Origin of the sequence: Vogesella urethralis, from assembly GCF_007644045.2 — a bacterium.
Classification (GTDB): domain Bacteria; phylum Pseudomonadota; class Gammaproteobacteria; order Burkholderiales; family Chromobacteriaceae; genus Vogesella; species Vogesella urethralis.
The window spans coordinates 1-113,295 of the sequence record NZ_VMDW02000135.1; the positions used below are offsets into that span (position 1 = coordinate 1).

Consider the following 113,295-nt stretch of genomic DNA (forward strand, 5'->3'; position numbering starts at 1 on the left):
GCTCCCCGAGCAGGGCTCGAACCTGCGACCTGCGGATTAACAGTCCGTCGCTCTACCGACTGAGCTATCAGGGAATTGCCTTGAGAGGTGCGCATTGTAGGCAGCGCTTTTCCTTTCGTCAAGCCTGAATCGATAAACTTTTCAGGCCTGACGAAGGATCAAGGACTTAGCTGTCCTGGCGCTGGGTTTGCACCTGCACCAGCGCTACCGGGGCCTCTTCCGCCACCTCGCGCACCACTTCACGACGGCGCTTGCCTTTCGGCGCTTCCGGCGCTTCCACTACCGGCGGCAGTTCGGCTGCCGGACGGGTTGTCACCAACACCAGACCACCCAGATCCGGCGCAGCCTGTGCCACTTCCGGCACAGCCGCTGCCGCTACCGGCTCGACCACCACCTCAACCGCTGCCACCTCGGCAGGCACGGCGTCGGCAACCGCCTCAGCTACCGCTGCAACCACCTCGGCGACCGGCTCAACCACCACTTCCGGCTCGGCTAGCGGCGTTTCCACAACCGCCGCCACCGGCTCGGCTACCGGCGCCGGTTCGGCCGCAGTCACAGCCTCGGCCACCACGACTACCGGCTCGGCAGCAGCTTCGACGACGGCTACCGCTACCGGCTCGGCAACCGGCTCTACGACGGGTGCCGGCTCTGCGGCAACATCCGCCACCGCCACCACCTCAGCCACTTGCTCGGTCACGGCAGCAACCACTGCCGGCGCTTCGGCCACCTCGGCAACCACCTGCGGCGCTGCGTCGGCTACTGCCGCCTCAGACACCACGTCAGCCTGCTCGGCAGTCTGCTCGCCTGCCGGCAGTTCGTCACGACGTTCACGACGGGAACGACGGCGACGACGCTCGCGCTGCTCGCCCTGCGCTGCTGCCGCTTCCGCCGACTGCTCGCTGGCCACCACGTTGGCGTCGGCGACGGCATCCACCACCTCGTCCAGCGCTTGCGGCACCACTGCGACCTCCGGCGCTACCGACGCTTGCAGTTGCTCGCGTGCTTCGCGCTGCTCACGGCTCTCGCGCGGCTGACGCTCACGACGGCGCTCGTTGCGCGGCTGCTGATCACGCTCCTTGGCACCTTCTACTGCCTCGGCACGCGGTGCGTTGTCACGCGGCTCGCGCGCCTCACGCGGTTCGCGTTCGCGGCGCGGGGCTCGTTCCTGGCGCTCCTGGCGCGGTGCCTGCTCGCTACGCTCTTCACGCGGCGCTTGCGGCTGCGCATCGGCGGCCGGCTGCGCGCGGCGGCGCTGGTCGTCCTGCTGCTGACGCGGCTGGCGCTCTTCACGCTGCTCGCGGTTGCCACGCTGCTCGTCACGGCCATTGCGGCCATCTTCACGGTCACGACGGCCGTTCGGGCGACGCTCGTTACGCTGGCGCGGGTTACGCGCTTCGCGTTGCGGTTTTTTGGCCTCCGCCACCGGGGCCGGCGCCGGCGCTGCCGGCTCTTCACCCAGCAGACCCTTGAACCAGCCAACGATCTTGGCGATCAGGCCCGGCTCTTCGCGCACAGCGGCCACCGGCGCAGGCGCCGCGGGAGCAGCTGCCGGCACCGGGTCGGCCGCCATCGGGGCCGGCTGGGCCGGGGTAATGCCTTTAACAGCAGCCTCCAGACGCTCCGGCTTGGCCTTTTCCTGGCCAAACGGCAGCACGGCGTCTTCTTCCGGCACTTCGACACGGCGGTAGCTCGGCGACTCGCTGACTTCAGCCAGGTCGTCGTGGCGTACGCGCACGATCTTGTAGTGCGGGGTTTCCAGATGCAGGTTGGGGATCAGCACCACAGCCACGTCGAGACGGGCTTCGATGGCGTAAATCTCGGCGCGTTTTTCGTTCAACAGGAAGGTGGCGACATCCACCGGCACCTGGGCGTGAACGGCACCGGTGTTTTCCTTCATCGCCTCTTCCTGGATGATGCGCAGGATGTGCAGGGCGGAAGATTCGATACCACGGATGAAGCCGATACCGTGGCAACGCGGGCACGGTACGTGGCTGGTCTCGCCCAGGCTAGGCTGCAGGCGCTGACGCGACAGCTCCAGCAGGCCAAAACGCGACAGCTTGCCCATTTGCACGCGGGCACGGTCGTGCTTCAGCACCTCGCGCAGACGGTTTTCCACGTCGCGCTGGTTCTTCTGGCTTTCCATGTCGATGAAGTCGATCACGATCAGGCCGCCCAGGTCGCGCAGACGCAGCTGGCGGGCGATCTCTTCGGCGGCTTCCAGGTTGGTACGGAATGCGGTGTCCTCGATGTCGGCACCCTTGGTGGCGCGCGCCGAGTTCACGTCTACCGACACCAGCGCTTCGGTGTGGTCGATCACGATGGCGCCGCCGGACGGCAGGGTTACCGCACGCGAGAACGCAGTTTCGATCTGGTGTTCGATCTGGAAGCGGGAGAACAGCGGCACCGGGTCTTTGTACAGCTTCACGCGGCCAACGTTGTTGGGCATCACGTGGCTCATGAACTGGCGGGCCTGCTCGTAGATTTCTTCGGTATCGATGAGGATCTCACCGATGTCCGGCTGGTAGTAGTCGCGGATGGCGCGAATGACCAGGCTGCCTTCCTGCAGAATCAGGAACGGCGCGGCCTGGGCACCGGCGGCACCGTCCACGGCGCGCCACAGTTGCAGCAGGTAGTTCAAGTCCCACTGCAGCTCTTCCAGGCTGCGGCCGATACCGGCGGTGCGCGCAATCAGGCTCATGCCGTTCGGCACTTCCAGCTGCGACAGCAGGTCTTTCAGCTCCTGACGCTCTTCACCCTCGATACGGCGCGATACGCCACCGCCACGCGGGTTGTTCGGCATCAGTACCACGTAACGGCCAGCCAGGCTGATGTAGGTGGTCAGCGCCGCGCCCTTGTTGCCGCGCTCGTCTTTTTCCACCTGCACCACCACTTCCATGCCTTCGCGCAATACGTCCTGGATGCGCGGACGGCCACCGTCGTAGTTCTGGAAATAGCTGCGGGACACTTCCTTGAAGGGCAGGAAACCGTGGCGTTCGGTGCCGTAATCGACAAAACAAGCTTCCAGGGACGGCTCGATGCGAGTGATCGTGCCTTTGTAGATATTCCCTTTACGTTGTTCTTTGCCGACGGTTTCGATGTCGAGGTCGATGAGCTTTTGCCCGTCGACAATGGCAACGCGCAGTTCTTCTGCCTGCGTTGCATTGAAAAGCATGCGTTTCATGTAAAAACAATCCCTACGCGTGCACTCACGGAAGGGGTACAGCAAGTATTTGACGGCCCAGTGATTGAGATGGGCGCATACCGAAAGAAGTGTTCAGTAAAGAGCGAAATTACAGCGAGCGTTAAGCCGACTTCCTGTTGCTAATCACGTGGCCTGCGGCAGTGCAGACAGCACACTGTTGGGGTTTCCGTCCGCTGTGCGGCCGGAAAAAATGGGCGTATGGCCACGCCGGGTCAAATTTTGCTGCGAATCCCGGAACGGGCTTGGGCGTTCCGGAATGGAAACTGGCGTGAGTGCGTCATGCATGTAAATGCATTAACATCGCTACTTTTGGGTGAGCGAGATAACCTTGGCTGCGACCGGGAAACCGGCATCAGGTCAGGCGCTTAGCCTGCCGGCCGGTTGATGTTGCGCAGCAGCGCCGCAATCGATAACTCTGCGACCCTAAACCGGTGTGCTTTCTGCCGCTGCAATTTCTGCGCGACAAAGCCCACGAAGTATAAGCAATATGACTGATATTCGCAAAGATTCCGTGACACTTCACAAGGTAGACGAAAACGGCGCCGACCAGCGCCTGGACAACTACCTGGTGCGCCTGCTGAAGGGCGTGCCCAAAAGCCACATTTACCGCATCATCCGCTCCGGCGAAGTGCGGGTGAACAAGGGCCGCGTGGACGCCCAGCACCGCCTGCAGCAGGGCGACGAGCTGCGCATCCCGCCGATCCGCATTGCCGACAAACCGGCCAGCGCCGACAGCCACATCCCGCAGCACGAGTTCCCCATCGTCTACGAAGACGACGCGCTACTGGTGATCAACAAGCCGGCCGGCGTGGCCGTGCACGGCGGCAGCGGCGTGTCGTTCGGCGTGATCGAACAGCTGCGCCGCGCTCGCCCGCAGGCGCGCTACCTGGAGCTGGTTCACCGCCTGGACCGCGAAACCTCCGGCCTGCTGATGATCGCCAAGAAGCGTTCGGCGCTGGTCAAACTGCACGAGATGATCCGCAACGACGTGCCGCAAAAACGCTACTTCGCTCTAGGCTTGGGCCAATGGCCGGCCAATGTGCGTCACGTCAAACTGCCGCTGCACCGCTTCCACACCCCCAACGGCGAACGCATGGTGCGAGTGGACGAAGACCAGGGCATTTACGCGCACACCATCTTTACCGTGCAGCAGCGCTACGCCGACGTCACCCTGGTAGAAGCCCTGCTGCGTACCGGCCGCACCCACCAGATCCGCGTCCACATGCAAGCCAACGGCTGCCCGATTGCCGGCGATGAAAAATACGGGGACTTTGCCGCCAACCGCGAGCTGCAACGCCGCGGCCTGAAGCGCATGTTCCTGCATGCGGCCAACCTCAGCCTGCCGCACCCGCTTACCGGCGAACCGCTGGCCCTGCACGCGCCGCTGCCGAAAGAACTCACCCGATTCCTGGACACCCTGGAGCAAGCCTGAGCACCATGCGACACGCCTACGACCTGATCGTCTTCGACTGGGACGGTACCCTGATGGATTCCACCGCCCACATCGTGCGCAGCATCCAGCGCGCCTGCGCCCAGCTGGACCTGCCCGTGCCCAGCCGCGAGGCTGCCAGCCACGTCATCGGTCTGGGGCTGATCGACGCCATGCGCCACATCCACCCGCAGCTGCCGGCCAGCACCCACCAGGCGATGGCCGACGCCTACCGCCATCAATACGTGCACCAGGAAGAAACCGTCGAGCTGTTCGACGGCGTGCTGGCAGGGTTGGCCGCACTGGAAGACGCCGGCTACCTGCTGGCGGTCGCCACCGGCAAGAGCCGCAGCGGCCTCAACCATGCGCTGACCAGCACCGGCCTGCAAACGCGCTTCGTCACCACCCGCACCGTGGACGAATGCCATAGCAAGCCGCACCCCGACATGCTGCTGCAAATCTGCGAACTGACCGGCATGCAACCCGCCCGCACGCTGATGGTGGGCGATACCAGCCACGACCTGCTGATGGCGCGACACGCCGGCACCCACAGCGCCGGCGTCAGCTACGGCGCCCACCCGCTGGACGTACTGCAGGATTGCGGCCCGCAGGCCATCTTCCACAGCTACCCCGAGTTGCAACAATGGCTGATGCACGGCAACTGATCGCCCGCAGCGACGAACTGGCCGACGGCGGCAAGGGTGTGCGCTTTACCGTGCACTGGCAGGGCGAACAGGCCGCCGCCTTTGCCGTACGCCACCAGGGCGTGGTGCACGCCTACCTGAACCGCTGCCGCCACGTCCCCACCGAGCTGGACTGGCAGGACGGCCGCTTTTTCGATAGCAGCGGCCTGTACCTGATCTGCAGCCTGCACGGCGCGCTGTACCGCCCCGATAGCGGCCTGTGCATCGCAGGCCCCTGCAGCGGCCGCAGCCTGCAAGGGCTGGCGGTAGAAGAATGCGACGGGCATGTATACTATCTGCCCGACCCCCATACAGAAGCGTAAGCGAGGACATCGCGTGGAACACGAGCACAACTGGGAACGCAAACTGATTGAAAAGCTGGCCAGCGCCAGCCTGAACGAACAACGCAGCGCCCGCCGCTGGAAGATCTTCTTCCGCCTGGCCTGGCTGGGTGCTTTCGTGGCCTTTGTCGGCCTGATGTTTGCCGACTTTGAAAGCCGCAGCAAAACCGCCGCCGTCGGCAAGCCACACACCGCCGTGGTATCGCTGGACGGTGCCATCGACAGCGAAAGCGACGCCACCGGCAAGATGCTGGACGGCCTGCAGGCGGCGTTTGAAGACAGCAACACCCGCGGCATCGTTATCCGCGCCAACAGCCCGGGCGGCAGCCCGGTGTTGTCCGGCATGGCCAATGACGAAATCCGCCGCCTGAAAAAGCTGCACCCCAAGGTACCGGTGTACATGGTGGTGGAAGAAGTGTGCGCCTCCGGCTGCTACTACATTGCTGCCGCTGCCGACCGCATCTATGTTGATAAAGCCAGCATCGTCGGCTCCATCGGCGTCATTTCCGATGGCTTCGGCTTCGACAAGGCGATGGAAAAGCTCGGCATCGAACGCCGCCTGGCTACCGCCGGCAGCAACAAGGGCATGGGCGACCCGTTCTCGCCGAAAAACCCGCAGCAGGAAGCCATCCGCCAGGGGCTGCTGGATGAAATCCACGCCCAGTTCATTGCCGTGGTGAAAGAAGGCCGCGGCAAACGCCTGGCCGACGACCCGGACCTGTTCAGCGGCCGCGTGTGGCTGGGCAGCAGCAGCATCAAGCTGGGGCTGGCCGACGGCCTGGGCTCGGTGGGCTCGGTGGCCCGCGACGTGATCAAGGCCGACGAAGTGGTGGACTTCACGCCCGATGACGACCTGGCCAGCCGTGTAGCACGCCGCATCGGCGTATCGTTCAGCGGCGGTGTACGTGCCATGCTGGGCGACACCCGCTGGCACTGATTTCAACCCCAAGGTTGGCCGCAAGCGGCCAACCTTGCGCTATCTGCAGGAACAGGCACCATGGCACGACGCCGCAAAGAGGAAGAGGAACACGAGAACCACGAACGCTGGCTGGTTTCCTACGCCGACTTCATCACCCTGCTGTTTGCTTTCTTCGTGGTGATGTACGCCATCTCGCAGGTCAACGAAGGCAAGTACCGCGTGCTGTCCAGCGCCATGACCGACGCCTTCCGCAGCGGTAACCTGGCCATCCAGGTCACGCCCCCCAGCGGCGGCGCCAACACCATGATCGAGATTCCCAATACCCGCCCGATTGCCACCGCCATCAAGAGCGAGGCGCGCATGAAAGAACGGCGCAAGCTGGAAACGCTATCCAGCGGCCTGGCTAAGAGCCTGGCACCGCTGATCCAGGGCGGCCAGCTGTCGATGCGCCAGGACGACGAAGGCGTGCATATCGAGATCAAGGACACCGCGCTGTTCCCGGCCGGCCAGGCCGCTCCCAACGGCACCTCGCCGGCCCTGCTGGCCGAAGTGGCACGCCAGCTGGCCACGGTAGACAACCAAGTACGGGTGGAAGGCTTTACCGACAACACCCCCATCCGCAATGCGTTCTTCCCGTCCAACTGGGAGCTGTCCGCGGCGCGCGCCGGCAGCATCGTGCGCCTGTTCATGGAAAACGGCATTGCCCCCGACCGCCTGGTAGCCGTGGGGCGCGGCGAAACCAAACCCACCGCCGACAACGACACCCCGGAAGGCCGCGCCCAGAACCGCCGCGTGGCCATTACCATCATTTCCAATACCGCCAACGGCCAGGACGCCGCACCGGCTGGCGTGGCGGTGAAGATTCCGCAGTAAGCATCCCACCATAGCCAAAGCAAAGAGGAGCACACCATGTCAACGCACATCAGCCAACCGGCCCTGGAACAACTGTTCATCAACGCCCGTACCCACAACGCCTGGCAAAAGCGCGAGGTCAGCGACAGCACGCTGCGCGAACTGTACGACCTGATGAAGATGGCCCCGACCAGTGCCAACTGCAGCCCGGCGCGTCTGGTGTTCGTGCGTTCGGACGAGGCCAAGGCCAAGCTGAAGCCCTGCCTGATGGAAGGCAATGTGGAAAAAACCATGAGCGCGCCGGTGTGCGTGATCGTGGGCATGGACATGCAGTTCTACGACCAGCTGCCCAAGCTGTTCCCGCACGCTGACGCCCGCAGCTGGTTTGCCGGCAACGACGCCGCCATCCAGGCCACCGCGTTCCGCAACAGCAGCCTGCAAGGCGCCTACCTGATCATGGCCGCCCGTGCGCTGGGGCTGGACTGTGGCCCGATGTCCGGCTTTGACGCTGCCGCCGTGGAAGCCGCATTCTTCCCGGAAGGCAATGTGAAAGCCAACTTCCTGATCAACCTGGGCTACGGCGACGCCACCAAGGTCTACCCGCGCTCGCCGCGCCTGGCGTTTGACGAAGCCTGCCGCATCGACTGATGCCGGCCCCGGGGCGTGGCCGCATGGCCGCCCCCTAAACCCGCCCTGCCCGGTTATAATGCCGGGCATTTTGTCGCCCACGGAGACCGTATGCTTTACCCCCTGCTACGCCCCTTGCTGTTCCGCACCGATGCCGAGTCTGCACACGAAACCACGCTGAAAATGCTGGATACCGCCCACCAGCTGCAGCTGACCGGCCTCATTGCCCGCAAGGTTGGCCGCAACCCGGTTAAAGCCATGGGCCTGACCTTCCCCAACCCGATCGGCCTGGCCGCCGGCCTGGACAAGAACGGCGACCACATCGATGCACTGGCGGCGCTGGGCTTCGGTTTCATCGAAATCGGCACCATCACCCCGCGCCCGCAAGACGGCAACCCCAAGCCGCGCCTGTTCCGCGTGCCCGAACACCAGGGCATCATCAACCGCATGGGCTTCAACAACAAGGGCGTGGACGTGCTGCTGGAGAACGTGCGCCAGAGCCGCTTCAAGGGCATTCTGGGCATCAACATCGGCAAGAACGCCGCCACCCCGATCGAAAACGCCAAAGACGACTACCTCACCTGCCTGGACCGCGTATACGAGTGCGCCAGCTACGTGACGGTGAACATTTCGTCGCCCAACACCAAGAACCTGCGCCAGCTGCAGCAAGCGGATGAACTGTCCGAGCTGCTGGGCGCGCTGAAAAACCGCCAGTCGCGCCTGGCCGACCAGTACGGCCGCTACGTGCCGCTGGCGGTGAAGATCGCCCCCGACCTGGACGCCGAGCAAACCGACGACATCGCCCGCCTACTGACCCAGCACCGACTGGACGCGGTGATCGCCACCAACACCACGCTGTCGCGCAGCGAAATCGCCGGCCACGCGTTGGCCGGCGAAGCGGGCGGCCTATCCGGCGCGCCGGTGCGCGAACGCTCCACCGCGCTAATCCGCAACCTGGCGCGCGCGCTGGACGGCGCCCTGCCCATCATCGGCGTGGGCGGCATCCTGTGCGGCGACGACGCCCGCGAGAAGATCGACGCCGGCGCCACGCTGGTGCAGCTGTACTCCGGCCTGATCTACCGCGGCCCGGGCCTGATCAGCGAGTGCGCCGACGCGCTGCAGCGCAAGTAAGCAGCGCCACTGCACAGCACAAGGCCCGGCAATGCCGGGCCTTGTTGTTACTGCGGCCAACCCAGACGGGCGTCAGGGCGTCACATCGTCGCGAAACGGCACCCAGCGGCCGTTATCCAGCATCTGCAACGGGCGGTAGTGCTGTTTGTACACCATCTTGGGCGACGCCTTGATCCAGTAGCCCAGGTACACATGCGGCAACGCCAGCTGCTGCGCCAGTGCCACCTGCCACAGCACGTTGTACACGCCGTACGAGGCGCCAGGCACCTCGGGGTCGAAAAAGGTGTACACCGCCGACAGGCCGTCATCCAGCCGGTCGATCAGGCTGACCATGCGCAGCACGCCCTGCTCGCGAAACTCCACCAGAAAGCTGTCCACCCGGCTCTTCAGGATGAACTCGGCGTACTGCACCGGATCGTCGTCCGACATGCCGCCCCCATCATGGCGCGCACGCTGGTAGCGATAGTACAGCTCGTAGTGCTCCTGCACGAAAGCCAGCGGCAGCATGCGAACTTCCAGCCCGTCATGCTGGCGCTGGGCGCGGCGCTGGCTGCGGTTGGGCAGGAACTGCGCCACCGGAATGCGCACCGGGATGCAGGCACGACAGTCATCGCAGTACGGCCGGTAGGTAAAGTGGCCGCTACGCCGGAAACCCAAGCCCACCAGGCGCGAGTACACGCTGCCGTCGATAGCGTCGGCAGGAATGGCTACCTGCGACCGCGCCTGATGGCCGTCGAGGTAACTGCAGGGGTAAGGTGCCGTAGCGTAGAAATGGATTACGGCGATGGCGTCATCGCGATGGCTCATTGCGGAAGCTTTCCTGCCACATACCGGCGGGCTGTGGCTGACCGAGGGACGTTTCCAGTCTAGCAATAAATTCGTCGCGTGAAATCAGCTGTGCACCCAGGCTTTCCAGGTGCGGGGTGAACATCTGGCAATCCACCATGCCGAAACCGTGGCGCTGCAGGTGCTGCGCCATGGTGACAAAGGTGATCTTGGACGCGTCGGTCGCGCGGTGGAACATCGACTCGCCATAAAACATGCGGCCAACGGCCACGCCGTACAGGCCGCCGGCCAGGCGGCCGTCCTGCCAGAATTCATAAGAATGGGCGTGCCCCAGCCGGTGCAGTTCGGCGTAGGCGGCCACCATCTCGTCGGTAATCCAGGTGCCGTTCTGGCCGTCACGCGGCGCTGCGCAGGCACGCATTACCTGCTCGAATGCGGTATCGATGGTAATGCGGTAACGGCGATTGCGCATGGCCTTGGCCAAGGAGCGGGTTACCCGCACCTGCGATGGCTGCAGCACCATACGCTGCGAAGGCGACCACCACAAAATGGGGTCGCCAGGGGAAAACCAGGGAAACACCGCGCTGCGGTAAGCCGCCAGCAAACGGCCGGGCGACAGGTCGCCACCGGCCGCCAGCAAACCGTCCGGCTCGCGCAGGGCCTGCGTTACCGGCGGGAAGGCATGGGCAGCGCCCAGAACAGCGATCATCGCTTGAAGGTTTTGGGCTCGCAGTTCACGCAGTCGCTGCATTCGCCGTACAGGTACAGCGAGTGGTCCTTGATGCGGAAGCCGTGCTGTTCGGCAATACGGTCTTGCAGGGCTTCGATTTCCGGGTCGTAAAACTCGGTTACCTTGCCGCAGCGGTAGCACACCATGTGATCGTGGTGGCCACCCTGGTTCAGCTCGTATACCGCTTTGCCCGATTCGAAATGGTGGCGGATCAGGATGCCGGCCTGCTCGAACTGGGTCAGCACGCGGTAAATGGTGGCCAGGCCGATATCGGCATCTTCGGCGATCAGCTTCTTGTAAACGTCTTCCGCCGACATATGGCGTTCTTCGCTGGTCTCGAACAGGTCGAGAATGCGCAGGCGGGGACCGGTGGCTTTCAGGCCGATGCCCTTCAGGTGGCTGGCTTTGTTCATGTGGGGTTCTTATATCGTGGTTGGCGGTCTTCCAGTATGATAAAACCTTTTCACCGATTCCCCAACTGTGACCCTAGGCACCCATGGTTAAGATGCTCAAGTCCCTCCCCCTGCTCGCTGTGCTGTTCCTTACCGCCTGCAGCTCGTTCAACCCCACCACGTGGCTGACGGCGCACCGCATGGACATCCAGCAGGGCAACTACGTGACCGAGGACGCGGTAGCCCGCGTCAAGCCTGGCATGACCCGTCCACAGGTAAAATTCCTGCTGGGCACCCCGCTGCTGGCCGATATCTTCCACGGTGACCGCTGGGATTACACCTACCGCATCGAAAAGCCGGGCAAACCGACAGAAGAAAAGCAGTTGACCGTCTACTTCAGCAAGGACGTGGTGACCCGTGTCGAGGGGCAGGCCTTCCCTGCCCTGCGCCCCACCCTGGATAATACCAACCCCAATGCCGGACAAAGATAAAGCATGAGCACCCAGAATATCGTCATCGTTGGCGCTGCTGGCCGCATGGGCCGCACGCTGATCGAATCCGTTCTTGCCACCCCGGGCGCGCGCCTGCACGCCGCCATCGACCGCGCCGAATCGCCATTCATCGGCCAGGACGCCGGCCTGTTCATGGGCCGTGACACCGGCGTGAAGATCAGCAGCGACTTCAGCGCCGCGCTGGACGGCGCCCACGTGGTGATCGACTTCACCCGCCCGGAAGCCACCCTGCAATACCTGGCCGCCTGCGTGCAACACAAGGTGCAGATGATCATCGGCACCACCGGTTTCGACGACGCCGGCAAAGCCGCCATCCAGGCCGCCGGCGAGCACATCGGCATCGTGTTTGCGGCCAACTTCAGCGTGGGCGTCAACCTCACCTTCAAGCTGCTGGACATGGCCGCCCGCGTGCTGAACGAAGGCTACGACATCGAAATCACGGAAGCGCATCACCGCTTCAAGGTAGACGCCCCGTCCGGCACCGCGCTGCGCATGGGCGAAGTGGTAGCCAACGCGCTGGGCCGCGATCTGAAAGACTGCGCCGTATACGGCCGTGAAGGCGTCACCGGCGAACGCGACCCTGGCACCATCGGCTTCGCCACCGTGCGCGCCGGCGACGTGGTGGGCGACCACACCGTGCTGTTTGCCGCCCTGGGCGAACGCGTGGAAATCACCCACAAAGCCAGCAGCCGCGCCACCTTCGCCAACGGCGCCGTACGCGCCGCCGGCTGGTTGGCCACGAAGCCGCACGGCCTGTTCGACATGCAAGACGTGCTGGGCCTGCGCTAAGCCCCCCTGCACCACGCAGAAGCCAGCCCGCGGGCTGGCTTTTTTCATGGCTGGCGGTTTGTGTCTGATGCATGAGCGATTGGACTTCGCAGCACCCACTCAATCGTCAGCACTCAATCTAAGCTATTGATCCGGCTATTAAAGCGACATACCGGCAAAAAGTGCATTTACTATTACACAATTAGGCCAAACCTAAGGATGGTCTGAATAAGTGGCCGATTCCAATATTGGCACACCATAACACATTGATTATATTGTGCCAATATTTTTACGCAGGGACTTGTTCAGACCTTCCCTAAGAGTCTGTGGAAACTAATGAACTATATATCATAGCAGCCATAGCATAGTTGATTTCATGTTTACCATGCGGTGTAGATTTTACAAACAGCCTAATTTCTTCAGGCGAGAAAGAAAAATTCCTTGGCAATTTTAGCTTTCGTTTCACTGCACCATCTGCAGAATTACACTGCCCACAAATTACAACCGCAGGAAACCGAGAAATACCTTGCTCAGAACATCCAACAGAATGATCATGATGCCGATGCAGAGCAGCGACCCAACCCATAAAAGCATTTGGTGAATTAGGAAATCTTTTCGTCCACCGCATAATCTGATACTTAGTGCGCCCACACCCGGGACACAACCAATCATCCCCAGCCGCGCACCAAAGATGTCTATAGTGGAGCCCATCGTGAAGCTGATAGTCTTCTTCCGTTGGAACACGTACACTCATAATATCTAGCACTTATTTAACAGAATTAACGAAGGGTCTTATTGCATGCTAACTGTCACACGCAGTTACCTTACCTGATCCGACCATTGCCTTTCGCAACACAATACCATGTTAAGAAGTCACATCAGGCCTCATCAGCGTTATCAATTCAATACCATCCCTTTCTGAGGAGTACTGCACGTGAAGAACGTGAGTGGGAAAATTGAAACAATCCCACCCACCATACTCACCCAGGATTGGATCATAAAATTTTTCTCTACTGCCTGACGGTTCACCAAATCTATTCCTCACCTCAAGGCGTCCAAATGAGAATGGCAAATCATCGAAGCCACTATCAAACGGCGGACTCGCCTTGGAAGACAAGAATATTGCCAAAACAACATCATCACCATCCGAAGCAAATGACAGGCCCCGCCTCGAGAAAATATAGTCATTCCGATACGAATAACTACCATGCCTCGCAACCTTCCTAAATTTCCAGTCTTTACAAAAATCATCAGCAAGAATGGCAGATGATTTGCAACCCAGATACTTCGATACAGAAAAAATAGAATACTTCATAAATCTACCAACACAAAATGACTATCCCGAACAAAGCCATCTCTAGCTTTCGCCGAACCTAAATAAGTATGCAGCAGGTAGCCCGGATAAGGCACAGCCACATCCGGGGGTTATCTCTAGGATCAACTTAACCTGGTCGAGACACCCCGCTCGCCCACGAATACGCCGCTGGCTTATTCTGGCCACACTCTTACTTCAAATGCAAAAATTACCCTATCAAACATCAGGTATTATCTTGGATCGTACTCTGGGCTCCATCCAGATTCTATGCGTTCAATGAGGAATGTATCATTCCATACACCAAGAATGGATAACCGCCTCTGCTCTGCAGTCAAGCTCCCCATCATCCACTCATTCTCTCCATCCCACAGCCACCAATTGGCTACCTTACCAGTAGATGGATCAACAACCCCCGAGCGAAATACTGGAAACCGCTTTGCCTCCAGTGGAATTGCAACATTAGCAACCACCGAAACAATTCCTTGCTTCACCGCCGCACTCAATGGAAAAAAGCACATAAACCTAGGCTCATCCATAACAAGAAACTCGAAATCAATCGGCCTAGAATCGGAAATAACTGAAAACACCCGCAACAATGCTCCATACTGCTTGTGCTTGTGCGTATACTGCGCATAAGCCAAACCATTTCTTGTTTTTATCTCTACCACATCACCAATTTTCAAACCAGCCATATCAAAACCCTGAATATTTAGCGTTTTTCTATATTCCCACAACCGTATCAGCACCTAACCCGGATAAGGGCATAGCCGCATCCGGGGTTAGCTCCGGCACCAACCTGACCAGGCCATTACATCCCAGCACGCTGTTAAAATCTTGGTAGACGCAGCCTGCGGCCTTACCACCCTACCCCCACATCATACCGCCACGCCATGACAAAAGGGCAAGCCCGCAGGCTTGCCCTTTTGGTTACCGCTGCAACGCTACCGTGCAGCCATTTGGCGGCCAACGCTGTCGCGACGGCACGCTGCTAGGCACGGCCTGCGGCCTTTGCCAACCCTACCAAGCCAACATTGGCCGCAATGGTGACTAACCGTGCCACGGCGCGTAGGGTGGGCAAAGCGCAGCGTGCCCACCATACCCCGCCACCACAGACAACGGTGGGCACGGCCGTTGGCCTTTGCCCACCCTACCAGGCCAACGTTGGCCGCCAGCCCTTACAGCGTGCCCACCAGCAGCAGTGCGCCCGAGGCGGCGATGGCGGCACCCAGCGCACGCAGCAACATGGCGCTGCGCAGCGTACCCTGACCGACTGCCACGCCGGCAATGTGCAGCAGGGCGCTGGCCAGCATGAAGCCGGCGGCGTAGGCGGCACCGCTGGCGTCGGCCGGCATTTCCAGGCCGTGGGCTACGCCGTGGTATAGCGCAAAGCCAGCGATGGCAGCCATGGCCAACAGGCGTGGCGGGCGCGCCAGTGCGGCCACCAGCAGGCCGCTAAGCAATACCGACAGTGCGATGCCGCTTTCCAGCCACGGCAGTGCCACACCGGCTACGCCCAGCGCCGCGCCAGCGGCCAGCATCAGCACGAATAGTGCCGGGCCTTGCCAGCGCGCGTGGCCGCCCAGCTGCGCCGACCACAGGCCGACGGCGAACATGGCCAACAGGTGGTCCAGGCCAGAAAACGGGTGGCCAAAGCCGTGGGCAAAACCGTCGGCACCGTGGCCGGTGTGGGCCTGGGCGAGGCCCGCCGCAGTAGCCAGCAGGATAAATAGCAGGGGTTTACGCATGGTGAGCTCCTTCGGCATTCAGGGTGAGCATGCCTTTTTCTTCGATGAAACGGATGATGTCGGCCAGGCCGTGGCCGCTTTTGAGGTTGGAGAAAATGAACGGCCGCTCACCGCGCATCTTGCTGGCGTCGCGGTCCATCACCTCCAGCGAGGCGCCCACCAGCGGCGCCAGGTCGATCTTGTTGATCACCAGCAGGTCGCTCTTGCAGATGCCGGGGCCGCCTTTGCGCGGGATCTTGTCGCCGGCGGACACATCGATCACGTACAGCGTCAGGTCGGACAGCTCGGGGCTGAAGGTGGCCGCCAGGTTGTCGCCGCCGCTTTCGATGAAGATGACGTCGAGGCCGGGGTGGCGGGCGTTCAGCCGCGCCACGGCTTCCAGGTTGATGGAGGCGTCTTCGCGGATGGCGGTGTGCGGGCAGCCGCCGGTTTCCACGCCGATGATGCGGTCTGGCGCCAGCGCCTCGTTGCGCACCAGAAACTGCGCGTCTTCCTGGGTGTAGATGTCGTTGGTAACAGCGGCCACGTTGTATTTGTCGCGCAGCGCCGTGCACAGCGCCCAGGTAAGGTGGGTCTTGCCGGAGCCCACCGGGCCGCCGATGCCGACGCGTAATGCTGCCTGTTTCATGCTGTGTCCTCTTTTGATCAAGACCGGAACAACCGGCTGTATTGGGTTTCGTGTTTCTGCGCCACCCAGGCGTACAGGGGGGCGAAATTGCTGATGTCGTCTTCCGGCAGCTGCCAGGCGCGGGCGGCGGCGGTGGCGAGCTCCGGTAGCAGGCTGGAGATCAGGCGCTGGCCGGCGCTCTGCCCCATCGGCATGGCCTTCATCAGTACCATCACCTGATTTTCCAGCCAGCCCCACAGCCAGGCTTCCAGCGCCTGCTCGCCCGGCAATTGCAGGCAGCGGGCAGCCAAGGCCCACGCCACCGGCAGGCTCAGCGCCTCGCCAGCCGGCCACAAAGCAGCATCGCCGCCTTCGGGCAGGTCCAGCAGCAGCTGGCGTAGCGAGTAGCCCATCTGCGTGCTTTCCAGCACCTGCTCGCGGCTGTCGCGGCTGGCCAGCAGCTGCTCGTTAAGGCGCTGCAACGCGGCCACGTCGCCATCGGCTGCCGCGCGGCAGCAGGCGGCCAGCACGGCGCCGTCAAATTGCGCCATCGGGCCGGCCAGCAGGTCGGCCAGCCAGCGCTGGGCGCTGGCTTCGTCGTGTACCAGGCCCAGGTCGAGCGCGGTTTCCATGCCTTGCGAGTAGCTGTAGCCGCCAATCGGCAAGCCGGGGCTGGCCAGGCGCAGCAGTTGCAGGCGGGTGGCGGTGGCGCTCATGGCTGGCCCTCGAACTGGTGGATTTTCGGCGCGTAGTGGAACGCCGCCTCCTGTCCGTGCGAATGATGATGGCCGCCACCGTAGGCGCCGTGCTCCGGCGAGAAGCCGGCGACCAACCTTTCCACCTGCAGGCCCATCTGCTGCAGCATGTCGGCCAGCACGTCGTCCTGCAGCAGGCGCAGCCAGCCGGCGCCGACTTCCACTTTCACGTGGCGGTTGCCCAGGTGGTAGGCCGCGCGCGCCAGCGTTACCGCGTCGTGGCAGGCCACGTGCAGCAGCGGCTCGGCGGCGGCTACCACGCGCACGCAGCGGCCGTCGTCGGCCTGCAGCAGGTCGCCATCGCGCAGCGGCGGGCTGCCCGGCGGCAGCATCACGCCCACTTCTTCGCCGGCGGCGCTACGGGTGAGCAGCCGCGTCTTGCAGCGGCGGTCAAAATCCAGCACCAGCTGGTCGGCCGGCTGGCCGCCGCTGGCGTGTTGTCGCAATACCAGCATGCTGGGCTCCTAGAACAGAAAGTAACGCTGCGCCATCGGCAGCACACTGGCCGGCTCGCACCACAGCAGTTCGCCGTCGGCGCGCACCTGGTAGTTTTGCGGGTCCACCTCGATCACCGGCAGGTAGTCGTTGTGGATGAGGTCGGTTTTCTGCACGCTGCGGCAGCCTTGCACCGCCACCAGCCGCTTCTTCAGCCCCAGCGCCTCGCCCACGCCGGCGGCCAGCGCCGCCTGCGACACAAAAGTGACGCTGCCGGCGGCAATGGCGCCGCCGTAGGCGCCGAACATCGGCCGGTAATGCACCGGCTGCGGCGTGGGGATGCTGGCGTTGGCGTCGCCCATCGCGGCGGCGGCGATGATGCCGCCCTTCAGGATCAGGCTGGGCTTCACGCCAAAGAACGCCGGCCGCCAGATCACCAGGTCGGCCAGCTTGCCTACCTCCACGCTGCCCACCTCGTGGGCAACGCCGTGGGTAATGGCCGGGTTGATGGTGTACTTGGCCAGGTAGCGCTTGATGCGGGCGTTGTCGTTGCCGGGGCCGTCGCCCGGCAGCGGGCCGCGCTGCTGCTTCATCTTGTCGGCGGTTTGCCAGCAGCGCAGGATGGTTTCGCCGACGCGGCCCATGGCCTGGCTGTCGGACGACATCATGGCGAAAGCGCCCAGGTCGTGCAGGATGTCTTCGGCGGCGATGGTTTCGCGGCGGATGCGGCTTTCGGCAAAGGCCACGTCTTCGGCGATGGCCGGGTCCAGGTGATGGCACACCATCAGCATATCCAGGTGCTCGTCGATGGTGTTGACGGTAAACGGCCGCGTCGGGTTGGTGGAGCTGGGCAGGACGTTACGTTGGCCGCAGGCCTTGATGATGTCCGGCGCGTGGCCGCCGCCGGCGCCTTCGGTATGGTAGGTGTGGATGGTGCGGCCCTTGAACGCGGCCAGCGTGGCCTCGATGAAGCCGCCTTCGTTCAGCGTGTCGGTGTGGATAGCTACCTGCACGTCCATCTCGTCGGCCACGCTCAGGCAGTTGTCGATGGCGGCCGGCGTGGTACCCCAGTCTTCGTGCAGTTTCAGGCCGATGGCGCCAGCGCGTACTTGCTCGCGCAGCGGCTCCGGCAGGCTGGCGTTGCCCTTGCCGGTAAAGCCCAGGTTCATCGGAAACGCCTCGGCGGCTTTCAGCATCTGCGCCATATGCCACGGCCCCGGCGTGCAGGTGGTGGCATTGGTGCCGGTGGCCGGGCCGGTGCCGCCGCCTATCATGGTGGTGACGCCGGACATCAGCGCTTCGTCGATCTGCTGCGGGCAGATGAAGTGGATGTGGGTGTCGATGCCGCCGGCGGTGACGATCATGCCCTCGGCGGCGATGATCTCGGTGGAGGCGCCGATCACGATGTCCACGCCAGGCTGGATGTCCGGGTTGCCGGCCTTGCCGATGGCGGCGATGCGGCCGTTTTTCAGCGCGATATCGGCCTTCACGATGCCCCAGTGGTCCAGGATCAGCGCGTTGGTCAGCACCGTGTCGGCCACCTCGGCCGCCAGCGCCTGGCTCTGGCCCATGCCGTCGCGGATGACCTTGCCACCGCCGAATTTCACCTCTTCGCCGTACACGGTGTAATCGTGCTCCACCTCGGCCAGCAAGCCGGTATCGGCCAGCCGCACGCGGTCGCCGGTGGTGGGGCCGAACATCTCGGCGTATGCCTGTCTGCTGATTTTCATAATGCCCCCATCACCTTGCCCTGAAAGCCGTACACGCGGCGCAGGCCGTCCAGCGCCACCAGTTCCACGGTGCGCGTCTGGCCCGGCTCGAAACGCACGGCGGTGCCGGCCGCGATGTTCAAGCGGAAGCCGCGCGCCGCGTCGCGGTCGAACAGCAGCGCGTTGTTGACCTCGGCAAAGTGGTAGTGCGAGCCCACCTGTACCGGGCGGTCGCCGCTATTGGAAACCGGCAGCGTCAGCGTGGCGCGGCCAGCGTTGAGTTCGATCTCGCCGTCGGCGGCGAGGATTTCTCCGGGGATCATGGCCGGCTCCTAGACGATGGGTTGGTGGACCGTCACCAGCTTGGTGCCATCGGGAAAGGTGGCTTCTACCTGGATATCCGGAATCATCTCCGCCACGCCGTCCATCACGTCGTGGCGGGTCAGCAGCGTGGTGCCGTAGTGCATCAGCGCGGCCACGCTCTGGCCGTCGCGCGCCCCTTCCATGATGGCGGCGCTGATGAAGGCCACGGCTTCCGGGTAGTTCAGCTTCAGGCCACGCGCGCGGCGGCGTTCGGCCAGCAAGGCGGCGGTAAAGATCAGCAGCTTGTCCTTCTCGCGGGGGGTCAGTTCCATAACAGTCCTTGGGTAGCGGCTAGGTCGCCCAGATGCGCGGTGCGTGCGCCGGGCGGCCGTGGGTAAAGGGGTGGATCAGGTGGCGGGCGGCGCGCAGCCAGGCCAGCGCCGCCTCGGCACCGTCGCCGACAAAGCGCGCCAGCCAGATATCGTCCAGCTGGCTGGCGGCGGCCTGGCCGGCCAGCGGCAGCGCCAGTACCGCGTCGTGCAGCGCGGGTGGCAGCACCGGCCCGGCCCACAGCAGCGTGGCTACCACGCTGTGGCCGCCCAGGCCCACCGGCGACTGCAGCAGGGGGCTGTCGGCCGGCAGCACGGTGCGCTCGCTGTAGATCAAGCGGCCGTCGCGGTAGATGTCGGCCTGCTGGCGCCAGCAGCCACGGCGGTACAAAAGGTTGGCCGCAGGGCGTCCCAGGCACACCACGTCGCCCCACAGCAGGCGGGCGTCGCCGGCCAGATCGACGCGGCTGGCAAAACGCACGTCGGCGCCATCGAACAGGATGGTTTCCTGCGGCAGCCACGCCAGCATGCTGCCGGCGGCCTGGCGGATGCTGATGTGCTGCCGCGCCGGGCGGCCAAAGCCGTCGTACCACTTGGCGGCGCCGGGGCTGGTGAGCAGTACCTCGCAACCGGCCTGCAGCTCGATGTCCAGCGTCAGGCTGTCGCCGCCGGCCACGCCACCTGGCGGGTGCACGATGATGTGCTCGCAGCTGCCGTCGGCACCGATAAAGTGCTTCTGCACCCGTAGCGGGCCACTGTGACGGCGCAGCACCGGAATGGTGCGGGCGCCGTCGCGGGCGTAGGCCAGCTGCAGGCTGGCAGGCCAGCCTTGCAGCAGGGACGGGGGGAGCAGAGCGGCAACAGCGTCGGGTTTCATCGGGCAGGCAGGGGGAAAGTCGGTTCGATAGCGGTATTGCAAGCCCCGTGCCAGTGCATGACACGGGGCAGGCCCGGCATTAGATGGCCAGCAGCTCGCGCACGCCGTCCTGCGGCATGGCCTTGCCCTGCCCGGCCTTGATCACCTCGCCGCGCGACATCACCACGTAGCGGTCGGCCAACGCCTCGGCAAAGTCGTAGTACTGCTCTACCAGCAAGATGGCCATGTCGCCACGTGCGGCCAACCTTTTGATCACGGCGCCGATGTCCTTGATGATGGACGGCTGGATGCCCTCGGTGGGCTCGTCCAGGATCAGCAGGCTGGGCTGGCTGACCAGCGCGCGGCCGATGGCCAGCTGTTGCTGCTGGCCGCCGGACAGGTCGCCGCCGCGGCGGTGTTTCATGTCGTGCAGCACCGGAAACATCTCGTACACGCTGGCGGGAATCTCGCGCCCCTGGCGGCCGCCAAAGCGCGCCAGCCCCATCTTCAGGTTTTCTTCCACCGTCAGCCGGGCAAAGATTTCGCGCCCCTGCGGCACGTAGGCCATGCCGCGCGCCACGCGCTGGTGCGGCGCCAGGCGCTGGATGTCCTCGCCCTGCCACGCTACCGCGCCGCTCTTGGCGGCGATCTGCCCCATCAGGCAGCGCAGCAGCGTGCTCTTGCCCACGCCGTTGCGGCCCAGGATGCAGGTGACCTCGCCCACCGGCGCCTCGAACGCCACGTCGCGCAGGATGTGGCTGCCGCCGTAAAACTGGTTGAGTTTGTCTACTTTCAGCATGATTCAGCGCCCCAGATACACTTCGATTACCCGCTCGTCGGCCTGCACCTGCGCCAGGCTGCCCTCGGCCAGCACGCTGCCCTCGGCCAACACTGTCACCTTCTGCGCAATGCTGCCGACAAAGTCCATGTCGTGCTCCACCACCATCAGCGAGTGCTTGCCTTTCAGCGTCAGCAGCAGCTCGGCGGTTTTTTCGGTTTCGGCGTCGGTCATGCCGGCTACCGGCTCGTCCAGCAGCAGCAGTTGCGGCTCCTGCGCCAGCAGCATGCCGATTTCCAGCCACTGCTTCTGGCCGTGCGACAGCAGGCCGGCCTGGCGCTGGTGCTGCTCGGTGAGGCGGATGGTGGCCAGCAGCTCGCCGATGCGGTCGCGCTGTGTACCGGTGAGCCGTGAGCGCAGGCTGGCCCACACCGACTTGTTGCCGGCCAGCGCCAGCGCCAGGTTGTCGTGCACGCTCATCGCCTCGAACACGGTGGGCTTCTGGAACTTGCGGCCGATGCCCAGCTGGGCGATTTCCGGCTCGGTATGGCGCGTAAGGTCGATGGTCTGGCCAAAGAACACGCTGCCGCTATCGGGGCGGGTCTTACCGGTGATGACGTCCATCATGGTGGTCTTGCCGGCGCCGTTGGGGCCGATGATGCAGCGCAGCTCGCCGACACCGATGTCGAGGCAAAGCTTGTTCAGCGCACGGAAGCCGTCAAAGCTGACGGTGACGTCGTCCAGGTACAGGATGGCACCGTGGCGGGTATCCAGCTTGCCGTCCACCGGGTGGGCCAGGCCACGGGCCTCACCTTCCCAGTTTTCACGCTGGCTTTGGGTAGTGGATGCGGCCGACATTAGCGGTCCCCTTTCTTGCGCAGCAGGCCCAGCACGCCGTTGGGCAGCAGCAGCGTGGCGGCGATAAACAGGAAGCCCAGGAAAAACAGCCAGTACTCGGGAAACGCTACCGTGAACCAGCTCTTGGCACCGTTGACGATGGCGGCGCCCAGCACCGGCCCGACCAGCGTGCCGCGACCGCCCAGCGCCACCCAGATGGCGATTTCGATGGAGTTGCCCGGCGACATTTCGCTAGGGTTGATGATGCCCACCTGCGGCACGTACAAGGCACCGGCCAGCGCACACAGCACCGCCGACAGCACCCAGATGGCCAGCTTGTAGTACAGCGGGTTGTAGCCGCAGAACATCAGCCGGCTTTCGGCGTCGCGGATGGCGGTGAGGATGCGGCCGAACTTGCTGTGCACCAACCAGAACGCGCCCCACAGCGCCAGCGCCAGCAACAGCACGGTGGCGGCAAACAGCACGGCGCGGGTAGCCGGCTCGGCAATGCCGAAACCGAGGATGCGCTTGAAGTCGGTAAAGCCGTTGTTGCCGCCAAAGCCGGTTTCGTTGCGGAAGAACAGCAACATGGCGGCAAAGGTCAGCGCCTGGGTCATGATGGAGAAGTACACGCCCTTGATGCGCGAGCGGAACGCCAGCCAGCCGAACACCAGCGCCAGCAGGCCCGGCACCAGCACGATCACCAGCAGCGCCCAGGCAAAGTGCTCGCTGCCTTGCCAGAACCACGGCAGTTCTTTCCAGTCCAGAAACACCATGAAATCGGGCAGGTCGCTCTGGTAATTGCCGTCACGGCCGATCTGGCGCATCAGGTACATGCCCATGCCGTAACCGCCCAGCGCAAAGAACAGGCCGTGGCCCAGGCTGAGCAGGCCGGTATAGCCCCACACCAGGTCCATCGCCAGCGCCACGATGGCGTAGCACAGGATCTTGCCGGTAAGGGTGAGCGTGTACGCCGACACGTGCAGCGCGTGGCCTTCCGGCAGTGCCCAGTGCCCCAGCGGTAACAGCAGCAGCAAGCCCAGCAGCAGGCCCAGGCCCAGCGTGGTGGCACGCGGCCCGGCGGCGGCGGCCAACTTGAGAGAGTAAGGTTGTGACATGGCAGGCCTCAGTCGAGCACGCGGCCCTTCAGGGCAAACAAGCCCTGCGGACGCTTCTGGATGAACAGGATGATGAATACCAGGATCAGGATCTTGGCCAGCACGGCACCCAGTGACGGCTCGATCACCTTGGCCAGCATGCCCAGGCCCAGTGCACCGGCCACGGTACCGGCCAGCTGCCCTACCCCGCCCAGCACCACCACCATGAAGCTGTCGATGATGTAACCCTGGCCCAGGTCCGGCCCCACGTTGCCGATCTGGCTCAGCGCCACGCCGCCCAGCCCGGCAATGCCGGAACCCAGGCCAAAGGCCAGCATGTCCACGCGGCCGGTGGGCACGCCCACGCTGTCAGCCATGCGGCGGTTCTGGGTAACAGCGCGCACGAACAGGCCCAGCCGGGTGCGATTGAGCAGTAGCCAGGTCAACACCAGTACGGCGGCAACAAAGGCAATGATGGCCAGCCGGTTGTACGGCAGCGTCAGCGTGGTGGACAGCGCAATGCCGCCGGACAGCCACGCCGGGTTGGCCACCTCCACGTTTTGCGCGCCAAACGCCACGCGTACCGCCTGCATCAGCATCAGGCTGATACCCCAGGTGGCGAGCAGCGTTTCCAGCGGACGGCCGTACAGGTGGCGGATCACCAGCCGCTCCAGCAGCATGCCTACCGCAGCGGTGACGACGAAGGCCGCCGGCAATGCCGCCAGCAGGTAGTAATCGAACGCCGCCGGCCACTGGCTACGGAACAGGTTTTGCATCAGCCAGGTGGTATAGGCGCCCAGCATCAGCATCTCGCCGTGCGCCATATTGATGACGCCCAGCAGGCCGTAGGTTATGGCCAGCCCCAGCGCGGCCAACAGCAGGATGGAGCCCAGGCTGATACCGCTGAACAGGTGGCCGATGAGGTTGTAGCCAAACTGCGTGGCCTTGATGCTGGCGATGGCTTCGCCGGCAGCGCGGCGCACGTCGGCGTTTTCTTGCGGGTTGTCCGCCAGCGGCTGCAGCAGGGTCAGCAGGCCGGGGTCGCTGGCTTCACCCAGTACCGCAATGGCGGCCAACTTGTCGGCGGTGGACGGGCCGCCCAGTTGCAGCGTGGCAGCGGCCAAACGCAGCGCGTCACGCACGCTGTCGTCGGTTTCGATCTGCAGCCGCTTTTGCAGCAGCGGCAACAGCGCAGGGTTGGCCGCGTCCTGGATGGCCTTGACGGCATTCAGCCGCCCGCCGCTGTCTACAGCGTTCAGGCCGCTGGCGGCGTGGAAGGTTTGCAGCGCGCTGCGCACGCTGTTATTCAGCGGCACGCTATCGGTGCCGTCGGGCACGCTGTCTACCGGCTGGCCACTGTCGGCGTCCAGCCATAGCTCGCCTTGCTGGATAAAGAAGCGGGTAGCGTCCGGGTCGGCCAGCAGGCGGCCTTCCTCCAGCGCAGCCACCGCGGCACTACGTGCAGCATTGGGTGCGGCAGCCCAGCCGGCAATCAGCTCCGCGCGGGTGGCCGGGTCGGCCGCGGCCAACTCGGCAGCGGGGCTGGCCGCAAAGGCCGGCGCCCACAGCAGGCTGCAGGCCAGGACGGCCATCAGGTGCTTGAGCTTGGTCATAGTGTGGGTCCTTGCAAAAAAACGGGCTGCACTGGGCAGCCCGGGAAGTACCGCTGGCTTGCTAGCGGTCGCCGCAGCGGCGACCGGGCAGCGCCGGCGGCGATCAGGACTTGGTTTTCACCGGGGTGTCCGGCTTTTTGTCGTTGCCGGGGATGAACGGGCTCCACGGCTGGGCGCGGATCGGGCCCTTGGTTTTCCACACCACCGAGAACTGGCCGTTGGGCTGCACTTCGCCGATCATCACCGGCTTGTGCAGGTGGTGGTTTTTCTCGTCCATCTTCAGCGTGTAACCGGACGGTGCCTTGAAGCTGATGCCGGCCATGGCCTTGCTGACGGCGGCCACGTCGGTGGTGCCGGCTTTCTTCACTGCCTCGGCCCACATATTGATGCCCACGTAGGTGGCTTCCATCGGGTCGTTGGTGACCAGCTTGTCGGCGCCGCTCATGCCCTTCTTGGCAGCCCAGGCCTTGTAGGCAGCAATCCACTGGCTGTTGACCGGGTTCTTCACGCTCATGAAGTAGTTCCAGGCAGCCAGGTGGCCCACCAATGGCTTGGTGTCGATGCCTTTCAGCTCTTCTTCACCCACCGAGAACGCCACCACCGGTACGTCGGTGGCTTTCAGGCCCTGGTTGCCCAGCTCTTTGTAGAACGGCACGTTGGAGTCGCCGTTGATGGTGGAGATGACCGCGGTCTTGCCACCGGCAGCAAACTTCTTGATGTTGCCGACGATGGTCTGGTAGTCGCTGTGGCCGAACGGGGTGTACACCTCCTGGATATCGCTATCCTTCACGCCTTTGGATTTCAGGAACGCACGCAGAATCTTGTTGGTGGTACGCGGGTACACGTAGTCGGTACCCAGCAGGAAGTAGCGCTTGGCGCTGCCGCCTTCCTTGCTCATCAGGTATTCCACCGCCGGAATGGCTTGCTGGTTCGGTGCGGCGCCGGTGTAGAACACATTGGGCGACAGCTCTTCACCCTCGTACTGCACCGGGTAGAACAGCAGGCCGTTCAGCTCTTCGTATACCGGCAGTACCGACTTGCGCGATACCGACGTCCAACAGCCGAAGGTGACGGCCACCTTGTCGCGGGTCAGCAGTTGGCGCGCCTTTTCGGCAAACAGCGGCCAGTTGGACGCCGGGTCTACCACCACCGGCTCCAGCTTCTTGCCCAGCAGGCCACCCTTGGCGTTGATTTCGTCGATGGCGAACAGCGCCATGTCCTTGAGCGAGGTTTCCGAGATGGCCATGGTGCCGGACAGCGAGTGCAGCACGCCCACCTTGATGGTATCGGCCGCAACGGCCTGGGCGCTGAAACCGGCCGCCAGCAGCGACAGGGTGAGGACAGAAGACTTCAGAACGAGACGGCGAGTGGTCATGGCAAAGCTCCCTGATGAACGGTTGGTTTTGTTGCAGTGCGAGATCAGGTTACGGTGCCAGCGGGCCGGCCGGAATACGTCAAATTGCGTACATGCTGCGCTGCAAAAAAAAGCCGTGCCAGGCTGCCGCGCGCCGCAGCGCAGCTTTTCGATAGAAGCCACCCGCGCTTACCGGCGCGGCGTTTTTAACGACAACGCCAGCCACGCCAAGATGACTGCGGCACGACACAGCGGATCCGCCGCCGTGCGTTGGCCGCGGAGACACACGTCATGCACACACTGTTGGTGATATTGGGGGGGATACTGCTGCTGGTACTGTGCCAGCTACTGGCCAGAATCAGTGGCATCGTCAATCAGGCCAGCGCGGCCTTGCTGTTCATACCGCTGTGGCTGCTGCTGGCTGCCAGCAATATGGTGGCCGGCGTGCAACATGCGGGTTACACGGTGGCGGAAGAATGGCCGGTTTTCCTGCTGGTATTCTCGGTACCGGCACTACCGGCCTTGTGGCTATGGCAGCAGTTGCGGCGCTGATACCCTGCCCCAACGCGCAGCCCCCGTCCGCTTGACGTCGGACGGGGGCTGCGCGTTGGGAGGTACCGCAAAAGGGGGTCAGGCAAACAGATCGGCGTCGCGTGCCGGCATCAGCAACACCATTTTGCCACCGGCCTGCCCCTGCTCGCCCAGCCGGTGCGCCTGCTCGGCATCAGGCAGCGACAGCGTGCGCGCCACCGGCAAACTGAGCTTGTAGCGCAACAGCTGGGCCAGTACGGCCCCGCGCGGCCGGGTCACCACAGACTGGCTACGTACGCCTGCCGCAGCGTCCCGCCCCGGCGGCGGCGGCACTGCGGTAGCCAGCAAGATGCCGCCTGGCCGCAAGGTGGCCCACGAAGCCTCCTGTATCGGCCCTCCCAGGGTGTCCAGCACCACGTCCACACCGCGCACTGTCTCGCCGACGAATTCACGGTCGTAATCCACTACCCGATCGGCCCCCAGCCTCTCCACCCGACTCAAACCAGTACCGCTGGCGGCAGCGATCACCTCTGCGCCCAGTTGCTTGGCCAGTTGCACGGCCAGGCTACCGACTGCCCCGGCTGCACCATGAATCAGCACGCGCTGGCCAGCTTGCAGGTTGGCCGCATCCACCAGCGCCGACCATGCCGCCTGCGCTGGGATAGGCAACGCCGCTGCCTCGATAAAGGACATACCTGTCGGCATACGCGCTACGTCGCTGGCAGCTACCACCACGTACTCGGCATAGGTACCGCCGCTAGCGGTGTAAAAACACACTTCATCCTCCAGCTCGAAGCCGCGCACGTCGCCGGCCATGGCCACCACAATGCCTGAGGCGTCGAAGCCGGGTGTGTAGGGCAAGGCGCGCGGCATCGCCCCCGCCAAGCTCCCGCTGCGCAGTTTCCAGTCCAGCGGGTTGATACCGGCCACCACCACACGCACCAGCAGTTCGCCGGGGTGCAGCTCGGGAATGGGGACGGTTTCCAGCTGCATTACACCGGGATCGCCGTAACGATGGATACGGATGGCTTTCATGCTGAACTCCCTGAATGGACATAACCGGGGTCCAGTATGCGCAGCAGTGATTATTGCATTTAACGAACAAAAATATTTTAATAATCCATATATGGAAGAAAAGCGACGATTTCACCACACCCCCGCGCTGGACGACATGGCGCTGTTTGTTGCCGTGGTACGGCATGGCAGCTTTCACGCGGCCAGCGAAGCGCTGGCCATGCCCGGCGCCACGCTATCGCGACGCATTGCCGGCATGGAAAAACGCCTGGGTGTCCGCCTGCTGGTGCGTACCACTCGTCGGGTAGCGCTGAACGAAGCAGCACGCGCCTTCTACGAACGCTGTGCCGTACTGGTGGAGGAAGCTGCACAGGCAGAGGCATTGCTGCAGACAACGCAGGCAACGTCGGCAGTGCAATTGCGCCTGGCGATGACAGCCGATATCGGCCGGCACTGGATAAGCCCGCTGCTGGCTACCTTCTGCCGCCTGCATCCGCAGCTGTCGCTCGACATCACACTGGGCGCCGGCGATGAGGACGGCCCGCCACCCGACCTGATACTGCGCCAGGGCAGCCTGCGTCACGCCGAACGCGCCTTGTGGCCCTTGCTGTCGCTGCCACAGGGCTTGTTTGCCGCGCCGACTTATCTGGCCCGGCAAGCGGCGCCGCGCACGCCGGACGAGCTGCTGCAACACGATTGTTTGGGGCCGGCACCACGCTGGCGGTTGCAAGGCCCAGGGTTAACGGGGGAAGTTCGCCTCCGACACAGCATCATCGTCAGCGACCTCGACATCCAGCGCGAACTGGCCGAACAGGGCGCCGGCATTGCCATGCTGCCGCACAGCCTGGTGCAGGACAGCGTGCGACACGGGCGGTTGGTGCCGCTGCTGGGCGAATGGCGCTGTCCGCCGTTGTCGCTGCTGGCACTGGCCGGTACTACTCCGCCGGCGCCATTGGTCAGCGAGCTGGCCGACTTCCTGCAGCAGCGGCTAGCGCTGGGCTAGCGCCGCGCCCTGGCGGCAGCGGCGGGTACCAGGCGGCGTTGACGACGCTAAGCACTGCCGCTAGCCGCACCACGCAGACGGGCAATCGCCAGGCTGGCGGCGGCGGTGCGCGTTTCCACCGCCAGCTTGTCGAACACATGTTCCAGATGCTTGTTCACCGTGCGCGGGCTCATACCGAGGATGTCGGCGATATCGCGGTTGGTCTTGCCCAGGCTTAGCCAGTGCAGTACCTCGGCTTCGCGCTGGGTCAGCCGGAAGGCGCCCATCAGCGTCTGGATGCTGGCTTCGTCGTTTTCCTCGCGCAACACCACCAGCCACTCCTCGTCGCCGGTCTGGTCGTGAAAACTGGCCAGCAGGCGGCGGCCTTGCTGGGTCGCTAGTAGCGGTGGCTGCTCGCTGCCGGCCAGGCGGGCGGCCTGCGCGGCACGGGTCCACGCCAACAGCGCCGGTGGTGCCAGCTCACATGGCCCGAAGTAATGCTCGATCAGCCGCCGTGCCAGCGCCGTCTGCCACACCAGGCGCCCGTCGCGCACGGCAATGGCGATAGTGGCCTGGCCGAAGGCATCCAGCGCGCTGCTGGCCTGGGTAATCTGGCGCGCGCTCTGGATGTGGGCGGCAATGCGGACCAGCACCTCGGGCGGGCGCAACGGTTTGGTGACGTAGTCGGCGCCGCCGGCGGCAAAGGCGGCCACCACGTGCTCGCTGTCGGTCAGCCCGGTCATGAACACGATGGGAATATGGCGGGTACTGAACGCCGCCTTCAGCCGCCGCGCCACCTCGAAACCGTCCAGCCCCGGCATCACTGCGTCTAGCAGCACCACGTCCGGTAGCGACAGCCGTGCGCGCTGCAACGCCGCCTCGCCGTCGGTAGCCACCAGCACCGTGTAGCCAGCATCATCCAGCGCGTCGTGCAGCAAGGACAGGTTATCCGGCTGATCATCGACGATCAGCACCACGTTGCGGGCGCGTTCACCCGTTACCAGCGTCATGGTTTTTCCTCCGTCAGCAAGCCTCGGTGCAGCAGCTCGCGCAGCGCCTCGAACTGGAACTGGCGCACGTGCTCGCTGGCCACACGCACGAACTCGGCATAGGCGGCGTCCAGTGCGGCCAACCTGGCCAGCTCTTGGCGCAGGCCGCGTACATAGCCCAGCTCGGCTGCCTCCAGCAGGCCGGCCAGCTCGGCAGCCGGCGGCAGCATCAGCTCGCCTGGCGGCACAAGGTTGGCCGCCGCGGCCGGCGCCGGCTCACCGGTTTGCCACTGCAGGCCCAGGCGCTGGCCTATCCAGTCCAATAGCTCCTCCACCCGGATCGGTTTCAGGATGAAGTCGTCGCTGGCGATACCGGCGTCGTTGTCCTGCCCCTTGTCGAAGGCATTGGCCGAGATCACCGCCAGCTGCGCCTGGCAGCCGCGCTGGCGAAGGCGGCGCAGCGTTTCCCAGCCGTCGATGCCGGGCATGGCCAGGTCCATGAACACCAGCTGCGGCTGGAAGACGTCCACCATGGCCAGGCAGTCGTAACCGCTGGCCGCCTGCGCCACCTCGAAGCCCAGTGCGCTCAGCACGCCAGCCAGCATTTCGCGGTCGATGGCTTCGTTATCCACCAGCAGGATGCGCTGGCGCGGGCCGGCGTAGCCGATGCGGTTGCGGCGTGGCAGCTCGCTGGCCGCTACCGCCGCGTGCACATGCGGCAGGAACAAGCGCACGCTGAAGTGGCTACCCTGCCCCGGCGTGCTGTGTACGGTGAGCTCGCCGCCCATCAGGTCGGTCAGCATCTTGCTGATGGTCAGCCCCAGGCCGTTGCCGCCGGCACCGCTGGCGCTACCGCGCTCGAATGGCTCGAAGATGCGGGCCAGCTCGTCGGCGGCAATGCCGGGGCCGGTATCGATGACGTCGAAGGTGGCCATCTCGCCGCGATACTGCAGCGCAAAGCGCACGCTGCCGCGACGGGTGAACTTGACCGCGTTGCCCAGCAGGTTGATCAGGATCTGGCGCAGCCGCTTTTCGTCGGCGCGCACCACCTGGGGTAAATGCGCCGCCGGCTGGTACTCGAACAACAGGCCCTTGTTGCGCGCCTGCAGCTCGAACATGGCCACCAGCTGGCGCAGGAAGGCATCGAAATCCAGCGCGCGGATGGCCAGCTGCAGCTTGCCGCTTTCGATGCGGGCGATGTCCATGCTGCCCTCGATCACCGACAACAGGTGCTCGCCGCTGCGACGTATCACCTCCAGCGCCTGGTGGCGCGACGGCGGAATGGCCGGGTCGCCGTCCAGGATCTGCGCGTAACCCAGAATACTGTTCAGCGGCGTGCGCAGCTCGTGGCTGATGGCGGACACGTAGCGGCTCTTGGCCTGATTGGCTTGCTCGGCCGCTTCGCGGGCGCGCTTGAGCTGCTCGTCGGTGCGGCGGTGCGACTCGATCTCGGCCAGCAGCCGCGCCGTCTGGCGGTTGGACTCCTGCTGCGCCACCTCACGGCTGCGCGCAGTCAGTACCATCCACCACGCCACCACGCCGCTCACCAGCAGCAGCACGGCAAACAGCCGCCAGAACAATTGCGGCAGCCAGCCGTCGTAACCGCCGGCCACCGCGCCCTGCCACTCGATGTAATACAGCAAGCCCAGCACCAGCAGCAGCACGCCGCCAATACCGGTCATCAGCAACAGATAGTGGCCCAGCCCGTGCGCCAGATAAGGCTGCAATGCACGTGGCAACAGCTTTTTCAGCAAGGCAGACCACTGTGCGGCCAACCTTGCCTGCGGCTTGCAGGCGTCGCCGCAGCGCACGTCCAGCGTGCAGCACAGTGAACAGATCATGCCCTGATACGCCGGGCACGATGCCATGTCTTCGGCTTCGTAATCGCGCTCGCACACCACGCAGCGGTACTGGCTGGTGGCGGCGACCAAGGTTGGCCGCGCGCTGTAGTAGCGCCCGGCCGTTACCCAGGCCAGCAGCGGCGCCGTAACAAAGGCTACCGCCATCGCCACGAATGGCGCCAAAGGCTGCCAGTGCACGCCGAACACGCCAACGTGAGTGGCAATCGAAAGCAAGGACGCCAGCGCCATGGCGCCTACGCCGACCGGGTTGATGTCGTACAGGTAGCTACGGCGGAACTCGATGCCGCGCGGGCTCAGCCCTAACGGCTTGTTCACCATCAGGTCGGCCACCACCGCCATGATCCACGAGATGGCGATATTGGAATACAGCCCCAGCACCTGCCCCAGTGCGTGGAACACCTCCAGCTCCATCAACAGCAGCGCGATTGCCAGATTGAACACCACCCACACCACGCGGCCGGGGTGGCTGTGGGTCAGGCGCGAAAAGAAATTGGACCACGCCAGCGAGCCGGCGTAGGCATTGGTGACATTGATTTTCAGCTGCGACACCAGCACGAACAGCGTGGTGGCGGCAATGGCCAGGGTGGTGTTGTCGAACACGTGGGCAAAGCCGATCAAATACATCTGGTTGGGGTCGACTGCACGCTCGGCGGCCACGCCGTTGCGTAGCGCCAGCCAGGCCAGCAAGGCACCGCCCAGCATCTTCAGCACACCGGGTAGTACCCAGCCGGGGCCGCCCACCATCACCGCCAGCAGCCACTGCCGGCGGTTGGCCGCGCTGCGTGGCGGCATGAAGCGCAAGTAGTCTGCCTGTTCGCCCATTTGGGTGATCAGCGCAATGCCTACTGTCAGCGCCGCACCAAACAGATGCAGGTCAAACGCCTGCGGTGCATTGTTTGCACCAGCGTAGCGCCACAGCCCGGCCAGCGCCTGCGGCTCGTGCCACAACACGAAAACATAAGGCAGCACCAGCAGACACAGCCAGAGCGGCTGCGTCCACACCTGCAGCCGGCTGATGGCCGTCACCCCGTGCGTCACCAACGGCAGCACCACCAGCGCGCACAGCAAGTAGCCCCATTGCGGCGGAATGCCAAAGCCCAGCTCCAGGGCATAGGCCATGATGGCCGCTTCCAGCGCAAAGAATATGAAGGTGAACGAGGCGTAAATCAGTGAGGTGATGGTAGAGCCGATGTAGCCGAAGCCGGCTCCCCGGGTCAGCAGGTCCATGTCCACGCCGTGGCGGGCGGCGTACAGGCTGATCGGCAGCCCGGCCAGGAAGATGATCAGCCCGCTGGCCAGGATGGCCCAGAACGCGTTCAGAAAGCCGGCCTCCACCATCATGGTGGCGCCCACCGCCTCCAGCACCAAGAACGATGCAGCGCCGCCCACCGCGGTATTGGCCACCCGCCACGCCGACCAACGGCGGAAGCGCTGCGGGGTAAAACGCAGCGCATAGTCTTCCAGCGTTTCGCTGGCCACCCAGCGGTTGTAGTCGCGCCGCAGCGTGACCACGGCCTGGGTATGGGGAGCGGAGGAGGTATCGGACATGCCACGCTACTGGCAAGAAGCGGGCCAAGCCACGTCCCGGCCCGCCGTAGCGCGTGCCAGGCATGAAAAAAGCGCACCGGGCGGTGTTAATGCCAGTCAGTTAGTGCTGACTGGTTTTTTTGTTTAGGGGTTTGTTGCGTTGAAGTACGCTAGTGTGTCCGCTATGCGGACGATGATTAGATGCCGGTTCCGCCCGGCAGACGGGAAAGGGGGCGGATTGCCGCCCCCTTTTCATTCCCCCGCAACCCGGGGCTGCTCGAAACCCCGGCCAAAATGGCACGCCCCAGGCGCCGCCGAACTCGCCCCTCGCTAACGGCTCGGGGCTCAAACAAATCGGCGTCTTAAAACCTGGGGCGAACCATTTTGACCGGCTCGCGCCAACGGGATGGGGCGCTTCACTCACGTCCTGCTACGTGAAAACCAAGCACATTCGCTTAACTGACTGGCATTGACCTGGCGGGTGCGCTTGGTTGATCTGGCCGCGGCGGCCAACCTTGGCACGGTCAGGCGGCAGCCGGGACGTCCGGTTTGCAGTTGAAGGTCTGGGTGACCGTACCGTCGGCGTCCACGCTTTCCAGCCGCACGTCAAAGCCCCACAGCCGGGCCACGTGTTTCAGCACCTCCTGCGCACTGCCGGCCTCCAGCGGCTTGCGGTTGTGCATGCTGTGGCGCAGCGTCAGGCTGCGGTCGCCGCGCAGGTTGACGTTCCACACCTGGATGTTGGGTTCGCGCGAGCCCAGGTTGTACTGCTCCGACAGCATCTGGCGGATGCGGCGGTAGCCGCGGTCGTCGTGGATGGCGGCCACTTCCAGCTTGTCGTCGCGGTCGTCGTCGCGGATGGCGAACAGGCGGAAGTCGCGGATCAGCTTGGGCGACAGGTATTGCGAAATGAAGCTTTCGTCCTTGAAGTTCTTCATCGCAAATTCCAGCACCGGGCGCCACGGCGTGCCGGCGATGTCGGGGAACCACTCGCGGTCTTCGTCGGTGGGCGCCTCGCAGATGCGCTTGATGTCCTGGTACATGGCAAAACCCAGCGCGTACGGGTTGATGCCGTTGTACCAGCGGGCGGTAACCGGCGGCTGGTACACCACATTGGTGTGGCTTTGCAGGAACTCCATCATGAAGCCGTCGGTCACCTGGCCCTTCTCGTACAGGCGGTTCAGCAAGGTGTAGTGCCAGAACGTGGCCCAGCCCTCGTTCATCACCTGGGTCTGGCGCTGCGGGTAGAAGTACTGCGCCACCTTGCGCACGATGCGCACGATCTCGCGCTGCCACGGTTCCAGCAGCGGCGCCGATTTTTCGATGAAGTAGAGCAGGTTTTCCTGCGGCTCCGCCGGAAAGCGCGGCGCGGCCTTGGCGCTGTCGTCGCGCTCGCGGCGCGGGATGGTGCGCCACAAGTCGTTGACCTGCGTCTGCAGGTAGGCCTCGCGCTCGTGCAGGCGGGCTTGCTCTTCGGCCAGCGACAGCTTTTGCGGCCGCTTGTAGCGGTCTACGCCGTAGTTCATCAGCGCATGGCAGCTGTCCAGCAGCTCTTCCACCGCGTCGATACCGTAGCGTTCTTCGCAACGGCTGATGTACTGGCGGGCAAACACCAGGTAATCGATGATGGCGCTGGCGTCGGTCCAGGTGCGGAACAGGTAGTTGCCCTTGAAGAAGCTGTTGTGGCCGTAGGCGGCGTGCGCGATCACCAGCGCCTGCATCGTCATGGAGTTTTCTTCCATCAGGTAGGCGATGCAGGGGTTGGAGTTGATCACGATTTCATACGCCAGCCCCATCTGGCCGCGCTTGTAGCTTTTTTCGGTGCTGACGAAGTGCTTGCCGAAGCTCCAGTGGTGGTAGTTCACCGGCATGCCTACCGACGAGTAGGCGTCCATCATCTGCTCGGCGGTAATGATCTCCAGCTGGTTGGGGTAGCAGTCCAGCTGGAACTCGTTGACCGCGATGTCGCGGATGGCTTTGTCGTACTCGGCAATCAGGTCAAAGGTCCATTCGGACCCGGTGGAGATCGGTGTCATGGTGCTGCCCTCCTCTTGCGCTGCGGTCTGCGGCCAACCTTAACGGGTGGCCGGCTGCCGCTTGAAGAGTTCGCGGAAAACCGGATAGATATCAGCCGGCGAGCGGATTTTCTGCATGGCAAAGTGCTTGCTTTGCTCGCCCACGCGCAGGTACTCGTACCACAGGTTTTGCGGCTCGCCTTCGGTGATTTCGATGTACGCGTAGTACTGGCACCACGGCAGGATGTTTTCCTGCAGGATCTTGCCGCAGTTGGCCGAGTCGCTGTCCCAGTTGTCGCCGTCGGACGCCTGGGCGGCATAGATGTTCCATTCGCTGTTGGCATAGCGTTTCTTCACGATATCGGCCATCAGGTTCAACGCCGACGACACCACGGTGCCGCCCGATTCGCGCGAGTGGAAGAAGTCGTGCTCGTTCACCTCCACCGCACTGGTGTGGTGGCGGATGAACACCACTTCAATCTTCTCGTAATTGCGCTGCAAGAACAGGTACAGCAGGATGAAGAAGCGCTTGGCCATGTCCTTCTTGCCCTCGTCCATCGAGCCGGACACGTCCATCAGGCAGAACATCACCGCCTTGCTGGTGGGTTTGGGCTGTTTGACGCGGTTGTTGTAGCGCAGGTCGAACGGGTCGATGAACGGGATGTGGTTGATCTTTTCGCGCAGCGCATGGATATGGCGACGGCGCTCGCGCACTTCCACGCCGTTGTCGTCGTCCGACTCCAGCAGCGTGTCCAGGTCTTCTTCGGCTTCGCGCAGGCGGGCCAGCGTGGGTGCCGCCATGGCCACGCGCCGCGCCAGCGCACCGCGCAGGCTGCGCACGATGCTGATGTTGGCAGGCGTGCCGTCGTTGGTGTAGCCAGCGCGCACCGGTTTCATCTCTTCGATGCCCATCAGCTGGGTTTTCACCAGGTTGGGCAGCGCCAGGTCTTCGAAGAACACGTTCATGAATTCTTCGCGCGACAGCTGGAAGGCAAAGTCGTCTTCCCCTTCGCCTTCGTTGCTGGCCTTGCCACCGCCACCACCGCCACCGCCGCCCTGCGGCCGCTTGATGCGGTCGCCTTCGATGAATTCCTCGTTGCCCGGGTGCACGTGCTCGCCCACGCCGCCACGACCGTGGTGGAACGACGGCTCCGAGATGTCCTTCACCGGAATGGACACGTTCTCGCCGCTTTCGATGTCGGTAATGCTGCGCCCCTTGATGGCCTTGCCGACGGCTTCCTTGATCTGGGCTTTGAAACGGCGCAAAAAGCGCTCGCGGTTGACGGCGGATTTGTTCTTGCCGTTCAGTCTTCTGTCGATAATGTGCGACATGCTTGCCTCCTAGCCGTGTTGTCACGGTGACGGGTTGGCCGCAACAGCACTGCGGCCAACCCTGTGCCGTTACTGCTCAGGACGACTTGCGTACACGCAGATACCATTCGCACAGCAGGCGTACCTGCTTCGGCGTGTAGCCCTTGGTGACCATGCGGTTGACGAAGTCTTCGTGTTTCTTGGCTTCGTCGGCGCTGGCCTTGGCGTTAAAGCTGATCACCGGCAGCAGCTCTTCGGTGTTCGAGAACATTTTCTTCTCGATCACGGTGCGCAGCTTCTCGTAGCTGGTCCAGGTCGGGTTGTTGCCGGCATTGTTGGCCCGCGCCCGCAGCACGAAGTTGACGATCTCGTTGCGGAAGTCTTTCGGGTTGGAGATGCCGGCCGGCTTCTCGATTTTTTCCAGCTCTGCGTTCAGCGAGGTGCGGTCGAAGTTCTCGCCGGTATCCGGGTCGCGGTATTCCTGGTCCTGGATCCAGAAATCGGCAAAGGTGACGTAACGGTCAAAGATGTTCTGCCCGTACTCGCTGTAGCTTTCCAGGTAGGCGGTCTGGATTTCCTTGCCGATGAACTCCACGTACTTGGGCGCCAGGTACTCCTTCAGGAAAGTCAGGTATTTCTGCTCGGTGTCGGCTGGGAACTGCTCGCGCTCTACCTGCTGTTCCAGCACGTACATCAGGTGTACCGGGTTGGCCGCCACTTCGGTGTGGTCGAAGTTGAACACCTTGGACAGGATCTTGTAGGCAAAGCGGGTAGACAGGCCGTTCATGCCCTCGTCCACGCCGGCAAAGTCGCGGTATTCCTGGTGCGACTTTGCCTTCGGATCGGTGTCTTTCAGGTTTTCACCGTCGTACACCAGCATCTTGCTGTACAGGCTGGAGTTTTCCGGGTCTTTCAGCCGCGACAGCACGGCAAACTGCGCCATCATCTTCAGCGTGCCCGGTGCGCACGGCGCGCCACCCAGCGAGGAGTTGCGGATCAGCTTGTCGTAGATCTTGATCTCGTCCGATACGCGCAGGCAGTACGGCACCTTCACGATGTAGATACGGTCGAGGAAGGCTTCGTTGTTCTTGTTGTTGCGGAACTGCTTCCATTCGCTTTCGTTGCTGTGCGCCAGCACGATGCCGTCGAACGGAATGGCGCCAAAGCCTTCGGTGCCCTTGAAGTTGCCTTCCTGGGTGGCGGTCAACAGCGGGTGCAGCACCTTGATCGGCGCCTTGAACATTTCCACGAATTCCAGCAAACCCTGGTTGGCCAGGCACAGGCCGCCGCTGTAGCTGTAGGCGTCCGGGTCGTCCTGGGCGTAGCTTTCCAGTTTGCGGATGTCCACCTTGCCCACCAGGCTGGAGATGTCCTGGTTGTTTTCGTCGCCCGGCTCGGTTTTGGCCACGCCCACTTGCTTCAGCACCGACGGGTAGCGTTTGACCACGCGGAACTGGCTGATGTCGCCGTTGAACTCGTGCAGGCGCTTGACCGCCCATGGGCTGGGGATGGCACGCAGGTAGCGGCGCGGAATGCCGTATTGTTCTTCCAGGATGGGGCCGTCTTCGTCAAAGTTGAACAGGCCCAGCGGCGACTCGTTCACCGGGCTGCCCTTGATGGCGTAGAACGGCACGCGCTCGGTGAGCTCCTTGAGCTTTTCGGCGATCGACGATTTACCACCGCCCACCGGGCCCAGCAGGTAGAGAATCTGTTTCTTCTCTTCCAGGCCCTGGGCGGCGTGACGGAAGTAGGCCACCACCTGTTCGATGACCTCTTCCATACCGAAGAAGTCGCGGAACGCCGGGTAGACGCGGATCATCTTGTTGCTGAACACGCGGGACAGTCGGGAGTCGTGACGGGTGTCGATCACCTCCGGCTCACCGATGGCCATCAGCATGCGCTCGGCCGCGCTGGCATAGGCCATGCGGTCGCGCTTGCAGATTTCCAGGTACTCCTGGATGGTGAATTCTTCTTCGCGGGTGCGATCGTAGCGGGATGCGTAGTGGCTGAAGATGTCCGGGCTCATGGCGTGACCCTCCTGTTAGAGGCAAGCAAGACGCCATGGTGCGGTGCACCGTGCTCCCCCTTGCCTATTAGTCTGCTGACGCGGAAACCTGTTCTTTGTTTGGGTATAGCACAGCAAAAAAAAGGCAAGTACAAAATCTAAAGCTATCGTTATGCAAAACCGGATATAAAAAAGCCATCAGACTAACAAGGGTTTTGCAGAAAATACGGCCAAAAGAAAAACCCTATTCCAGATCAAATACTTAAAGAAGTCAGAAATTAACGCCGCAGCCAGATGACAACAAAAAGCACAAGGCCGGCATGCAGCCGGCCTTGTGTCACGGTGACAAAAATTTTTTCGTCATTGCCGGCGATCAATGATGCGGGCGCCGATTTCGTACAATTTGCCGCGCTCCACCTCGTTGCAGCGGCGCACCTCCACCAGCGCTTCCAGCGGCTTCGTCGGCATGTTGCCAACGCCAGGCACGATCACGATCACCTCCAGCCGCTCGCCGTGTTGCGGCACGTACATGCTGCGGATGGCCAAGCCGTCTACCGACAGGTCGACGCACTCGCCGTAATGGGTTTCGCCGGTGTGCAGCGACTTCATCTTGGCGCGACACCCCATGCGCAGGCGGCGGCCTACGCGGCGATCGTGATAGTGGCTGTCAAAGGGCTTCACCGGGCAGTTTTCCTTGTTGCCATGCGGCCAACCAGTGCAGGCCGACCAGGGTTTTGCTATCGGTGATACGGCCATCCAGCGACATGGCTTGTACCTCGTCTACCGGCAACAGCATCACCTCGAGAAACTCGCCCTCGTCCAACTGGCGGGCCGACAGCGTCAGCCCGGTCGCCAGATAGTAATGAATGACTTCATCAGCATAGCCGATGCAGGGAAACGCCTTGCCCAGATAGCGCCACTGCTTGGCCTGGTAGCCGGTTTCTTCCAGCAGCTCGCGACGAGCAGTGTCGGCCGGCGGTTCGTGCGGGTCGATCTTGCCGGCGGGAATCTCGATGAAGGTCTGCGCCGCCGGGTAGCGGTACTGGCGCTCCATCACCAGCCGGCCGTCGTCGGTCAGCGCCAGCACAGCCACCGCGCCGGGGTGGCGGATGAACTCGCGATACGCTTCGGCACCGTCCGGCAGGCTGACCGTGTCGCGCCGCACCTTCAGGAAACGGCCTTCGAAAACTTGCTCGCTACTCAACTGCTTTTCGGTCAGATCCACGCTTTGTCTTTCTGTTACGCCAATGTATGACCACGGCACAGCGCCAGCCAGCCATCACCAGCACGTAGCCGGCAGCTGCCAGCAACAGGCCCAGGGCCGGCACGCCCAGCAACAGCGGCTGGCCGTGGTGGCTGAGCCATTGCGGCAACCAGCTGCCCACATCGAACCAGGCGCCATCTGGAATGTCTGGCATTGTAGCCGTGTCAGCCTGACCGAGTAAGAGCCCGCCCAGGCGGTAAGCCAGGAAATACAGTGGCACGATGGTGAGCGGGTTGGTGTAAACGGTACACAGCAAGGCAAGCGGCAGATTGGTGCGAAAATACAACGCCAGCATGGCGGCGCACAACATCTGCGTGGGCCCCGGCATCAGGCCGGCAAACAGCCCCGCCGCCACGGCGCCGGCAACGGGACGACGCTGGATCGACCACAGCGCTTCCTTGTCCAGATGGGCTTGCAGCCAGCCCAGGCCGGGCTGGCGGACCCAGTCGTGAAGACGATGCATGAGCGCGCGCAAGCGACGTTTTACCACCGACATGGCAGTGCTCCGGTAAAGGTTGGGAATGACATAGGGCAAATAATCACAAAAAATTAAAACAAGCGTTTGAACTGGTTCTATAATCCATCACATTGCTGTCCGGATGTGACGGCGTCATGCCACGCAATGATGGCAACACAGACAGGCCGGCAGCGGCCAACACGAGGAAGCAGCCCTGTGCTGCAGACAACACTGGAGACGAACCATGCCCAGCTACAAAGCTCCCCTGCGCGACTTCGACTTTGTCCTGAACGAAGTGATCAAGGTTCAAGACGTTTTGCCCGCTTTGCCCGGCTACGAAGAAGCCACCCAGGATATCTTCAGCTCCTACCTGGAAGCCGCTGCCCAGTTTTGTGAAAACGAACTGGCACCGCTGAACCGTCAGGCCGACGAAGAAGGCTGCAATTTCGACCCGGCGACCAAGTCGGTTACCACCCCGGTAGGCTTCAAGGAAGCGTACAAGCAGTTCTGCGAACTGGGCTTTACCGCACTGGACTGTGACCCGGCCTACGGCGGCCAGGGCATGCCCAAATCGCTGTCTTTCCCCATCATCGAGATGCAGTGTTCGGCCAACGTGGCATGGTCGATGTACCCTGGCCTGTCGCACGGCGCGTATTCTGCCATCCACGCCCACGGCACCGACGAGCAAAAAGCCACCTACCTGCCGCACCTGGTAGACGGTAGCTGGACCGGCACCATGTGCCTGACCGAGCCGCACTGCGGCACCGACCTGGGCCTGCTGAAAACCAAAGCCGAACCCAATGCCGACGGCAGCTACAGCATTACCGGCACCAAGATCTTCATCTCGGCTGGCGAACACGACCTGTCCGACAACATCATCCATCTGGTGCTGGCGCGCCTGCCGGATGCCCCCAAAGACGTCAAAGGCATTTCGCTGTTCATCGTGCCCAAATTCCACGCCGACGGCAGCCGCAACACCGTGTACTGCGGCAGCCTGGAGCACAAGATGGGCATCAAGGCCAACGCCACTGCCGTCATCAACCTGGACGGCGCCAAAGGCTACCTGATCGGCGAGGCCAACAAGGGTCTAGCCTGCATGTTCACCATGATGAACGCCGCCCGCCTCGGTTGCGGCATGCAAGGCCTGGGCATCGGCGAAGCCTCGTTCCAGGGCGCGCTGGCCTACGCCCGCGAGCGTCTGCAAATGCGCGCCATGGCCGGCGCCAAGTTCCCCGAGAAAGCCGCCGACCCCATAATCGTGCACCCCGACGTGCGCCGCATGCTGCTGACGCAAAAAGCCTACACCGAAGCCGGCCGTGCGCTGGCCACCTTCCTGGCGCTGCAGCTGGACATCGAGGAAAAACACCCGGACGCCGACGCCCGCGCCGAGGCCGGTGACCTGGTGGCGCTGCTGACCCCGGTGGCCAAAGCGTTCATGACCGATAACGGCTACACCGCGGCCAACCTGGGCATGCAGGTATTTGGCGGCCACGGCTTCATCCGCGAATGGGGCATGGAGCAGCTGGTGCGCGACTGCCGCATCTCGCAAATCTACGAAGGCACCAACGGCATCCAGGCCATCGACCTGCTGGGCCGCAAGGTGCTGCTGGATCAGGGCCAGAAGCTGCGCAAGTTCACCAAGCAGATCCACAAGTTCTGCCAGGCCAACGAAGGCAATGCCCAGCTGGCCGAGTTCGTGGCACCGCTGGCCAAGCTGCTGAAAGACGTCGGCGACATCACCATGGGCATCGGCATGGCCGCCATGAAGGACCGTGACGAAGCCGGCGCCGCCGCCACCGACTACCTGCGCCTGGTGGGCCACCTCACCTACGCCTGGCTGTGGGCGCGCATGGCCGAAGTGGCCTACACCAAGCAGGACGGTGCCAGCGACGACTTCTACAAAGCCAAGATCGCTACCGCGCGCTTCTACTTTGCCAAGCTGCTGCCGGAAGTGGAAAGCCTGAAAGCCAGCATCAAGGGCGGCGCCAAACCGCTGATGGCGCTGGACGACGAGCAGTTCGCCTTCTAAGCCAGCGTTCGCCCCACACCGCCCCTGTCAGCCCGCTGGCAGGGGCGTTTTGCTTCTAAAGCGGGCTACAGCTGCACCACCTGGTTTCGCCCGGCTTCCTTGGCGCGGTATACCGCCTGATCGGCACGCTGCAGCAGCGATTCGGCACTATCCAGCCCCGACACCACCGTGGCCACGCCAAAGCTGGCCGTCAGCGGCCAGTGCTTTCCCTCCCAGACAAACGGCGTATCGGCCAGCGCCTGCTGCAAACGCTCGGCCACGCTGCGCGCGCCAGCTTCGCGGGTATCCGGCAGCAACAGGCAAAACTCCTCGCCACCAACGCGGCATAACAGGTCGTGCTCGCGCAGGCCCGCCTGCAATACCGCCACTAGGTGCAATAGCGCCGCATCGCCGGCGGCGTGGCCCAGGGTATCGTTGATGCGCTTGAAGTGGTCCAGGTCCAGCACGCACAGCGAGTAAGGCGTGCCTTGTAGTGCTTGCCGGTGTTGCAGCTCCAGCCGTTGGCTGAAAGCACGACGGTTCAGGGCACCGGTCATCGGGTCGGTCAGGCTGAGCAACTCCAGTCGCTCCACCAGCCGCATGGTGACCACCCCCGCCAGCGCGATATTCACCGCCAGGTTCAGCACCAGCCCGACAAACAGGAATACCACGTTGAACGTGGCGTGCGAGGTAACTGAAGCCGTGTTGGCCGCACCGCCGAGTACCGTCGCGGCGCGCACGAAAAACAGCAGCGACACCGCCGCCAGCGGGCTGACCACCAGCGCCCGCGCCGCCAGGCTGAATACACTGCCCTGCCGCGACAGCGCATCCTGCGTGGCACGCAGCAACAGCCAGCCGGCCGTCAGCGAATACACCACCGCGTGATAACCCGGCTGCCGGTCGTACGGCTGCAGCAAAATCAGCAGCGTCGCCAGCAGCAGGATGCCCGCGCTTTCCACGCGGCCAACCTGGTCACGGTGCACGAAATAGCGCACCCCCAACCGTAAAGCCGCCAGGCCAGCCAGGCCCAGAATGTCGGCCAGCGGATAGGCCAGCCATACCGGTGCGCTACCATCCCGCCACAACGTCAGGAACAAGCCGAGGCCCATCAGGAAGTCGCACAGGAAAAAGCGCGCCGCTACCAGCGGGGCCATGCGCAGCACCACACCGGCTACCGCCCAGCCCGTAGCCGCCACCCAGCAGACGGTGATATTGGCTTGCAAGATGGTTTGCGGGTCGCTCATGCCGAACACCGGTAATGGTCCTGTTACGGTTATTCACCTTGCCACGCCACAAAGCAAGACAATCTATCGGGTGATATAGTCACACCCCTGCCCAACCGGAGCTTTCAGCCATGCTGTTCGATACCGCCACGCTGCCTGCCAGCGACTGCTACCAGCTACTGACCCACGCAGTCTCGCCGCGCCCGATTGCCTGGATTTGCACCCGCAACGCCGACCACGTCATCAACCTGGCGCCGTTTTCCTTCTTTACCGTGGCCAGTATCGCCCCGCCGGTACTGCTGTTCAGCCAGGTCAACCCGCGCGACGGCCAGATGAAGGACACGCTACGCAACCTGCGAGCACACGGCGAATGCGTGGTCAACGTGGTGAGCCCGGCGCAGGCAGCCGCCATGAACCAGAGCTGTGCCCCCTACCCGCCGCACATCAGCGAGCTGGCCGAAGCGGGTTTGCAAGCTGTGGCCAACCCCATGCTGTCGGTGCCCGGCGTAGCCGGGGCGCCAGTGCGCTTCTTGTGCCGGCTGCGCGACATGCAGGTGATTGACCCACAGCCGATGGGCGGTACCATCGTGCTGCTGGACATTGTCGGTATCGAGGTGGAGGACGCGCTGCTGGCAGACGGCAAACTGCAGGCCGCGCTACTACAGACCGTGGGCAAGCTGGGCGGCGATCACTACTGCGACGGCAGCCCGCACTTCAGCCTGGCACGCCCGACGCTGGGCGGTTGAACATTTTTCTAGACAAAGCAAACACTTACCGATATAGTGCACGTTGCTTCACGCCAAGAGGCCGCCCACACGCGGCCTCTCGTCATTCCGGATGGCTGCAAACTTGCCGGCAGCCACCCCCGCTTCGGCCCGAATGTCGCGACCGCCGGTCGCCTTCCGACACAGTCTGTACAAGCAAACTGTCACCGTTCCGCTCCGGACCCGTGCCACCCCAAGGTGGCTACCGCGAAGCACACGCCGCATCGTGATGCCGCTGGCCGCATGGCCAGCTCGATGGCGGCTAACGTTACCGGTTTGCACCGGCAACACCCCCTTAGTTAATACATCGCCCCACCCGCTTGCCTGGCCGTGCCGCAGCGGGCGGCGTGCCATTAGCAGCCCGCGTGCTGCAGGAAACACATTATGAAAATCAATGAACTGAAACCGGGTGACCGCGTCACCCAGCATATCGATAACCAACCGGTCGCTTTTGAAGTGCTGTCCATCCGCCAGCTGGGCCGCCGCGTACAGGTTACCTTCCGCTCGGCACTGGGTATCGCCAGCGCCAGCTACCAGCAGGACGCGCATATTTGCCTGGCCTGAGTGGCGTATCAAGCGTCGCCCCGCCCCTCGCCGCGGGCCAGACGCTGCATCAGCAGTTGTACCTCGCGCAATTGCTGCTCCGGCAGCGGTTCGTGCCGCATCAAACGCAGGTATAAGGCCAGGTTGTCCAGCACCAGCCTGGCGGTAGACAGCAGGTAGATCAGCTGGCAGACCTCGGCACTGACGCCCTGTTGCTGCAGCTGGGTATCGCGCTCCAGCAAGTCTGCCATGACCAGCCGGCGCAAGGCGTTCTCGTCAAAAGGCAGGTCGTCGGCCTGCCACGGAAAATCCTGCTCCATGGCTTGCAGCAGGGTCAGCATTTCTTCCAGCCCCAGTTTCATGGCCAGACTCCTACAGGTGATACTGCAGTCTAGCCCAGCACCGGCAACAAAAAACCCTGCCAAGGCAGGGCGCGATGGACAAGACCAGAAACAGGCCTGGCGGCTAGCCAGCCGCATTCGCCAGGACAAAGCGCCATAAAAAACCCCGCAGCACGCTGCGGGGTTTTTTACTATCAAACGGCGCTTAGTTGCGACCGCAGCAGGCTTTGTACTTCTTGCCGCTGCCGCAGGTGCACGGGTCGTTGCGGCCAACCTTGTTTTCGTTGCGCACGGTGGTGGGTGCCGCTTCCTTGGCGCGCCAGTAGGCGTAAACCGCCAGTACCGCGTCGTCCAGCTCGCCCTTGAAGCTTTCCAGCTCGCTGGCGCTGAACTGCATCAGCGGCGCTTCGCCTTCTTCGGCGTCGAACATGCCACCCAGCGCCATCACCGGCATCAGCAGCTCTTCAAAGCCTTCATCGTCAGCGGCTTCAAACCAGTCGGTCGGCACCACGTCCAGCGCGTACATGTAGGCGTTGCACCACGGGCGGAAGTCCGGCTCGTCGCTGTCGTCGGCGCTGTACAGCACCAGCTCCGGCAGGTCGCCATCGGCCAGCGCTTCGGCGGTGGCATCGTAGAATTTCTGCAGCAGCGCGCGCACTTCGGCTTCGTTCTCGCTGCCTTCAAAGCTCGGGGCATCACCCAGCACGTCACCCAGCCAGTCGTCGATACCCAGACGGTCCGGGCCACAGGCCAGTGCCACGAAGAAACCTTGCACCTCGTCCGGGCGCATGGTGGTGCCGGCTTGCGACAGCGGGGTGAGCAGGGTTTCCAGACGGGTGAGGTCGGCTTCGTTGAATTCGGTCATGATGCAATCTCCAAAAGTATGGCGCGCATTGTAGCCCATCCACGCTGCCACAGAATTGTGACAGCACAAAAAACCCCGCCTCGGGCGCAATGCTGTTCAGTTAACCCGGACTGGCGTCTTCTTGGCTAGGAGTTTGCTGCGTTCAGTAGTGCTTTTGTGTCCGCGATGCGGACGATGATTAGATGCCGGATCCGCCCGGCAAACGGGAAAGGGGGCGGGTTGCCGCCCCCTTTTCATTCCCCCGCAACCCGGGGCTGCTCGAAACCCCGATCAAAATGGCACACCCCAGGCGCCGCCGAACTCGCCCCTCACTAACGGCTCGGGGCTCAAACAAATCGGCGTCTTAAAACCTAGGGCGTACCATTTTGACCGGCTCGCGCCAACGGGATGGGGCGCTTCACTCACGTCCTGCGACTTGAACACCAAACATATTCGGCTAACTGACTGGCATTACCGCCTCGGGCGGGGTTGGCCGCACGGCATCAGGCGGTTCTGGCTTCGTCCAGCCCCAGTTTTTCCTTCATTTGCTGGCGCATGACGAATTTCTGGATCTTGCCGGTGATGGTCATCGGAAAGCTGTCGACAAACTCGATGTAGCGCGGAATCTTGTAATAGGCAATCTGCCCGTCGCAAAAGGCGCGGATGTCATCGGCGCTGCAGCTTTCCCCTTCGCGCAGGCGTATCCAGGCGCACAGCTCCTCGCCGTACTTGGCGTCCGGTACACCGATCACCTGCACGTCCTGCACCTTGGGGTGGCGGTAGAGGAATTCTTCGATCTCGCGCGGGTAGATGTTTTCGCCGCCGCGAATCACCATGTCTTTCACGCGGCCAACGATATTGCAGTAACCGTCGTCGTCCATCACCGCCAGATCGCCGGTGTGCATCCAGCCGGCGTCGTCAATCGCCTCGCGGGTTTTGGCTGGGTCGCCCCAGTAGCCCAGCATCACTGAATAACCGCGCGTCAGCAGCTCGCCGGTGTCGCCGCGCGGCACGATGCGGCCGTTGGCATCCACGATCTTCACTTCCACGTGCGGGTGAATGCGGCCAACGGTGGCCACTTTTTTCTCCACCGGCGTGTCGGTGTGGCTCTGGAAGCTTACCGGGCTGGTTTCGGTCATGCCGTAGGCGATGGTGACCTCGGCCATATGCATCTGCGCCACCACCCGCTTCATTACCTCGATCGGGCACGGGCTGCCGGCCATGATGCCGGTACGCAGCGTGGCAAGGTCGAATTCGGCAAAGCGCGGGTGGTCCAGCACCGCGATGAACATGGTGGGCACGCCGTGCAGCGCGGTACAGCGCTCTGCCTGCACCGCCTCCAGCACAGCCAGTGGCTCGAACGCTTCGCTGGGGAACACCATGGCCGCGCCATGGGTGACGCAGGCCAGCACACCCAGCACCATGCCAAAGCAGTGGTACAGCGGCACCGGGATGCACAGCCGGTCGTCCGGGCTCAGGCGCATGGCCTCGCCGACGAAAAAGCCGTTGTTGAGGATGTTGTGGTGCGTCAGCGTGGCGCCCTTGGGGCTGCCGGTGGTGCCGGAGGTAAACTGGATGTTGATGGCGTCGTCAAACTGCAGCGTGGCGGCGGTGGCGGCCAACGCTGCGCGCTCTTCTGTGCTGGCCTCTGCCAGCAGGCTGGCAAAGTTCAGCATACCCGGCGTGACATCGTCGCCCATGCGCACCACCCAGCGCAGCTCGGGCAAACGCGCGGCGTGCAGCTGGCCCAGCGCACTGGTTGTCAGCTCGGGTGCCAGGTCGGCCACCATGGCCAGGTAATCGCTGCTCTTGAAGCTGGGCGACAACACCAGCGCACGGCAGCCTACCTTGTTCAGGGCGTACTCCAGCTCGCTGCGACGGTACGCCGGGTTGATATTGACCAGCACCAGCCCCGCCTTGGCGGTCGCAAACTGCATCAGCACCCATTCCACATTATTCTGCGACCAGATCCCTACCCGCTCGCCCGGCTGCAAGCCCAGCCGGCGCAGGCCGCAGGCCAGCCGTGTGACCTGCTCGCCGAACTCGGCGTAGGTCCAGCGCACCTGCTGTTGCCGCACGATCAAGGCGTCGCGCGCGGCGTAGCGCTGGCAGGCGTCGTCGAAATACTGGCCGATGGTCTGGCCGATGAGCGGGGTGGCACTGGTACCGTGCACGTAGCTGGGCAAGCGGGTCATGGCGAAGTCTCCGGTGGATGCTGTTGTCTTTGTGCGTGCAACTTACTATTACGTTAACGTAAACTCAAGCACGCCACGGGCAAGGTGGGCAAAAAACGCTACAATCGCGGCAGAACAACAGGAACCATCATGAGCGACGACCGCCTCTTTACCATTTCCGACCTCGCACGCGATTTCGACATCACGTTGCGCACCATCCGCTTTTACGAAGAACAAGGCCTGATCGAACCGCAGCGCGAAGGACGCCAGCGGCTGTTTACCCACCGCGACCGCGCCCGGCTGAAGCTGATCCTGCGCGGCAAGCGCATTGGCCTGGCGCTGTCGGAGATCCGCGAGATCCTCGACCTGTACGAACTGGCCCGCGACGAAGCCAGCCAGTCGCTGAAGCTGCTGCAGCTCTTGTCCGAGCGCAAGAAGCAGCTGGAAGAACAACGCCGCGATATCGACGCGGTGCTGGCCGAAATCGTCACCCTGGAAGGCCACTGCCGCCAGGTGATCGACACCGTCACCGGCAAAGACGCCACAAGCTGAGACGTTTTTCACCATCCTGCGGGATGGTTTTGTCATCTCGTATTGACGTTAACGTAAGCGTAAGTCAACATAAAACCATGCACGGCGGAAAAACCGCCTATCAATACAAGGCCCCCCCGGCACACGGCACGCGGGGGCACACAGAGACAGCCGCCCGCCCGGGCACGGAGGAGAAAACATGTACAGCAGCCTGCGCTTTGACTTTGGCGAAACCTACGACATGCTGCGCGAAGCGGTGCGCGAATTCGCCGCCAGCGAGATCGCACCGCGCGCCGCCGACATCGACCGCGACAACCTGTTTCCGGCCGACCTGTGGAAGAAGTTCGGCGACCTGGGCCTCTTGGGCATTACCGTGTCCGAGCAATACGGCGGCGCCAATATGGGCTACCTGGCGCACATGATTGCCATGGAAGAAATCAGCCGCGCCAGCGCCTCGGTGGCACTGTCCTACGGTGCTCACTCCAATCTGTGCGTGAACCAGATCTTCAAGAACGGTAACGACGAACAGCGCCAGAAATACCTGCCCAAGCTGATCAGCGGCGACCATATCGGCGCGCTGGCGATGTCCGAACCCAACGCCGGCTCCGACGTGGTGAGCATGAAACTGCGCGCCGACAAGGTGGATGGCGGCTACAAGCTCAACGGCAGCAAGATGTGGATCACCAACGGCGGCGACGCCGATACCCTGGTGGTGTACGCCAAGACCGACGTCAACGCCGGCCCCAAAGGCATTACCGCCTTCATCGTGGAAAAGGGCTTTGCCGGCTTCAGCCACGGCAGCAAGCTGGACAAGCTGGGCATGCGCGGCTCCAACACCTACCCCATTTTCTTTGACGACTGTTTCGTGCCGGACGCCAACGTGCTTGGCGGTGAAGGCAACGGCGTGAAAGTGCTGATGAGCGGCCTGGACTTCGAGCGCGCCGTGTTGGCCGCAGGCCCGCTGGGCATCATGCAAGGCTGCATGGACGTGGTGGTGCCCTACCTGAACGACCGCAAGCAGTTTGGCCAGGCCATCGGCGACTTCCAGCTGATGCAGGGCAAACTGGCCGATATGTACGTCAAGCTGTCGGCCAGCCGCGCCTACGTGTACGCCGTGGGCCAGGCGCTGGACCGTGGCGAGCAAGGCCGCCAGACGCGCAAAGACGCCGCCGGTGCCATCCTGTACGCCGCCGAAGGCGCCACCCAGATGGCGCTGGACGCCATCCAGTGCCTAGGGGGTAACGGCTACATTAACGAATACCCCACCGGCCGCCTGCTGCGCGACGCCAAGCTGTACGAAATCGGCGCCGGCACCAGCGAAATCCGCCGCTGGCTGATCGGCCGCGAGCTGATGGCCGAAACCCGCTAAGCCTTCAAAGACTATTCTTCAGCCACGAAAGCACACGAAAAAACACGGAAAGCAAAGCGCGCCCCCAGCGCAGTGATGAGCGAGCATCTGGATCAGCCCGGCCCTTTCAGTCCGTGTTTTCCGTGTGATTCCGTGGCAAAAATAACAGGGTCTACAACATGCCCATCATCGAATCCAAGCTGTCCCCGCGCGCGGCCGACTTCCAGGCCAACGCCGACAAGATGCGCAGCATCGTCGCCGACCTGAAAGCCAAAGTGGCCCGTGCCGCGCTGGGTGGCGGCGACAAGGCACGCGACAAGCATGTGGCCAAAGGCAAGCTACTGCCGCGCGAACGCATCGACCTGCTGCTGGACCCGGGCGCGCCGTTCCTGGAGCTGTCGCAGCTGGCTGCCTTCGGCATGTACAACGACGAGGCGCCGGGTGCTGGCGTCATCACCGGGGTTGGCCGCATCAGCGGCATCGACTGCCTGATCGTGGCCAACGACGCCACCGTCAAAGGCGGCACCTACTACCCGATGACCGTCAAAAAACACCTGCGCGCGCAGGAAATCGCCCGCGAAAACCGCCTGCCCTGCGTGTATCTGGTGGATTCCGGCGGCGCCTTCCTGCCGCTGCAAGACGAAGTGTTCCCCGACCGCGAACACTTCGGCCGCATCTTCTACAACCAGGCCAACCTGTCGGCTGCCGGCATTCCGCAGATTGCGGTGGTAATGGGCAGCTGCACCGCCGGTGGCGCCTACGTGCCGGCGATGAGCGACGAAACCGTTATCGTGAAGGAACAAGGCACCATCTTCCTGGGCGGGCCGCCGCTGGTGAAAGCGGCCACCGGTGAAGTGGTGTCTGCCGAAGAGCTGGGCGGCGGCGACGTGCACACCCGCATCAGCGGCGTGGCCGACCACCTGGCGCAAAGCGACGCCCACGCGCTGGCCATTGCCCGCCGCATCGTGGCCGACCTGAACTGGCAAAAGCAGGGCCGGCTGGACCGCGCCGCGCCGCTGCCACCGCGCTACCCGGCCGAGGAGCTGTACGGCGTCATCCCCGCCGACAGCAAAAAGCCGTTCGACGTGCGCGAGATCATCGCCCGCCTGGTGGACGACTCCGACTTCGACGAATTCAAGCAGAACTACGGCACCACTCTGGTTACCGGTTTTGCCCGCCTCAACGGCTACCGCGTCGGCATCATCGCCAACAACGGCATCCTGTTTTCCGAGTCAGCACTGAAGGGTGCCCACTTTGTCGAGCTGTGTTGCCAGCGTGGCATTCCGCTGATCTTCCTGCAGAACATCACCGGCTTCATGGTGGGCAAGAAATACGAAAACGGCGGCATCGCCAAGGACGGCGCCAAGCTGGTCACCGCCGTGGCCTGCGCCAGCGTGCCCAAGTTCACCGTGCTGATCGGCGGCAGCTTCGGCGCCGGCAACTACGGCATGTGCGGCCGCGCCTACAGCCCGCGCTTTTTGTGGATGTGGCCCAATAGCCGCATTTCGGTGATGGGGGGCGAACAGGCCGCCGGCGTGCTGGCCCAAGTGAAGAAAGAGCAGCTGGGCGACGCGTTCAGCGTCGAACAGGAAGAAGCGCTGAAAGCACCCGTACGCGAGCAGTACGAACGCCAAGGCCACCCTTACTACGCCAGCGCCCGCCTGTGGGACGACGGCGTGATCGACCCGGCACAAACGCGCGAGGTGCTAAGCCTGGCGCTGGAAGCCAGCCTGTCGGCACCGGTGGAAAGCACGCGTTTCGGCGTGTTCCGTATGTAATTTTTTTATTTAGCCACGGAAGCACACGGAAGACACAGAAGCAAACCCGAACCCGTAAGACCGGCTCGAAGCTGCATTCGCCTTTTTCCGTGTTCTCGGTGTGGTTCCGTGGCAAAAAATGAGAGGGTTTTCAAATGAACTACAGCACTTTGGAAATCACCCGCAGCGGCCAGGTGGCCACCGTCTGGATGAACCGCCCCGAGCTGCACAACGCGATGAACGAACACCTCATCGCCGACCTTACAGCCGCCTTCCGCGAACTGAACCGTGACGACGCCGTGCGCGTGATCGTGCTGGCCGGCCACGGCAAGAGCTTTTCGGCTGGCGCCGACCTGGACTGGATGCGCCGCGCCGCCGGCTACACCGAAGCGCAAAACCTGGAAGACGCCAACAAGTTGGCCGCCATGCTGAAGGGCATCTACCGCAGCAAGAAACCGGTGATCGCCCGCATTCACGGCGCCGCGCTGGCCGGCGGTACCGGCCTGACCGCCGTATGCGATATCGCCGTGGCCACCGACGCTGCCCGCTTTGCGCTCACCGAAGTGCGACTGGGCCTGATTCCGGCCACCATCGGCCCCTACGTGGCCGATGCCATCGGCTGGCGCCAGGCACGGCGTTACTTCCTCAGCGCCGAGCGCATCGACGCCGCCACCGCGCTGCGCATCGGCCTGGTACACGAAGTGGTGGCCGAGGACGCGCTGGATAGCCGCATCGCCGAGATCGCCGCCGAGCTGTGCAAGGGTGCACCGCACGCACTGGCTGCCGCCAAAGAGCTGCTGGGCTGCCTGCACGACAGTTCACCGCTCAACGACGAGCTGCTGTCGGATACCGCGCACCGCATTGCCGCCATCCGTATCACCGACGAAGCCCGCGAAGGCCTGGCCGCCTTTTTCGAGAAGCGTCCGCCTAGCTGGCAATGATTTTTCGCCACAGAAGCACACGCAAGACACGGACAAGACGGAATACAGCGCTGCAGACCCTGTAGCCGAACGGTGACGGGTTACCTGCCACCCGGATGGGCAGGCAGCCTCGTACCGGGTTTGTACCAAAGCCCCCGGCTTTCTCTCGTGACTTTCGTGTGGTTTCGTGGCCAGACAGGACACACCATGCACGCCTACCCTACCCCTTGCGCCAGCCGCGTTGCGGCCAACCCTGCGCCGGCCGCCCCCGAGGTAAACCGCCCCATGTTCAGCAAGATCCTCATTGCCAACCGCGGCGAGATTGCCTGCCGCGTGATCAAGACCGCCCGTGCCATGGGTATCCGCACCGTGGCGGTGTACTCCGACGCCGACGCCGGCGCCCGCTTTGTGAAGCTGGCCGACGAAGCCTGGCGCCTGGGCCCGGCCCCGGCGGCCGAGTCGTACCTGAAGGCCGAGCTGATCCTGGACATCGCCCGCCAGAGCGGCGCCCAGGCCGTGCACCCCGGCTACGGCTTTTTATCGGAAAACGAAGACTTCGCCGCCGCCTGCGAAGCCGCCGGCATCGCCTTCATCGGCCCGCCGGCCAGCGCCATTGCCGCCATGGGTAGCAAGTCGGCCGCCAAGGCGCTGATGGAAAAAGCCGGTGTGCCGCTGGTGCCAGGCTACCACGGCGACGAACAGGCCCCCGCCTTCCTGCAGGCGCAAGCCGACGCCATGGGCTACCCGGTGCTGATCAAGGCCAGCGCCGGCGGTGGCGGCAAAGGCATGCGCATCGTGGAAAAAAGCGCCGACTTCGAGGCTGCGCTGGCCAGCTGCCAGCGCGAGGCGCGCGCCAGCTTTGGCGACGACAAGGTACTGGTAGAGAAATACCTGACCCGCCCGCGCCACGTGGAAATCCAGGTATTTGCCGATAGCCTGGGCGGCTGCGTCTACCTGTTCGAACGTGACTGTTCGGTACAACGCCGCCACCAGAAAGTGCTGGAAGAAGCGCCGGCCCCGCACCTGCCGGCCGACACCCGCCGCGCGATGGGCGAGGCCGCCGTGGCCGCCGCCCGTGCCGTCGGCTACGTGGGCGCCGGCACCGTCGAGTTCATCATGGACGTCAACAGCGGCCAGTTCTACTTCATGGAAATGAACACCCGCCTGCAGGTAGAACACCCGGTGACCGAGATGATCACCGGCCAGGACCTGGTGGCATGGCAGCTGAAAGTGGCCTGCGGCCAACCTTTGCCGCTGGCACAAAACCAGCTGCAGATTCGCGGCCACAGCATCGAGGCGCGCATCTACGCCGAAGACCCGGACAAAGGCTTCCTGCCGGCCACCGGCACGCTGGTGCACCTGGTGCCGCCGCCGGAAAGCGGCAATGTGCGGGTGGATACCGGCGTGCTGCAGGGCGACAGCATCAGCCCGTTCTACGACCCGATGATCGCCAAGCTGATCGTGTGGGGCGAAAGCCGCGAAGCCGCGCTACAGCAGCTGGACGCCGCGCTGGCCGCCTACCAGGTGGTGGGCGTCACCACCAATATCCGCTTCCTGCGCCGCATTGCGGCCAACGTGGACTTTGCCAGCGGCAACGTGGACACCGGCCTGATAGCGCGCCACCACGACAGCCTGCTGCCCGCGCCTGCCGCCCCAAGCGCGACACAGCTCGCCTTGCTGGCACTGGCCGAAGTGCTGGCCAGCCAGGCCAGCGGCGACGCTGCCTTTGCCGCGCTGGCCGGCTGGCGCCTGAACGGCAGCCACACCCGCAGCATCCGCTTCGAGCAGGGCGACACCCGCCACAGCGTAACGCTGCAACACGATGCCGACGGCTACCGCATCGCCGCCGCCGACAGCACGCTGCACGCCCAGGCCAGCCTGCACGGCCACTCGCTGCGCGTGACACTGGATGGCAAGCAACTGGCCGCCACCGTGGTGCGCCACGGCCGGCAACGCGTGCTGTTTGTCGACGGCGAACGCGTGGCGCTGGACTACGTGGACCCGTACGCCTTTACCGAAGGCGGCGTGCACGGCGAAACCCACCTCAAGGCACCGATGCCGGGCCGCGTGGTGGCACTGGTAGCCGAAGCCGGCGCCCGCATCGCCAAGGGTGAGCCGCTGCTGATCCTGGAAGCAATGAAAATGGAACACACCATCACCGCCCCGGCCGACGGCGTGGTGAAGGCGTTCTACTTTGCCGCCGGCGAGCAGGTAGGCGACGGCGACGAGCTGGTGGATTTCGAGGCGGACTAATGCTGTTGGGTTAACATGGTGATCATCATCATCGCCTTGCCAACCCTATGACCCGATATACCTTTGGCTGGCTAGTTACCTTGGCCGGCCTGGCTTTGGCGGCTTACCACCTGTTTGCACTCTGGCAGGCCTGGGATGCCAGACCGCCAAACTCCGGGCTGTGGGCGTGGTTGCAGCTGCTACCACCCGACCCGGCCAGGCCAGTCCGGCTAGGTGACCTCAGCGGCTTTATCCATCTGCTGTCATGGATTGCCCCGCCCGGCTTATCGCAGCTGCTTGTGCGCGCGGGCTGGATCGCGGCCGGCTTGTGGCTGGCGCGTTTTGGCTACCGCAGCCGCTATTGAAATATCTGCGCCCGTCAGCAATGGGTGCATGGAGGAAAACCTGCATGACACACGTGAAGATTGTGGAAGTCGGCCCGCGTGACGGGCTGCAGAACGAAAAACAGACCGTGCCGCTAGCGGTGAAGGTGGAGCTGATTCAAAGGTTGGCCGCCAGCGGCCTGCTGAACATCGAAGCCGGCGCCTTTGTGTCACCCAAGTGGGTGCCGCAGATGGCAGATAGCGCCGAGGTGCTGCAAGCGCTGCCGCTGGACGGCACGGTGAATTACCCGGTGCTGGTGCCCAACGACAAAGGCCTGGACGCGGCGCTGGCTGCCGGCGTGCGCGAGATTGCCGTGTTCGGCGCTGCCAGCGAGGCCTTCAGCCAGAAGAACATCAACGCCAGCATCGCCGAGAGCCTGCAGCGCTTCGAATCGGTGATGAAGCGTGCGGTGGCGGCCAACGTGCGCGTACGCGGCTACGTGTCGTGCGTGGTGGGCTGCCCGTACGAAGGTGCCATCGCGCCGCGCAAGGTGGCCGAGGTGGCCCGTGCGCTATACGACATGGGCTGTTACGAGATATCGCTGGGCGACACCATCGGTGTAGGCACGCCAGACAAAGTGACCGCCATGCTGGACGCAGTGAGCGAGCAAGTGCCGGTAGCCAAACTGGCCGGCCACTTCCATGACACCTACGGCATGGCCATCGCCAACATCCACACCGCGCTGCAAGCGGGGGTACGTACCTTCGACAGCTCGGTGTCCGGCCTCGGCGGCTGCCCGTACGCCAAGGGCGCATCGGGCAACGTGGCTACTGAAGACGTGCTGTACCTGCTACACGGCCTGGGTTACCACACCGGCGTGGACATCGAGCAACTGGCGGATAGCGCGTGGTTCATCGCCGACGCCCTGGGCCGCGAGCCCGGCTCGCGCTACGCCAAAGCACGCGGCCGGCGTTAAGCCGCCTACGCCGCGTAGCCCAGGCTGCGTGACGTGGCCGCCGCGCACGCGGCCAATGCCTGCGCCAGCGGGCCGTCCCAGGCCGGGTCAAACGCGGCCGCCGGGCCCAGCGTGGTCATCACCAGTGCCAGCTGGCCGCTGCTGTCGAATACCGGCGCCGACAGCGCATTGATGCCCGGCAGCGGGTAGCCGACGGCTCGCGCCATGCCGTGCTGGCGCACTTCGGCCAGCGTGGCCGCCAGCTCGGGCTGCTGCCCGGGCGGCTTGTGCGCCAGTTCGCTTTCGATGACGGCGCGCGTCAGCTCGGCCGGCAGCCAGGCGGCAAACACGCGGCCGGTGGCCGAATCCAGCACCGACATCACACTGCCGGTACGCATATTGATGTGCACGATGCGGTTGCACTCCACGATGCGCACTACGGTCGGGCCGTGATTGCCCCACACCGCCAGCGCCACGTTCTGGTTGATGTCCAGCGCCAGCCGGGTGGCGGCGTCGCTGGCAAGCTTGACCGCGTCCAGCTCGTGCAGCGCGGTCAGGCCCATTTGCAGCGCAAAGCTGCCCAGCCGGTACTGGCCGGTCACGGCGTCTTGTTCCACCAGGCCCAGCTTGCCGAAGCTCACCAGGTAGGGGTGAGCCTTGGCGGGCGGCATGCCGGCATCGCGCGCCAGGTCTTTCAGCATCATCGGTGTACCGGCGCGCACCAGCGCCTGCAGCAGGCTGCCGCCGACCTCGATGGATTGAATGCCACGGCGGGCGTCTTTTTCTGCGTCCATAACGATATAAGCAAGTGAGGTTGGCCGCAGTGTAGCATTGCTGCCGCGGCTTGATTGTTTGTTAATATCAAACTTATTGAGCAATATCTAACAATGCAGTAAGGTTCAGCCCATGCAGCCATCGCTGCCCCGCACACGGAGACACCCCATGCTGATCCAGAAAATCCACCACGTGGCCTACCGCTGCAAAGACGCCAAAGAAACCGTCGAGTGGTACGTAAAGCACCTCGACATGAAGTTCGTGCTGGCCATTGCCGAGAACGAAGTGCCGTCCACCAAGCAGCCAGACCCGTACATGCACGTGTTCCTGGACGCCGGCCAAGGCAATATCCTGGCCTTCTTCGAGCTGCCCAACAGCCCGGAAATGGGCCGCGACCCTAATACCCCGGCCTGGGTGCAGCACCTGGCGCTGGAGGTAGCCGATATGGACACCCTGCTGGCTACCAAAGCGCGGCTGGAGGCGGCCGGCATCAAGGTGATCGGCCCCACCAATCACACCATTTTCCAGAGCATCTATTTCTTCGACCCCAACGGTCACCGCCTGGAGCTGGCCTGCAACAGCGGCACCCCGCGCATGCTGCAAATGTTGGACGAGGTAAAGTGGGACATGCTGAACGAATGGGCTGCCACCCGTCAGGCACCGCAGCATGCGCGCTGGATGCACGACGGCAGCTACCAGGAAGACTAAGCGCCACCGCGCAGCCCAGGGGCCAAGCGCCCCTGTTACGTTAACGTAAGTCGTCGTACACTACATAAAAACCATACAGTTGGAATAACCCGACGCCTGAGGAGAACCCGCCCATGCACGCTGCCGATACCCCGATCTGGCAACCCGAACCGCACCGCGCCGCCGCTACCCACCTGGCAGCATTCGGCAAGCTGATGTCCACGCTGGACAACACCGAATACGCCGACTACCACAGCCTGTGGCAAGCCAGCGTGACGCAGCCGGCACGCTTCTGGAACGAGGTGTGGGATTACAGCGGCGTGATCGGCGACAAGGGCGAGCGCCTGTTGCAGCACGACGGCCACATGCGCGACGCCCGCTTCTTTCCCGACGCCCGGCTGAACTACGCCGAAAACCTGCTGCGCCGCCGCGACGACGCGCTGGCGGTGTGCTTCTGGGGCGAAGACAAGGCCAAGCGCGAGCTGAGCTGGTGGGAGCTGAACGATCTGGTGTCGCGGCTGCAGCAGGCGATGAAAGAGCACGGCATCCAGTGCGGCGACCGCATTGCCGGCTACATGCCCAATATGCCGGAGACGCTGGCCGCCATGCTGGCCGCCAGCAGCCTGGGCGCCATCTGGACCAGCTGCTCGCCGGACTTCGGCACCGACGGCGCGGTAGACCGTTTCGGCCAGACCGCTCCGCGCATGCTGTTCTGCCCCGACGGCTACTGGTACAACGGCAAGCCGGTACAGATCCTGGACAAGATCCGTGTGATCGCCGAGCAGCTGCCTTCCGTAGAAAAAATTGTCGTGGTGCCCTATCTGGGCGAAGCCGACGCCTTTGCGGCCAACGTACCGCGCGCCGTCACGCTGGATGGCTTGCTACAGGGCTTTGTGGCCCGCCAGCTGCAGTTTGTGCGCGTACCGTTCAACCACCCGCTGTTCATCCTGTATTCCAGCGGTACCACCGGCAAACCCAAGTGCATCGTGCACGGCCACGGCGGCACCCTGCTGCAGCACCTGAAAGAACACCAGCTGCACGCCGATATCCACAGCGGCGACCGCCTGTTCTACTTCACCACCTGCGGCTGGATGATGTGGAACTGGCTGGTTTCCGGCCTGGCCAGCGGCGCCACGCTGATGCTGTACGACGGCTCGCCGTTTGCCAAGGGCGGCCACATCCTGTGGGAGTACGCGCAGGCCTACCGCTGCAGTCACTTCGGCACCTCGGCCAAGTACATCGACGGGCTGAAGAAGATCGACCTGCAACCGGGCAAACAGTACGACCTGTCCTGCCTGCGCGCGGTCTTTTCCACCGGTTCGCCGCTGGTGGCGGAAAGCTTCGACTGGGCGTACCAGGCCATCAAGGCCGACATGAACCTGGCGTCCATCTCCGGCGGTACCGACATCGTGTCGTGCTTTGCACTGGGGTGTGCCGCGTTGCCGGTGTACCGCGGCGAGCTGCAATGCCGTGGCCTGGGCATGGCGGTGGAAATCCGCAACGACCATGGCCAGCCGGTGGTAGGCGAGAAAGGCGAACTGGTCTGCACCCAGCCGTTCCCGTCGATGCCGGTGGGGTTCTGGGGCGACGACGACGGCGAGAAGTACCGCAAGGCCTACTTCGACCGCTTCGACAACGTGTGGTGTCACGGTGACTACGCCGAGCTGACCGCGCACGGCGGCATGGTGATCTACGGCCGTTCCGACGCCGTGCTCAACCCCGGTGGCGTACGCATCGGCACTGCCGAAATCTACCGCCAGGTGGAAACCTTCCCGCAGGTGCTGGAAAGCATTGTGGTGGGCCAGCGCTGGCAGGACGACGAGCGGGTGGTACTGTTCGTGAAACTGCGCGACGGCCAGGTGCTGGATGGCGAACTGGTCGCCGCCATCAAGGACAAGATCAAGCAGGGTGCCAGCCCGCGCCACGTGCCGGCCAAGCTGATTGCCGTCGCCGATATCCCCAAAACCATCAGCGGCAAGATTGTCGAGCTGGCGGTGAAAAACGTGATCCACGGCGAGCCGGTGAACAACCTGACCGCGCTGGCCAACCCGGACGCGTTGCAGCTGTTCGCCAACCTGCCCGAGCTGCAGAACTAAGCCCGTAAGCCGCAGCCAGCCGCAAGGTTGGCCGCAGTCACTACAAGGCCGGCGCCCGCGCCGGCCTTGGCTTTTGGTGGCTTGCCGTAGCCAGCCACAACACTGCATGATTCAAGCATAAAGTGTTAACATCGATAGTAACTGATCAAACGGAGTACATCATGATTCTGGTAACGGGCGGTGCCGGCTATATCGGTTCCCATACCTGTCTGCAATTGCTGCAGGCAGGCCACGACCTGGTGGTGCTGGACAACCTCAGCAACAGCCAGCCAGAAGCCCTGCAACGGGTACAGAAACTGGCAGGTCGCCAGCTGCAGCTGGTAGAAGGCGATATCCGCGATGAAACCATCCTGGAGGCGGTGTTCCGCTACCCGATCAAGGCTGTCATTCACTTTGCCGGCCTGAAAGCAGTGGGCGAGTCGGTAGCCGAACCGCTGCGCTACTACGACAACAACGTGGCCGGCACGCTGTCACTGCTGAAGGCGATGAAAAAGCACGGTTGCCAGCAACTGGTGTTCAGCTCCTCCGCCACCGTCTACGGCGACCCGGCGTCAGTGCCCATCCGCGAGCACTTTCCGTTATCGGCCACCAACCCCTACGGCCGCAGCAAGCTGATGATCGAAGACATGCTGCGCGACTTGGCGCACGCCGAACCGGACTGGCGCATTGCCATCCTGCGCTACTTCAACCCGGTAGGCGCCCACGCCAGCGGCCAGATCGGCGAAGACCCGAACGGTATTCCCAACAACCTGATGCCGTTCATCAGCCAGGTAGCGGTAGGCAAACGCGCGCAGCTGAGCGTGTTCGGTGACGACTACCCTACCCACGACGGCACTGGCGTGCGTGACTACATCCACGTGGAAGACCTGGCACGCGGCCATCTGTGCGCCCTTGCCAAGCTGCAACAGCAGGCCGGCCTGCTCACCGTCAACCTGGGCACCGGCCAGGGTTACTCGGTGCTGGACATGGTCAAAGCTTTTGAGCAGGCCAGCGGCCGCCCGGTCCCCTACAGCGTGACCCCGCGTCGCCCCGGCGATGTGGCAGCCTGCTACGCCGACCCGGCCCAAGCCGAACAGCTGCTGGGCTGGCGTGCCGAAAAAACGCTGGCCGACATGTGTGCCGATAGCTGGCGCTGGCAAAGCCAGAACCCCAACGGCTACAGCAGCTAAGGTTGGCCGCAGTCACAGCAACAAGGCCGGCGCATGCGCCGGCCTTGTGCTTTGGTCAATGTTGCGCGTGGTTCAGTGACTAAGCGGTATGCGCTGCAACAGGTAATACACCTCGTGCTTGTCGCGTGGCCGGCTACCCTGCCAGCGCAGCTGCCAGCCCGGCAGCACCGGCACCGCGTCGCGCTCGCCAACCAGCAATTGCAGATTGCAGGGTATCGCCTGTTCCGGCGCCACCGCTTTCAAGTGCAAACCGCTGTAATACGGCCAGCTCACCCGCGCCATCATCTGGCGGGCGTCCACCGCCACGCACTGGTCGCCAGCCGGCATCGCCTTCACCATCGCCATCACCACCGGCTGGTAGCTTTTGGCCGCGTCCAGAAACGGCAGCCACAGCGTCAGCAACAGGCCCCAGAACAAGGTCAGGCCGGCCGCCCAGTTGGTAATGGCCTGCCGCCCGCGCAAATGGCGCCGCGTCACCGCCCACACCCACACTGCCGTTGCCAGCAAAGCCAGCGCTACCGCCAGCCAGGAAAAACGGGGCTCGTAGAACGGGCTGAAGTACTCTGCCCTGGCTGCCAGCCTGGCCGGCCAGCCGAAATTCATCGCTGCCCAACCCAGCCATACCAGCAGGGCAAAGAAGCCGAATGCCATCAGGCCAAACCAGTTGAGGAAGGCCGCAGCACCGCGGCGCAGGCTATCCAGCTCGACCGCCCCCAGCACGGCCAGCGGCAACAGCAGGGGCATGGCGTCTTCGGTATGGGTATTGCTGGAAAAGGTCAGCAATAGCAGCAGCACCGCAAAACTCAGCAGTGGCAGCTGCAGCATCGGCAGCTCGTAACGGCGGTTTTTCCACAGTGCCCATGCGGCCAACGGCCAAGCCGGCCAGGCGTACCACAACACCAGCTTGGGGTAGTAACCCAGCTCATGAAACAGGCCGACGTTGCCGAAGCCACGCAGCGGGCCCAGCGCAAATGCCTGCCACCACTGCGCAAACACCAGCGGGTAGTTCTTATACAAGGCCCACGGCCATACCAGCAATAGCGGCGCGGCAAACAGCAGCGCCATCAGCAGGGTGATGGCGTAGCGCTTGCTACGCCAGCTGGCAAAGGCCGGCAACAGCAAGGCCACGCTCCACACCAGCAGCAGCTGCAGCAGGTTGGTAGACAGGAACACCACCACGCTCGCGGCGCCCAGCAGCGCACCTGCCAGCGCCGGCGCGCGCAAACTCAAGACCATGGCATACAGCGCGCCGGCAAAACCGGCGAAACCGGCCACCACCGGGTTCATCTCGTGGCCGGTGACGATCAGGCCGAGGCAACCGATCAGGATCATCACCACGCTGCGGCCATGCCTGCGGCCAACCAGCTCGCGACCGATACCGCCGGCAAACGCCAACGCCAGCGCCATGAACAACGGCGTTGCCAGGCGGGCGGCATCGTGCAGCGGCAACAGCCACGGCGACAGCAGCCGTGCCAGCCCGGCGGCCACCCAGTAATACAGCGGGGAGTTTTCCAGGTAGGGCTGGCCGTCAATGCTAGGCAGCAGCCAGTGGCCGCCAGAGACGAAAGCCTGCACCACTGCCGTCACGTACGGCTCGTCGGGTTTCCAGGGGGTATGCCCGAGAATGCCCGGCCACAGCCAGACAAAACACAGCAGCAGCAACACCCAGGGTTTCTCGGTAGGCCGGGCGGTTGCCTGGCCGTGCGCGGAATAAGTCAGCATGCGCGGGAAGAGCGAAGAGGAATCAAGACACCATTGTAGTGACAAACCGCCGCCGCACCTAGCCACAAACGGCAAGCCGCCGCCGGGCAATTGCCACGGCGGCGGCGCAAGACAGCATCAGCGCGTTGCCGGCAAAGCCTAACCCAGTTGGCCGCGCAGGCGCAGGCCAAGGCGGGCGATGGCGATCTTGAGGTCGATACGGCGTTTCTGCAGCGAATTGCGCAGCTTGTTGCGGCGGCGCTGGCGCTTGTGCTCGGGCGCGGCTTGCAAACGCTTCAGCTCGTCCTCGCGCCAGTCGTGGCTGGCGCAGGCCGCCGCCAGCGCCTCAACCGGCTGCCCGGCTGGCTGCGCGTCGAAGAAAGTGGCCAAGTACAGCGGCGCTTCGTAGCTGTAATTCCAGTAGTGATGCAGCGCCGCGTCTAGCGCCACCATCTCGTAGCGGCTGCACGCCACCAGCGACAGGGCAAACTGCTCTACCCAGTTACGCGGCACCACGCGGGTAAACAGGTAGTCGCTGGTACGAATCACGTCGTCAAAAAACGCGGTACTGCCGGCCGGCAGGCCGATGGCACCCGCGTTCCACATCAGCAAGCGCGAGGTATCGGCAATGCCCAGCGCTTGCAGCTGTGGTTGCTTGTGCTGCACAAAACGGTAGTAGTCGGCAAAGAACTGTTCGGAGAACGCGCCTTCCGGCACGTGCATGCAGCACACCGGCGCGCCGCCCCCCTCGCCGCGCAGGCGGGCAAACAGGGTGTCGGGCAGATGCAGCCAGCGGGTGTCGCAATCCACATACAGCAACGCGCCGTCCAGCTCTTGGCTGGCGCGACGCAATACGTTCAGTTTGATGCGGTGCACGTAGTCGAACGGGCCACGGAAAGCCGCCAGTTCGTGCCGCTGCAACACGATGGCGCGAATCAGCGGGTGGGCCGGCACTTCGGCCGCGTCGTCGGTATACACCACGATACGTACATCCTGGCGCTGTTGCTGCAACAACAGGTGCAGCAGCGTCAGGACGGAAAAACGGGTCTGATCGTGGTATTTGCGGCTGCCGTGGGACAGATAAACAATGTGGAGCGGCTTCATGTGACGGGGGCGTTAACGTAATCCGCACAGTGTAGACGATAACCCTGCCCGGTGGCGCTGCGCTTTATGACGGGGAGCAGCCCCGCCTGCCTGAGCGTCTCTCCGGGGCGACAATTCCCAGCATCTGTCATGCGCCATAGCGGATGCCGCACTTGCCGGTCGGCACGCCACCAAAAACAAAAAAGGCAGCCAGTGGCTGCCTTTTTTGGGTCCTGCAAGCGGATTAGCGCTTGAAGAAGTTGCCAAACTTCTGGTTGAAGCGATCAACGCGACCAGCGGTATCAACGATCTTCTGTTTGCCGGTGTAGAACGGGTGGCACTGGGAGCACACCTCGATGTGGAACGCTTCTTTGCCCATGGTGGACTTGGTGGTGAACTGGTTACCGCAGGAGCAGGTAACGGCTACTTCTTTGTAGTTCGGCTGAATATCGGCTTGCATGGCTTTTCCTTTTCACTCGGGTACAGGGGTTTTGCCTGTACTTCTTCAAAACGCGTGATTATCCAGACTATGCCGGATGTTGGCAAGGAAAAGCTGGCCGCGGCCAACCTTCCCTGCTGTTGATGCCTCAGGCACGACGCCAGGTGGTACCGCCGGCGCTGTCTTCCAGCACGATGCCGGCAGCCGTCAGCTCGTCGCGAATGCGGTCGGACTCGGCCCAGTTCTTGGCCGCACGCGCGTCCTTGCGCGCCTGGATCAGCGCTTCTACCTGTTCGGCACTGAGGCCGCCTTCGGCGCTGTCGCCTTGCAGGAAGGCTTCCGGGTCGCGCTGCAGCAGGCCCAGCACGCCGCCCAGGTCTTTCAGCAAGCGGGCCAGCGCCAGGTCCTTGCTCTTGTTCACTTCGCCGGCCAGCTCGAACAGGACCGACACCGCTTCGGAGGTGCCGAAGTCGTCGTCCATCGCCGCCTTGAAGCGCGCCGCGTACGGGTTGGCCCAGTCGATGCCGCTGCTGGCAGGCAGATCCAGGCCGCGCAGTGCGGTGTACAGACGGGTAAGGCCCTGCTTGGCGTCGTTGAGAATGCCATCGGTAAAGTTCACCGGGCTGCGGTAGTGGCTGCGCACGATGAAGAAGCGGATGACCTCGCCGTCGAAATGGCCCAGCACGTCGCGGATGGTGAAGAAGTTGCCCAGGCTCTTGGACATCTTGGTGCCGTCCACGTTGATGAAGCCGTTGTGCATCCAGTAGTTGACGTACTGGTGGCCATGGGCGCCCTCGCTCTGGGCGATTTCGTTTTCGTGGTGCGGGAACTGCAGGTCTTCACCGCCGCCGTGGATATCGAAATGTTCGCCCAGGTGGTGGCAGCTCATGGCCGAGCACTCGATGTGCCAGCCGGGGCGGCCGGCGCCCCACGGGCTTTGCCACTGCGGCTCGCCCGGCTTGGCGGCTTTCCACAGCACGAAGTCGAACGGATCGCGCTTGTTCGGGTCCACGTCGATGCGTTCGCCGGCGCGCAGGCTTTCCAGCGTCTTGCCGGACAGCTTGCCGTAGCCGTCGAATTCGCGCACCGCGTAGTACACGTCGCCGTTGGGTGCCGGGTAGGCCTTGCCACGGTGAATCAGCTTGCTGATGATGTCCTGCATGCCGCCGATGTGCTGGGTGGCACGCGGCTCGAAGGTTGGCCGCAGCAGGCCCAGCGCTTCGGTATCGGCGTGCATGTCGGCGATGGTTTCTTCCACCAGCGCTTCGGCGCTGATGCCGCGCTCGGCAGAACGCTTGATGATCTTGTCGTCGATGTCGGTAATATTGCGCACATAGGTCACGTCGTAACCGCTGGCAACAAACCAGCGGTAGATCACGTCGAACGCGGTCAGCATGCGGGCGTGGCCGATGTGGCACAGGTCATAGACGGTCATGCCACACACGTACATCTTTACCTGGCCGGGTACGAGGGGTTTGAATTCTTCTTTCTGGCGGGTCAGTGTGTTATAGAGGTTGAGCATGGCTACCTTGGCCTGTTCCGGTTATGTGACGAACCGCTATTGTAGCAAAGCCGTCAAGCCCCCTGCAGCCGGCGTTGCGGGCGGCAACCCAACCTTGCCAAGTCATTGAAAACAAAAGAAAACCAAGACAGGAGCTTTACCGATGAACTGGGGAAACGAATTACTGGCCAGCGGCATCTGGCTGCTCAAAGCCATGCTGATCACCATGCTGGCGAGTGCCGCCGCCATCTGGCTGGCTGTCCGCTTCAGCCGCTGGGGGCGTCAGTTCTGGCGCCTGGCTGGCGACTTCTTCCGCCCGGCAAGCCATGGCTGGCGGCCGGTACTCACCATTCTGCTGGTCCTGCTGGTGACCCTGGCCGGCGTACGGGTGAACGTACTGTTTTCCAATTGGTACAACGAAATGTACGCCTCGCTGCAAAAGCTGGACGCCAAGCTGTTCTGGTCGTCGATGCTGATCTTTGCGGTGCTGGCCAGCGTACACGTTGGCCGCAGCCTGTTCGAGGTATACATCCAGCAGGCCTTTGTCATCCGCTGGCGTGAATGGCTGAACGAGCGCCTGCTATCGCGCTGGCTACAAGGTCAGACGTTCTACCGCACCCAGCACCTGGCCGATCCGATCGACAACCCGGACCAGCGCGTGCAACAGGACATCGCCAGTTTTGTCAGCAGCAGCCTGTCGCTATCGATGGGGGTGATCGACGCACTGGTTTCCACCTTCGAATTCACGCTGATCCTGTGGGGTCTGTCCGGTGTCCTGGCAGTATTTGGGCTGGAGATTCCTCGCGGCATGGTTTTTGCCGTCTATTTGTACGTGATTGTGGCCACCGTGTTTGCTTTCCGCATCGGTCGCCCGCTGATCCGGTTGAACTTCCTCAACGAAAAACTGGGCGCCGACTACCGCTATGCGCTGGTACGGCTGCGCGAGTACAGCGAAAGCATTGCCTTTTACCGCGGCGACCAGGTAGAGGGCACCCAGCTGCGCAGCCGCTTTGGCCGACTGATCGACAACAGCTGGGCCATCCTGTTCCGGAACCTGAAATTCACCGGCTTCAACTTCATTGTCAGCCAGACCGCTGCCGTGTTTCCGTTCATCATCCAGGCACCGCGCTTCTTCTCTAAACAAATCTCGCTGGGCGACATGGTGCAAACCGCCCAGGCTTTTGGCCAACTACAGGACAACCTGTCGTTCTTCCGCCGCGCCTACGACGACTTTGCACAGTACAAAGCGGTACTGGACCGTCTTACCGGCTTTCTGGATGCCGCCGAAGCCAGCGATACACTGGCCACACTACCAGTACAAGCACGTGACAGCGGCCTGCACCTGTCACACTTGAGCTTGCAGACGCCGGCAGGCAAACCGTTACTGAGCAAGTTGGATCTCACATTGCAAACCGGCGACGCCCTGCTGATCCGCGGCCCGTCCGGTAGCGGAAAAACCACACTATTGCGCGCCATTGCCGGGCTGTGGCCGTACTGCGAAGGCCAAGTCGCCTACCCTCATCAGCAAGCACTGTTCTTATCGCAAAAGCCCTACCTGCCGCTTGGCAGCTTGCGCGATGCCCTAAGCTATCCGCAAGCCGCTGTTGTCGACAACGACCGTATCAGTCATGTGCTGCAGGCCATACAGCTGGGCCACCTCGCCAGCCGTCTTGATGAGGTCGCCGACTGGAGCCGCATCCTGTCGCTGGGCGAGCAGCAGCGGCTGGCATTCGGCCGCTTGTTGTTGGCCGCCCCCAAGGTAGCGTTCCTGGACGAGGCCACGTCGGCCATGGACGAAGGGCTGGAAGACGCGCTGTACCGCCTGGTGCGCAGCCAGTTGCCCGACACGGTGCTGGTCAGCGTGGGGCACCGCAGCACGCTGCTGGCACACCACACCGCCCAGCTGCAACTGCTGGGCGACGGTGGCTGGCAACTTGCCTGAGCCTGCTGCGGACGATGCGGCCTACGGCATCGTCCGCATTTTCAACACCCAGCAGATAAAATTAACGCATTCTTGATAGCAGGCAGTGCAAACCAAACACAATATGGTAGATAATTAAACGTCATTTTGCCGGATTGCTACCATGTCAGCGCTACCCGCCTTGCTTGCCGACCTGCGCGCCCTGCTGGGCGAGCGGCTATCCACTGCTGATGCCGTTCGCGCTCATCATGGCCACGATGAATCCTGCCACGCCGATGCCCTGCCGGACGCCGTGGTCTGGCCGCACAGCACCGCCGAGGTCAGCGATATCGCCCGCCTGTGCAGCCAGCATGGCGTGCCGATGATTCCCTACGGCGCCGGCAGCTCGGTAGAAGGCCACACCCTCGCCATTCACGGCGGCATCTGCCTGGACTTATCGCAGATGAACCGCATTGTTGCGGTACACGAGGCCGACCTCACCGCCACGGTGGAAGCCGGCGTTACCCGCATGCAGCTTAACCGCGAGCTGCGCCACAGCGGCTTGTTCTTTCCGATCGACCCTGGCGCCGACGCCACGCTGGGCGGCATGAGCGCAACCCGCGCCAGCGGGACCAACGCCGTCCGTTACGGCACCATGCGCGAAAACGTGCTGGCGCTGACGGCAGTACTGGCCAGCGGCGAAGTGGTGCACACCGGTAGCCGTGCCCGCAAATCATCGGCCGGCTACGACCTGACGCGGCTACTGGTAGGGTCGGAGGGCACGCTGGCCATCATTACCGAAGTCACCGTCCGCCTGTACGGCATGCCGGAAGCCATGTCGGCCGCGGTGGTGAATTTCGACAGCGTGCGCGGCGCGGTCGATACCGTCATCCAGAGCATCCAGTGCGGCATACCGCTGGCGCGAGCCGAAATGCTGGACGGGCTGACCATGCAGGCGGTAAATCGCCATAGCCGCACCGACTACCCGGAACGCCCGACGCTGTTCCTGGAGTTTCACGGCACCGCGCAAGCGGTAGCCGAACAAGCAGCCATGGTAGGCGAGCTGGCTGCGGCCAACGGCGGCGGCGACTTTGCCTGGGCCACCCGTGACGAAGACCGCAACAAGCTGTGGCAGGCGCGCCATAACGCCTACTTTGCCGGCCTGCAGCTGCAACCTGGCAGCCGCTGCGTCGCCACCGACGTCTGTGTGCCGATTTCGCGCCTGAGCGAATGCATCGAGGCTACCTATGCCGACCTGGCCGCCGAACAGATGGCCGCACCCCTGTTCGGCCACGTGGGCGACGGCAATTTCCACCTGATGCTGCTGGTTCAACCCGGCGACGACACCAGCCTGGCGCGCGCCAAGGCCATCAACCACCGGTTGGTATTGCGTGCCCAGCAAATGGAAGGCACCTGTACCGGCGAGCACGGCATCGGTATCGGCAAACAGGTCTATCTGGTCGCGGAAGCTGGCACGCACGGCCTGCAACTGATGCGTGCCATCAAACAGGCGCTGGACCCGCAAGGCCTGCTGAACCCCGGTAAAATCTTCGCCCGCGCATGAAGCTCGACAAACCGCACCGCAAAGCACGCTTCCAGCAAAGGCAGGACCAGCACGCCCTGCCGGCACGACGCATGGCAGCGCTACTGGTAGGTGGCATTTTCAGCCTGATGTTCTGCGTGGAGTACTTCCAGAACCGCGAACACTGGGAAAGCATTTTCGTGCCGCGCATCCTCGGTATTGTCTGGGCACTGGGCGGCCTGCTGCTGATGCACGGCCACCAGGCACGGCAATGGGGAAACCGCTTTCATGTCAGCATCGGCGTGGTCTACCCGCTGATCGTGGTGTGGTTCGGTTACGAGCTGGACCGCATCGGCGTGGACTATCTGTCGATGACCCAAGGTTTTGCCGTGATCGACCTGGTACTGTTGGCCACCGCCTCGCAATTACGGGTGCTGGCGCTGGCGTCGGTATGCAACTGGCTGATCGCCATTGCATCGCTGCAGCTGTTCGACCTGAGCAGTTTTGCCGTCGCCACCGTCATCGAGAACGTCACCATCAGCCTGCTGCTCAGCCTGTCGGTGGCGCGCATCATGCTGCACCATGCCCGCCGCCACTACGACAACCTGTACAAGCTGAAAAAGGCACGTCACCAGGCGGAACACGCCATGCGCGAGCTGGCGCGCAGCCACAACGAGATGCAGCACATGGCCGACCGCGACCTGCTGACCGGCCTGTTCAACCGCCGGGCGGGCCTGCGTCACATGACCCAGCTACAGCAAAGTGCCGGCCCCAACAACGTGATGGCGATGCTGGAGATCGACCTCGACCGCTTCAAACCGGTGAATGACCAGTTCGGGCACAAAGCCGGCGACGTGGTGTTGCAGATTACCGCCGAACGCCTGATGACGCTGCTGAACCACGGTGACGTCTGCTGCCGCTTTGGCGGTGATGAATTCATCGTGGCGCTGTGCCGGCCGCAACGCCAGCAAATCGATCAGCTGATCGCGGACCTGGATTACGAGCTGAGCCGGCCGATCGCCCTGCCCTCCGGCAGTCTGGTAACGGTCACCGCCAGCATTGGCCGCTGCGACATGCACACCGGCACCGACCTGGAAGCCCTGATCGAGCAAGCAGACAAGGCGATGTACCTGAAGAAGCGCCAGCGCAGCCTGGATGCCAGCAAACCGTTTGCCGACCGCCGTCAGCAACCCCGCGGCGCAGCCGGCTAGCCAGCACCCTGCGCACCCGCTAGACTGCGGCCAACCTTACCGCCACAGGACCTGCCCGATGCAGCTTCACCCGGACGATGTCAGCTGGACTGCCATCCGCGCCCAGGGCGCCGGCGGCCAGAACGTCAACAAGGTCGCCAGCGCCGTACACTTGCGTTTTGACATTGCCGCCTCGCGGCTGCCCGACACACTGAAGGCAGCCTTGCTGGCCGCGGCGGATCAGCGCATCAACAAGGATGGCGTCATCGTCATCAAGGCGCAGCAATACCGCACCCAGGAACAAAACCGCGATGCTGCATTGCAGCGCCTACAGGCCCTGATTGACGCTGCCGCCCACCGCGACAAGCCACGCAAGGCAACCAAACCCACGCGTGGCAGCCAGCTACGGCGGTTGGCAGGCAAATCCAATCGCGGTAGCATCAAGGCCTTACGTGGCAGGGTGGATTATTGACATGCTGCGCTGCGGCTGGCATTCCCGGCACATCTATCCTTAAATTCAGACAATCTCACGCCTTGCCTATCAAGGGGAACGCAGTCTCATGAACGTAGCTATCGGTTACGCAATCGCGCTGGTTTGTATTTTTGGCGCCTACATCATTCACGGCGGTGACATCATGGTCATCGTGCACGCCCTCCCCACCGAGTTGATGGCCATTCTGGGCGGCGCCATTGGTGCTTTCGTGGTATCCAACCAGGGCAAGACGCTGAAAGCGGTAAAGGGCGCGCTGCCCACCCTGTTCAAAGGCTCGCACTACACCAAAGCCCGCTACATGGATTTGCTGGGCATGTTGTTTGAAATCCTGGTCAAAATCCGCAAGGAAGGCTTGATGTCGGTGGAAAAAGACATCGAAGACCCGCATAGCAGCGCCGTGTTTTCCAAGTACGAAGCCATCGCCCACGACCACCATGTGATGGACTTCATCACCGACTACCTGCGCATCATGGTGTCCGGCAACCTGAACGCGATGGAAATCGAAAACCTGATGGATATCGAAATCGAGACCCACCACCACGAAGGCCACGCCCCGGCGGCGGCCATTACCCGGCTGGGTGATGCCTTGCCGGCCTTCGGTATCGTGGCAGCGGTACTGGGCGTGGTAAACACCATGGGCTCGGTAGGCCAGCCGCCAGCGGTACTGGGCGGCATGATCGGCTCCGCACTGGTGGGGACCTTTCTGGGTATTCTGCTGGCGTACGGTATCGTGGCGCCGCTGGGTACCTTGCTGGAGCAGAAACTGGACGAAAGCTCGAAAGAGTTCCAGTGCATCAAGACCGTATTGCTGGCCAGCATGCAGGGCTACGCACCGCAAACTGCGGTAGAGTTTGGCCGCAAGGTGCTGTACTCCACCGAACGCCCCACTTTCCAGGAGCTGGAAGAAAGCATCAAAGGCAAGAAGTAACCCGCTTCATGCCGACAACAGCGCCCCTCGGGGCAATGCCAGTCAGTTAAGACTTGCGACTGCAAATCCAGTAAAAGGGAACATGTTCATCATGTTCCCTTTTTTGCTGTATGAGCCTGCTACAACACGCATTAAATGACACGCTGCCACACACCCCCTCTCGCTTGGAAGCATTGGCCGCATTGATTGACCCAGACTGGATCGCACAAGCCCTCGCCGTAACCGGTAAAGCCTCTATCCGGCGTCGTAAACTCCCTGCCGAGCATGCCGTCTGGCTGGTCATTGGCCTAGCACTCTTTCGCCACTTACCGCTATGGCAGGTCGTGCAGCAATTGGCGCTGAGTCTCGATCAACAAACCCTACCCGCACCCAGCGCCAGCGTTCAGGCACGTCAGCTCCTGGCGCGACGAGCCGATGGCGCAACTGTTCCGGATGCTCACCCAAGCCTGGAACCGAGCCCCCACCCATGACGCCTTGCGCGTACTGGCCGTTGACGGGGTCGTCTGGTGTGCGCCGGACACCCCGGAAAATCAGCAGCAGCTTGGCCGTTGCGCCACACAGCATGGGGCACTCCCTTGGGCACAGATCCGTGCGGTCTGCCTGATGGACACCCTCAGCCATGAGTTATTGGATGCCCAAATGGGGGGCATGGACCGTGGCGAGCTGACACTCGCAGCGGGTCTGCAAGGGCAGGATCATTCGATTACCTTGTTTGATCGGGCTTACTTCTCGGCCGCCTTCCTGCTGCAGTGGCAGGAACAGGGTGTTTCGCGGCACTGGCTGATGCGGGCCAAAGACAAGTTGCGTTACGAGCGTGTGATGCAGTTCTCTGCCGGGGACACCCTCATACGCATGCCGGTCTCGCCGCAGGCACGGAAGCAGCATCCCGCGCTGCCCCGTTATTGGCAGGCCCGGCTGATAGAGGTGGAGATGGCCGGACGAAAGCGGCGCTATCTGACCTCGGTGCTGGATCATCAGGCTTACCCTGCGGTGCAGTTGGCGCAGCTGTATGCCGAACGCTGGGAAATCGAGCTGGGGTTTCGCGAGATCAAACAATCGCTGCAGCATGCCGAGCCGGTGTTGCGCAGCAAACAGCCAGACTTGGTTCGGCAAGAGCTATGGGGGGTACTGATTGCGTATACCTTGCTGCGGCGGTGGATGCGGGAGATGGCTGCGCAAGCGAAGGTAGAACCACGCCGGATCAGTTTCCAGACTGCCAGCTACGCGATAGTGAATGTGCTGTGCTTTGCCAGCCTGAGCTCGGCAGGTACGTTGCCTGTGCAATTGGCGCGCTTGCTGGAGCAGTCGAGTCTGTTTGTCCTACCACCCCGCAGACCAGACCGACATTGCCCGCGAGTGGTGAAGAACAGGGCACACAAATATCCAACGAAAAATGCCAGTCAGCGTTAACTGACTGGCATTAGCCCCTCGGGGCGCTTTTTGCTTTTTGGCCCGACACGCATTGACAGCCTGCGGCCAGCCTTTTTTAATGGGCGGCCCTTATCGAGAAGCCGCTTCATCATGCACGACCTGACGCACTGGCAGCCGGTCTGCCAGCAACTGGCACAACACCACGCCGGCAACGACGGCGCCCACGACCTGGCCCACCTGCAACGGGTCTGGCAGGCCGCCCGCGAACTGCTGGCCAGCTACCCGCAGGCCGACGCCCTGGTGGTGATGGCGGCCTGTTACCTGCACGACCTGGTCAACCTGCCCAAGAACCACCCGGAGCGCCATCTGGCCTCGCGCCAGGCGGCAGCCTTGGCCTGCCGTGAGCTGGCAACTGCCGGCTTCCCGGCTGACAAGCTGGCCGCGCTCGGCCACGCCATCGAGGCGCACAGCTTTTCGGCGGCCATCGCGCCGCAAACGCTGGAGGCGCAAATCGTGCAAGACGCCGACCGGCTGGACGCACTGGGTGCCGTGGGCCTGGCGCGGCTGTTTTATACCGCCGGTAAAATGGACAGCCAGCTGGCGCACCCGGAGGACCCGCAAGCATTGCAGCGGCCGCTGGACGACCGCCGCTACGCGCTGGACCACATCACCGTAAAGCTGGCGACGCTGCCCGCCACCATGCAGACCGCAGCCGGCAGGGCACTGGGCGAACAACGCCTGGCCTGGCTGATGCAGTTCCGTACCACCTTTCTGGCCGAATGGGGTACGCCGCCCCAACCCTGAATGCACGCGGGCCAACCCGCGGCAGCCTGCGGCCAACCCTGGCCACAGGCACCGGCAGCAGGGCGGCAAAGACCGCCCGCGCCACCTTCACCACCACAACACCTGTGATAAAAAATGGACATTCAGCAACTGATCGACGATATCGCCCGCGACATCGTCCCCTACCTGCCGGCTGGCAAGCCGGCGGACTACATCCCGGCGCTGGCAGGGGAAAGCGCCAGCCAGTTTGCGATGGCGGTTTCCACCCTGGACGGCCAGCACTTCCACACCGGCCTCGCCGACAAGCGTTTTTCCATCCAGAGCATTTCCAAAGCCTTCATGCTGGCGCAAACGCTGGCCCAAACCGGCGAAGCGCTGTGGCAGCGCGTTGGCAAAGAACCGTCCGGCAACCCGTTTAACTCGCTGGTACAGCTGGAATACGAACAGGGCATTCCGCGCAACCCGTTCATCAACGCCGGCGCGCTGGTGGTGACCGATATCGCCATCAGCCAGCAAGGCGACAGCAGCGCGGCGCTGCGCACCTTCCTGCGCGAGGAAAGTGGCGAGGAAGCACTGGATTTCGACTACGTGATCGCGTCGTCGGAAGCCGAACACGGCCACCGCAATGCGGCGCTGGCGCACTTCATGAAGAGCTGCGGCAATATCCGCAACCCGGTAGACCAGGTACTGGCGCACTACTTCCGCGCCTGCAGCCTGCGCATGTCGGTACGCGAGCTGGCGCGCGCCGGCCTGTTTCTGGCCAACCACGGCGCCTCGCCGGTTAGCGGTCAGCAACGCCTCAGCCGCAGCCAGGCCAAACAGGTAAACGCCATCATGCTGACCTGCGGCACCTATGACGCAGCCGGCGAGTTTGCCTACCGCGTCGGTTTGCCCTGCAAGAGCGGCGTCGGCGGCGGCATTCTGGCCATCCTGCCGGGCAAGATGAGCATTGCGGTGTGGAGCCCGGGGCTGGACGCGCGCGGCAACTCGCTGGCCGGTCTGGAAGCGCTGGACCGTTTCACCACCCGTAGCGGCGAGTCGGTGTTCTGACCGCCGCCTGGCCGCCGGCAGAACCGTCTGCGGCCAACCTTGCCCTGCCCGTCATCGGGGCGTGGGCAAGCATCGCGGCGCTACGGCGTGTTTACCGTGCGCCGCGGGGGTAACCCGCCCTCATGCCAGTACTAGTAACGGGCCTGGAACTCGGCCAACAAGCGGTTCAGGCTGCGATCCTGGCGCATTCTGGCGATGGTGGCATTCAAGCGCGCTACCAAGCCACCGGCGTCAGGAAATTGCCGCGATACGGCAAAAAAGTTCGGATCCAGCATGATCGGCAAGCTGACAATACGCAGCTGTTCGATCGGGATGCCTGCCTGGCGCGCGTTATAGCGCACGGCATGCACGCCACCGGCGATTACCGCTGCATCCAGCCTACCGGCCACCAGCATCTGCAAACGCTGCTGCGGGCCGCCGTCTTCATTGATCAGCATCGATGACATCGCGGCATTGAAGGCATCGGTGAAGCGCGAGGCGCGGGTGGTACCCACCCGACGTCCGGCCAGATCGGAAGGATGACGGAAGGCAAACGGCCGCGCCGCTGCCTGCACCAGTACTACCGGGTCTTCCATCACCTTCTGCGAAAACAGCATCTGCTGCTCGCGCTCCGGCGTTTTGGAAAACACCGGCGCCATGATGCCCTTACCAGCCGCCACCTCCTGGATGGCGCGTGCCCATGGCACGCAGTAGGCTTCGGCCTCGATGCCAGCCTGCTTCAGGATGGCCAACCCCAGGTCTACCCCGTAACCGGCAGGGCGGCCATTATCGGCAAAATGCTTGGGTACGGTGTGCTCGCTACAGTACATGCGCAAGGGCTCGGCGGCGGCCAACCCTGCGTGGCACAACGCAAACAAAAAGCCTGCTATCGAGCAGGCTTTGGCCAGGCGGACTGCGAGCATCAGTCTTCCATCACCGCAGAGGTGTACACCTCTTGCACGTCGTCCAGGTCTTCCAGTGCATCCAGCAGTTTCTGCATGCGCACGGCGTCGTCACCGGCCAGCACGCTTTCGTTTTGCGGACGCATGGTCACTTCGCCCATCTCGGACTTGAAGCCGGCAGCTTCCAGCTCGCCCTTGATGCGGGTGAACTCGTACGGCGGGGTAATCACTTCCAGCGAGCCGTCGTCGTTGCTGACCACGTCGTCGGCACCGGCTTCCAGCGCTTTTTCCATCAGCGCATCTTCGTCGGTACCCGGCGCAAATACCAGGTAACCGCAATGGGTAAACTGGAAGGCCACGCAACCATCGGTACCCATATTGCCGCCGTACTTGGAGAAGGCGTGACGCACATCGGCCACGGTACGGGTCTTGTTGTCGGTCAGGCAGTCCACCATTACCGCTGCGCCGCCAATGCCGTAACCTTCGTAACGGCATTCCATGTAGTCCACGCCTTCCAGCGTGCCGGCACCACGGTCGATGGCGCGCTGGATGTTGTCCTTGGGCATGTTGGCGTCCCAGGCCTTGTCCACGGCCAGACGCAGGCGCGGGTTGGAATCCAGGTCCGGGCCGCCCATCTTGGCGGCAACGGTGATTTCCTTGATCAGACGGGTAAAGATTTTGCCGCGCTTGGCGTCAGCGCGTTCTTTCTTGTGCTTGATGTTCGCCCATTTACTGTGGCCAGCCATAAAAGCCTCGGTTTGATAGTGTTGGCAGCTTGCCACCGGCAAGCCGCAAAAATCCAGACCGCAATTCTAGCAAAAAGCTAGCGCAGCTTCAGCACTCCGCCGATAAAGTCGAACGACTCGCGATAGATCTGGCTGATAGCCGGCTCCAGCAATGGCAAGGACAGGTACAGCGCCACAAAGCCGATGAACAGCGTCACCGGGAAGCCGAAAGAAAACACGTTGAACTGCGGGGCCGCCCGCGTCATGACGCCGATAGCCAGGTTGATTACCAGCAGCGTACCCACTACCGGCAGCGACAGCCACAAACCCCAGCCGAATAGCTGCCCGCCCCACACCGCCACCGACTGCAGGGTGGCAGACGGCAGCGGCGTACCGATCGGCATCAGGCGAAAGCTTTCTGCCAGCGTGGCAATCAGGATGTGGTGGCCATCGAAGGTCAGGAATAGCAAGGTGGCAAACACTGACAGCACCCGCGACACCGCCGGCACCTGGGCTGAATGTTGCGGGTCGAAAAACATGGCAAAACCCAGGCCCATTTGCGAGCCCATCAGGAAGCCGGCCATTTCCACCGCAGACATGACCACGCGCATCACCGCCCCGATAATGATGCCGATCAGCAGCTGCTGGATGACAATCAGCGTGCCCTGCGCCGACACCACCGACACCTCGGGCATCGGTGGCAGCAACGGCGCCAGCAGAATAGTCAGGAACATGGCAAAACCGGCCTTGTAACGACGCGGAATGCTCTTGGACGACAGCAGCGGGTCGGCCAGCATCAGGCCGACAATGCGTGCAAACGGCCACAGGAAGTAGGCCAGCAGCGCGTTGATCTGCGCGTCACTAATGGAAAACATGCGCTAGCCGATCACGCTGGGAATGCTCTGGAACAGCCGGGTCATGTAGTCCAGCAGCGTGGTCATCATCCACGGTCCGGCCAGGACCAGCACCAGGAACATGGCCAGCAACTTGGGGATGAAGGTCAGCGTCATTTCGTTGATCTGGGTGGCCGCCTGCAGAATGCTGACCAGCAAGCCTACCAGCAGCGACACCGCCAGCGGCGGTGCCGACACCAGAATCAGCACGTAAAGCGCGTTCTGTACCAGATTGATGACGGTTTCCGGGGTCATGTCAGCTCCTGATCTACTTGGCCGCGAAGCTCTGCACCAGCGAACCCAGCACCAGCGCCCAGCCATCCACCAGTACGAACAACATCATCTTGAACGGTAGCGAGATGATGACCGGCGACACCATCATCATACCCATGGCCATCAGAATGCTGGCCACCACCAGGTCGATGATGAGGAAGGGGATGAACACCATGAAGCCGATCTGGAATGCGGTTTTCAGCTCGCTGACCACAAACGCCGGCACCAGCGTTTTCAGCGAGACGTCGGCCTTGGTGGCAGGGGCGGGCGATTGCGAGATCTCGATGAAGAATTGCAGGTCTTTCTCGCGCGTTTGCGACAGCATGAAGGCTTTCATCGGCTTGGCGGCTTCATCTGCCGCCTGCTGGAAGGTAATGCGGTCTTCCGACAGCGGCACCCAAGCCTTGTTGTACACCTCGTCCAGCGTTGGCGTCATCACGAATACGGTGAGGAACAGCGCCATGCCGATCAGTACCTGGTTGGGCGGCGACTGCATGGTACCCAGCGCCTGGCGTAGCAGCGATAGTACGATGACGATGCGGGTAAACGCCGTCATCATCAACACCATGGCCGGGATGAAAGTGAACCCGGTCATGAACAGCAGCATCTGCAGGCTGAGCGAGTAATTCTGCCCGCCACCTGCCGAAGGCGTGCTGTTCATCATCGGCAGACCAGCGGCCCAGGCCGTCATTGGCAATAGCAGCGATAGCATCATCGCCAGCCAGAACTTGCGTTTCATTCGCCCTCGCCCCCCTGGCGCTTACGGCTTTTTTCGATGGCTGCGGCCAACCACTGCGCAAATGGCGGCGTGGCCGGCGTCACGTTGGCCGCATCCTGCTGCGGCGGTTTATCCAGCGTTTTCAACAAGTTGACGCTGCGCGAGGTCACACCCAGCACCAGCCACTCGCCTTCCAGCTCCACAATCACCAACCGCTCGTGCGGACCCACCATCACGCCGCTCACCACGCGTGCCGGCTGCAAGCGCCCCAGCATGCCACCGCCCATGGTAAAGCGGCGGAACAACCAGGCCACCCCGACAATGGCGGCCAGCACGATGGCCAGCCCGAACAGCATCTGCAACAAGCTCCATAAAGGCGAAGGCCCCTCTACCGGAGGGGCCGCCGCCCAGGCCGGGCCGGCAAGCAAGGCCAGAATGACCAGGCTGCGCATCATTTCTGCAACCGGCGAATGCGCTCGGCCGGGGTAATGATATCGGTCAGGCGGATACCGAAACGGTCGTTCACCACCACCACTTCACCTTGTGCGATCAGGCAGCCGTTCACCAGCACGTCCATCGGCTCACCGGCCAGGCCATCGAGCTCTACGACCGAACCCTGTGCCAGTTGCAGCAGGTTGCGGATGGCAATCTTGGTACGCCCCAGTTCCACCGTCAGCTGCACCGGGATGTCGAGGATCATGTCCAGGTTTTGCGGCCCGCCCTGCGGCGCGGCAGCACCGGAAAAGTCCTGAAACAAACCGCTGGCCGACTTGGCTTCTGCAGCGGAAGAGGCGGCGCTTTCCGCCACTTCCTGCTCGGCCATCGCCGCCGCCCAGTCGTCCATCACGTCGTTGCCGCCGTCTACGGCACCGGCAACGGAATCGGGATCAAAGCCTTGTTCTTCAGCCATCTTCGTTTTCTCCGTTTGGCGAGTCGGCCAGATCGTGCGCCCCCGCCAGAATCGATTCCACTTTCAGCGCGTAATTGCCGGACACGGTGCCGTAGCTGCACTCCAGCACCGGAATGCCGGAGACGTCGGCCACCAGCTTTTCCGGAATATCGACCATGATCACATCGCCCTGCTTCAGGTTCAGGATCTGCCCCAGCGTGATTTTGGCGGTGGCCAGCGTGGCCACCAGTTCCACCTCGGCCGCCTGTACCTGACGCTGCATCAAGTTGACCCAGCGGTTATCCACTTCGGTACGGTCGGCCTGCATGGTGCTGGCCAGGATGTCACGCAAGGGTTCTACCATCGAGTACGGCAGACAAACGTGGAAATCCCCGCCACCGGCACCCAGCTCGATGTGGAAAGTCACCGCCACCACCACCTCGGTGGGGGTGGCGATGTTGGCGAACTGGGTATTCATCTCGGAACGCAGGTAAGAGAACTCGATCGGGTAAACCGGCTCCCACGCCTTCTGGTACTCGGTGAACACCACTTCCAGCATTTTCTGGATGATGCGCTGCTCGGTGGGCGTAAAGTCACGGCCTTCTACGCGCACATGGAAACGGCCATCACTACCAAACAGGTTATCCACCACCAGAAACACCAGATCCGGGTCGAAAATCAGCAGACCGGTGCCGCGCAGCGGTTTGATGTGAACCAGGTTGAGGTTGGTGGGTACCACCAGGTTGCGGATGAATTCGCTGTACTTCTGCACCCGCACCGGGCCGACCGAAATCTCGGCATTGCGGCGGATGAAGTTGAAAAAACCGATGCGCAAGTTACGGGCAAAACGCTCGTTGATGATTTCGAGCGTCGGCATGCGGCCGCGGACAATGCGCTCCTGGCGGCCGATATCGTACGACCGCACCGCGCCACTGTCCGCTCCGCCAGCCTCGTCGTCCTCTTCCCCGGTCACACCGCGCAGTAGCGCGTCGACCTCTTCCTGGGACAGGATTTCGTCAGCCATAAACGCTTATTGCTGCTGGATGATAAAAGAAGTAAACAGAACGCTCTCGACCGGCTCTTCTTCAGCCGCGTCCATCGACTCGTTCATGATGCGCTTGATCTGCGCCCGCAGCTTCACCTTGCCTTCCGCCGACGCCACCTCTTCTTCGGATTTGGACGATAGCAACAGGATGACGGCGCTACGGATCTTCGGCATGTACGCCTTGAAGTTGGTTTTGGCAGCTTCGTCGTACAGCTCGGCCTGCATTTCCAGCTGCAGCATCGGCGCCGTCGGGCCGCCGGACAGGTTCACGACGAAAGGCTCCACTTTCTCGAAAATGGGCGGGCCTTCCTTCTTCTCTTTTTTCTTGGGTTCTTCGGCATGCTCGGCAGCCGCACCATGTGCGCCGCTGGCCGTCGCGTCGGCCGCATGCTTTTGCCCCAGGAACAGATACGCGCCCAAACCGCCAATGGCAGCCAGAACCAGAACCAGAAGCACGATCACGATGATCATCAGCTTTTTGTTGCCACCAGCTGGCGCCGGTGCAGCTGCAGCTTTCGCGTCTTCTTTTTTCTCTTTTTCAGCCATGTGGGTTCAACTCGTCATGAGGAAAGGGTTAAAGCGTATTTTCCTCATTTCCGGGTCAATTGAACAGCGTTTAACGGGATAAAACATCATGCCTGGGTGTTTAAACCGTGGTGACGCGACGCCGGCACGACCGGATCACGCTCGGGCCGCCGCTCGTCACCAGCCTGCATCGTGGCGGGATGCTGCCGGCCACCCTGCTGACGGGCCTGTTCCTGCGCTTGCTGCTGTGCTTGTTGCTGCGCCTGCTGCGGTGTCTGCTGGCCGGCCTGATGCTGCTGTTGCTGCTGCTGCTGCGTCGACACCTGGGTGTTGCCCAGCTGAATGCCACTCTGCTCCAGCATCTTGGCCAGCTGCGGCAGGCTGCTTTCCACAATGCCCTTGGCTTCGGCATTGGCGGCCACCACAGAAATCATCGCTTTGTCCTGCTGATCAAAGCGGATCGAGATATCCAGCGGCCCAAGCTGCTCGGGGCTGACCTGAATGGACGCCGAATCCAGACTCAGCGATACCATGCTGCTGATTTTATGACCGAACTCTTCCCGCCACTGCGGGGTATTGGCCATCGGCTGCTCGATGCGCCAGTTGCCGGCAGCCATGGCAGCAGACTGGCTTGGCGGCAGCAGCGACGGCAACATTTGCCGTTCACTTGCGGCGGCCAGCGCAGAATTTTCCGCCTTGGCCGCTGCCTCAGCCTGCATGGCCTCGCGTCGGAACATCAAACGTACGTCCGACGGCAACACGTCCTGCTTGCCCTTGGCGGCCTGCAATGCCGTCTGGGGCAACACATTCTCGGTCGCGGGCAACGCCGACGCAGGCGCCGACTGCAACGTGGTAGTGGCCAGCCCTGCCGCCGGCAACGCCGCATCCTGGAACGCGGCCTGGCTCGCTGCGGCCCGGGTTTGCGCCACAGGCTGGTTGGCCGCCGCCTTCACTTGGGCCATGACGGCCTGACGATCTCGCGGCGACAAGGCCATCAATTGTTGCAGCGCTTCCTTGTCGGTCAGTTGCTGCGCCTGGCTCAGCACCGCCTGACGATCAGCCGCCGGCAGAGCCATCAGCCGCTGCACTGCCGCCTGACGGGCCGCTTCGCTATCGCCGGCCACTGACTGCGTCGCCGGGTAAGCAGCATCGCCAGCCAGCTCCTGCCCCCGCTGCCGCGCTCTGGCCTGACGGGCGCTGCTGGCGGCTGCTTGCTCCAGTTCGGAAACGGCCGTTTCGGCCGTGCTCGGCCGTCCGACCTTGCGCCCCGGCATCGCGGCCTCGGCAGGCTCGCTACGCAATACCGGTCGCTGGCCATTCTGCAAAGCAGCGGCCTGCATCTGAGCCAGCAACGCCTCGTCAGCGCCGGCTTGCGGGTTGGCCGCAGCGCTGCGACGGGCTTTTTTGCCAACGCCCTCAGGTAACGCCTCGGTGGCAGGCAGCAAACTGGCGGGTTTGCTATCCGCCAGGCCCAAGGCAGTTGTCAGCTCGCTACCATCCGCCGTACCACCGGCACCCAATTGCCCGGCGAACAGCTCAGCGAACAGGCCGGCATCGGCGGCGCCTGCCTGGGTGGCGGCTGTGGCCGGCGACGAGGCAATACCCGGCAGGGTGATGGCCGTTTCGGAAGCAGGTTTGAGAGAGAAGCCCATGGCCGGCACCTCGAAGAAGGAACGGCAGGCTTAAAGCAGAAAACATGCCAGCCAGCGGGGCCGGCTCGCCGGGGTTATTCCGGTTTGCGACGGGCGGCAAACTCGTCCAGCGCCTTTTGCTCCTGGCGACGCTGTTTCAACGCCAGGCGGGCTTTCTCGCGCTCCTGCAGCACCTCGTACGACTTCAGCTGCTTGCGCTGCTGTAGCCAGGCTTGCTTTTCCATCAGGAAACGCTGCATGGCGCGGTCGACTTCACGCTGCTGCTGCTCCAGCGCGTCATCCAGCTTTTGCATGAACAAACGGAAGTCGGCCCACTGCGCCACGCTGGTACCGGCCTGGCCTTGCTGCAGCATGCGCTGCTGGTAGTCCTGGATAAAGCCTTTCACCTGCAGCAGGGTATTTTCTGCCTGTTGCTGCGCGGCCTGGGCTTTGCGCATGCGGTCGGCCGCCGCATCGAGACGGTCGGTAGCCAGGCGGATCAGCAGGTCGAACTTGCTCATGATGACAATCAGCCAGTCAGCACTTCATTCAGCAGCATGGTGGTCATGCCGAAGTCCACGTTCTCGTGCTGCGCCTGCATCAGGAAACCGGTAAGCCGGGTATGCAGGCGGATGGCTTCGTCCAGCATCGGGTCGGAACCGGGTACGTAGGCGCCGACACTGATCAGATCGCGGCTGCGCTGGTAACGCGAGAACAGCTGCTTGAAGCGGCGGGCGCTGTCCATGTGTTCGCGCGGCACCACGTCCACCATTACCCGCGAGATCGACTGCTCGATATCGATGGCAGGATAGTGGCCGGATTCGGCCAACTCGCGCGACAGCACGAAGTGGCCGTCCAGAATGGCCCGCGCCGAATCGGCGATCGGGTCTTGCTGGTCATCGCCTTCCGACAGCACGGTGTAGAAAGCCGTAATGGAGCCACCCCCCGCCTCGCCGTTACCGGCGCGCTCGATCAGCTGTGGCAGTTTGGCAAACACCGACGGCGGGTAACCCTTGCTGACCGGCGGTTCGCCGATGGCCAGCGCAATCTCGCGCTGCGCCATCGCATAACGCGTCACCGAATCCATCAGCAATAGTACGTCCAGGCCCTGGGCGCGGAAGTATTCGGCCAGCGCGGTGGCGTAGGCTGCGCCGTGCAGGCGCATCAGCGGCGGCATGTCCGCCGGGGCGGCCACCACCACCGAACGCGCCAGGCCTTCTTCGCCCAGGATGTGCTCGATGAAGTCCTTCACCTCACGCCCCCGCTCGCCGATCAAACCCACCACCACCACGTCGGCTCGGGTAAAGCGCGCCATCATGCCCAGCAGCACCGATTTGCCGACACCAGAGCCGGCAAACAGGCCCAGACGTTGGCCGCGGCCAACCGTCAACAGACCGTTGATGGCCTTGACGCCCACGTCCAGCACATGGCGCACCGGGGTACGCTGCAGCGGGTTCAATGGCTGACTGTACAGCGGGTAGTACGCCTCGGGAAACACGCCACCCTTGCCGTCCAGCGGCCGGCCCAGCGAATCCAGCACCCGGCCCAGCAGGCTCAGCCCTACCGGCACTTGCCGCCCCAGCGGGCCGTTGACCTCGGCCTTGACCTGCTGCTGACCATAAGCCGGCGGCTGCACCCAGCGTGCCGGCCGTACCGGGGTACCAGGCAGCAAACCCTGGATATTGCTAACCGGCATCAGGAACAGCTTGTCGCCGGCAAAGCCCACCACTTCGGCCTCCACCACGTGCTCGGGCGTTACCTGCACCTCGCAGGCACTGCCTACCGGCAGGCGCAAACCCACCGCCTCCATCACCAGGCCGGTCACACGCGTCAGCTGGCCTTCCGGCAACCATGCCGGCGTCTGCTGCAACGTCTGTCGGCACGACTGCAGGTAGTCGCGCTGCGCTTGCAGCAGGTCAATCATGGTCGGGCACTCCCAGCGCCTGTCGCAATGCGGCCAACCTTGGCGGCAGTGTCAGGTCCAGCCGCACGGTACCGGTATCGATGATGCAGCCACCACGGGCAATGACCTCGTCCGGCAGCCATTGCCAGCTGGTGGCCGGATGGCGCTCTTGGGCAAAAGCCTGGATCACGGCCAGGTCTTCCGGATTGGCGCGTACCCGCGCCTGGGTCAGCCCGTGGCCGATGTCATCCAGCGCCGCCTGCAGCACCGGCAGCACCGCCTTGTCGTCCAGCGCGATACGTGCGGCCACAATCTGTTCGGCAAAACCGACCGCCAATTGCAGCACCTCGGCCGACAGGCCTGCCCCCAGCTGTTGCAGCTGGTCTTGCATGGCTTGCTGCAGCTGCGCCAACGGTGCCCAGTATTGCTCGAAGTTGGCCGCAGCGTCGGCTAGCGCCTGCTGCGCGCCTTCTGCCTGCCCCTGGGCAAAACCCTCCTGCTTGCCGGCCTCAAAGCCGGTCTGCCAGGCATCCTGGTGGATGGCTTCCAGCTCGGCCGCAGTCGGATACGCCGGCGGCGGCAGGACCGGCTCTTCCGGCACCAGCTCGGCGGCCGGCTCCAGCGGCTCGGCCGCTACTGGCGGCTGCAAAGCAGAAAGCCCCTCGACGGGGGCTTCGCTAGGGTTGGCCGCGGCGGGTGCCGGCTCCGGGCTAGGCGCCGGCGCCGCCCCGATTTCACCGAACCGCCACGACTGCCACTGCCCGAGCGCTTCTGCCGGGATGATGTTGTTACTCGACAAGGCCTTCGTCTCCACCCTTGCTTGCAATCACGATCTGGCCTTCGTCGGCCAGCTTGCGCACGATCTTGAGGATTTCCTTCTGCTCGGCTTCCACTTCGGACAGCTTGACCGGGCCTTTGGATTCCAGGTCGTCGCGCAGCATTTCGGCAGCACGCGACGACATATTGCGGAAAATCTTGTCCTTGAGTTCCTGGCTGGTGCCCTTCAGTGCCACCACCAGCGAGTCGGACTGCACTTCGCGCAGGATGGTCTGAATGGAGCGGTCGTCGATCTCGAGGATGTTGTCGAACACGAACATCTTGTCCTGGATGCGCTGCGCCAGCTCCGGGTCGTATTCGCGGATATAGGACAGCGCCGAGGCTTCGACATTGGAACCCAGAAAGTTGAGGATTTCGGCGGTCATGCCCACGCCACCGGCAGCGCTCTTCTTGACGCGGTCGGAACCGGACAGCAGCTGGGTCAGCACGTCGTTCAGTTCGCGCAGCGCCTGCGGCTGTACGCCTTCCAGCGTGGCGGTACGGATCAGCACCTCGTTACGCATGCGCTCGGGGAAGTAGGACAGGATGGCACTGGACAGGTCGGGATCGAGGTGCACCATGATGGTGGCGATAATCTGCGGGTGCTCGTTGCGGATCAGGTCTGCCGCCGACGACGGGTCCATCCACTTCAGGCTCTCGATACCGCTGTGGTCGTTGCCCTGCAGGATCTTGTCCAGCAGGTTGGCCGCCTTGTCCGGGCCCAGCGCTTCCACCAGCACGTTGCGCAGGTATTCGTCGGTAGCGCCAAAGTTGGCACGCGCCGCGCACTCTTCGCGGAACTGGCCGACGACTTTTTCCACTTCCTCGTGGCTGAGGTTGCTCAGGCCGGCCATGGCCAGGCTGAGCTTCTGCACCTCTTTTGGCCCGAGGTACTTGAACACCTCGATCGCCTCGGCCTGCCCCAGGCTGAACAGCAGCACCGAGCTGCGACGAATACCGGCATCACTCATCTGACGTTATCCATTCCTTGATGATCTGGGCTGCCATGCGCGGGTCGGCTTTCACCAGATCGCGAGCGGCCTGCAGATGGGCTTCGTACTGACGACGCGCCTGTTCTTTCGGATCGCCGCTGTCACCCGCCCCACCGGCGCCAGCCTCACCACTGCCCGCAGCGCCTTCTTCACCCTCTTCACCCGCTACCGCCAGCAAGCGGCCGCCAGTGGCGAGTGTGGCACCTTCCTGCTCGCCCTCCGGCACCTCGGGTACGGGCGGCTTGGTGACATCGCGCATGATCGGGCGCACCACACCAAACAGCAGGTACAGTACGGCCAGCGTCAGCAAACCGTATTTGATCAGCTCGCCTGCATGCAGGCTCATGTAATCCAGAATGCGGTCTTTGGCACTGGATACCGGCACCGTGTCGGCAAAGCTGGCATTGACCACATTGACCGAGTCGCCTCGCTCTTTATTGTAGCCGATGGCTTCCTGTACCAGATTCTGGATTTGCGTGGACTCTTTTTCCGTCAGCGGCGTCGGTTTCACCTCGCCGTTGGCATCCGGAATCATCTTGTAATTGACCACCACCGCAGCCGTCAGGCGCTTGATATTGCCCTTGGGCATCTTGGTATGCTGGATGGTCTTGTCCACCTCGTAATTGGTGGTGATCTCACGGTTGATCGTGCCCGAGGCGGTACCCATCGGCAAACCGGACAAAGTTGCCGTACCCGGCGCAGCACCCGGCGGCAAGGTCAGCGGGGCCGATGCCGCCGATGGCGGCTGGTTGGTGAGTGCGCCAGGCACGCCAGACGGCAGGCTGGCATCCCGCCCCAACGATTCGACAATCTGCTGACTGCGGGTGGCAGACGGGTTAGGTGTGGAGTTAGGGCGGTAGGTTTCCGACGTCTGCTCCACCTCAGCAAAATCGACGTTGGCCGTCACCTGGGCTCGGGCGTTCCCCTTGCCGAAAATGGGCTCGAGGATGGCCTCGACACGCTTGGCGTAATCGGCCTCAATCTGACGCACGTAATCCAGCTGGCGCCGGTCGAGACCAGACGCATTGTTGAGGTCTGGCAAGCTGGACAGCAAGTTGCCATCCTGATCGACGATGGAGACATTACGCACCGGCAGGTTGGGTACCGAACTGGAAACCAGGTGCAGGATACCGGCAATCTGTCCGGCATCCAGAATCCGGCCACCGCGCATCGTCAGCATTACCGATGCAGTAGGCAGTTGCTGCTCGCGTACGAACACACTCTGCTTGGGCATGGCCAAGTGCACGCGGGCGGAATCCACCACCCCCACCGATTCGATGGTACGCGCCAGCTCACCTTCAATAGAGCGCTGGTAATTGACCTGCTCGGCAAACTGGCTGATGCCGAATTTCTGCTTGTCCATCAGCTCGAAACCGACACCACCGGCCTTGGGCAAGCCTTGGCTGGCCAGTTTCAGGCGCACGTCGTATACCTTGTCACTGGGCACCGAGATCACGCCACCGTCGCCAATCTGGTAAGGCACGTTCATCTGCTGCAGCGCAGCCGTGATCTGGCCACCGTCACGATCAGCCAGGCCGGTAAACAGTACTTTGAAGGCAGGTTCGCGGTTGAATGCGAAAAGGGCAATGGCAATAGACAACACCGCAGCAACTGCGGTGAAGAAGATGATTTTCTTGTTATTGGGAAGGGCCTTGAAGCGCTCCAGCGCTTCGTTCAGGCGCACCCTCCAGGCAGGCGTAGCGTTGTCTACCAGATCAGCCATACAGTGGTTGTTTCGTTATTGATTCTTCCGCTGCCAGCCGATACTACCCAGCGCAGCGCTACACTTGCGTATTCATGATTTCCTGGTAAGCCGAAACCAGCTTGTTCCTTGCCTGCACCATGGTCTGGAAACTCAGGCTGGCCTTCTGCATGGTTACCATCACATCCTGGATGTTGACCCCCTCTTCACCCAGTTCGAAGCGCTTTTGCAACTCCTGCGACGTCTGCTGCACCTGGTTGACTTGTTCCAGCGTGGATTTCAGTACGTTGGAAAAATCAACCTCCGGGGTCTCTTCCGCTGCAGGTGCCTGCTTGCCGGCGGCCAGCGCAGACATGGCGCGCAGCTCGCCCAGCAACTGATTGATACCTTGCGTTGACATGTTGACCTCGTCCGTAACACGGGGCGATCAAACCGACTCGCCGTCCTCTTCGCGATAGCGCTGCAGCTTGTAGCGCAACGTTCTCTCACTAATGCCCAGCCGCTCGGCGGCCAGTTTCTTTACACCACCGGTCGCCGCCAGTGCTTCCAGGATATGACGCTTTTCCACCGAACGCATGTCGGTCTCTTGCGGGGCAACCTGGGGCACTTCGGGAACAGGGATGATTTTTGCGGACGGCACAACGTTCAGCATCAGATCAGCGGCAGAAACTTCCGCCCCGGCGGCAAGAATTGCCGCCCGTTGCATTACATTGTCCAGTTCGCGGATGTTACCTTCCCAACTATAGGCCGTCAATTCTCGCTCGGCATCGGCACCCAGCACCAGACGGCTTTTTCCCATGGCTTCAGCGTGCTTACGCAGCAATTTTCGTGCCAAAGGCAGGATGTCGTCCCGTCGCTCGGCCAGACCGGGCAGATTGAGCGGGAAAACATTCAGCCGGAAGTACAAATCCTCGCGAAAACGCCCGGCGGCCACTTCGGCCTGTACGTCACGGTTGCTGGTAGCCAGCACGCGAATATTCAGCTTGATGGTTCGCATGCCGCCAACACGCTCCACTTCGCGCTCCTGCAGCACGCGCAACAGCTTGGCCTGCAGCGGCAGCGGCATTTCGGTAATTTCGTCCAGCAGGATGGTGCCGCCCTGTGCTTGCTCGAACTTGCCCGGCATGGCGCTGGTGGCGCCGGTAAAAGCACCCTTCTCGTGACCGAACAGGGTGGACTCCAGCAGGTTATCCGGAATCGCCGCACAGTTCACTGCCACAAACGGGCCATCCTTTCGCCGCGAGTGCTGATGCATGAAGCGCGCCAGCACTTCCTTGCCGGCGCCGCTGGGCCCGGTGATGAGTACGCTGGCGTCGCTGGGCGCGACGCGGCTGGCTACCGAGACGATCTGCTTCATGGCCGCCGACTCGGCCACCATGGCTTCGGCCGTTACCTCGGGCGCTTCCAGCAGAAAGCGCTCCACCTCGTCGATCAGTCGCTGCGGCTCAAACGGTTTCAGCAGGTAATGGCTGGCACCGGCACGCAATAGCTCGACCGCACGTTCCACCACGCCGTAAGCGGTCATCAGCACGAACGGCAGCCCCGGGTAACGGTCCTTGATGTGGGCAAACAGGGTATAGCCGTCCATCGGCTGCATCTGCGCGTCGGATACCACCAACCCCACCGGCTCCTGGCGCAACACCTCCAGCGCGGTTTCGCCGTCACTGGCCTCCACCACATTGAAACCGGACAACATCAGGGTATCCACCAGCGCTTCGCGCAGGTCGGCATCGTCTTCCACCACCAGTACGGGCAATCGTTTCATGCTTGCTTCTTCTGTTTCACACTAGCGCTGCGGCAGCCTGCCGCAGCGGAATATCGTCTTCCGGCTGCCACTAGTCGGCATGAACCCGGCCGGCGCACAACGCAACCAGCCGCGGCGCAATGGCGGCCAACGGCAGTACTTCATGCACGCCACCGCAGGCGATGGCCTCCTTGGGCATGCCGAACACCACACAGGACGCTTCGTCCTGGGCGATATTATGGGCGCCCGCTTCTTTCAGTTCAGCCATGCCGGCGGCACCGTCCCGCCCCATACCGGTAAGGATGACGCCGATGCAGTTTTTGCCGATGACGTTGGCCGCAGAGCGGAACAAGACGTCCACCGATGGCTTGTGGCGGTTCACCGGCACCCCGGCATGCAGGCTGGTGGCGTAACCGATGGTACTGGCAGGCTTCACCAGCAGGTGCGAATGACCGGGGGCAATGTACACATGGCCGGGCTGCAGGCGCTCGCCATCCACCGCCTCTTTCACGGTCAGCTTGCACAGCGCGTCCAGGCGTACGGCAAACGACTTGGTAAACATTTCCGGCATGTGCTGGGTAATGACGATAGGCGGCATGTTTTCCGGCAAGGCCGTCAGCAGCACACGCAGCGCTTCGGTACCGCCGGTAGACGAACCGATAACGATCACGGTTTGCCGCCCCAGCGACAGCTTGCCCGGCTGCCGCGGCAGAATCATGTCAGCACTGTGGCTGGGTGCCACCTCTATCGGCTTGGTCGGGCCAGCTTTCTTGTCGAGTGCCATAGTTTCCCTTGTTTAACGTTCAGTCCAGACCGGCTTGTTGCCGCCATTGGCGACACCAGGCATCACAGGCCTGCTCCACCAGGTCCAGCACGCGCTCGAAGCCGTCGGCGCCACCGTAGTACGGGTCGGGCACTTCGGCCTCTGTTCCCAATATCGACAACAACAACTGCGGTGTCACGCCTTTTTGCGATATCCGTCGCAACGCTGCCAGATTGGCTTTGTCCGCGGCCAGGATCAGATCAAAGCGGTCAAAGTCAGCGGCCTCCACTTGCCGGGCGCGCTGTGCGCTCAGATCGTAGCCGCGGCGTCGTGCCGCCTGTACCGTGCGCGGGTCGGGCGCTTCGCCTACGTGATAGGCATGCGTGCCGGCGGAGTCTACTGCAACCAGGCCGTCCAGACCATGCCTGGACAATCCCGCCCGCATCACGCCCTCGGCGGTGGGCGAGCGGCAGATATTGCCCATGCACACCATCAGTACTTTTTTCTGCATGACATGGTTTCCTTGCGGCCAACCTTACAGGCCGTTCATCCAGGCTTTTTCCTTGAAGGCTTTCAGCTCGTCGCGCAGCTTGGCCGCTTTTTCGAACTCCAGGTTGCGCGCCGCCTCCAGCATCTCTTTTTCCAGCCGCTTGATCTCTTTGGCCAGCGCCTTCTCGTCCAGCATGGCAATGCGGGCGGTTTCGGCCAGTGTTTTCTTGTCGCCGGCATCGGGCTGGTACACGCCGTCGATGATGTCCTTGATCTTCTTGTTGACGCCCTGCGGCACGATGCCGTGCTCGGTGTTGAACGCCACCTGCTTGGCACGGCGGCGCTCGGTTTCGTCGATGGCGCGCTGCATGCTGTTGGTGATGCGGTCGGCGTACAGCAGCGCTTTGCCGTTCAGGTTCCGTGCGGCACGGCCGATGGTCTGGATCAGGCTGCGCTCGCTGCGCAGGAAACCTTCCTTGTCGGCGTCCAGAATGGCCACCAGGCTGACTTCGGGAATATCCAGGCCTTCGCGCAGCAGGTTGATGCCGATCAGCACGTCGAACATGCCCAGCCGCAGGTCGCGGATGATTTCCACCCGCTCCACGGTGTCGATGTCGCTGTGCAGGTAGCGTACCTTGATGCCGTGCTCGGTGTAGTAATCGGCCAGCTGCTCGGCCATGCGCTTGGTGAGCGTGGTCACCAGCACGCGCTCGCCGCGTTCGATACGCAGATGGATTTCCGACAGCAGGTCGTCTACCTGGGTGGCCACCGGACGGATCTCGATCTGCGGGTCCACCAGGCCGGTTGGCCGCACCACCTGCTCTACCACCTGGCCGGCGTGCTGCTGCTCGTAATCGGCAGGCGTGGCCGACACAAAGATGGTTTGCGGCATCAGGCGCTCGAACTCGTGGAATTTCAGCGGGCGGTTGTCCACCGCCGACGGCAGGCGGAAGCCGTAGTCCACCAGGTTCTGTTTGCGCGCCGCGTCGCCTTTGTACATGGCGCCCACCTGCGGCACGGTGACGTGGCTTTCGTCGATGAACATCAGCGCGTTCTTGGGCAGGTAGTCGATCAGCGTCGGCGGCGCGTCGCCGGGGGCGCGGCCGGAAAAGTGGCGCGAGTAGTTTTCAATGCCCTTGCAGAAGCCCATCTCGTACAGCATTTCCAGGTCGAAGCGGGTGCGCTGCTCGATGCGCTGCGCCTCCACCAGCTTGCCTTCTTTCAGGTACCAGGCCACACGGTCGGCCAGCTCGGTCTTGATCTTCTCGCAGGCGCGCAGCACGGTGTCGCGCGGCGTCACGTAGTGGCTGGACGGAAACACGGTGAAGCGGCCAACCCGTTGCTTGGTGACGCCGGTCAGCGGGTCGAACAGGGTGAGCGTTTCCACCTCGTCGTCAAACAGGCTGATGCGCAGTGCGGTGTCGTTGCTTTCCGCCGGAAACACGTCGATCACGTCGCCGCGCACACGGAAGGTACCGCGGGCGAAGTCCATGTCGTTGCGGTCGTACTGCATGGCCACCAGCCGGCTGACGATGTCTTTCTGCGGCGTGGTTTCGCCTTCTTTCAGGTGCAGAATCATCTGGTGGTACTCGGTGGGGTCACCGATACCGTAAATGGCCGACACCGTGGCCACGATCACGCAGTCGGGGCGCTCCAGAATGCTCTTGGTGGCCGACAGCCGCATCTGCTCGATGTGCTCGTTGATGCTGGAGTCTTTCTCGATGAACAGGTCGCGGCTGGGCACGTAGGCCTCGGGCTGGTAGTAGTCGTAGTACGACACGAAGTACTCCACCGCGTTTTCCGGAAAGAACTCGCGCATTTCGCTGTACAGCTGCGCGGCCAGCGTCTTGTTGTGCGCCATGATGATGGCCGGCCGCCCGGTGCGGGCGATGATGTTGGCCATGGTGTAGGTCTTGCCGGAGCCGGTTACCCCCAGCAAGGTCTGGTACGTGAGGCCATCGTCCAGCCCTTCTACCAGCGACGCGATGGCCGCCGGCTGGTCACCCGCGGGCGGAAAGGGCTGATGCAACCGGAACGGGCTGCCTGGATAGGTTACCAGCATGCAAGATCACTCTTTCGTCATAGAAATGGCGGCAATAGGCTGCCATTTTCATGTATTTTGGCTAAAACTAAAACCGGACAACTGCCTGGATTCAATTTAAAATAATAATGCTCGATAAACTCGAATAACGGGTGCACCCGGCAGGCCGTTGCCAAGGCACGGCGCTGTGCGCGCATCACCTGAGTGTGATCTCCCCTGCCGCGTCGCACCGAAGCATCCACATTGCATCGGAGTCCTTTTACATGATGCTCAGAACCCTCGCCCTGGCAGCCTGCCTGCTGGCAGGCAGCATGGTGGCGCAAGCCGCCCAGCCTGTAAACCTGCAAACCCAGGCTTATGCCGCCAGCCCGCGCCTTAGCTCGCAAGCCGTACTGGTACTGGATAGCCAGACCGGCAAGCCAGTGTACGAAAAAAACGCCAGCCAGCAGCAACCGATTGCGTCCATCACCAAGCTGATGACCGCAATGGTGGTGCTGGACGCCGGCCTGTCGCTGGATGAGCCGATCACCATCACCGACGACGAAGTCGACCGCCTGAAGAACACCAGCTCGCGACTGAGTGTCGGCTCCACGCTCACGCGCCGCGAGATGCTGCTGCTGGCGCTGATGTCGTCGGAGAACCGCGCTGCCGCGTCGCTGGCACGCACCTACCCGGGCGGCAAAGCGGCGTTCATTGCCAGAATGAACCAGAAAGCACGCAGCATCGGCATGCGCAATGCCGTGTTCCACGACGCCACCGGCCTGGACATGCGTAACAGCGCCACCGCCCTGGACCTGGGCCGCATGGTAAAAGCCGCTTACCAGTACCCGCTGATCCGCCAGTTTTCTACTACCCACGAGTACATGGCCCACCCCACGGCCACCCGCGTGCTGCATTACAAAAACAGCAACCCGCTGGTACGGGAAGGGGAATGGGATATCGGCCTGTCCAAGACCGGCTATATCGAGGAAGCCGGCCGCTGCCTGGTGATGCAAACCACCATGGGCAGCCAGCACCTGATCGTGGTATTGCTGGCGGCCAAGGGCTCGGCAGCGCGCGTGAACGACGCCAAGTCGATCAAGACCTGGCTGGAGGCGCATCCCAACACCTGGCTGTCGGGCTAGCCCCGGCATCGCTACACAGCACAAGGCCCCGCGCAGTTGCGCGGGGCCTTGTGCTTTTGCCTGAGACCAACCTTTCACACGACGAAGGTTGGCCGCCACGGCCTGTCAGGCTGGCTGACGCCGGAACGCGATCAGGTGATCAAGCTCCAGTCGGATACCGATGGCCTCGCCAATGGCGTGGTTGTGGTGGCTGGGCACCTGCGCCAGCACCTGCTGGCCGCTATCCAGCTGCAGCGTGTACAGGAACTCCGAGCCACGGAACACCTTGCCCAGCACCCGCGCGGTAACCGGGCTGGCGTCGTCGTGCACCACGTCGTCCGGCCGCAGCAGCACGTCGACCTCGTCCCCTTCGGCAAACTGGCGCGGCACCGCGCTGCAGTACTCGCCCAGCGCCAGCGTGACGCAACGCGGGCCGGTGACCTTGCCCGGCACAAACGCGCCCTGGCCGATGAAGTCGGCCACGTAACGGCTGGCCGGCTCGTGGTACAGCTCGTACGGTGGCGCCCACTGCTGCAGACGGCCTTCGTGCATCACCCCCACCTTATCGGCCATGGCAAACGCCTCGTTCTGGTCGTGCGTCACCAGAATGGCGGTGGTGCCTTGCGATTTGAGGATATCGCGCACCTCGCGCGACAGCCGCTCACGCAGATCCACGTCCAGGTTGGAGAACGGCTCGTCCAGCAGCAGCAGCTTGGGCTGCGGCGCCAAGGCTCGCGCCAGCGCCACGCGCTGCTGCTGGCCACCGGACAGCTCGTGCGGGAAAGCGCGCGCGTACGCGGCCAACCCTACTACCTCCAGCATGGCCAGCACGCGCTGCTCGCGCTCGGCACGCGGCAGCTTGCCCAGGCCAAAACCGACGTTCTCGCCGACGGTCAGGTGCGGGAACAGCGCGTAGTCCTGGAACACCATGCCGATCTGGCGCTGGTGCGCCGGCACCTGCTGCTGCGGGCTGGCGATGACGCGCCCGGCCAGGCGGATATCGCCGCCAGACAAGGGTTCGAAACCGGCAATACAGCGCAGCACCGTGGTCTTGCCGCAGCCGGAGCTACCCAGCAGGCAGGCGATTTCGCCCTGCTGCAAGGCAAAAGACATGTCGCTGACCACGGTCTTGCTGCCGTAGCGTTGCGACACCGAGACAAGTTCAAGCAAGGCACTCATCAGGCAACATCCCGTTGACGAGACAGCAGAATGGTGGGAATCAGCCCCACCAGCACGATGGCAATGGCCGGCAGCGCTGCCTGGTCCCACATGCCTTCGGCTGTCATGTTGTAAACGCGTACCGACAGCGTGTCCCAACCAAAAGGCCGGGTCATCAAGGTGATGGGCATCTCCTTCATCACATCGACAAACACCATCAGCACGCCGGTAAACAGGCCGCCGGACAACAGCGGCAGGTAAACACGGCGCAACAGCGCCCAGCCGGAGCAGCCCAGGTTGCGCGCCGCTTCGTCGTGGCTGCGGGTAATGCGGTTCATCGCGGTGTCCACTGCCGAGTACGCCACCGCCAGGAAGCGGGCGACAAACGCCAGCAACATGGCCAGCAAGGTACCCTTGAACACGGCGGTCACCTCGCCGCCCCAGCCCATCAGGGCAATGATCTGGTTATCCAGCCACGCCACCGGCACAAACACGCCCACCGCCAGCACCGTGCCGGGAATGGCGTAGCCCATGGTGGCCACCCGCGCCAGATTGCGCATGGCCTGGCTACCCTGGCGTCGCACCAGGTAGGCCAGCACCAGCGCAATGGCGGTAACCAGCACCGCCGCGATCAGCGACAGGCTGACCGAGCGCCAGGCGTACCCCAGAAAATCGCTGCTGAACTGGTTGGCAAAATCCAGCGACGCCCAGTAGATGAGCTGCAGCATCGGAATGACAAACGCCAGCATCAGCACGCTACCGGCCGCCAGCGTGGCCACCCAGCCACGCCAGCCGGGCAGCGGCAGACGCGGTTGCGGCGCGGCACGCCCGGCCTGCGCGTAGGCGCGGCGGCCACGGCTGCGCTGTTCCAGCACCAGTACCACGAACACCAGCATCACCAGCAACGACGCGATCTGCTTGGCGGTATCCAGCGAAAACAGCGCGAACCAGGCTTTGTAGATAGCGCTGGTAAAGGTGTCGAAATTGAACACCGCCACCGTGCCGAAATCGGCCAGGCTTTCCATGATCACCAGGATCAGCCCGCCGGCAATCCACGGCCGCGCCATCGGCAGCGCAATGCGCCAGAAGCCCTGGCTGCGCGACAGACCCAGGCTCTGCCCTACCTCCAGCGCACGCCGGCCCATGGTGGCAAACGCATTGCGGGTAAGCAGGTAAACATAGGGATAGAACGCCAGTGACATCACCAGCACCAAGCCCCAGCTGCTGCGAATCTCGGGAAACCAGCGCATATTGTCGAAATGCGGCCGCAACCAGGTTTGTACCGGGCCGGTGAATTCCAGCAGCCCCACCTGGGCAAAAGCCAACACATAGGCCGGCATCGCCAGCGGCAGCATCAGCGCCCAGTTGAACAGGCGGCGGCCAGGAAAGTCGTACACCGCCACCAGCCAGGCCAGGCTGACGCCCAGCAACAGCACACCGACGCTGACACCCAGCAGCATGACGGCCGTGTTCCGGAACAGGTCGGGCAGCGTGAATTCGATCAGGTGCGACCAGATGGCCGGGTCTGGTGTCAGCGCAGACAGCGTCACCACACCTAGCGGCACCACGGTGCATAAAGCGATGAGGCCGGCCAACAGCCAGGGAAAAACAGAAGCGCGCAGACGGCTCATGTCGGAAGCGAATCAGTCAAAAGAAGCATTATCGTTGTCCAGGCCGCGGAAGGGAATGCCATGGCAGCAAGCCGTCCGCAGCAAACAAAACGGGGACGCCGCAGCGCCCCCGTCTGGCTACCGCTCAGGGCTTACTTGTAGCCCATGCGGTCCATCAGCTTCACGGCCTCGGCCTGCTTGGCGCCGGCTTCGGATACGTTGATCAGGTCAGCCTTGAAATTGCCCCACGACGCCACGGTGGCGTTGGCTTTTACTTTCGGGTTGGCCGCAAACTCCATGTCGATATCGGCGTACAGCTTCTGCGCTTTCTCGGACGACAGCCATTCCAGCAGCTTCACGGCACCTTTCGGGTTTTTGGCATGCTTGGTCACACCGGCACCAGACACGTTCACGTGTACGCCGTTTTGTTTCTGGTTGGCCCAGAAGATGCCCACTTTCAGGTTAGGCGTCTTTTTCAGCAGACGGCCGTAGTAGTAGGTATTGGCAATGCCCACGTCACACTGGCCGGCGTCGATGGCTTCCAGCATCTTGGTGTCGTCCGGGAACACCGGTGCTGCCAGGTTATCTACCCAGCCCTTGACGATCTTCTCGGTCGCGGCCACGCCCTTGTCGGCGATCATGGTACCCACCAGCGACTGGTTGTATACCTTTTTGGAGGTACGCAGGCACAGGCGGCCTTTCCATTTCGGGTCGGCCAGGTCTTCGTAGCTGGACAGCTGCGCCGGCTTCACGGTCTGGGTATTGAAGAAGATGGTACGGGCACGCACCGACAGGCCGAACCAGTTGCCGGCCGGGTCGCGCAGGTTCGCCGGAATGTTGGCCGCCAGTGCTGCCGACTTCACCGGCTGGAACAGGCCCATATTGCTGGCTTGCCACAGGTTGCCGGCGTCGACGGTCATGAAGATGTCAGCCGGGGTATTGCTGCCTTCGGCTTTCAGGCGCTCCATCAGCGGGCCTTCGCCACCGCTGACCACATTCACCTTGACGCCGGTTTCCTTCTCGTAGGCTTCCAGAATCGGCTTGATCAGCTGCTCGGCACGCGCCGTGTAGAGGGTGACTTCCTCGGCCATGGCCACACCGCTGAATGCTGCCAGCACGGCAGCCAACATTACCTGTTTCTTCACAACCAGCTCCTTGTCTTTCAGCCCGTTGGCGGACTGCGTCACGATTGAGGCGCCGAGTATAAACAGCGTAGAGAACTGTTATCAATACGATTACAGTTTTTATTTCTTAGCGTGGCACCACCGGGAACCTTACCCAATCGCCAGCGTCCACCTTCAGTTTGCCGCCTCGCAGTCTGGCGACCGCAAAGCGTGGCTGCACCTGTTCGATCTCGATATCCCCCAACTGCTGCTCCGGCACCCCCAGGACTTCGCCATCAATGCGACGGATCTCGGTTGCCGGCCGCGGCTTGTACACCACCAGACGGTCGCGCACCGCCAGGCCATCCAGCGCCCCGGCCGACAGGTAAATGCGGTCACCGTCCACCCGGCTTACCCGGGTAGCAAACGGCAGGCACTGCACGGCGCTGGAAACCTTGTCCACGATCAGGTTCAACGACTGGACGACCACTTGGCCATAATCGCCACTGGCCAGGTCGCCAACACCGAATATGCGCTGCGACAACGGGCTGACGTCGCCGCGCGCCTGGAACAGCACGTTATCGCGCAGCAGGATGCCGCCGCTAAGGGTGTCGTACAGCCAGTACTCCAGCTCGAAGCGGCGCTCCACCGGCACCTGCTTGACCGACAAGCCCAGCAAGCCGGCAAACGGGCCGTTGTAATAAGTACCCTGGCGGCCGTCATAAGCGCCGCCAAACGCGCCGACTCGCGGCTCCTGCCGGGTGACACTGGTATCGATGATGCGCCCAGCCAGCACGAACTGCGCCGCTTCGCGCTTGCCGATGTCGCGCACGGTATCGGCCGCTGCGCTGGCCTCGCGCATTACACCACCAGGAAAAATGGACACGCCACCGGCGTACAAAGCCTGGGTCTCGCGCCGTTGGTTGAACAGCCGTACCAGATCGCCCGGATACCAAGTGGCAATACTGCCAAGATCGCTGGCGACCGTTGGCCGCTCCAGCTGGAAATAGGTGGTGACGATGCGGCGGGCCAGAAAGCGGCCCGGCGGCATGGCGGCGCGCTGGCAAGGGTCGACCTGCTTTTCCTCGCCACCGTCGGTATCGTGCTCCACGCGCACGAACAGCAAGCCTTCGCGCCAGCTTTCGCCCAGCACCTTGGTTTTGCCCGCCAGCGTCAGCGGCCCCAGCATAAGGCTTTCCTGCGTTTGCAGACCGGCCACCGTGTTGCTGGACGCTACCAAGCCGCCTTGGTGGGTAATGGCGATCTGGCGCAGTGCATCCTGCACCGCCGCCTCGCGCGCCGCCACCACGCCAGCCTCCAGCGAGGCAATGCCTTCGGCCTGGTACACCTCGGCAGCTGCCGGCGGCAGCCACAAAACAAACGCCGCCCAGCAGGCGGCGCGCATCAATTTGGGTAGTCGCATCATGTCCTAGTGCGAAACGTAGAAATCCCCGCCGTATACACAACCACTGTCGGTGCAGCCCATCTTGGCACCGTCGGCCGCCGGCATCACCCGCGCCGCTGCCGCTACATTCCCGGTGGTTACCAGCGCTGTACGATACGCTTTGAAGAAGCCTTCATCCAGTACCACTTCGGCGATGGTCTCGCTGCTGCCATCCGGCTTGAACTCGGTAGACAGCAAGCGCACGCCGCGCAGGAAAGCATCCACGTACACGCGGAAGGTGTCGTTGACGGTGACCAGGTTACCCACCGAGCTGCTACCGGACAGTTTGAAACCCTGTACCTGCTCCGCCACCGCACGGTAGGCGTCCAGTTGTGAAGCGCGCATCGCCAGCAGGCGACGTTGTACCGGCGACAAGTCTTTGCTGGTCGGTGGTGCACCATAACCGATGACGCGCAAACGCAGCGCGTTGTACTGTTCCTGCTTGTGTTCGGCCGGCGGGTCGGCCAGCGGGCCGACGTAGGCCCCACCCATCATTACACCACCGGGCGACATCACCGGCTGACGCGAAATACCCGGCTGCTCGTGGCTACCAGCCACGGCGGGTGCCGGGTGCACGCCTTGCGACGGTGCAACGGCCACCACGCTCCAGCCCTCGGCTGCCGCGGGCGCGGCCGGGCCGGAAGCACAAGCCGTGAGCACGCTCATGGCCAGCAAGCCGGGAATCAATCGGGTGATGTTCTTCATAATCTGCTCCGCCGAGTAACTGTAGTCATTTTATAGCCTGTTCGTGATATATCGACTACCACCGGGCAATCTTAAGCTACTTTTTAAAAATCGCCGCATTATAGGGTGGCGATGCCAGGCGGGATGGGCTACCAGCCGCCCCCGGCCACGCCGGCACACGGCAACGACCTGGCTGGGCGTGCTACACTTCGCACCGCCCGCATTTCAAGGACTGCGTTACACCATGAAAAAACTGCTGTGCTCGCTGCTGATGCTGCTGCCACTGACGGCCCTGGCCGTGCCCACGGTGGAAATGACCACCAACAAGGGCCTGATCACCATTGAACTGGACCCGGCGCGTGCGCCCAAGTCGGTGGAAAACTTTGTGGCCTACGTGAAGGCCGGCCACTACAACGGTACGGTGTTCCACCGCATCATCGATGGTTTCATGATCCAGGGTGGCGGCTTTGCCATCAAGGACGGTGAACTGGCGCAAAAGCCCACCCGCGCCCCGATTGCCAACGAAGCCGACAACGGCCTGAAAAACGTCATCGGCAGCATTGCCATGGCGCGCACCAACGACCCGAATTCCGCCACTTCGCAGTTTTTCATCAACCTGGTGAATAACGAGTTCCTCGACTTCCGCAGCAAGACCCCGCAAGGCTGGGGCTATGCCGTGTTTGGCAAGGTGACGGCCGGCATGGATGTGGTGAACCGCATCTCCAAAACCCGCACCGGTTTCATCGGTGGCATGCAGGATGTACCGATCGAACCGATCATCATCACCAAAGCCATCTACAAACCCTGATTCACAAGGATAGACACATGATCAAGCTGACCACCACCCACGGTGACATCGTTATCGAACTGTTCGCCGACAAGGCACCGAAAACCGCGGCCAACTTTGAACAATACGTACTGGACGGCCACTACAACGGCACCATCTTCCACCGCGTGATCAACGGCTTCATGATCCAGGGCGGCGGCTTCACTGCCGACATGGACCAGAAAGACACGCGCGACCCGATCCAGAACGAAGCCAACAACGGTGTTTCCAACAAGACCTACACCATTGCCATGGCCCGCACCCCGGACCCGCACTCCGCCAGCGCCCAGTTCTTCATCAACGTGGCCGACAACGACTTCCTGGACTTCCGCAGCGAAAGCATGCAGGGCTGGGGCTACTGCGTGTTCGGCCAGGTAGTACAAGGCCAGGACGTGGTTGACCGCATCAAGACCGTGGCCACCGGCCGCAAGGGCGGCCACCAGGACGTGCCGGTAGAGCCGGTGGTGATCGAGAAAGCCGAGATCATCCAGGCCTGATAGCGGCCCGGTCGGCGTGCCTGCACGCCGGCCAGCAAGCGATCCCACCGACACCCCCTGCTGCCTGGCACAGGGGGTGTCTGCCATCAAGAAACCGAGCCATGGCCATTCACCTGATTTCCGACCTGCACCTGCACCCGGGCGAACCGTGGCTGGGGCAGCTGTTTACCCGTACGCTGGCCGACTGGCGCGGCAATATTGACGCGCTATACATCCTGGGCGACCTGTTCGAGTACTGGGTAGGCGACGATGACGACGAGCCGTTCACCCGCGACATGCTGGCGCAGATGCGCCACTTTGCCGCGCAAACCCCGCTATACGTGCTGCGCGGCAACCGCGACTTCCTGCTGGGCGCCGGTTTTGCCGCCGCCAGCGGTGCCACGCTGCTGGACGAACCGCACACGCTGACCATCTGCGGCCAACCTTATGTGCTGGTGCACGGCGACGGCCAGTGCACCGACGACGCTGCCTACCAGCAGTTTCGTGCCATGGTGCGGCAGCCGGCATGGCAAGCGGCCTTCCTGCAAAAACCGCTGGCAGAACGCCACGCCATTGCGCAGCAGATCCGCACCATGAGCGAGGCCAAGAAGCAAAGCGATGGCCTGACCGACATTGGCGACGTCAACGACGACGCCATCCGCGCCTTGCTGGCCGCCCACCCCGGCGCCACGCTGATCCACGGCCACACCCACCGCCCGGCCAGCCACACGCTGCTGCTAGACGGCGTGCCCCGCCAGCGCTGGGTGATTGCCGACTGGTACGCCGGCCACGGCGGCTACCTGCGTCTGGACGAACACGGCGTCAGCGCCCACCCGCTCAGCCTGTAACGCCCAGGCCGCAACCTGCGGCCAACCTTGCCTGCCGGGCGCGTCCGGCAGGCGCCTGTCTGCCCCCAGCGGCACTGCCGCCGCTACTGCCTGTTCCCTCTCCAGCCTCCCGCCGCAGACACCCGCCATCACAGTCAAAAAACCGCCACAAGGGTTATCCCGCAAGGGTTTCCCCGCAAGGGGCAGCCCCAACTGACACCCTGTTTGCCTGCCGCTACAGTGCACGCCAGACGCGGTAAAACCGGACGGACCCAAGGGTTTATTGCCGGTGCCCGCCACCCGATACAACTAGGAGAGCAAACATGTGGTCACACGTCTATGACCCGCTTGGCAACCCGTGGCTGTCCACGCTGGCTGCCAGCATTCCGGTAATCGTCCTCTTGGGCGCGCTGGGCATTTTCCATATCAAGGCACATATTGCCGCCCTGCTGGGCCTGGCGACCTCGCTGCTGGTGGCCGTGGCTGTCTTCGGCATGCCGGGCGACATGGCGATGAGTGCCACGCTGCTGGGTGCGGCCAACGGCCTGATGCCGATTGGCTGGATCATCCTGAACGTGATCTTCCTGTACCAGCTTACCGAGCGCAAAGGCCAGTTTGCCGTACTGCGCGAGTCCATTTCCGGCATTACTACCGACCGTCGCCTGCAGCTGCTGCTGATCGCGTTCTGCTTCGGTGCCTTCTTTGAAGGTGCCGGTGGCTTCGGCACCCCGGTAGCCGTAACCGGCGCCATGCTGATCGGCTTGGGCTTTTCGCCGCTGGCTGCATCCGGCCTGTCGCTGATCGCCAACACTGCACCGGTGGCCTACGGCGCGCTGGGTACCCCGATTACCACGCTGGCCAAAGTCACCGGCCTGGACGTGCTGCAGATTTCGTCGATGGTTGGCCGCCAGATGACCATCTTCGCCATCATCGTGCCGTTCTGGCTGCTGATTGCCTTCTGCGGCTGGCGCAATACCCTGCGCATCTGGCCGGCCGTGCTGGTAGCCGGCCTGTCGTTTGCCATCCCGCAACTGATCGTGTCCAACACCATGGGCCCGGAGCTGGTAGCTGTTATCGCCTCGGTATGCTCGATCGCGGCACTGGTGGGCTTCCTGAAAGTATGGAAACCGGCCGAGATCTACACCTCTACCGCCGGCACCATGGGCGGTGAAGCCGCCATCGGCGCCAAGGAAGTGGTGGCCAACAGCAAGCACGGCTACAGCCGCGGTGAAGTGATCCGCGCCTGGCTGCCATGGCTGATCCTGTCGGTCTGCGTGTTCGCCTTCGGTTCGCCTGCGGTGAAAAAGATTCTGGACGGCATCTTCACGCTGGAAATCCAGTGGCCGGGCCTGCATAACCTGATCTACAAAATGCCGCCGGTGGTCGCCGAACCGCACCTGGAAGCCGCCATCTACAAGTTCAACCTGCTGTCCACTACCGGTACCGGCATTCTGGTGGCCGCGCTGATCTCCGCCGTGATCATGGGCTACCGCCCGGGCGAAATGGTGAAGGTGTACAAAGAGACGTTCTGGTCGCTGCGTTACTCGCTGATCACCATCGTGGCCATGCTGGCACTGGGCTATGTCACCCGCTTCTCCGGCGTGGACATCACCCTGGGCCTGGCTTTCTCGCACACTGGCGTGTTCTACCCGTTCTTCGGCACCCTGCTGGGCTGGCTGGGCGTGGCGCTGACCGGCTCCGACACTGCGGCCAACGTACTGTTCGGCGGTCTGCAGAAAGCCTCGGCGCAACAGCTGGGCCTGTCGCCGGTACTGATGACCGCGGCCAACTCGTCCGGTGGCGTGATGGGCAAGATGATCGACGCCCAGTCCATCGTAGTGGCCTCTACGGCTACCCAGTACTACGGCAAGGAAGGCGTGATCCTGCGTTACGTGTTCTTCCACTCGCTAGCGCTGGCTTGCCTGGTGGGCCTGGTAGTAAGCGCCATGGCGTACCTGCCGCCGTTTACCGCACTGGTGATTCACCCCTGATTCGCCCGTACTGCGCATCACCCATGACACCCCGGCCCTGCCGGGGTTTTTCTTTTCCGACGCGGCGGGGCCGGCACTGTTGTTAAGCTAAATCTAAACAGTCAAAGCTGCATTTGCATGCTACATAATCAAATTGAGTGCCAAGCTTCAGTTTTTCCGATTTTCGTTCGATACTTAAGCGTCTTGTTAATCTTCATTACAAAATCAAAAGGGGGGCACACATGTCCGTACTGAAAGAATTCCGCGAATTTGCCATGCGCGGCAACGTGATCGACCTGGCGGTGGGCGTGGTGATTGGCGGCGCCTTCGGCGCCATCGTCAAGTCTCTGGTTGACGACGTGATCATGCCGCCCATCGGCTTGCTGATCGGCAATGTCGACTTCGCCAACCTGTTCATCGTGCTGAAGGAAGGCGCCAAGGCGGCCGCCCCGTACGCGTCCGTTGCTGCCGCCAAGGAAGCCGGCGCCGTGACCCTGAATATCGGCCTGTTCATCAACGCCCTGGTCAGCTTCACCATCGTGGCATTCGCCATCTTCATGCTGGTCAAAGTCATCAACCGTCTGAAGCGCGAAGAAAAAGTGGCCGAGGCCCCGGCAGAGGTCACCACCAAGGAATGCCGCTACTGTCTGTCCAGTATTCCGGTGAAAGCCACCCGCTGCCCGTGCTGCACCTCGCAGCTGGACTAAGCGCCACTGCGTGATACGCGACAAGGCCGCCCTTTGGGCGGCCTTGTCGTTTGGCGGTCCATCCTAGCGTGAATACTGCACCGCCGGCAGCAAATCCGCCTGCAAGCCCGCTACCGTTGCCTGCGGTGGAATGGCCGCTCCGGCCACGCCGCAAGCCGCACTGCCGCTGGCCACGGCGGCGGCCAGATGCTGCGCCGGCGTCGCCTGCGGTGCTTGCCACAGGCTGGCCAGCAAGCCGGCCATGCTGGCGTCGCCCGCCCCTACCGTATCCACCACCGCCACGGCAGGCGGCGCCAGCTGCCAGGCCGCGTCATCCACATACAACTGCGCGCCGGCGGCACCACGGGTGTACAGCACCCAGGCCTGCGGGTTCCATTGCCGCAAGGTGGCCAGCGCGGCGGCCTGATCGTCATGGCGGAACAGGCCTATCAAGTCTTCGTCCGATACTTTCACCACGTCGGCCAACGCCACCATCTGGCGCAGCATGTCGTCGTAGCCGGCGTCCATCGCTACGCGGAAATTGGGGTCATACGCGATGCGTACGCCTGCGGCTTTCAATTGCCGCGCCTGCGCCAGCAAATGGCCGGCCAACGGAGCGCGCGCCAGGCTGATGCCGCCAAACAGCGCCCAGCGCGCCGCCTGCGGCCAACCCGGCGGCAGCTTGGCCGCGTCGAAGTGCAGGTCGGCGCTGCGGTCGCCAACAAAAAAGTATTTCGGCGGCTGCGTGCTGTACACCATCGCCAGCAACGGCGAGGCCGCCACCTGCTGCAGATAGCGCACATCCAGCCCGGCGTCGCGGCTGGCCGCCAGCAAGGCATCGCCAAAACAGTCGCGGCTGATGGCGCCGGCAAACGCCGCCGGCAGCCCCCAGCCGGCCAGAATGCGCGCCACGTTCCACGGCGCGCCACCGGGGCGCGACAGCCAGCGCCCGTCGGGCTGGATGATCATGTCGGTCAAAGCCTCGCCAAAACAGAGCAAGGCTGCTAAGGGCTGTGTCATTGCGTCTCCTGCATGAAAAAAACCTGCCGCAACGCGGCAGGCAAAGACCTCATCCGGAACCGGCAGCGTGCGCTGCCATGCACAGCAGCATCAGAAGCCGATGTGCACCCCGCCAAACAGGTAATTGTCACGCTGCTTGTTGTTCTTCTTGTCGGACTTGTACTCGACGAACAGGCTGGTCTGGAAGCGGCTTTCCTTGCCCGACAGATCGTAGTCGGCGCCTAGCAGACTCACCTTGTGCTTGCCGCCACTGGCATAGCCATAGTCCTTGGTATTGATATAGCCGGCACGCACGCCCAGGCGCTGCGGCTTGTACTCGGCGTACACGCCCACGCTTTTTTGCGTCGGGCCTTTCACGTTCTTGGAATTGTTGAACTCGGTCGCCAGCGTCAGGCCGGCAGCCGGCACTACCTTGAATGCCAGCAGCGTGTCCTTCAGCGTACCGCCGGCAGCCACTTTTTGCTGACCAAACGACAAGCGGGCGCCAAACAAGCCTTGCTCGTAGGTACCGCTGGCAGCCCAGGCGTCGGTGGCGCGCTGCTGGGTGGTGGTCTTGTCTTCACCCGGCGAGTAGCTGAACGACAGCGCCAGGCCATTCAGGTTCGGCGCTTCGTATTTGAAGGCACCGCGTGCATTGCCCCCGCCGCTGGCGATGTCGCCGCGGTCCGGGCCCACGTCGTAGGCGTACAGGTTGGCTTTGAAGTAGCCGTCACCGTAGGCATTGATGCCACGGCCCAGTTTCACGGTACCAAACTCGCCCTGCAGGCCGACAAAAGTATCGCCATTGGCAAAGTGGTCGGTGCCTTTATTATTATCCAGTTTGATGTCGGTATTTACTTGCAGCAGCGCTTTCAGGCCATTGCCAATATCAGCACTGCCAACCACATTCAATTCGGAACCGCCGTCTTCTACCGCACGGTTACTGATACCGTTTTCTTTTTTGGACGCCATACCGACTTCTACCTTGCCGGTAAATTTGATATCGCCATCCAGGGCAAAAGCGTGGCCGGCCATCAGGGTGCCAGCGATCAGCAGGGCAATGTGTTTCTGGTTCATGCTTGTCTCCGTTTGTGTTTATTTTCCAGCGCGTGCCGGTACAGTTATTTAAAACGGCGGCAAACATGTAGCCAATCAATTACAAAACAAAAGCGGGCATTTTCAGCAAGCAATTGGTTACCAGCAACAAAACATTATTCACAAATAAAACCCGTCATTAACAATTGAAATAATGCAAAAATAAATAAAGGCACCTGGCGGTGCCTTTATTCACCCTACCCCCGGGCTGCTAGGCCGCAGCCAGGCTGGCGGCCAACCTGGGCAGCGCTTCGTCGGTGGCGTCGAACACGTGCACGCGCTCCGCAGGCAGCGCAAAACGCAGGCTATCGCCGATGGCTGCGCTGGCGCCGGCCAGTTTCACCACCAGCGGCGCCGGCGACAGGTCGGTGTCCAGGTAGGCGTAGCTGTGCTCGCCCAGGTGCTCCAGGTGGGTGATGCGGCCAAGCAGGCTGCCCTCGCCTACCTGCACGTGTTCTGGGCGCACGCCCAGCGTCACCGTACTGCCCGCCAGCTGGCCGGCGGCGTTCACCGCCGCCAGCAAGGTGGCGGTACCCGCCTGGCACTGCAGGCCGTCGCTGCGCGCCATGCTGACCTCGGCCGGGAAAAAGTTCATCCCCGGCGAGCCGATAAAACCGGCCACAAAGCGGTTCTTCGGGTGGTGGTACAGCTCCAGCGGGTGGCCCACCTGCGCAATGCTGGGCACGCCCTCCTGCCCGGCCAGCGGCTTCAGCAGCACGATCTTGTCGGCCAGCGTCATCGCTTCTACCTGGTCGTGCGTCACGTACACCATGCTGGCGCGGCCCAGCTCGCGGTGCAGGCGGGCGATCTCCACCCGCGTTTTCACGCGCAGCGAAGCGTCCAGGTTGGACAGCGGCTCGTCAAACAGAAACACCTTGGGCTGGCGCACGATGGCGCGGCCAATCGCCACGCGCTGGCGCTGGCCGCCGGACAGCGCGCCCGGCTTGCGGTCCAGCAAGGCGGTGAGGTGCAGCGACTCGGCGGCGCTGCGCACGCGGCGCTCGATCTCGGTCTTACCCAGCTTGAGGTGACGCAGGCCAAAGGCCATGTTGTCGTACACCGTCATGTGCGGGTACAGCGCGTAGCTCTGGAACACCATCGCCACGTCGCGCTGCGCCGGCGGCACCTCGTTGACACAGCGGCCGTCGATATACAGCTCGCCGCCGCTGGCGTCGTCCAGGCCGGCAATCAACCGCAACAGCGTGGATTTGCCGCAGCCGGACGGGCCAATGAACACGCAGAACTCGCCCGGTGCAATGGTGAGGTTGATGTCGGCCAGGATGGGGTTGCCACCAAAGCGCTTTTGAATGCCCTGCAGTCGGATTTCGCTCATGATCAGCCCTCCACGGCCAGCTGGATGAAGGCAGCCGACATCGGCGCCAGTTCGATGACTTGTCCGGCAGCCTGGCTACCGTCGCTATGCAACAGTACGCGGGCGCCTGCCGGCAGCGGCAGGTTGGCCGCGGTACTCCCCAGGTTGAACACGCACTGCAGCTGCTGGCCATCACCGCTGCGGCCAAAGCGCAGCAGGCTGTCGTCGGCTGCGTCCAGCACAAAGTCGCCACCGTGCAAGGCCGGTTGCTGACGGCGCCAGGCCAGCAAATGCTGCCAGAACGCCAGCGTGCTGCCAGCCTGTGCGGCTTGCTGTGCCACCGCAGCAGCACGGTGCGCCGGCCACAACGGCAGCCACGGCTGCGTACTGCCGAAGCCGCCGTCGGCGCTATCGTCCCACGCCATTGGCGTGCGGCAGCCGTCGCGGCCCTTGAACTCGGGCCACAGCACCTTGGCGTACGGGTCTTGCAGCTGCTCGTAGCCGATCTCGGCCTCCGGCCAGCCCAGCTCCTCGCCCTGGTAAAGGCACACCGGCCCCGGCAGCGCCAGCAGCAGCATGGCAAACACACGGGCGCGCGCCGCCTCGCTGCCGCCCAGCGCCGCCCAGCGGCTGACCACGCGGATGTTGTCGTGGTTGGACAACGCCCAGCACACGGTGGCGTTGCCAGCCTCGGCCACGTACTCCTGCAGCACGCGGTGCAGGTAGCGCGGGTGGCATTCTTCGGTCAGCAGCGTGAACACGTAGGCCATGTGCAGCAGATCGCTACCGGCGGTGTAGTCGCGCAGCGTCTGGTACTGCAAATCGTCGCCGATCTCGCCCACGGTAATGGCGCCGAATTCGTCGCACAGGCGGCGCAGGCGGCGGATGAAGGCCAGGTTTTCCGGCTGCGTCTTGTCGTACAGATGGCGCTGGAAGGCGTACGGGTTGCTGCGCGGCACGCCGCCGGCGTAGCTGCCGGCCGGCTGGGGCGGGTTGTCGCGCAGTTGCGCGTCGTGGGTGTAGAAGTTGACGGTATCCAGCCGGAAGCCGTCCACGCCCAGCTGCAGCCAGAAGCGCGCCACGTCCAGCACCGCATCCTGCACCGCCGGCTGGTGGAAGTTGAGGTCCGGCTGGCTGGTGAGGAAGTTGTGCAGGTAGTACTGGCCGCGGCGGGCATCCCACTGCCAGGCGCTGCCACCAAAAATGCTCAGCCAGTTATTGGGCGGCGTGCCGTCGGCGCGCGGGTCGGCCCACACGTACCAGTCGGCGCGGGCGTTGTCGCGGCTGGCGCGGCTTTCGGCAAACCACGGGTGCTGGTCGGAGGTGTGGCTGAGCACCAGGTCGATCAGCACTTTCAAGCCCAGCTCATGGGCGCGGCCAACCAGGGCGCGGAAATCGTCCAGCGTGCCGAACATCGGGTCCACATCGCAGTAATCGGACACGTCGTAACCGAAATCGGCCATCGGCGAGGTAAAAAACGGCGAAATCCAGATAGCGTCGGCGCCCAATTGCGCAATATGTGGCAGACGACGGGTAATACCGGGTAAATCGCCAATACCGTCACCATTACTATCTTGATAACTGCGCGGGTAAATCTGGTAAATCACGGTGTTTTGCCACCAGTGTTGATTCTTTTGCATGCTTTTATTCCTTAGCCACGAAAATCACGAGGAGCACGAAATAACACCCGCTGTGCCATGAGGCTTTGCATCATGTTATGTCTATCCGGTGGCGGACTATTTCGCGCCGGCGATCAGGCAATATTATTTCCCTGGAAATACACAGGCGTTGTATGGCGAAATCACATCAGCCTTTTACCGCACCGGCAGTCAGGCCCGACACGATCTGGCGCTGGAATATCAGCACCAGCACAATCAGCGGCACGGTAACAATCACCGAGGCGGCCATGATGTTGCCCCACGGCAGTTCGTAGCTGCTGGCACCGCTGATCAGCGCAATGGCCACCGGCACCGTGCGCTGCTCGCCGGACAGCGTGAAGGTGAGCGCAAACAGAAACTCGTTCCACGCCGCGATGAAGGCCAGCAGCGAGGTAGCCGCCACCGCCGGCCACAGCAGCGGCAGGAAGATGCGGAAGATCACCGTCAGCACGCCGGCGCCGTCCATCAGCGCTGCTTCTTCCAGCTCGCGCGGCAGCTCGCGCATGAAGGTCACCAGCACCCACACCGTAAACGGCAACGTGAAGATCAGGTCGGACAGCACCAGTGCCCACAGGCTGTCGTACAGGCCCAGCCACGAGATCAGCTCGAACAGGCCGGACAGGATGGCCACCTGCGGAAACATCGACACGCCCAGGATGGTCATCATCAGCACGCCGCGGCCACGGAACTGCACCCGCCCCAGCGCGTAGGCCGCCAGCAGCGACACGGTGAGCGATAGCAGCACCACGCCGCCCGCTACCAGCACCGAGTTCAGCAGGTTCTGGCCGAACGGCTGCTCGGCGAACACCGCCACGTAGTTGGCCGCACTCCACACTTTGGGCCAGAAATCGCTGGAGAACAGCGCACTGCCCTGCTTGAACGAGCTGGCCACAGCGTAGGCAAACGGGTACAGCGAAAACGCCAGCACCAGCGGCAGCAACAGGTAATAGGCCAGGTCGGTGGCCTGCAAACGTTTGGGCAGCATCTTAGTGGCCCTCCATGCGGCGGCGCGCCAGCGCCATGTAACACAGGGTGATCAGCGCAATCAGCAGGAACAGCAGCGTGGCAGCGGCCGAACCGTAGCCGGCCAGCTGGAAGTCGATCAGTTGCTCGCGCACGTACACCGACATGCTCTTGGTGCTGCGGCTGTTGGACGTCATCACGTAGATCAGGTCGAACACGCGCAGCGCGTCCAGCGTGCGGAAGATCATCGCCACCAGCACCGCCGGGGTGATCAGCGGCAGCGTGATGTTGACGAACACCGACCAGGTAGGCACGCCGTCCACGCGCGCCGCTTCGTAGCAATCGCCCGGCACCATCTGCAACGCGGCCAGGATCAGCAGCGCCATGAACGGCGTGGTCTTCCACACGTCCACCAGCACGATGGTGGTAAAGGCCAGGTCGGGGTCGGCGGTCCACGCCAGCGGCGCGTCGATCAGGCCGGCCGACAGCAGCATGGCGTTGATGACGCCAAACTGGTCGTGCAGCATCCAGGTCCACATCTTGGCCGATACCACGGTGGGGATGGCCCACGGTACCAGCACGGCGGCGCGCAACAGCGCCTTCAGCGGCGACGGGTGGTTCAGCATCAGCGCCACGCCCAGGCCGAACACCGTTTCCAGCGATACCGACAGCAGCGCAAACCACAGTGTGTTGCGCACCGCCTCCCACCATTGCGGGTCGGCCAGCACGCCGGCGTCGCCGATGTAGTTGGCCAGGCCGACAAACTGCCGCGCCGACAGGTCGGACAGCTGGGCGTCGGTCAGGCTCATGAAAAAAGTACGCGCCAGCGGCAGGCCGGCGATGGCCAGCAGCACCAGCAGGCTGGGCAACACCAGCAGCCAGGCCATGCGCTGCCGGCTGCGCTGCAGCGACGACAAGGCACCGCCCGCCGGCAAGGTGGCGGTCAGGGTTGGGCTAGACATAGGGTTCTCCGCGAGGCAGGCACCGGCTACGGCCAAGGTTGGCCGCAACCGGGCTGCCCCGGTCAGGACAGGCAGGGGCTTACTTGGCGGCGCTGAAACCTTGCGGTGCCAGGCGCTTCAGCTGGGCGTCCAGCTGCGCCAGCGAGGTCTTGGCGTCGGTCTTGCCGGACAACACGTCGTGGGTGGCATTCCAGAACTGGTTGCTCACCTGGTTGTAACGGGCAGCCGATACCGAGGACGGGCGGCCCACGGCGCTGGTGAAAGTGTTGTACAGCTCGCCAAAGAACGGGTTGGCCTTCAGCACGTCCGGGTCGCGGTACAGCGCGGCGATGGTGGGGTTGTAGGAACCGTTGATGGCACGCATTTTCTGCACGCTGCTGCTGGTGAGGTAGGTCACCAGTTCGGCGGCCAGCTTCTGGTTCTTGGAGTACTTGGACACTGCCAGCTGCCAGCCGCCCAGTGTGGCAGCGTTGCGGCCATCGGCGCCGCCCTTGGGCAGGGCCACCACGCCGACCTTGCCGTTCACTGCGCTATCCGGCTTTTGTGCCAGCGCCCAGGCGTACGGCCAGTTGCGCATGAACACCGCGTTACCGGCCTGGAACACGCCGCGCGCTTCTTCTTCGCCGTAGTTCAGTACTGCCTTCGGCGTGATGGTGCCCACCCAGCCGGCGGCGGTGGTCAGCGCCTTCACCGCTTGCGGGTTATTGATGGTGGGTTTGCCGCTGGCGGCGTCGATGATGGTGCCGCCCTTGTAGCTCACCACCCACTCCAGCGCGTCGCAAGTCAGGCCTTCGTAGGCACGGCCCTGCCACACAAAGCCCCACATCTTGTCGTTGCCGGCTGCGCGCTCGGCGTCCTGGATCTTTTTGGCGCTGGCGGTCAGCTCTTCCCAGGTCTTGGGTACCGGCTGTTTGTATTTCTCCAGCAAGTCTTTGCGGTAGTACAGCACGCCGGCGTCGGTAAACCACGGCATGGCCAGCAGTCGGCCGCCAATGGTGTTGTTGCTGACGATGCCGGCGAAGTGCTGCTTCTCGGCACCGTTGGTGTACGGTTTCAGGTCCAGCAGATGGTTGGCCAGGATGCCGGGCCACACCACGTCGATCTGGAACACGTCGATCTTGTCGGAGCCGCTACCGAGGATCTGCTGGTACAGCGCCAAGCGCTCGTTGGAATCGTTGGGGGTGGACACCACTTGCACGTCGTTGCCGGTTTTCTTGCTCCACTCCGCCACCGACTGCTTGCACAGTTCCAGCTCCTGGCCCACGGCACCGCAGGAAATCTTCAGCGGGGCGGCCTGGGCACCGGCGGCCAGGGTCATCATCACGGCAGCACTGATCAGGCTGTATTTCATCATGCGTCTCCTCGTTGTGTTGTTGGCCGCACGCCAGCGGCCAAACAGGCCGGCTGCGTGCCGTCGCCCTGCCATGTAAACGCGGAAACGTTAATGCGCAATTTCATCGCCATGCCGATGCCATTAACAATTGCAACATCGCTCATGGTGCCAGCGGTGCCCAGGCCAACAGGCGGGCCAGATCGTCACGGCGATAAGGCTTGGCCAGAAACGCCACCCCGGCCGGCCAGTCGCTGCGGCGGGCGTGGTGCTCGGGCGGCAGGCCGGAGGTGAGTACCACCGGAAGCGCGGGGTAAGCCGCCTGCAGCGTACGGTACAAGCGCAC

General features: G+C 63.1%; 108 protein-coding genes, 1 tRNA gene and 1 pseudogene (1 of these 110 only partly in view). 39 read left to right on the forward strand and 71 right to left on the reverse strand.

From position 1 onward, the window contains the following. Position 1: 1 nt before the first annotated feature. Positions 2-74: transfer RNA gene (locus tag FLQ03_RS16705), tRNA-Asn, on the reverse strand. Positions 75-166: 92 nt separating this feature from the next. Continuing rightward, positions 167-3,181 carry a ribonuclease E gene (gene rne / locus FLQ03_RS16710; protein ID WP_144371987.1) on the reverse strand — a complete coding sequence of 1,005 codons (3,015 nt, stop codon included), beginning with the start codon at positions 3,179-3,181 and terminating at the stop codon, positions 167-169. Positions 3,182-3,689: 508 nt separating this feature from the next. On the opposite strand from rne, the gene FLQ03_RS16715 reads away from it, so the two are divergent. The 7 genes from FLQ03_RS16715 (at position 3,690) to FLQ03_RS16745 (ending at position 9,184) form a co-directional block, all read left to right on the forward strand. Further along, positions 3,690-4,634, forward strand: coding sequence for an RluA family pseudouridine synthase (locus tag FLQ03_RS16715; RefSeq protein ID WP_144371988.1), 945 nt, complete (start codon positions 3,690-3,692; stop codon positions 4,632-4,634). Positions 4,635-4,639: 5 nt separating this feature from the next. Next, complete coding sequence (locus tag FLQ03_RS16720) at positions 4,640-5,296, forward strand: HAD-IA family hydrolase (RefSeq protein WP_144371989.1); 657 nt, start codon at positions 4,640-4,642, stop codon at positions 5,294-5,296. Further along, entirely contained in the window at positions 5,275-5,637 is a 363-nt protein-coding gene (locus tag FLQ03_RS16725) for a Rieske (2Fe-2S) protein (RefSeq protein WP_144371990.1), read from the forward strand. The genes FLQ03_RS16720 and FLQ03_RS16725 overlap by 22 nt, the downstream gene beginning before the upstream one ends. Before the next feature lie 13 nt (positions 5,638-5,650). Next, positions 5,651-6,592: a S49 family peptidase gene (locus FLQ03_RS16730; RefSeq protein WP_240802305.1), complete on the forward strand. Its 942-nt coding sequence runs from the start codon at positions 5,651-5,653 to the stop codon at positions 6,590-6,592. 60 nt (positions 6,593-6,652) lie between these two features. Next, positions 6,653-7,447: a flagellar motor protein MotD gene (gene motD, locus FLQ03_RS16735; protein ID WP_144371992.1), complete on the forward strand. Its 795-nt coding sequence runs from the start codon at positions 6,653-6,655 to the stop codon at positions 7,445-7,447. A 36-nt stretch (positions 7,448-7,483) separates the two neighbouring features. Further along, entirely contained in the window at positions 7,484-8,074 is a 591-nt protein-coding gene (locus FLQ03_RS16740; protein WP_144371993.1) for a malonic semialdehyde reductase, read from the forward strand. 90 nt (positions 8,075-8,164) lie between these two features. Further along, positions 8,165-9,184: a quinone-dependent dihydroorotate dehydrogenase gene (locus FLQ03_RS16745; protein ID WP_144371994.1), complete on the forward strand. Its 1,020-nt coding sequence runs from the start codon at positions 8,165-8,167 to the stop codon at positions 9,182-9,184. 72 nt (positions 9,185-9,256) lie between these two features. On the opposite strand, the gene FLQ03_RS16750 is transcribed toward FLQ03_RS16745, so the two are convergent. Genes FLQ03_RS16750 through fur form a run of 3 tightly spaced genes read right to left on the reverse strand, consistent with a single transcriptional unit; the run spans position 9,257 to position 11,113 of the window. Continuing rightward, on the reverse strand, positions 9,257-9,991 hold the full coding sequence (locus tag FLQ03_RS16750) for an arginyltransferase (RefSeq protein WP_144371995.1): 735 nt from the start codon (positions 9,989-9,991) through the stop codon (positions 9,257-9,259). Then, complete coding sequence (gene aat, locus FLQ03_RS16755; protein ID WP_144371996.1) at positions 9,975-10,679, reverse strand: leucyl/phenylalanyl-tRNA--protein transferase; 705 nt, start codon at positions 10,677-10,679, stop codon at positions 9,975-9,977. The genes FLQ03_RS16750 and aat overlap by 17 nt, the downstream gene beginning before the upstream one ends. Further along, a complete protein-coding gene (fur, locus tag FLQ03_RS16760) occupies positions 10,676-11,113 on the reverse strand; it encodes a ferric iron uptake transcriptional regulator (RefSeq protein WP_144371997.1) in 438 nt (145 codons plus the stop codon). The genes aat and fur overlap by 4 nt, the downstream gene beginning before the upstream one ends. Before the next feature lie 92 nt (positions 11,114-11,205). On the opposite strand from fur, the gene FLQ03_RS16765 reads away from it, so the two are divergent. Together FLQ03_RS16765 and dapB are read left to right on the forward strand one after the other, a co-directional pair. Beyond that, on the forward strand, positions 11,206-11,583 hold the full coding sequence (locus FLQ03_RS16765) for an outer membrane protein assembly factor BamE (protein WP_144371998.1): 378 nt from the start codon (positions 11,206-11,208) through the stop codon (positions 11,581-11,583). A gap of 3 nt (positions 11,584-11,586) precedes the next feature. Then, a complete protein-coding gene (gene dapB / locus FLQ03_RS16770) occupies positions 11,587-12,393 on the forward strand; it encodes a 4-hydroxy-tetrahydrodipicolinate reductase (RefSeq protein ID WP_144371999.1) in 807 nt (268 codons plus the stop codon). A gap of 844 nt (positions 12,394-13,237) precedes the next feature. On the opposite strand, the gene FLQ03_RS16780 is transcribed toward dapB, so the two are convergent. The 15 genes from FLQ03_RS16780 to urtA form a co-directional block, all read right to left on the reverse strand. Beyond that, positions 13,238-13,687, reverse strand: a complete 450-nt coding sequence (locus FLQ03_RS16780) for a hypothetical protein (RefSeq protein ID WP_144372000.1) — start codon at positions 13,685-13,687, stop codon at positions 13,238-13,240. Between the two features lie 230 nt (positions 13,688-13,917). Continuing rightward, positions 13,918-14,379, reverse strand: a complete 462-nt coding sequence (locus FLQ03_RS16785) for a hypothetical protein (protein WP_144372001.1) — start codon at positions 14,377-14,379, stop codon at positions 13,918-13,920. 483 nt (positions 14,380-14,862) lie between these two features. Then, positions 14,863-15,432: a HupE/UreJ family protein gene (locus FLQ03_RS16790; protein ID WP_144372002.1), complete on the reverse strand. Its 570-nt coding sequence runs from the start codon at positions 15,430-15,432 to the stop codon at positions 14,863-14,865. Further along, positions 15,425-16,060 carry an urease accessory protein UreG gene (gene ureG / locus FLQ03_RS16795; RefSeq protein ID WP_017508886.1) on the reverse strand — a complete coding sequence of 212 codons (636 nt, stop codon included), beginning with the start codon at positions 16,058-16,060 and terminating at the stop codon, positions 15,425-15,427. Before ureG ends, FLQ03_RS16790 begins: the two co-directional genes overlap by 8 nt. 17 nt (positions 16,061-16,077) lie before the next feature. Then, positions 16,078-16,755, reverse strand: a complete 678-nt coding sequence (locus tag FLQ03_RS16800) for an urease accessory protein UreF (protein ID WP_144372003.1) — start codon at positions 16,753-16,755, stop codon at positions 16,078-16,080. Continuing rightward, positions 16,752-17,249, reverse strand: coding sequence for an urease accessory protein UreE (gene ureE, locus FLQ03_RS16805; protein WP_144372004.1), 498 nt, complete (start codon positions 17,247-17,249; stop codon positions 16,752-16,754). Before ureE ends, FLQ03_RS16800 begins: the two co-directional genes overlap by 4 nt. Positions 17,250-17,258: 9 nt before the next feature. After that, on the reverse strand, positions 17,259-18,959 hold the full coding sequence (gene ureC, locus FLQ03_RS16810; RefSeq protein WP_144372005.1) for an urease subunit alpha: 1,701 nt from the start codon (positions 18,957-18,959) through the stop codon (positions 17,259-17,261). Continuing rightward, positions 18,956-19,261, reverse strand: a complete 306-nt coding sequence (locus tag FLQ03_RS16815) for an urease subunit beta (protein WP_144372006.1) — start codon at positions 19,259-19,261, stop codon at positions 18,956-18,958. Before FLQ03_RS16815 ends, ureC begins: the two co-directional genes overlap by 4 nt. A gap of 9 nt (positions 19,262-19,270) precedes the next feature. Beyond that, positions 19,271-19,573, reverse strand: coding sequence for an urease subunit gamma (locus FLQ03_RS16820; RefSeq protein WP_144372007.1), 303 nt, complete (start codon positions 19,571-19,573; stop codon positions 19,271-19,273). A 19-nt stretch (positions 19,574-19,592) separates the two neighbouring features. Beyond that, entirely contained in the window at positions 19,593-20,447 is an 855-nt protein-coding gene (locus FLQ03_RS16825; protein ID WP_144372008.1) for an urease accessory protein UreD, read from the reverse strand. Positions 20,448-20,526: 79 nt separating this feature from the next. Then, the gene (gene urtE / locus FLQ03_RS16830) at positions 20,527-21,225 is read right to left on the reverse strand and encodes an urea ABC transporter ATP-binding subunit UrtE (RefSeq protein WP_144372009.1); all 699 of its coding nucleotides are present in this window, start codon (positions 21,223-21,225) and stop codon (positions 20,527-20,529) included. 3 nt (positions 21,226-21,228) lie between these two features. Next, positions 21,229-22,062: an urea ABC transporter ATP-binding protein UrtD gene (gene urtD, locus FLQ03_RS16835; RefSeq protein WP_144372010.1), complete on the reverse strand. Its 834-nt coding sequence runs from the start codon at positions 22,060-22,062 to the stop codon at positions 21,229-21,231. Then, on the reverse strand, positions 22,062-23,159 hold the full coding sequence (gene urtC, locus FLQ03_RS16840; protein ID WP_144372011.1) for an urea ABC transporter permease subunit UrtC: 1,098 nt from the start codon (positions 23,157-23,159) through the stop codon (positions 22,062-22,064). The genes urtD and urtC overlap by 1 nt, the downstream gene beginning before the upstream one ends. Positions 23,160-23,167: 8 nt before the next feature. Beyond that, positions 23,168-24,751 carry an urea ABC transporter permease subunit UrtB gene (gene urtB, locus FLQ03_RS16845; protein ID WP_206211022.1) on the reverse strand — a complete coding sequence of 528 codons (1,584 nt, stop codon included), beginning with the start codon at positions 24,749-24,751 and terminating at the stop codon, positions 23,168-23,170. Positions 24,752-24,854: 103 nt separating this feature from the next. Continuing rightward, the gene (gene urtA / locus FLQ03_RS16850; RefSeq protein ID WP_144372012.1) at positions 24,855-26,126 is read right to left on the reverse strand and encodes an urea ABC transporter substrate-binding protein; all 1,272 of its coding nucleotides are present in this window, start codon (positions 26,124-26,126) and stop codon (positions 24,855-24,857) included. A gap of 270 nt (positions 26,127-26,396) precedes the next feature. On the opposite strand from urtA, the gene FLQ03_RS16855 reads away from it, so the two are divergent. Beyond that, positions 26,397-26,657, forward strand: a complete 261-nt coding sequence (locus FLQ03_RS16855; protein WP_144372013.1) for a hypothetical protein — start codon at positions 26,397-26,399, stop codon at positions 26,655-26,657. Between the two features lie 78 nt (positions 26,658-26,735). Here FLQ03_RS16855 and FLQ03_RS16860 read toward each other — a convergent pair whose 3' ends face one another. Further along, positions 26,736-27,671, reverse strand: a complete 936-nt coding sequence (locus FLQ03_RS16860) for an NADP-dependent oxidoreductase (RefSeq protein ID WP_144372014.1) — start codon at positions 27,669-27,671, stop codon at positions 26,736-26,738. A gap of 91 nt (positions 27,672-27,762) precedes the next feature. Here FLQ03_RS16860 and FLQ03_RS16865 point away from each other — a divergent pair, with 91 nt between their 5' ends. Then, the gene (locus FLQ03_RS16865; protein WP_170252459.1) at positions 27,763-28,653 is read left to right on the forward strand and encodes a LysR family transcriptional regulator; all 891 of its coding nucleotides are present in this window, start codon (positions 27,763-27,765) and stop codon (positions 28,651-28,653) included. A 47-nt stretch (positions 28,654-28,700) separates the two neighbouring features. Here the strand turns inward: FLQ03_RS16865 and FLQ03_RS16870 are convergent, their stop codons facing one another. The 8 genes from FLQ03_RS16870 to FLQ03_RS16905 form a co-directional block, all read right to left on the reverse strand. Further along, a complete protein-coding gene (locus FLQ03_RS16870; protein WP_144372016.1) occupies positions 28,701-29,642 on the reverse strand; it encodes a response regulator transcription factor in 942 nt (313 codons plus the stop codon). Then, positions 29,639-33,031 carry a hybrid sensor histidine kinase/response regulator gene (locus tag FLQ03_RS16875; protein WP_144372017.1) on the reverse strand — a complete coding sequence of 1,131 codons (3,393 nt, stop codon included), beginning with the start codon at positions 33,029-33,031 and terminating at the stop codon, positions 29,639-29,641. The genes FLQ03_RS16870 and FLQ03_RS16875 overlap by 4 nt, the downstream gene beginning before the upstream one ends. Positions 33,032-33,534: 503 nt before the next feature. Continuing rightward, complete coding sequence (locus FLQ03_RS16880; protein WP_144372018.1) at positions 33,535-35,046, reverse strand: SpoVR family protein; 1,512 nt, start codon at positions 35,044-35,046, stop codon at positions 33,535-33,537. A 39-nt stretch (positions 35,047-35,085) separates the two neighbouring features. After that, on the reverse strand, positions 35,086-36,357 hold the full coding sequence (locus tag FLQ03_RS16885; protein ID WP_144372019.1) for a YeaH/YhbH family protein: 1,272 nt from the start codon (positions 36,355-36,357) through the stop codon (positions 35,086-35,088). Positions 36,358-36,433: 76 nt separating this feature from the next. Next, positions 36,434-38,362 (reverse strand): PrkA family serine protein kinase, encoded by a 1,929-nt coding sequence (locus FLQ03_RS16890; RefSeq protein ID WP_144372020.1) that lies wholly within the window; start codon positions 38,360-38,362, stop codon positions 36,434-36,436. A 339-nt stretch (positions 38,363-38,701) separates the two neighbouring features. After that, positions 38,702-39,022, reverse strand: a complete 321-nt coding sequence (locus tag FLQ03_RS16895; protein ID WP_144372021.1) for a PilZ domain-containing protein — start codon at positions 39,020-39,022, stop codon at positions 38,702-38,704. Then, positions 39,009-39,566, reverse strand: coding sequence for an NUDIX domain-containing protein (locus FLQ03_RS16900; RefSeq protein ID WP_144372022.1), 558 nt, complete (start codon positions 39,564-39,566; stop codon positions 39,009-39,011). Before FLQ03_RS16900 ends, FLQ03_RS16895 begins: the two co-directional genes overlap by 14 nt. Next, positions 39,538-40,140: a DUF2062 domain-containing protein gene (locus tag FLQ03_RS16905; protein WP_144372023.1), complete on the reverse strand. Its 603-nt coding sequence runs from the start codon at positions 40,138-40,140 to the stop codon at positions 39,538-39,540. Before FLQ03_RS16905 ends, FLQ03_RS16900 begins: the two co-directional genes overlap by 29 nt. 166 nt (positions 40,141-40,306) lie before the next feature. Here FLQ03_RS16905 and FLQ03_RS16910 point away from each other — a divergent pair, with 166 nt between their 5' ends. Then, positions 40,307-42,091, forward strand: a complete 1,785-nt coding sequence (locus FLQ03_RS16910) for an acyl-CoA dehydrogenase C-terminal domain-containing protein (RefSeq protein WP_144372024.1) — start codon at positions 40,307-40,309, stop codon at positions 42,089-42,091. A gap of 65 nt (positions 42,092-42,156) precedes the next feature. On the opposite strand, the gene FLQ03_RS16915 is transcribed toward FLQ03_RS16910, so the two are convergent. Further along, positions 42,157-43,314, reverse strand: a complete 1,158-nt coding sequence (locus tag FLQ03_RS16915; RefSeq protein ID WP_144372025.1) for a GGDEF domain-containing protein — start codon at positions 43,312-43,314, stop codon at positions 42,157-42,159. 110 nt (positions 43,315-43,424) lie between these two features. Between FLQ03_RS16915 and FLQ03_RS16920 the strand changes: the two genes are divergently transcribed. Both FLQ03_RS16920 and FLQ03_RS16925 read left to right on the forward strand, forming a co-directional pair. Then, positions 43,425-44,039, forward strand: coding sequence for a flavin reductase family protein (locus FLQ03_RS16920; protein ID WP_144372026.1), 615 nt, complete (start codon positions 43,425-43,427; stop codon positions 44,037-44,039). A gap of 402 nt (positions 44,040-44,441) precedes the next feature. Next, positions 44,442-44,621: a hypothetical protein gene (locus FLQ03_RS16925; RefSeq protein WP_144372027.1), complete on the forward strand. Its 180-nt coding sequence runs from the start codon at positions 44,442-44,444 to the stop codon at positions 44,619-44,621. A gap of 8 nt (positions 44,622-44,629) precedes the next feature. Here the strand turns inward: FLQ03_RS16925 and FLQ03_RS16930 are convergent, their stop codons facing one another. The 3 genes from FLQ03_RS16930 to FLQ03_RS16940 form a co-directional block, all read right to left on the reverse strand. Further along, complete coding sequence (locus tag FLQ03_RS16930) at positions 44,630-44,962, reverse strand: hypothetical protein (RefSeq protein ID WP_144372028.1); 333 nt, start codon at positions 44,960-44,962, stop codon at positions 44,630-44,632. A gap of 184 nt (positions 44,963-45,146) precedes the next feature. Continuing rightward, positions 45,147-45,806 (reverse strand): UPF0149 family protein, encoded by a 660-nt coding sequence (locus FLQ03_RS16935; RefSeq protein ID WP_144372029.1) that lies wholly within the window; start codon positions 45,804-45,806, stop codon positions 45,147-45,149. A 482-nt stretch (positions 45,807-46,288) separates the two neighbouring features. Continuing rightward, positions 46,289-47,980, reverse strand: a complete 1,692-nt coding sequence (locus tag FLQ03_RS16940) for an AMP-binding protein (RefSeq protein WP_144372030.1) — start codon at positions 47,978-47,980, stop codon at positions 46,289-46,291. A gap of 129 nt (positions 47,981-48,109) precedes the next feature. Between FLQ03_RS16940 and FLQ03_RS16945 the strand changes: the two genes are divergently transcribed. The 7 genes and pseudogenes from FLQ03_RS16945 to FLQ03_RS16970 all read left to right on the forward strand — a co-directional run bounded on the left by FLQ03_RS16945 (position 48,110) and on the right by FLQ03_RS16970 (position 56,047). Beyond that, positions 48,110-48,511, forward strand: a complete 402-nt coding sequence (locus FLQ03_RS16945; RefSeq protein ID WP_144372031.1) for a MerR family transcriptional regulator — start codon at positions 48,110-48,112, stop codon at positions 48,509-48,511. A gap of 178 nt (positions 48,512-48,689) precedes the next feature. Then, the gene (locus FLQ03_RS16950; RefSeq protein WP_144372032.1) at positions 48,690-49,859 is read left to right on the forward strand and encodes an isovaleryl-CoA dehydrogenase; all 1,170 of its coding nucleotides are present in this window, start codon (positions 48,690-48,692) and stop codon (positions 49,857-49,859) included. Positions 49,860-50,017: 158 nt separating this feature from the next. Continuing rightward, positions 50,018-51,616, forward strand: coding sequence for a carboxyl transferase domain-containing protein (locus FLQ03_RS16955; RefSeq protein ID WP_144372033.1), 1,599 nt, complete (start codon positions 50,018-50,020; stop codon positions 51,614-51,616). 134 nt (positions 51,617-51,750) lie between these two features. Beyond that, positions 51,751-52,536 carry an enoyl-CoA hydratase/isomerase family protein gene (locus FLQ03_RS16960; RefSeq protein ID WP_144372034.1) on the forward strand — a complete coding sequence of 262 codons (786 nt, stop codon included), beginning with the start codon at positions 51,751-51,753 and terminating at the stop codon, positions 52,534-52,536. Positions 52,537-52,800: 264 nt separating this feature from the next. Then, positions 52,801-54,123 (forward strand): annotated as a pseudogene (locus FLQ03_RS19750) (acetyl-CoA carboxylase biotin carboxylase subunit); the annotation flags it as partial. Beyond that, complete coding sequence (locus FLQ03_RS19755; protein ID WP_476756206.1) at positions 54,112-54,768, forward strand: acyl-CoA carboxylase biotin carboxyl carrier protein subunit; 657 nt, start codon at positions 54,112-54,114, stop codon at positions 54,766-54,768. The pseudogene FLQ03_RS19750 and the gene FLQ03_RS19755, both read left to right, overlap by 12 nt. A gap of 388 nt (positions 54,769-55,156) precedes the next feature. Next, positions 55,157-56,047, forward strand: a complete 891-nt coding sequence (locus FLQ03_RS16970; RefSeq protein ID WP_144372036.1) for a hydroxymethylglutaryl-CoA lyase — start codon at positions 55,157-55,159, stop codon at positions 56,045-56,047. Positions 56,048-56,052: 5 nt separating this feature from the next. Here FLQ03_RS16970 and FLQ03_RS16975 read toward each other — a convergent pair whose 3' ends face one another. Continuing rightward, positions 56,053-56,820, reverse strand: coding sequence for an IclR family transcriptional regulator (locus tag FLQ03_RS16975; RefSeq protein ID WP_144372037.1), 768 nt, complete (start codon positions 56,818-56,820; stop codon positions 56,053-56,055). A gap of 148 nt (positions 56,821-56,968) precedes the next feature. Between FLQ03_RS16975 and FLQ03_RS16980 the strand changes: the two genes are divergently transcribed. The 3 genes from FLQ03_RS16980 (at position 56,969) to galE (ending at position 60,752) form a co-directional block, all read left to right on the forward strand. Further along, complete coding sequence (locus tag FLQ03_RS16980) at positions 56,969-57,508, forward strand: VOC family protein (protein ID WP_144372038.1); 540 nt, start codon at positions 56,969-56,971, stop codon at positions 57,506-57,508. Positions 57,509-57,621: 113 nt separating this feature from the next. Next, positions 57,622-59,583, forward strand: coding sequence for an acetoacetate--CoA ligase (locus FLQ03_RS16985; RefSeq protein ID WP_144372039.1), 1,962 nt, complete (start codon positions 57,622-57,624; stop codon positions 59,581-59,583). 158 nt (positions 59,584-59,741) lie between these two features. Beyond that, a complete protein-coding gene (gene galE, locus FLQ03_RS16990; protein WP_144372120.1) occupies positions 59,742-60,752 on the forward strand; it encodes a UDP-glucose 4-epimerase GalE in 1,011 nt (336 codons plus the stop codon). 72 nt (positions 60,753-60,824) lie between these two features. Here the strand turns inward: galE and FLQ03_RS16995 are convergent, their stop codons facing one another. From FLQ03_RS16995 to cysS, 4 genes are all read right to left on the reverse strand, one after another. Beyond that, entirely contained in the window at positions 60,825-62,474 is a 1,650-nt protein-coding gene (locus tag FLQ03_RS16995; protein ID WP_144372040.1) for an ArnT family glycosyltransferase, read from the reverse strand. A gap of 138 nt (positions 62,475-62,612) precedes the next feature. After that, the gene (locus FLQ03_RS17000) at positions 62,613-63,557 is read right to left on the reverse strand and encodes a hypothetical protein (protein ID WP_144372041.1); all 945 of its coding nucleotides are present in this window, start codon (positions 63,555-63,557) and stop codon (positions 62,613-62,615) included. A gap of 223 nt (positions 63,558-63,780) precedes the next feature. Continuing rightward, positions 63,781-63,996 carry a 50S ribosomal protein L31 gene (gene rpmE, locus FLQ03_RS17005; protein WP_144372042.1) on the reverse strand — a complete coding sequence of 72 codons (216 nt, stop codon included), beginning with the start codon at positions 63,994-63,996 and terminating at the stop codon, positions 63,781-63,783. Between the two features lie 127 nt (positions 63,997-64,123). Further along, on the reverse strand, positions 64,124-65,497 hold the full coding sequence (gene cysS, locus FLQ03_RS17010; protein ID WP_144372043.1) for a cysteine--tRNA ligase: 1,374 nt from the start codon (positions 65,495-65,497) through the stop codon (positions 64,124-64,126). A 142-nt stretch (positions 65,498-65,639) separates the two neighbouring features. Between cysS and FLQ03_RS17015 the strand changes: the two genes are divergently transcribed. The 9 genes from FLQ03_RS17015 to FLQ03_RS17050 all read left to right on the forward strand — a co-directional run bounded on the left by FLQ03_RS17015 (position 65,640) and on the right by FLQ03_RS17050 (position 74,713). After that, positions 65,640-67,418 carry an ABC transporter ATP-binding protein/permease gene (locus FLQ03_RS17015; protein WP_144372044.1) on the forward strand — a complete coding sequence of 593 codons (1,779 nt, stop codon included), beginning with the start codon at positions 65,640-65,642 and terminating at the stop codon, positions 67,416-67,418. Between the two features lie 142 nt (positions 67,419-67,560). Continuing rightward, positions 67,561-68,940 (forward strand): FAD-binding oxidoreductase, encoded by a 1,380-nt coding sequence (locus FLQ03_RS17020; RefSeq protein WP_144372045.1) that lies wholly within the window; start codon positions 67,561-67,563, stop codon positions 68,938-68,940. Next, the gene (locus tag FLQ03_RS17025) at positions 68,937-70,109 is read left to right on the forward strand and encodes a GGDEF domain-containing protein (RefSeq protein WP_144372046.1); all 1,173 of its coding nucleotides are present in this window, start codon (positions 68,937-68,939) and stop codon (positions 70,107-70,109) included. The genes FLQ03_RS17020 and FLQ03_RS17025 overlap by 4 nt, the downstream gene beginning before the upstream one ends. 58 nt (positions 70,110-70,167) lie before the next feature. Then, positions 70,168-70,560 (forward strand): alternative ribosome rescue aminoacyl-tRNA hydrolase ArfB, encoded by a 393-nt coding sequence (gene arfB / locus FLQ03_RS17030; RefSeq protein ID WP_144372047.1) that lies wholly within the window; start codon positions 70,168-70,170, stop codon positions 70,558-70,560. Positions 70,561-70,648: 88 nt separating this feature from the next. After that, positions 70,649-71,509, forward strand: a complete 861-nt coding sequence (motA, locus tag FLQ03_RS17035; RefSeq protein WP_144372048.1) for a flagellar motor stator protein MotA — start codon at positions 70,649-70,651, stop codon at positions 71,507-71,509. 110 nt (positions 71,510-71,619) lie between these two features. Beyond that, entirely contained in the window at positions 71,620-71,979 is a 360-nt protein-coding gene (locus FLQ03_RS19645; protein ID WP_206211024.1) for a transposase domain-containing protein, read from the forward strand. Further along, entirely contained in the window at positions 71,924-72,919 is a 996-nt protein-coding gene (locus tag FLQ03_RS17040; RefSeq protein ID WP_206211025.1) for an IS4 family transposase, read from the forward strand. Before FLQ03_RS19645 ends, FLQ03_RS17040 begins: the two co-directional genes overlap by 56 nt. Before the next feature lie 111 nt (positions 72,920-73,030). Beyond that, positions 73,031-73,684, forward strand: coding sequence for an HD domain-containing protein (locus FLQ03_RS17045; RefSeq protein WP_144372049.1), 654 nt, complete (start codon positions 73,031-73,033; stop codon positions 73,682-73,684). Positions 73,685-73,798: 114 nt separating this feature from the next. Continuing rightward, positions 73,799-74,713, forward strand: coding sequence for a glutaminase (locus FLQ03_RS17050; protein WP_144372050.1), 915 nt, complete (start codon positions 73,799-73,801; stop codon positions 74,711-74,713). Between the two features lie 131 nt (positions 74,714-74,844). On the opposite strand, the gene FLQ03_RS17055 is transcribed toward FLQ03_RS17050, so the two are convergent. The 20 genes from FLQ03_RS17055 to uvrB form a co-directional block, all read right to left on the reverse strand. Continuing rightward, positions 74,845-75,615: a substrate-binding periplasmic protein gene (locus FLQ03_RS17055; protein ID WP_144372051.1), complete on the reverse strand. Its 771-nt coding sequence runs from the start codon at positions 75,613-75,615 to the stop codon at positions 74,845-74,847. Beyond that, positions 75,615-76,340 carry a YebC/PmpR family DNA-binding transcriptional regulator gene (locus FLQ03_RS17060; protein ID WP_144372052.1) on the reverse strand — a complete coding sequence of 242 codons (726 nt, stop codon included), beginning with the start codon at positions 76,338-76,340 and terminating at the stop codon, positions 75,615-75,617. The genes FLQ03_RS17055 and FLQ03_RS17060 overlap by 1 nt, the downstream gene beginning before the upstream one ends. Before the next feature lie 77 nt (positions 76,341-76,417). Continuing rightward, positions 76,418-77,194: a flagellar biosynthetic protein FliR gene (gene fliR, locus FLQ03_RS17065; RefSeq protein ID WP_144372053.1), complete on the reverse strand. Its 777-nt coding sequence runs from the start codon at positions 77,192-77,194 to the stop codon at positions 76,418-76,420. 3 nt (positions 77,195-77,197) lie between these two features. Further along, positions 77,198-77,467 carry a flagellar biosynthesis protein FliQ gene (gene fliQ / locus FLQ03_RS17070; RefSeq protein ID WP_144372054.1) on the reverse strand — a complete coding sequence of 90 codons (270 nt, stop codon included), beginning with the start codon at positions 77,465-77,467 and terminating at the stop codon, positions 77,198-77,200. 13 nt (positions 77,468-77,480) lie between these two features. Beyond that, a complete protein-coding gene (gene fliP, locus FLQ03_RS17075) occupies positions 77,481-78,224 on the reverse strand; it encodes a flagellar type III secretion system pore protein FliP (protein WP_144372055.1) in 744 nt (247 codons plus the stop codon). Further along, on the reverse strand, positions 78,221-78,658 hold the full coding sequence (gene fliO / locus FLQ03_RS17080) for a flagellar biosynthetic protein FliO (RefSeq protein ID WP_240802306.1): 438 nt from the start codon (positions 78,656-78,658) through the stop codon (positions 78,221-78,223). Before fliO ends, fliP begins: the two co-directional genes overlap by 4 nt. Beyond that, positions 78,655-79,113 (reverse strand): flagellar motor switch protein FliN, encoded by a 459-nt coding sequence (gene fliN, locus FLQ03_RS17085; RefSeq protein WP_144372056.1) that lies wholly within the window; start codon positions 79,111-79,113, stop codon positions 78,655-78,657. Before fliN ends, fliO begins: the two co-directional genes overlap by 4 nt. Next, complete coding sequence (gene fliM, locus FLQ03_RS17090; protein WP_144372057.1) at positions 79,106-80,116, reverse strand: flagellar motor switch protein FliM; 1,011 nt, start codon at positions 80,114-80,116, stop codon at positions 79,106-79,108. The genes fliN and fliM overlap by 8 nt, the downstream gene beginning before the upstream one ends. Positions 80,117-80,122: 6 nt before the next feature. Further along, on the reverse strand, positions 80,123-80,683 hold the full coding sequence (locus tag FLQ03_RS17095) for a flagellar basal body-associated FliL family protein (protein WP_144372058.1): 561 nt from the start codon (positions 80,681-80,683) through the stop codon (positions 80,123-80,125). An 86-nt stretch (positions 80,684-80,769) separates the two neighbouring features. After that, positions 80,770-82,314, reverse strand: coding sequence for a flagellar hook-length control protein FliK (locus FLQ03_RS17100; protein ID WP_144372059.1), 1,545 nt, complete (start codon positions 82,312-82,314; stop codon positions 80,770-80,772). A gap of 74 nt (positions 82,315-82,388) precedes the next feature. Then, complete coding sequence (gene fliJ, locus FLQ03_RS17105; RefSeq protein ID WP_144372060.1) at positions 82,389-82,814, reverse strand: flagellar export protein FliJ; 426 nt, start codon at positions 82,812-82,814, stop codon at positions 82,389-82,391. 8 nt (positions 82,815-82,822) lie between these two features. After that, positions 82,823-84,217 carry a flagellar protein export ATPase FliI gene (gene fliI / locus FLQ03_RS17110; RefSeq protein ID WP_144372061.1) on the reverse strand — a complete coding sequence of 465 codons (1,395 nt, stop codon included), beginning with the start codon at positions 84,215-84,217 and terminating at the stop codon, positions 82,823-82,825. Beyond that, on the reverse strand, positions 84,210-84,995 hold the full coding sequence (locus FLQ03_RS17115) for a FliH/SctL family protein (protein ID WP_144372062.1): 786 nt from the start codon (positions 84,993-84,995) through the stop codon (positions 84,210-84,212). Before FLQ03_RS17115 ends, fliI begins: the two co-directional genes overlap by 8 nt. Next, the gene (gene fliG / locus FLQ03_RS17120; RefSeq protein ID WP_144372063.1) at positions 84,985-85,983 is read right to left on the reverse strand and encodes a flagellar motor switch protein FliG; all 999 of its coding nucleotides are present in this window, start codon (positions 85,981-85,983) and stop codon (positions 84,985-84,987) included. Before fliG ends, FLQ03_RS17115 begins: the two co-directional genes overlap by 11 nt. After that, entirely contained in the window at positions 85,976-87,727 is a 1,752-nt protein-coding gene (fliF, locus tag FLQ03_RS17125; protein WP_144372064.1) for a flagellar basal-body MS-ring/collar protein FliF, read from the reverse strand. The genes fliG and fliF overlap by 8 nt, the downstream gene beginning before the upstream one ends. A gap of 58 nt (positions 87,728-87,785) precedes the next feature. Beyond that, positions 87,786-88,106, reverse strand: a complete 321-nt coding sequence (gene fliE / locus FLQ03_RS17130) for a flagellar hook-basal body complex protein FliE (protein WP_144372065.1) — start codon at positions 88,104-88,106, stop codon at positions 87,786-87,788. Between the two features lie 27 nt (positions 88,107-88,133). Continuing rightward, positions 88,134-89,471, reverse strand: coding sequence for a sigma-54-dependent transcriptional regulator (locus FLQ03_RS17135; protein ID WP_144372066.1), 1,338 nt, complete (start codon positions 89,469-89,471; stop codon positions 88,134-88,136). 70 nt (positions 89,472-89,541) lie between these two features. Next, the gene (locus FLQ03_RS17140) at positions 89,542-90,234 is read right to left on the reverse strand and encodes a chemotaxis protein CheB (RefSeq protein ID WP_144372067.1); all 693 of its coding nucleotides are present in this window, start codon (positions 90,232-90,234) and stop codon (positions 89,542-89,544) included. 19 nt (positions 90,235-90,253) lie between these two features. Beyond that, positions 90,254-90,724 carry a low molecular weight protein-tyrosine-phosphatase gene (locus FLQ03_RS17145; RefSeq protein WP_240802307.1) on the reverse strand — a complete coding sequence of 157 codons (471 nt, stop codon included), beginning with the start codon at positions 90,722-90,724 and terminating at the stop codon, positions 90,254-90,256. Between the two features lie 24 nt (positions 90,725-90,748). Further along, entirely contained in the window at positions 90,749-92,764 is a 2,016-nt protein-coding gene (uvrB, locus tag FLQ03_RS17150; RefSeq protein ID WP_144372068.1) for an excinuclease ABC subunit UvrB, read from the reverse strand. A 242-nt stretch (positions 92,765-93,006) separates the two neighbouring features. On the opposite strand from uvrB, the gene pbpG reads away from it, so the two are divergent. Then, positions 93,007-93,867 carry a D-alanyl-D-alanine endopeptidase gene (pbpG, locus tag FLQ03_RS17155; RefSeq protein WP_144372069.1) on the forward strand — a complete coding sequence of 287 codons (861 nt, stop codon included), beginning with the start codon at positions 93,007-93,009 and terminating at the stop codon, positions 93,865-93,867. Between the two features lie 105 nt (positions 93,868-93,972). On the opposite strand, the gene FLQ03_RS17160 is transcribed toward pbpG, so the two are convergent. The 5 genes from FLQ03_RS17160 to FLQ03_RS17180 form a co-directional block, all read right to left on the reverse strand. Further along, positions 93,973-95,025, reverse strand: coding sequence for an ABC transporter ATP-binding protein (locus FLQ03_RS17160; RefSeq protein WP_144372070.1), 1,053 nt, complete (start codon positions 95,023-95,025; stop codon positions 93,973-93,975). Beyond that, entirely contained in the window at positions 95,025-96,635 is a 1,611-nt protein-coding gene (locus FLQ03_RS17165) for an ABC transporter permease (RefSeq protein WP_144372071.1), read from the reverse strand. Before FLQ03_RS17165 ends, FLQ03_RS17160 begins: the two co-directional genes overlap by 1 nt. Positions 96,636-96,766: 131 nt before the next feature. Continuing rightward, a complete protein-coding gene (locus FLQ03_RS17170; protein ID WP_206211029.1) occupies positions 96,767-97,744 on the reverse strand; it encodes an extracellular solute-binding protein in 978 nt (325 codons plus the stop codon). Positions 97,745-97,865: 121 nt separating this feature from the next. Beyond that, complete coding sequence (locus FLQ03_RS17175) at positions 97,866-99,143, reverse strand: flagella assembly protein FlgT middle domain-containing protein (protein ID WP_144372072.1); 1,278 nt, start codon at positions 99,141-99,143, stop codon at positions 97,866-97,868. A gap of 3 nt (positions 99,144-99,146) precedes the next feature. Then, complete coding sequence (locus FLQ03_RS17180) at positions 99,147-99,866, reverse strand: LPP20 family lipoprotein (RefSeq protein ID WP_144372073.1); 720 nt, start codon at positions 99,864-99,866, stop codon at positions 99,147-99,149. 223 nt (positions 99,867-100,089) lie between these two features. On the opposite strand from FLQ03_RS17180, the gene FLQ03_RS17185 reads away from it, so the two are divergent. The 5 genes from FLQ03_RS17185 to mscL all read left to right on the forward strand — a co-directional run bounded on the left by FLQ03_RS17185 (position 100,090) and on the right by mscL (position 104,651). Beyond that, entirely contained in the window at positions 100,090-100,653 is a 564-nt protein-coding gene (locus FLQ03_RS17185) for a peptidylprolyl isomerase (RefSeq protein WP_144372074.1), read from the forward strand. 17 nt (positions 100,654-100,670) lie between these two features. Further along, positions 100,671-101,168, forward strand: coding sequence for a peptidylprolyl isomerase (locus tag FLQ03_RS17190; protein WP_144372075.1), 498 nt, complete (start codon positions 100,671-100,673; stop codon positions 101,166-101,168). A 101-nt stretch (positions 101,169-101,269) separates the two neighbouring features. Further along, a complete protein-coding gene (locus tag FLQ03_RS17195) occupies positions 101,270-101,995 on the forward strand; it encodes a UDP-2,3-diacylglucosamine diphosphatase (protein WP_144372076.1) in 726 nt (241 codons plus the stop codon). Between the two features lie 302 nt (positions 101,996-102,297). Next, the gene (locus FLQ03_RS17200) at positions 102,298-103,965 is read left to right on the forward strand and encodes an L-lactate permease (RefSeq protein ID WP_144372077.1); all 1,668 of its coding nucleotides are present in this window, start codon (positions 102,298-102,300) and stop codon (positions 103,963-103,965) included. 221 nt (positions 103,966-104,186) lie between these two features. Next, positions 104,187-104,651 carry a large-conductance mechanosensitive channel protein MscL gene (gene mscL / locus FLQ03_RS17205; RefSeq protein WP_144372078.1) on the forward strand — a complete coding sequence of 155 codons (465 nt, stop codon included), beginning with the start codon at positions 104,187-104,189 and terminating at the stop codon, positions 104,649-104,651. Between the two features lie 63 nt (positions 104,652-104,714). Here the strand turns inward: mscL and FLQ03_RS17210 are convergent, their stop codons facing one another. The 8 genes from FLQ03_RS17210 to FLQ03_RS17245 all read right to left on the reverse strand — a co-directional run. Further along, positions 104,715-105,650 carry a carbohydrate kinase family protein gene (locus FLQ03_RS17210; RefSeq protein ID WP_144372079.1) on the reverse strand — a complete coding sequence of 312 codons (936 nt, stop codon included), beginning with the start codon at positions 105,648-105,650 and terminating at the stop codon, positions 104,715-104,717. A 90-nt stretch (positions 105,651-105,740) separates the two neighbouring features. Continuing rightward, the gene (locus tag FLQ03_RS17215) at positions 105,741-106,706 is read right to left on the reverse strand and encodes a porin (RefSeq protein WP_144372080.1); all 966 of its coding nucleotides are present in this window, start codon (positions 106,704-106,706) and stop codon (positions 105,741-105,743) included. Between the two features lie 229 nt (positions 106,707-106,935). After that, the gene (locus tag FLQ03_RS17220) at positions 106,936-108,057 is read right to left on the reverse strand and encodes an ABC transporter ATP-binding protein (RefSeq protein WP_144372081.1); all 1,122 of its coding nucleotides are present in this window, start codon (positions 108,055-108,057) and stop codon (positions 106,936-106,938) included. A 2-nt stretch (positions 108,058-108,059) separates the two neighbouring features. Continuing rightward, positions 108,060-109,676 (reverse strand): alpha-amylase family glycosyl hydrolase, encoded by a 1,617-nt coding sequence (locus tag FLQ03_RS17225; RefSeq protein ID WP_144372082.1) that lies wholly within the window; start codon positions 109,674-109,676, stop codon positions 108,060-108,062. A gap of 166 nt (positions 109,677-109,842) precedes the next feature. Continuing rightward, on the reverse strand, positions 109,843-110,679 hold the full coding sequence (locus FLQ03_RS17230; RefSeq protein WP_017508800.1) for a carbohydrate ABC transporter permease: 837 nt from the start codon (positions 110,677-110,679) through the stop codon (positions 109,843-109,845). Between the two features lies 1 nt (position 110,680). Beyond that, complete coding sequence (locus tag FLQ03_RS17235) at positions 110,681-111,619, reverse strand: carbohydrate ABC transporter permease (protein WP_144372083.1); 939 nt, start codon at positions 111,617-111,619, stop codon at positions 110,681-110,683. 79 nt (positions 111,620-111,698) lie between these two features. Next, the gene (locus FLQ03_RS17240) at positions 111,699-112,973 is read right to left on the reverse strand and encodes an ABC transporter substrate-binding protein (RefSeq protein ID WP_240802308.1); all 1,275 of its coding nucleotides are present in this window, start codon (positions 112,971-112,973) and stop codon (positions 111,699-111,701) included. Between the two features lie 139 nt (positions 112,974-113,112). Beyond that, positions 113,113-113,295 carry the 3' portion of an ATP-binding protein gene (locus FLQ03_RS17245; RefSeq protein ID WP_144372084.1) on the reverse strand. It continues 2,403 nt past the right edge of the window, so 183 of the gene's 2,586 nt are visible here — the last part of the coding sequence; the start codon falls outside the window, past its right edge; the stop codon is at positions 113,113-113,115.

Excerpts from the sequence above, each read along its gene's own strand:
- urtE (WP_144372009.1), bottom strand. The coding sequence starts at position 21,225 with ATGCTGAAAGTAGACAAACTCAACCAGTTTTACGGCGGCAGCCACATC.
- FLQ03_RS17230 (WP_017508800.1), bottom strand. The coding sequence starts at position 110,679 with ATGCTGCCCAAACGTTTGCAGGCCACCGACCTGGCCTATTACCTGTTG.
- fliF (WP_144372064.1), bottom strand. The coding sequence starts at position 87,727 with ATGGCTGATCTGGTAGACAACGCTACGCCTGCCTGGAGGGTGCGCCTG.
- FLQ03_RS16910 (WP_144372024.1), top strand. The coding sequence starts at position 40,307 with ATGCCCAGCTACAAAGCTCCCCTGCGCGACTTCGACTTTGTCCTGAAC.
- FLQ03_RS16740 (WP_144371993.1), top strand. The coding sequence starts at position 7,484 with ATGTCAACGCACATCAGCCAACCGGCCCTGGAACAACTGTTCATCAAC.
- FLQ03_RS16995 (WP_144372040.1), bottom strand. The coding sequence starts at position 62,474 with ATGCTGACTTATTCCGCGCACGGCCAGGCAACCGCCCGGCCTACCGAG.
- FLQ03_RS17025 (WP_144372046.1), top strand. The coding sequence starts at position 68,937 with ATGAAGCTCGACAAACCGCACCGCAAAGCACGCTTCCAGCAAAGGCAG.
- FLQ03_RS17175 (WP_144372072.1), bottom strand. The coding sequence starts at position 99,143 with ATGATGCGACTACCCAAATTGATGCGCGCCGCCTGCTGGGCGGCGTTT.
- motD (WP_144371992.1), top strand. The coding sequence starts at position 6,653 with ATGGCACGACGCCGCAAAGAGGAAGAGGAACACGAGAACCACGAACGC.
- fliG (WP_144372063.1), bottom strand. The coding sequence starts at position 85,983 with ATGAGTGATGCCGGTATTCGTCGCAGCTCGGTGCTGCTGTTCAGCCTG.
- FLQ03_RS17220 (WP_144372081.1), bottom strand. The coding sequence starts at position 108,057 with ATGAGCGAAATCCGACTGCAGGGCATTCAAAAGCGCTTTGGTGGCAAC.
- ureE (WP_144372004.1), bottom strand. The coding sequence starts at position 17,249 with ATGCTGGTATTGCGACAACACGCCAGCGGCGGCCAGCCGGCCGACCAG.
- FLQ03_RS16950 (WP_144372032.1), top strand. The coding sequence starts at position 48,690 with ATGTACAGCAGCCTGCGCTTTGACTTTGGCGAAACCTACGACATGCTG.
- FLQ03_RS17095 (WP_144372058.1), bottom strand. The coding sequence starts at position 80,683 with ATGGCTGAAAAAGAGAAAAAAGAAGACGCGAAAGCTGCAGCTGCACCG.
- fliR (WP_144372053.1), bottom strand. The coding sequence starts at position 77,194 with ATGTTTTCCATTAGTGACGCGCAGATCAACGCGCTGCTGGCCTACTTC.
- FLQ03_RS16750 (WP_144371995.1), bottom strand. The coding sequence starts at position 9,991 with ATGAGCCATCGCGATGACGCCATCGCCGTAATCCATTTCTACGCTACG.
- FLQ03_RS17055 (WP_144372051.1), bottom strand. The coding sequence starts at position 75,615 with ATGCTCGCAGTCCGCCTGGCCAAAGCCTGCTCGATAGCAGGCTTTTTG.
- FLQ03_RS16790 (WP_144372002.1), bottom strand. The coding sequence starts at position 15,432 with ATGCGTAAACCCCTGCTATTTATCCTGCTGGCTACTGCGGCGGGCCTC.
- FLQ03_RS17195 (WP_144372076.1), top strand. The coding sequence starts at position 101,270 with ATGGCCATTCACCTGATTTCCGACCTGCACCTGCACCCGGGCGAACCG.
- aat (WP_144371996.1), bottom strand. The coding sequence starts at position 10,679 with ATGATCGCTGTTCTGGGCGCTGCCCATGCCTTCCCGCCGGTAACGCAG.
- FLQ03_RS17100 (WP_144372059.1), bottom strand. The coding sequence starts at position 82,314 with ATGGGCTTCTCTCTCAAACCTGCTTCCGAAACGGCCATCACCCTGCCG.
- FLQ03_RS19645 (WP_206211024.1), top strand. The coding sequence starts at position 71,620 with ATGAGCCTGCTACAACACGCATTAAATGACACGCTGCCACACACCCCC.
- fliQ (WP_144372054.1), bottom strand. The coding sequence starts at position 77,467 with ATGACCCCGGAAACCGTCATCAATCTGGTACAGAACGCGCTTTACGTG.
- FLQ03_RS16825 (WP_144372008.1), bottom strand. The coding sequence starts at position 20,447 with ATGAAACCCGACGCTGTTGCCGCTCTGCTCCCCCCGTCCCTGCTGCAA.
- FLQ03_RS17240 (WP_240802308.1), bottom strand. The coding sequence starts at position 112,973 with ATGATGAAATACAGCCTGATCAGTGCTGCCGTGATGATGACCCTGGCC.
- FLQ03_RS16960 (WP_144372034.1), top strand. The coding sequence starts at position 51,751 with ATGAACTACAGCACTTTGGAAATCACCCGCAGCGGCCAGGTGGCCACC.
- FLQ03_RS17135 (WP_144372066.1), bottom strand. The coding sequence starts at position 89,471 with ATGAAACGATTGCCCGTACTGGTGGTGGAAGACGATGCCGACCTGCGC.
- FLQ03_RS17235 (WP_144372083.1), bottom strand. The coding sequence starts at position 111,619 with ATGTCTAGCCCAACCCTGACCGCCACCTTGCCGGCGGGCGGTGCCTTG.
- FLQ03_RS17165 (WP_144372071.1), bottom strand. The coding sequence starts at position 96,635 with ATGAGCCGTCTGCGCGCTTCTGTTTTTCCCTGGCTGTTGGCCGGCCTC.
- FLQ03_RS17190 (WP_144372075.1), top strand. The coding sequence starts at position 100,671 with ATGATCAAGCTGACCACCACCCACGGTGACATCGTTATCGAACTGTTC.
- FLQ03_RS16720 (WP_144371989.1), top strand. The coding sequence starts at position 4,640 with ATGCGACACGCCTACGACCTGATCGTCTTCGACTGGGACGGTACCCTG.
- FLQ03_RS16870 (WP_144372016.1), bottom strand. The coding sequence starts at position 29,642 with ATGACGCTGGTAACGGGTGAACGCGCCCGCAACGTGGTGCTGATCGTC.
- FLQ03_RS16885 (WP_144372019.1), bottom strand. The coding sequence starts at position 36,357 with ATGTCGCACATTATCGACAGAAGACTGAACGGCAAGAACAAATCCGCC.
- urtD (WP_144372010.1), bottom strand. The coding sequence starts at position 22,062 with ATGTCGGCCGCATCCACTACCCAAAGCCAGCGTGAAAACTGGGAAGGT.
- urtA (WP_144372012.1), bottom strand. The coding sequence starts at position 26,126 with ATGACCACTCGCCGTCTCGTTCTGAAGTCTTCTGTCCTCACCCTGTCG.
- rpmE (WP_144372042.1), bottom strand. The coding sequence starts at position 63,996 with ATGCAAGCCGATATTCAGCCGAACTACAAAGAAGTAGCCGTTACCTGC.
- urtB (WP_206211022.1), bottom strand. The coding sequence starts at position 24,751 with ATGACCAAGCTCAAGCACCTGATGGCCGTCCTGGCCTGCAGCCTGCTG.
- FLQ03_RS16860 (WP_144372014.1), bottom strand. The coding sequence starts at position 27,671 with ATGAAAGCCATCCGTATCCATCGTTACGGCGATCCCGGTGTAATGCAG.
- fliO (WP_240802306.1), bottom strand. The coding sequence starts at position 78,658 with ATGATGCGCAGCCTGGTCATTCTGGCCTTGCTTGCCGGCCCGGCCTGG.
- FLQ03_RS16800 (WP_144372003.1), bottom strand. The coding sequence starts at position 16,755 with ATGAGCGCCACCGCCACCCGCCTGCAACTGCTGCGCCTGGCCAGCCCC.
- FLQ03_RS16745 (WP_144371994.1), top strand. The coding sequence starts at position 8,165 with ATGCTTTACCCCCTGCTACGCCCCTTGCTGTTCCGCACCGATGCCGAG.
- fliJ (WP_144372060.1), bottom strand. The coding sequence starts at position 82,814 with ATGAGCAAGTTCGACCTGCTGATCCGCCTGGCTACCGACCGTCTCGAT.
- mscL (WP_144372078.1), top strand. The coding sequence starts at position 104,187 with ATGTCCGTACTGAAAGAATTCCGCGAATTTGCCATGCGCGGCAACGTG.
- FLQ03_RS16815 (WP_144372006.1), bottom strand. The coding sequence starts at position 19,261 with ATGATCCCCGGAGAAATCCTCGCCGCCGACGGCGAGATCGAACTCAAC.
- FLQ03_RS17015 (WP_144372044.1), top strand. The coding sequence starts at position 65,640 with ATGAACTGGGGAAACGAATTACTGGCCAGCGGCATCTGGCTGCTCAAA.
- FLQ03_RS17200 (WP_144372077.1), top strand. The coding sequence starts at position 102,298 with ATGTGGTCACACGTCTATGACCCGCTTGGCAACCCGTGGCTGTCCACG.
- fliM (WP_144372057.1), bottom strand. The coding sequence starts at position 80,116 with ATGGCTGACGAAATCCTGTCCCAGGAAGAGGTCGACGCGCTACTGCGC.
- FLQ03_RS16930 (WP_144372028.1), bottom strand. The coding sequence starts at position 44,962 with ATGAAACTGGGGCTGGAAGAAATGCTGACCCTGCTGCAAGCCATGGAG.
- arfB (WP_144372047.1), top strand. The coding sequence starts at position 70,168 with ATGCAGCTTCACCCGGACGATGTCAGCTGGACTGCCATCCGCGCCCAG.
- FLQ03_RS16945 (WP_144372031.1), top strand. The coding sequence starts at position 48,110 with ATGAGCGACGACCGCCTCTTTACCATTTCCGACCTCGCACGCGATTTC.
- fliI (WP_144372061.1), bottom strand. The coding sequence starts at position 84,217 with ATGATTGACCTGCTGCAAGCGCAGCGCGACTACCTGCAGTCGTGCCGA.
- FLQ03_RS16865 (WP_170252459.1), top strand. The coding sequence starts at position 27,763 with ATGGAAGAAAAGCGACGATTTCACCACACCCCCGCGCTGGACGACATG.
- FLQ03_RS17210 (WP_144372079.1), bottom strand. The coding sequence starts at position 105,650 with ATGACACAGCCCTTAGCAGCCTTGCTCTGTTTTGGCGAGGCTTTGACC.
- fliN (WP_144372056.1), bottom strand. The coding sequence starts at position 79,113 with ATGGCTGAAGAACAAGGCTTTGATCCCGATTCCGTTGCCGGTGCCGTA.
- FLQ03_RS17185 (WP_144372074.1), top strand. The coding sequence starts at position 100,090 with ATGAAAAAACTGCTGTGCTCGCTGCTGATGCTGCTGCCACTGACGGCC.
- FLQ03_RS17170 (WP_206211029.1), bottom strand. The coding sequence starts at position 97,744 with ATGTTGGCTGCCGTGCTGGCAGCATTCAGCGGTGTGGCCATGGCCGAG.
- FLQ03_RS16780 (WP_144372000.1), bottom strand. The coding sequence starts at position 13,687 with ATGAAGTATTCTATTTTTTCTGTATCGAAGTATCTGGGTTGCAAATCA.
- FLQ03_RS16890 (WP_144372020.1), bottom strand. The coding sequence starts at position 38,362 with ATGAGCCCGGACATCTTCAGCCACTACGCATCCCGCTACGATCGCACC.
- FLQ03_RS16855 (WP_144372013.1), top strand. The coding sequence starts at position 26,397 with ATGCACACACTGTTGGTGATATTGGGGGGGATACTGCTGCTGGTACTG.
- FLQ03_RS16980 (WP_144372038.1), top strand. The coding sequence starts at position 56,969 with ATGCTGATCCAGAAAATCCACCACGTGGCCTACCGCTGCAAAGACGCC.
- FLQ03_RS16875 (WP_144372017.1), bottom strand. The coding sequence starts at position 33,031 with ATGTCCGATACCTCCTCCGCTCCCCATACCCAGGCCGTGGTCACGCTG.
- FLQ03_RS16970 (WP_144372036.1), top strand. The coding sequence starts at position 55,157 with ATGACACACGTGAAGATTGTGGAAGTCGGCCCGCGTGACGGGCTGCAG.
- FLQ03_RS17180 (WP_144372073.1), bottom strand. The coding sequence starts at position 99,866 with ATGAAGAACATCACCCGATTGATTCCCGGCTTGCTGGCCATGAGCGTG.
- FLQ03_RS17060 (WP_144372052.1), bottom strand. The coding sequence starts at position 76,340 with ATGGCTGGCCACAGTAAATGGGCGAACATCAAGCACAAGAAAGAACGC.
- motA (WP_144372048.1), top strand. The coding sequence starts at position 70,649 with ATGAACGTAGCTATCGGTTACGCAATCGCGCTGGTTTGTATTTTTGGC.
- FLQ03_RS16880 (WP_144372018.1), bottom strand. The coding sequence starts at position 35,046 with ATGACACCGATCTCCACCGGGTCCGAATGGACCTTTGACCTGATTGCC.
- FLQ03_RS17020 (WP_144372045.1), top strand. The coding sequence starts at position 67,561 with ATGTCAGCGCTACCCGCCTTGCTTGCCGACCTGCGCGCCCTGCTGGGC.
- fliE (WP_144372065.1), bottom strand. The coding sequence starts at position 88,106 with ATGTCAACGCAAGGTATCAATCAGTTGCTGGGCGAGCTGCGCGCCATG.
- dapB (WP_144371999.1), top strand. The coding sequence starts at position 11,587 with ATGAGCACCCAGAATATCGTCATCGTTGGCGCTGCTGGCCGCATGGGC.
- FLQ03_RS16725 (WP_144371990.1), top strand. The coding sequence starts at position 5,275 with ATGGCTGATGCACGGCAACTGATCGCCCGCAGCGACGAACTGGCCGAC.
- ureC (WP_144372005.1), bottom strand. The coding sequence starts at position 18,959 with ATGAAAATCAGCAGACAGGCATACGCCGAGATGTTCGGCCCCACCACC.
- FLQ03_RS17225 (WP_144372082.1), bottom strand. The coding sequence starts at position 109,676 with ATGCAAAAGAATCAACACTGGTGGCAAAACACCGTGATTTACCAGATT.
- FLQ03_RS16765 (WP_144371998.1), top strand. The coding sequence starts at position 11,206 with ATGCTCAAGTCCCTCCCCCTGCTCGCTGTGCTGTTCCTTACCGCCTGC.
- FLQ03_RS17145 (WP_240802307.1), bottom strand. The coding sequence starts at position 90,724 with ATGCAGAAAAAAGTACTGATGGTGTGCATGGGCAATATCTGCCGCTCG.
- FLQ03_RS17215 (WP_144372080.1), bottom strand. The coding sequence starts at position 106,706 with ATGAACCAGAAACACATTGCCCTGCTGATCGCTGGCACCCTGATGGCC.
- FLQ03_RS17000 (WP_144372041.1), bottom strand. The coding sequence starts at position 63,557 with ATGAAGCCGCTCCACATTGTTTATCTGTCCCACGGCAGCCGCAAATAC.
- uvrB (WP_144372068.1), bottom strand. The coding sequence starts at position 92,764 with ATGCTGGTAACCTATCCAGGCAGCCCGTTCCGGTTGCATCAGCCCTTT.
- cysS (WP_144372043.1), bottom strand. The coding sequence starts at position 65,497 with ATGCTCAACCTCTATAACACACTGACCCGCCAGAAAGAAGAATTCAAA.
- ureG (WP_017508886.1), bottom strand. The coding sequence starts at position 16,060 with ATGAAACAGGCAGCATTACGCGTCGGCATCGGCGGCCCGGTGGGCTCC.
- FLQ03_RS17045 (WP_144372049.1), top strand. The coding sequence starts at position 73,031 with ATGCACGACCTGACGCACTGGCAGCCGGTCTGCCAGCAACTGGCACAA.
- FLQ03_RS16975 (WP_144372037.1), bottom strand. The coding sequence starts at position 56,820 with ATGGACGCAGAAAAAGACGCCCGCCGTGGCATTCAATCCATCGAGGTC.
- FLQ03_RS17140 (WP_144372067.1), bottom strand. The coding sequence starts at position 90,234 with ATGGCACTCGACAAGAAAGCTGGCCCGACCAAGCCGATAGAGGTGGCA.
- FLQ03_RS17160 (WP_144372070.1), bottom strand. The coding sequence starts at position 95,025 with ATGAGTGCCTTGCTTGAACTTGTCTCGGTGTCGCAACGCTACGGCAGC.
- FLQ03_RS16715 (WP_144371988.1), top strand. The coding sequence starts at position 3,690 with ATGACTGATATTCGCAAAGATTCCGTGACACTTCACAAGGTAGACGAA.
- FLQ03_RS17040 (WP_206211025.1), top strand. The coding sequence starts at position 71,924 with ATGGCGCAACTGTTCCGGATGCTCACCCAAGCCTGGAACCGAGCCCCC.
- FLQ03_RS16925 (WP_144372027.1), top strand. The coding sequence starts at position 44,442 with ATGAAAATCAATGAACTGAAACCGGGTGACCGCGTCACCCAGCATATC.
- FLQ03_RS16955 (WP_144372033.1), top strand. The coding sequence starts at position 50,018 with ATGCCCATCATCGAATCCAAGCTGTCCCCGCGCGCGGCCGACTTCCAG.
- FLQ03_RS16785 (WP_144372001.1), bottom strand. The coding sequence starts at position 14,379 with ATGGCTGGTTTGAAAATTGGTGATGTGGTAGAGATAAAAACAAGAAAT.
- FLQ03_RS16915 (WP_144372025.1), bottom strand. The coding sequence starts at position 43,314 with ATGAGCGACCCGCAAACCATCTTGCAAGCCAATATCACCGTCTGCTGG.
- FLQ03_RS16940 (WP_144372030.1), bottom strand. The coding sequence starts at position 47,980 with ATGACCCGCTTGCCCAGCTACGTGCACGGTACCAGTGCCACCCCGCTC.
- FLQ03_RS17050 (WP_144372050.1), top strand. The coding sequence starts at position 73,799 with ATGGACATTCAGCAACTGATCGACGATATCGCCCGCGACATCGTCCCC.
- FLQ03_RS16985 (WP_144372039.1), top strand. The coding sequence starts at position 57,622 with ATGCACGCTGCCGATACCCCGATCTGGCAACCCGAACCGCACCGCGCC.
- pbpG (WP_144372069.1), top strand. The coding sequence starts at position 93,007 with ATGATGCTCAGAACCCTCGCCCTGGCAGCCTGCCTGCTGGCAGGCAGC.
- urtC (WP_144372011.1), bottom strand. The coding sequence starts at position 23,159 with ATGTCACAACCTTACTCTCTCAAGTTGGCCGCCGCCGCCGGGCCGCGT.
- FLQ03_RS16920 (WP_144372026.1), top strand. The coding sequence starts at position 43,425 with ATGCTGTTCGATACCGCCACGCTGCCTGCCAGCGACTGCTACCAGCTA.
- FLQ03_RS16935 (WP_144372029.1), bottom strand. The coding sequence starts at position 45,806 with ATGACCGAATTCAACGAAGCCGACCTCACCCGTCTGGAAACCCTGCTC.
- fur (WP_144371997.1), bottom strand. The coding sequence starts at position 11,113 with ATGAACAAAGCCAGCCACCTGAAGGGCATCGGCCTGAAAGCCACCGGT.
- rne (WP_144371987.1), bottom strand. The coding sequence starts at position 3,181 with ATGAAACGCATGCTTTTCAATGCAACGCAGGCAGAAGAACTGCGCGTT.
- fliP (WP_144372055.1), bottom strand. The coding sequence starts at position 78,224 with ATGAAACGCAAGTTCTGGCTGGCGATGATGCTATCGCTGCTATTGCCA.
- FLQ03_RS16820 (WP_144372007.1), bottom strand. The coding sequence starts at position 19,573 with ATGGAACTGACCCCCCGCGAGAAGGACAAGCTGCTGATCTTTACCGCC.